We start from the raw sequence: 115,343 nt of genomic DNA, 5'->3' as shown, positions 1-115,343 counted from the left end.
TGACGCCGTCGGGGGTGAAGAGCTGCCCGCGCGCGGCCACCGGCGACGGCGCGACGGGGACCGCCCCGTCGGGCAGCAGCACCGGATGGCCGATCCGGCCGGTGTGCAGGAGCTGGGCGAAGATCTTCCCGCCCGCCGCGTGCACCGCGCCGGTGACCTCGCGCCAGGCGGCGACCTGCGCGGCGCTGTGCAGGCCGGGCGTGAAGGGATAGCCCTGGCCGATCACCGACGGCTGGACGCCCTCCGTGACGATCAGCCCGGCGGAGGCGCGCTGGGCGTAGTACTGCGCGGTCAGGCTCGTCACCAGCCCGTCGCGGGCGCGGCTGCGGGTCATCGGGGCCATGACGACCCGGTTGGCCAGCTTCGTGCCGCCCACGGCGATCGGATCGAAGGCGATGGACATGGAGGTCTCCTTTGATGGAAGGGGTGGGGTTGCGGGTGGATCAGGCGCGGCGCGGCAGCAGGAAGCCGCCCGCCGCGAGGGCCAGGCCGAGCCCGGCCGCGATGAGGAAGACCAGTCCGTAGCCGTCGGCGAGGGCTTCGGGGGACCCGGCGGCGCCCGCGGCCGTCGCGAGGACCGCCAGGCCGATCGACGAGCCCACCTGGCTGGTGGTGTTGGCCAGGCCCCCGACGACGCCCGCCGCTCCTTCGGGCGCCTCGGCGGTCGCCGCGGCCATGAGGGTGGGGAAGGTCAGCCCGATGCCGGCCGCGACGAGCAGCGTGGGCCCGAGGACGGCGGGAAGGTAGCCGCTGCCGGCCTCGGCCAGGGACAGCCAGCCGAACCCGGCCACGAAGAGCGCGCCGCCGCCGAGCACCAGCGGACGCGCCCCGGCCCGCGGCAGCAGGGCCGCGGACGCGCGGGCGACCAGCATGAACGTCACCGCCGCCGGCGTCTGCCCGAGCCCCGCCAGCAGCGCGCTGAACCCCAGGACGTTCTGCAGGAACAGCGACGTGAAGTACCACATCGCGATGGTGATCCCGCCGAACAGCAGCAGCATGCCGTTCCCGACGGCCACCCCCCGGATCCGGAGCAGCCGCAGGGGCAGCATGGGCCGGCCGGCGAAGCGCGCCTCGACCACGACGAAGAGGGCGAGCAGCAGCAGGCCGGCGAGCACCGGCACGAGCACCCGTCCGGACGACCAGGCGTGGTCGGCGCTCTGCATGACCCCGTAGACCAGCGCCGCCAGGCCGGCGGTGCCGGTCACCGCGCCGGGCAGGTCGAGCGGCTCGCGCCGCGCGCTCCGCGCGGTGACCAGCGCCGTGAGGGCCACGGCGATCAGCAGCGCGCCGACCGGCACGTTGATCAGGAAGACCCAGCGCCACGACAGGCCGGTGGTGATGGCGCCGCCGGCCACCGCGCCGATCATCCCGCCGACGCCGCCCGCGGAGGACCAGGCGCCGAACGCCCTGGCGCGCGCGCCCGGCTCGGTGAAGTACGTGTTGATCACGGCCAGCGTGGCCGGGGCCATCATGGCGGCCCCGGCGCCCTGCGCCACGCGGGCCGCGACCAGGACCTCCGCCGCGGTCGCCAGGCCGGCGGCCAGGCTGGCGGCGGAGAACAGCAGCAGCCCGGTGACCAGCGTCCGGCGCGGGCCGAACAGGTCGGCGGCCCGGCCGCCCAGCAGCATGAACCCGGCGAAGGCGAGCAGGTAGCCGTTCACCACCCAGGCGAGCCCGGTGGGGGTGAAGCCGAGCTCCGCGCGGATCGCGGGGAGGGCGACGTTGACGATGGAGGCGTCCAGGATGACCATGAACTGGCCGGCGCAGGCCAGCGCCAGGATCAGCCAGGACGGGATTGTCCGTGGGGTGGCCCGCCGGGCGGCGGTGCCGATGCTCGTCATGAGTTCTTCCGTTCTTGTCTGTCTCGCCACCGCGGACGCGCGGCGTGCGGGCGCCACGTCAGGGGCTCTCTTCGCGATCCCGGCTGCTGTGGGCTGTGCCCAGGCCGTGTAGGATTTGGTTACGCGGATAACTATTATGCAGATAACTAATTTTCGTCAAGGAGCGATCATGGACTTCGCGCAAGCCGACGCCGTCAACCAGGCGATCCGCCTGCTGAGCCTGCGCCACCGCGCCAGGGCCGCCGCGCTGCTGGCCCCGCTGGGCCTGCATCCCGGGCAGGAGGCGCTCCTGCTCGAACTCGCCCGCACCGGGCCGAGGATCCAGGCGCAGCTCAGCGAGGCGCTGGGATGCGAGCCACCCAGCGTGACGCTCATGAGCCGCAAGCTGGAGGCCTCCGGCCACATCCGCCGCACGCCGGCGCCGTCCGACAGGCGGGCCAGCGTGGTCGAGCTCACCGACAGCGGCCGGGCGCTGGCCGAGCAGGTCAAGCGGCTCTGGGTCGACCTGGCCGAGGAGACCGTGGCCGGCCTGCCGGCCGAGACGGTGGCCGGGCTGCCCGCCCTGATCAACACCCTCACCGACAACGTGGACAAACGCCCCGGCCGGCGGCACGGCCCGGCGGAGGCGGCGCGGCGGGCCGGGCAGGCGCCGACCGGCGAGTACGAGCCCAGCGCGGCGGAATGGGTCCGCGAGCACGTCGAGCAGATCATGCGCACCGGCACGACCGACGGCGTCACGATCAAGGACCTGCCCGTCGTGCTGATGACCTACCGGGGCGCGAAGACCGGCAAACTGCGCAGGACGCCGGTCATGCGGGTCGAGCACGAGGGGCGCTACGCGGCCGTCGCGTCCCTGGGCGGCGCCCCGGTCAACCCCCAGTGGTACGCCAGCGTGCTCGCCGAGCCCGTCGTCGAGCTCCAGGACGGCACGGCCACCGGCGTGTACCGGGCGCGCGAGGTGTCGGGGGAGGAGAAGGACGTCTGGTGGCGGCGGGCGGTGGCGGCCTACCCCGACTACGCCGACTACCAGACCAGGACCGAGCGCCGGATCCCGGTCTTCGTCCTCGAACCGCTCGCCGGCGAGAGGTGACGACGGCGGCCTGTGGGTAGACGCAGGGGCACGCGCCGGCCCAGGAGGAGGGACACTCGATGATCGAGACGCTCGTCCCGGACAACGTCGCCGTCTCCACCGCGTACGGCGACCCGCCCGGCGTGCGGCTCTTCCCCGAGGAGCGGCACGCCGTCAGAAAGGCGGTCGCCAAACGCCGGCGCGAGTTCGCCACCGTCCGCCACTGCGCCCGCGAGGCGCTGGCGGCCCTCGGCATCCCGCCCGCGCCCATCGTCCCCGGCCGGCGCGGCGCGCCGCGCTGGCCGGCGGGCGCGGTGGGCAGCATGACGCACTGCGCCGGGTTCCGCGCGGCGGCCGTGGCCGACGCCGGCGACGTGCGCAGCATCGGCATCGACGCCGAACCGCACGAACCCCTCCCCGAAGGCGTCTTCCGCATGGTGGCCAGGCCCGAGGAGGCCGCGATGGTGCGCGAGCTCGGCGCGCTGCGCCCTGGCACCTGCTGGGACCGGCTGCTGTTCAGCGCCAAGGAGTCGGTCTACAAGGCGTGGTTCCCGCTGACCGGCGAGTGGCTGGGGTTCCACGACGGCTCACTCGCCTTCTCCCTCGACGGCCGCTTCCGAGCCAGGCTGCTGCCGCCGGACGCGCCCCTGGCGGAGTTCGCGGGCCGCTGGACGGCCGCCGCCGGGCTGCTGGCCACGGCGATCGTCGTCCCCCGTTAGGGTCAGCCGCGCCGGCCGGGCTCGACGAGCTGCTCGTGCTCGGCCCGGCGCAGGCGTTCCTCGGCGGTGAGCTCGACGCGTCTCATCGCGACGCGCAGGATCGGCGGCGCCATGAGCGAGGTGACGATCGCGACGACGATCACGATCGTGTACATCGCCGTGTCGATGATGCCGATGCGCAGGCCGACCATCGCCACGATCACCTCGATGACGCCGCGCGCGTTCATGCCGGCCCCCAGCGCGAACGCCTCCCAGGCGCCCATCCGGCTCAGCAGCGCCCCCAGGTACGCGCCCAGGAACTTGCCGACGATCGCCACCCCCAGCACGACCCCGGCCGCCGCCAGCACGTCCGGCCTGGCCAGCAGCGTGAGGTCCATGCGCAGGCCGGCCGTCGCGAAGAACAGGGGAGCGAGCACGCTGAGCACGATCGTGCGCAGCGGGACCAGCCACGCGGCGTCGGCGTGGCCGGACCGCCCGATGAGCGCGCCGCAGACGAACGCGCCCAGGATGGCCTCCAGGCCGAGCGCGTGCGTGCCGGCGGCGGCCAGCAGCACCAGCACCACGGCGGTGGCCACGGCCGGGCCCGGCTCGTCCGAGCGGGTGGCCGCCCGCATCGTCCAGCGGACCAGCGGCCGGCCCACCCAGAGCGCGAACGGCACCAGCGCGGCCAGGTAGACCAGCGACAACACGATCTGCCCGGTGCGCACGCCGGTGGTCGCCATGGCCGAGACGACCGAGAGCATGAACCAGCCGAACGCGTCGTCCACCATCCCCGCGGTCAGGCAGAGCTGGCCGACGTCGCGGTGCAGCAGCTTCATGTCCGTCAGCGTCTTGGCGATCACCGGGATGGCGCTGACGCACGTGGCCACGCCCAGGAACAGCGCGAAGACGGTCACGCTGGTGCCCTCGACGAGCAGGGAGGCGGGCAGCAGGAAACCGGTGGCCACGCCGAGCCCCAGCGGCACGACCAGACCGGCGACGCTCACCTTGACGGCCGTCGCGCCGCGCCGGCGGACCAGGCCGAAGTCGAGCTGGATGCCGGTGATGGCGACCAGCAGCAGGACGCCGACCTGGCCCACCGCGTCCAGCAGGTGGAGCTGGGTGAACTTCAGGGCGGGGGCGAGGTGGTTCAGCAACGACGGGCCGAGCAGCACGCCCACGGTCAGCTCGCCGACGATGGCGGGCATGCGCAGGCGCACGGCCAGCCGGCCGAGCAGGACGGCGAGACCGAGGAGCAGGCCCAGCTGCAGCATGAAGACCAGCAGTTCGTGGGCTCCCAGAGGCATGTCAGGCACATGAGAGGCTAGGCCGATCGGGCCGTCGTCCTGCTGCTCAATATTGAGCCCGCCCGCGACGGGCACCCCGGGGGGCCTGCTCAATATTGAGCGGAGGTTCCCGCGCCCGTGGGCGACATTCGGGGGCATGACGAAGCCGGCGCAGTATCAGACCACCTTGCCGCCCGACCAGTTGCTGCACTCGGGCAACGCGGGCCTGATCATCCACCGCGTGGGGATGCTGGAGTACGGCATGGCCCGCGAGGGCCGCGACTTCAGCGTGGACCTGCTCGACTACATGAACCGCGCCCAGGCCGGCGTCGCCACGACCTTCTGCTACGAGGAGGTCTTCGGCGTCCGCGAGCGGCTGCACTGGTTCGTGCACATGAAGTCCCCCGAGAAGTACAGCAAGCTCATCGAGATGGTGGACCACGACGAGGCGTTCCAGCAGATCTCGCTCAAGGACCGGCTGCCCAAGAAGGGCGGCGGCAACTGGGAGAAGATGTTCGTCCACGGCAGTCTCCAGGAGACCGTCATGTGCCCGCAGCACGGGTTCACCGACGACGTGCACGACGTGCCCGGCACGTTCGTGCCGCCCGCGACGCACCAGACCACGCAGCAGGAGCAGCTGAACTCGGCGACCGCCGGGGCGATCGTGCTGCGCACCGCCGACGCGCGCTACGAGCTGCGCGAGGAGGGACGGCAGTTCCTCTACGACTGGTCCCGCTACCTCAACGCCAACCTCGAGGGCCGCGTCACCGCCTTCATCTACGAGCAGACGTGGGGCCGGCAGGACCGCCTGCACGCCCTCATCCACCTGCGCGAGCTGGACGACTACCAGGCCGTGCGGGAGGTGGACCGCGGCGAGGGCATGCGCAAGGAGGTCTACGACGTGGAACGGGTCCCGGAACGGCACGGCGGCGGGCAGTGGGACCGGCTGTTCGTGCCGACCAGCATCCACGACGTCCTGATGGTGCCCTAGGCCATGGCTCTCGGGATCGAGGCGATCAACGCGTACATCGGCAGGGCGTACACGGACGTCCGCGCGCTGTTCGACGCGCGCGGCCTGGACGTGAACCGCTTCGGCAACCTGATGATGGAGCAGCGCTCGGTCAACCTGCCCTGCGAGGACCCGGTCACCAACGCGGTCAACGCCGCCCGGCCGCTGCTGGACCCGCTCGCCCCGGAGGAGAAGGACCGGATCGAGCTGCTGGTCGTGGGCACGGAGTCGGGGCTCGACTTCGGCAAGCCGATCAGCACCTACATCCACCACCATCTCGGGCTGAACCCGGCGTGCCGCTCGTTCGAGGTCAAGCACGCCTGCTACGGCGGGACGGCCGCGCTGCAGTGCGCCGCCGCCGTCGTCGGCGCGAGCCCGATCCCCGGCGTGAAGGCGCTGGCCATCGCCACGGACGCGGCCAGCGGCACCGCCAAGTCCACCTACTGGGAGCCCTCCGAGGGCGCCGGCGCGGTGGCGATGCTGGTCGGCGAGGACGCGCGGGTGCTGCGGCTCGACCCGGGCGCCAGCGGCTACCACACCTTCGAGGTGATGGACACGGCCCGGCCGCGCCACGACACCGACGCGGTCGATCCCGACCTGTCGCTGCTGGCGTACATGCGCTGCGCCGAGGAGTGCTTCGCGGCCTACGGGCGGCGGGTGGCCGGGGCCGACATCGTGGACACCTTCGACTACCTGGCGCTGCACACGCCGTTCGCCGGGATGGTGAAGGGCGCGCACCGGATGTTGCTGCGCAAGCTCAAGGGCATGGGGGCGGAGGAGATCGAGGCCGACTTCGCGGCGCGGGTCGCGCCGTCCCTGGCCTACGGCGTGCGGGTGGGCAACACCTACTCGGCCGCGCTCTACCTGGCGCTGTGCTCGCTCATCGACCACGGCGCGTTCGACGCGCCCAGACGGGCGGGGCTGTTCTCGTACGGGTCGGGCTGCGCGTCGGAGTTCTACAGCGGCGTGATCCCGGCCCAGGGGCGCAGCGGCATCGGCCGGGCGCTGGACGAGCGGCGCGAGATCGGCGTCGCGGAGCTGGACGCGCTGACCGAGCTGAGCGCCGACCGCGCCTTCGGGGTGCGGGACGCGGTGCTGGACCCCAAACCGTACGGCGACCTGTACGAGGACGCCTTCGGCGGTCGCGGCCTGCTGGTGCTGGACCGCATCGCGGACTTCCACCGGGAGTACAGATGGAGCTGACCTCGGCGACCCTGCGGCACCGGCTGCGCAGCCGCACGATCGACGACCGCGCCATCGACGAGCTGGGCGCCGCCCTGGACGAGGCCGAGCGCGCGCCCGGCTGCCGCATCCTGCTGCTGGAGGGCGGCGACGGCGTCTTCTGCACCGGCATGGACCTGGAGGAGGCGGCCGGCAGTGACGTCGCCGACGGCGGCCGGGCGTTCTACGGCCTGCTGCGCCGCTTCACCGAGACGCCCGTGACGGTGGTGGCCCGGGTGGACGGCCGGGTGGCCGGCGGCGGCGTCGGCCTGGCCGCGGCCAGCGACTTCCTCTTCGCCAGCGAGCGCAGCACCTTCAGCCTGCCCGAGGCGCTGTGGGGGCTGCTGCCGTGCTGCGTGCTGCCGTTCCTGATCCGGCGCACGGGCTTCCAGAAGGCGTACGCGATGACGCTGAGCACCCAGCCGGTGAGCGCCGCAGAGGCCGCCGCCTTCCACCTGGTGGACGAGGTGTCGGACGACCCGGAGGCGCTCGTGCGGCGGCTGGCCTACCGGCTGACCAAGCTGGACCGGTCGATCGTCACGGACATGAAGCGCTACTTCCGCGAGCTGTGGATCCTGTCGGACGAGACCGAGCAGGTGGCGGTCAAGGAGTTCGGCCGGCTCATGTCCAGCCCCGAGGTGCGCCGCAGGCTCGTCGACTACGCGACCGAGAAGAGATTCCCCTGGGAACGCTAGAGAGGAACGCGCCTGATGTCCGTCGTGTGGGTTTTCCCCGGGCAGGGGTCGCAGCGCAAGGGCATGGGCGCGGGCGTCCTGGAGCGGTACCCCGACCTGTGCGCCCGCGCCGACGAGATCCTCGGCTACTCCGTCGCCGAGCTGTGCGACGACCCCAAGCGGCTGCGTGAGACCCGCTACGTGCAGCCCGCCCTGTTCACCGTCAACGCGCTGAGCTTCCTCGCCCGGCAGGACGAGGGCGGCCGGCCGGACTACCTGGCCGGGCACAGCCTGGGCGAGTACGCGGCGCTGTTCGCGGCCGGCTGCTTCGACTTCGAGACCGCGCTCGGCCTGGTCAAGCGGCGCGGCGAGCTGATGTCCGAGGCGGGCGGCGGCGCCATGGCGGCGGTGCTCGGCGCCGACCGGGAACGGCTGGAGGAGCTGGTGGCGGGCACCGGCGTCGACATCGCCAACTACAACTCCCCGGAACAGGTCGTCCTGGCCGGGCCGAAGGACGAGCTGGACGCGCTCAGCCGCGGCGGCCCCGGCAAGTGGGTGCCGCTGAGCGTGAGCGTGCCCTCGCACTCGCGCTACATGGAACCGGCCGCCGACGCCTTCGCCGAGGTGCTGGACGGCGTCCGCATCGAGGAGCCGCGGGTGCCCGTCATCTCCAACGTGACCGGACGCCCCTACCGGGCCGGCGAGGCGGCCGAGCTGCTGCGCCGCCAGGTCTGCAACCCGGTGCGGTGGGTGGACGGCCTGCGCTACCTGATGGACCAGGGTGTGTCCGAGCTGGCGGAGATCGGCCCCGGCGACGTGCTCACCAAGCTGTGGACGGTCACCCGCCGCCACCCGCCCGAGCCCCCCGCCGCCCGGGAACCGGCCGAGACGCCCGCCGTCCGCGAGCCGGTCGAGGCGCCCGCCGGCCAGGATCCGGTCGAGGCGCCCGCCGTCCGGGAGGCCGGGATCGTGCTCGGCTCGGCCGAGTTCCGCGCCGACTACCGCGTCCGCCACGCCTACCTGGCCGGGTCGATGTTCAAGGGCATCGCCTCGCCCGAGCTCGTGATCAGGATGGGCCGGGCCGGGCTGATGGGCTTTCTCGGCGCGGGCGGCCTCACCCTGGACCAGATCGCCGACGCGCTGGACACCGTCCAGTCCGCCCTCGGCCCGGACGGCGCCTACGGCGTGAACCTGCTCCACGGCTTCGACGAGGAGGGCCTGGAGCGCGAGACGGTCGACCTGCTGCTCCGCCGCGACGTCCGCCACGTCGAGGCCGCCGCCTACCCGCACGTCACCGCGCCCCTCGTGCGCTACCGCTGCAGCGGCGCGCACCGCGACCCGGCCGGGCGGCCGGTCGCCGTCCGGCACGTGGTGGCCAAGGTCTCCAGGCCCGAGGTCGCCGCCGCCTTCATGCGGCCCGCCCCGCAGGCCGTCCTGGACCGGCTCGTCCGGGAGGGGGCGCTGACCGCGGCCGAGGCGGAGGTCGCCGCGGAGCTGCCGGTCAGCGCGGACGTCTGCGTCGAGGCCGACTCGGCCGGGCACACCGACGGGCGCTCGCCGTACGCGCTGATGCCGGCGATCCTGCGGCTGCGCGACGAGGAGATGGCCGCCCACGGCTACGCCCGGCGCATCAGGGTCGGCGCGTCCGGCGGCATCGGCGCCCCGGAGGCGGCCGCCGCCGCGTTCGTGCTCGGCGCCGACTTCATCGTCACCGGCAGCGTCAACCAGTGCACCCCTGAGGCCGGGACGTCCGACGCCGTCAAGGACCTGCTCGCCGGGCTCGACGTGCAGGACACCGCCTACGCCCCGGCCGGCGACATGTTCGAGATGGGCGCCCAGGTGCAGGTCGCCAGGAAGGGCACGCTGTTCCCGGCGCGCGCCAACAAGCTCTACCAGCTCTACCGCCAGTACGGCTCGCTGGAGGAGATCGACGAGCGGACCAGGCGGACGATCCAGGACAAGTTCTTCCGCCGCTCCTTCGAGGAGGTGTGGGAGGAGACGCGGGCGTTCCTGGCCGCGCGCCGGCCGGCCGAGCTGGCCCGCGCCGAGCGCGACCCCAAGCACCGGATGGCGCTCGTCTTCCGCTGGTACTTCGTGCACACGATCAGGCTGGCGCTGCGCGGCGAGGCCGGGCGGCAGGTGGACTACCAGGTCCACTGCGGGCCGGCGATGGGCGCGTTCAACCGGTGGGTGGCGGGCACGGAGCTGGCCGACTGGCGGGCCAGGCACGTGGACGTCATCGCCGACCGGCTGATGGAGGCCGCCGCCGGGCTGCTCGAAGCCCGGCTGCGCGACCTGTCCAAGGACGGTTAGACGTTGAGCAGATGGCGGTTCAGGTCCTCCTGGACCGCCGTCAGCACCTCGGGCCGCGGGCCCTTGAGGTAGAAGTGGTCGCCGCCGAACACGCGCAGCGTGAAACCGCCGCCGGTGGCGTCGGCCCAGGCGCTGATCTCGTCCGGGTCGACCTCCGGGTCGGCGTCGCCGGTCAGCGCCGAGATCGGGCAGTCCGGACGCGGGCCGGGCAGCGGCGTGTACGACTCGTTCAGCTCGAAGTCGGCGCGCAGGCCCGGCAGGAACACCTCCAGCAGGCTGCGCTGGTCCATCACCTCCGACGGCGTGCCGTTCAGCTTGCCCATCTCGCTCAGCAGCTCGTCCTCCGACAGGTCGCTGAAGCGGCGGCGGCGGGTCGGCAGGTGCGGCGCGCGGCGTCCGGACACGAACAGCACCGCGGGCGGGAAGCGGCGGGCCGTCTCCCAGGCCACCACGGCCCCCATGCTGTGCCCGAACAGCGCGAACGGCCGGTCGGTGTACGGCTCGATGGCCTCCGACAGCGGCCCCACGAGCTGCTCCATGCGGTTGTAGGGCCGCTCGCGCAGGCGTGACTCGCGCCCCGGCAGCACCACCGGGCAGACGTCGACGTCCGGCGACAGGTGGTCGTCCCATTTGCGGAACAGCGCCGACCCGCCTCCCGCGTGCGCGAAGCAGAACAGTCTGATGCGGGCGTCGGGTCTGGGCTCGCCGCCCGCTATCCAGGAACCAGGCATGGTCAGAAAGCTACGGCCGATCGCCTTGCGCTGCCTGCTCAGTCTTGAGCAGGCAGCGCGCGCCGTCCTCACTAGCGTCGCAGTGAGGGAGGAGGCCCATGGAGCACGACGAGCGCGTGACGGAGACGGTCATCCGCCTGCTGGCCGAGGTGCTGCCCGGCGGTGCGGAGCTGACCCCCGACGCTTCACTCAAGGACAGCGGACTCGACTCGATCTCCGCGGTACGGGTGTGGTTCGAGATCCAGCGGGAGTTCTCGCTGGACTTCCCCGTCGAGCGGCTGGGGGGCTGCGCGACGCCGGCCGAGCTGGCCGAGCTGATCGCCGAGCTGGCCGGGACGGCGGACCACGAGACCCCCGCGACCGGGGCGGCGATGAGCCCGGCCCCCGGCGAGCGGCACGAGCCGTTCCCCCTGACGCCCCTGCAGCAGGCGTACGTCATGGGCGCGGACGAGGACGCCACCCCCGACCCGGTCGGCTGCCAGGTGTACCGCGAGTTCGAGGTGCCCGGCGTGGACCCCGCCCGCCTGCGCGCGGCCTGGCAGCGCGTCGTCGACCACCACGACGCCCTGCGCCTGGAGCTGGGCGAGGACGGCACCCAGCGGATCCTGGAGCGGGCCCTCTCCTGGGACCTGCCGGTGGACGAGCCCGGCGCCCGCGAGCGCCTCGCGCACCGGCGTTACGAGCCCGGCGTCTGGCCGCCGTTCGCCGTCGAGGTCACCACGCCCGGGACCGTGCACTTCGGCATCGACGCGAGCGTGACCGACGGCCGCGGGCTCGACGTGCTGCTGCGCGACTGGTGGCACTGCTACCGCGACCCCGGCCACGTGCTGGAGGACAGCGACCTGTCCGTCCGCGACTGCCTGCTGGCGCTGGACGCCCAGCGGCGCGGCCCCCGCCACCAGGAGGACCTGGACTACTGGCGGGAGCGCCTGGCCGACCTGCCGCCCGGCCCCGCCGCCGGCGTGCCGGACGGGTCGCCGCGCTCCGCGCTGACCGGCTCGCTGACCGCCGCCCAGTGGGGCGCCCTGCGCGCCAGGGCCGCCGAGCTGGACGTCTCGCCGACCGCTCTGGTGCTGACCCTGTTCGCCGAGACGGTCGGCAGGGGGCAGGACTGCTCCCTGGCCGTGACCACGACCGGCCGGGCCTGGCTGCCGCGCGAGGTGGACGAGGTGGTCGGGCCGTTCACCGGCACCGCCGTGTTCGCCGCCGAGAGCACGCTCGGCGAGCCGCTGCCGGAGGCGGTCCAGGAGGTGCACCGGCGGCTGTGGCGCGACCTCGGCCACGCGGGCGTCCCCGGCGTGACCGTCATGCGGGAGCTGCGCGAGCGCACGGCGCTGCCCGTCGTCTTCACCAGCCTGCTGGACGCCCGGCCCGACGAGGCCGTGCCGCCGGTGACGTACGCGCTGAGCCAGACCTCCGGTGTCGCGCTCGACCACCAGATGTGGGAGCACGACGGCGAGCTGCGGGTGCGCTGGGACCTGGTGCCCGGGTGCTTCGAGCCCGGCGAGCCGGAGACCCTGTTCGCCCGCTTCACCAACGCGCTGCGCGCCCTGGCCGCCGACACCGGCGAGGAGGAGATCCGGCCGCTCAACGAGCTGCAGAAGGCGTACTACGTGGCCCGCGCGGGCGGCTCGCACCCGTACGACGGCTGCCAGGTCCACCACAGCTTCCACGTCCGCGACCTGGACCGGGACCGGCTCGAACGGGCCTGGCTGCGCCTGGTGGCCGCGCACGACGCGCTGCGCTCGGAGGTCACCCACGACGGGACGCTGCGGGTCAGGCCGCACGCGCCGGAGAACTGGAGCATCCCCGAGACCCCCGGCGTCGAGGCCGAGGAGATGGCCGGGCGGGCGTTCCCGCTGGGCCGCTGGCCGCACTGGGAGCTGCGGGTCAGCGGTGAGACGGTGCACGCGGCCGTCGACCTCGCCGTGCTGGACGGCCGGAGCATCCACATCGTGCTGCGCGAGCTGTTCAGGCTGTACGCCGACCCGTCCGCCGAGCCGCGCCCGGCCGCCGAGGCGCCGGGCGCCCTTGAGCGCCCGCACGAAGGGGGCTACTGGAACGAGCGGTTCCGCGACCTGCCGCCGGGCCCCGAGGTGGCCACCACGCCCGCGCGCCGCGTCCGGCTGAGCGGCAGCGTCGCCGCGGTGTCCGACGAGACCGTCTTCGCCGCCCTGGCCGGCGCGCTGCGCCGGCGCTTCGCCGATCCGTTCAGCGTGTCCGTGGTGCGCTGGACCGGCGAGTCCGAGCCGCGGCGCCCCGGCGAGCACACCGCCCTGAGCTGGGTCACCGACGAGGAGTCCTACCCGGACCGGATCGCCGCCGACGCCGCCAACGGCGCCCTGACCGGCCTGGCCACGCTGCGCGGCCACGTCATGAAGGAACGCCGCCGCCGCGCCTACGCCTTCCCCGTCGTCTACACCAGCACCCTCGACCTGACCGAGCACCCCCTGCCGGACGGCGTCGAGGCCGGGCCCTGGATGACCTACACCCCGGACGTCGCGCTCGACTGCATCGTCATCAGGGAGGGCGACCGGCTGCACTACCACTGGGACGCGCTGGAGCCGGAGTTCCCCGACCTCGCCGAGCTGTTCGCGGCCTTCGAGGACCGGCTGCGCCCCGCGCACCGGCTGTTCGAGCGGCAGGCCGCCGCCGATCCCGACGCGGTCGCGCTGCGGCACGCCGGCGGCACCATGACATACGGGGAGCTGAACCGGCGCGCCAACGCCGTCGCCTGGCGGCTGAAGGAGCTGGACGTGGGGCCGGGGACGGTGGTCGCCGTGCGCCTGTGCCGTGGGCCCGACATGGTGGCCGCCGTCCTCGGGATACACAAGGCGGGCGGCGCCTACCTGCCGGTGGAGCCGTCCCTGCCCGATGAGCGGGCCGCCGTCATGCTGGACGACGCCGCCGCCGGGATCGTGCTCACCTGCGCGCAGACGCCCGGCTGGGCCGTGCCCGAGGGCGTGCGCGCCGTCGAGCTGGACGCCGGCGGCGGCGACGACCGCGGCGACCCGCCCCTCGCCGGGACCGTGGACGACCTCGCGTACGTGATCTTCACCTCGGGCAGCACCGGCAAGCCCAAGGGCGTCGAGGTCAGCCACCGGCCGCTGCTCAACCTGCTCGACTGGTGCTACCGCACCTTCGACTTCGACGCCTCCGACGTCGGGCTCTGCGTCACCTCGCTCGGCTTCGACCTGTCGGTGTTCGACATCTTCGGCCTGCTCGGCCGGGGCGCCTCGCTCTACATCGCCGACGAGGGCCAGCAGCGCGACCCCGAGCTGCTGCTGGACGTGCTCATCGACGAGCCGATCACGTTCTGGAACTCCGCGCCCACCACGCTCAACCAGCTCGCCCCGCTGCTCGCCGAGCGGCAGGGCGAGGAGGGCACCGGCGACCTGCGGCTGGTCTTCCTCAGCGGCGACTACACGCCGCTGCCGCTGCCGGACACCGTGCGCGCGACCTTCCCGCGGGCGCGGGTGGTCAGCCTGGGCGGCGCCACCGAGGCCACCGTCTGGTCGAACTGGTTCGAGGTGGGCGAGGTCGACCCGTCGTGGCGGAGCATCCCCTACGGGCGGCCGATCGACGACGCCGTCTACTACATCCTCGACGAGGACCGGCGGCCCTGCCCCGAGGGTGAGGAGGGCGACCTGTTCATCGGCGGCAGGTGCCTGAGCCTCGGCTACCGCAACCAGCCCGAGCTGACCGCCGAGCGGTTCGTGCCGGACCCGTTCGCGGGCGGGCGCATGTACCTGACCGGTGACCGGGCCGCGCTGCTGCCCGACGGGAACATCACGTTCCTCGGGCGGGCCGACAACCAGGTGAAGATCCGCGGGTTCCGGGTGGAGCTGGGCGAGATCGAGCACCGGCTGCGGCAACATCCGGACGTGCGGGACGTCGTCGTCCTGGCCCGCGACGACCGGTCGGGGGAGCGGAAGCTGGTCGCGTACGTGATGGCCGAGGGCGCGGAGCCGGACGTCGGGGAGCTGCGGGCGCACGCGGCCGGGACGTTGCCGGCGTACATGGTGCCCAACCACGTGGCGTTCGTCAGCACGTTCCCGGCCACCTCCAACGGCAAGCTGGACCGGGACGCCCTCCCCTGGCCGCTCGCCGACCGCGCCCCCGAGCCGGAACCCGAGCCCGAGCCGGAACCCGAGCCCGAGCCGGAACCCGAGCCCGAGCCCGAGGTGGCGGGACAGACGGTGACGGAGATCGCCGAGCTGTTCGCCGAGCTGATCGGTGTCGAGGAGGTCGATCCCGGCCAGGACCTCTGGGACCAGGGCGTCACCTCCTTCACCATGGTCCAGGTCTCCAAGGCGCTGCGGAAGCGGTACGGCAGGCGCGTGCCGGTGGCGCTGCTGCTGGAGAACCCGACCGTCACCGGCATCGCCACCGTCGTCGGCGCCCCCACCGACAAACCCGCGACGAACAAGCCTTCCACGACCAAGCCCGCGACGAAGAAGCCCTCCACGGACAAGCCCTCCACGGACAAGCCCGCCGCGAAGAAGCCCTCCACGGACAAGCCCGCCGAGCAGCCCGTGCGGGCCGACGTCGAGGCGGACGGGCCGGGGGAGGTCGACTTCTTCTCGCCCGAGGACCGGGAGGCGTTCAAGGCGGGCCAGTGGAACCTGCGCCCGCTGGAGCCGGACGCCAGCCTCATCCGCCTCGACCGCCTGGACGTGCCCGAGGAGCACTTCGCCTGGCGGGCCAGCGTGCGTGACTTCGCGCCCGGCTCGCTGCCGTACCGGTCGTTGTGCCGGCTGCTCGGGCTGCTGCGCGAACGGCGGCTCGGCGACCGCGCGCGCCACCTGTACCCGTCGGCCGGGGACACCTACGCCGTGCAGGCGTACCTGCACGTCACCAAGGGCGCGATCGGCGGCGTCGCCGAGGGGATCTACTACTACAACCCGGTCGAGCACGCCCTCCAGCTCGTGAACGGGCGCCCCGAGCTCGACCGTACGGCCCACTTCGTCTACAACCGCGACCTGTACGACCGCGCCGGCTTCAGCCTCTACCTCATCGGCCAGACCAAGGGCATCGAACCCCTGTACGGCGAGCAGAGCCTGCGCTACCTGACCCTGGAGGCGGGCTACCTCGGCCAGCTGCTGATGACCGGCCAGGCGGCCTGCGGCATCGGGCTCTGTCCCATCGGCGAGGTCGCCTTCGACCAGATGCGCGACCAGTTCGACCTGGACGACGGCCACCGCTTCCTCCAGGCGTTCCTGGGCGGCCCCGCCGAGTACGCGACCGGCGACGCCGCCCCCGTGTTCGCCACTCCCGTGCTCTCCACCCCGGAGACGGAACCGGCCCGCCGCGCCGAGCCCGCCCGGCGCGGCGAGCCGGCGCCCGAGGACCGGGCGGCCGGGCTCGCCGTGATCGGCATGGCCGGCCGCTACCCCGGCGCCGACGACCTGGACGGCTTCTGGCGCAACCTCAGCACCGGCACCCGCAGCCTGGGCCCGAGCCCCAGGGGCGAGCGTCCGGGCGGCTACCTGGAGCACATCGACCGCTTCGACAGCCTGCTCTTCCACGTCTCGCCGAAGGAGGCCGCGACGCTCGACCCGCAGCTCCGGCTGCTGCTGCACAGCGTCTGGGAGTGCCTGGAGCACGCCGGTCACACCCCCGGCTCGCTGCACGCGACCGCCCCCAGGGTGGGCGTCTTCGTCGGCTCGATGTGGCACGACTACCAGCACGCGGGGGCCGCCGCCTGGCGTGCGGGCGGCCCGGCCGTGGTCTCGGCGACCGCGTCCGACATGGTCAACCGCGTCTCGTACTTCTTCGGCTTCACCGGGCCGAGCATCGCGGTGGACACGTCGTGCTCGTCCACGCTGACCGCCCTGCACCTGGCCGCCCAGGCCATTCGTACGGGCGACTGCGACGCGGCCGTGGTCGCGGGCGTCAACCTGCTCGCCGACCCCTACCACGCCGGGCTGCTGGCCGGGCTTGGCCTGCTGGCCGAGGAGGCCGGCGCCGCCGCCTTCGACGCCGACCGGCCCGGCTGGACGGTCGGCGAGGGCGTCGGCTCCTTCCTGCTGCGGCCCGTCGCGGACGCCGTCCGGGCGGGGGACGCCGTCCACGGCGTGGTCGAGGCCACCTGGGTCGCGCACACCGGGCGTACCGGGCGGTTCACCGCGCCGAGCGCCGACGCCATGGCGGCGTCCATGCGCCGCGCCCTTGAGCGGGCCGGCGCCGGGCCCGGCGACGTCTCCTACGTCGAGTGCGCGGCGGCCGGAGCGGCCCTGGCCGACGCGGCCGAGGCCGAGGCGCTGGCCGAGGTCTTCGGCGAGCGGTCCGAGCCCGTCGCGGCGGGCACGCTCAAGCCGAACATCGGCCATCTCGAAGCCGCGTCCGGCGCCTCCCAGCTCGCCAAGGTGCTGCTGCAACTGCGGCACGGACGGCTGGCGCCCACTCTCCTCGCCGACCCGCCCACCGACGCGGTCGCCGTGCCGGAGCAGCCGGAGCCGTGGACCGGCGAGCGGCGGGCGCTGATCAACGCCTTCGGGGCGACCGGCACGCACGCCCACGCCGTCGTCCGCGCGCCCCTTCCCGAGGAGACCCCGGGCAGCGCGGCCGAGGACGGCCAGGAACACGCCGTCCTGGTCTCCGCCGCGACCCGGGAGCGGCTGGTGACCGCCGCCCGCCGCCTGGCCGAGACCGGGGAGCGGGACGTGCGCCGGATCGCCTGCACCACCCAGACCGGGCGTGCCGCCCTCGCGCACCGGCTCGCCGTCCTCTGCCGTGACGCGGCCGGGCTGCGGGAGGGGCTGGAGGCGTTCGCGGCGGGCAGGACGCACCCGTCCGTGCTCGCCGGGCGCTCCGGCGGAGGCGCCGGCCCGGCGGGCACGGAGGCCGAGGCGGCGGCCGCCTGGGTGGCCGGGCAGGACGTCGACTGGGCACGGTTCTGGCCGGAGCCGCCCGGACGCGTCGCGCTGCCCGCCTACCCGTTCGAGGCCGAGCCGTACTGGATCGAACGGGCGGAGCCGGTCGCGGCCCGGGCCGCCGCCGGGGACATGGAGGAGTACCTCAAGGGCGTCTACGCCGAGGTCTCGGGCATCGACGCCGACCGGCTGGGGACGCGGGTGCCGCTGGAGCAGTACGGGCTGACGTCGTCCCAGATCGTCGAGCTCAACGCGCGGCTGGAGCGGGACCTGGGCGAGCGGTCGCGCACGCTCTTCTTCGAGCACAAGGACCTGGCCGGGGTCGCCGCCGCGCTGTCCGCCAGAACCCCCGCCCCGCCCCCGACGGACCGACCGGATCGGACCGATCGGACCGATCGGACCGAACCGCGAACCGCCGGGACGGACGGTCCCGGCGGCGGCGCCGACGACGACGCGATCGCCGTCATCGGGATCGCCGGGCGTTACCCCGACGCCCCCGACCTGGGCACGTTCTGGGAGAACCTGGCCGCCGGGCGGCACTCGCTCTCCCGCGTCCCCGCCGACAGGACCCGCGACGGCTGGCCCGTGGACCTCATGTGGGGCGGCTTCCTCGACGGCGTCACCGACTTCGACCCGCTGCTGTTCGGCATCACCCCGCGCGACGCGGCCCTCATGGACCCGCAGGAGCGCGTCTTCCTGGAGGTCACCTGGGAGGCCCTGGAGGACGCGGGCTACCCGCGCACCCGCCTGCGCGACCGGCACGGTTCGAACGTCGCCGTCTACGCGGGCGTGATGTACAACGAGTACCCCTTCTTCGGCGTCGAGCAGAGCCTGCGCGGCACGCCCCAGGACACCGGCGCGACCCTCGGCGGCGTGGCCAACCGCGTCTCCTACCACCTGGACCTCAAGGGGCCCAGCATGTCGGTCGACACGATGTGCTCGTCGTCGCTGGCCGCGCTGCACCTCGCGGTCCGGTCGCTGCGCCAGGGGGAGTGCGAGCTGGCGATCGCCGGCGGCGTCAACCTCAACCTGCACCCGAACAAGTTCGTCCAGCACGCCCGCATGCGGCTCACCGCCGGCGACCGGCGCTGCCACAGCTTCGGGGCCGGCGGCGACGGCTTCGTGCCCGCCGAGGGCGCCGGGGTCGTCCTGCTCAAGCCGCTGTCCAGGGCCAAGGAGGACGGCGACCGCATCCACGCCGTGATCAGGGGCACCGCCGTCGTGCACTCGGGCCGGACGAACGGCTGGGTGGTGCCGAGCCCCGTCGAGGAGGGCGAGCTCGTCGCCCGCGCGCTCGCCGACGCGGGCGTGGACCCCGCCGGCATCGGCTACCTGGAGTGCCACGGCGCGGGCACCGCGCTCGGCGACCCCATCGAGATCAACGCCCTCATGCGGGTGTTCGGGCCGGCGGGTGCCGCGCCGGGCAGCATCCCGATCGGGTCGGTCAAGTCCAACCTCGGGCACGTCGAGTCGGGCGCCGGCATCGCCGGGCTCACCAAGGTCGTGCTCCAGCTCCGGCACCGGCGGCTCGTGCCCTCCCTGCACGCCGACGAGCTCAACCCGGACATCGCCTGGGACGAGATCCCCTTCCGCGTGCAGCGCGAGGCGGCCGACTGGCCCGATGGGCCCGGCGGCGCGCCCCGGCGGGCGGGCCTCAGCTCGTTCGGCGCCGGCGGGACGATCGCGCACGCGGTGATCGAGGAGGCCCCGCCCGCCCCGCCCGCCACTCCCGACGCCGGACCGCAGCTGATCGTGCTGTCGGCCCACGACGAGCGGCGGCTGCGCGCCATGGCGGGCCGGCTGGCCGGCCACCTGCGCGCGACGCCCGAGAACCTCGCCGACGTCGCCCACACCCTCCGGACCGGACGGGAACCGCTGCGCGAACGGCTCGCCCTGGTCGTCGCGGACGTGGCGGAGCTGTGCGAACGGCTGGAGCGGTTCGCCCGGTCGGAGCCCGCCGACGTGCTGCGCGGCCGGACACGTCCCGGCGCCCCGCCGTCCGGGCGGCCCGGCGACCAGCTGTCCGGACGGTCCGGCGACCTGCTGGAGCTGGGACGGCACTGGGTGGACGGCGGCCACGTGGACTGGACGCCGCCGCCGGGCGCGCGGCTGGTGGGGCTGCCGTCGTACCCGTTCGACCGGATGCGGTGCTGGCCGTTCGAACCCGCCTCCGGCGACCGGGAACCGGCCGCCCCCGAGACGCCGCTCTTCGAACGGACCTGGACGCCGTCCGGGCAGCCCGCCCACGACCCCGGGACGCTCGGCGACGGGACCGTGGTGTGCCTGTTCGACGCCGCCTCGGAGGAGCTGGCGCGCTCGCTCGGCGACCAGGTCGTGCCCGTCCGAGCGGGCGAGCCCGTCCCCGAGGAGTTCACCGGCTGGATCGACCTGCGCGACCTGGGCGAGGCCGACCCGGGGGGCGAGCTGGACCGGCTCGCCGTCCTGCGGGACGCCCTGGCCCGGCGCCGCCCGCTCCGGATCCTGCACGTCACCAGCGGCCTGCTGGACCTCGAAGGCGCCTCGCCGAGCCTGGCGGGGGCGCGGATGGCGGGGTTCGTCCGGATGCTCGCCGCCGAGTACCCGGCGGTCACCGCCACGGTGCTGGACAGCGACCGGCCCACGGCCGCGCAGATCCGCGCCGAGTGGGCGGCCGCGGAGCCGTACGGGGAGGTCTGTTACCGCGACGGCGAGCGGTTCCGTCCTGATCTGCGGGAGTTGTCCGCGCGGTACGCCGAGCCGGAGCTCGATCCCGCGGCCGTCTACGTCGTGAGCGGCGGCACCAGGGGGCTTGGGGCGCTGGTGGCCCGCCACCTGGCCGATCGAGGCGCGCGCCGGCTCGCCCTGCTCGGCGTGCGCCCGCTGCCGCCGCGCGAGCAGTGGGACGGCTCCGGCGAGGAGGCCGTCGCCACCGTCCTCGACCTGGAACGCGCGGGCGCCCGGGTGGTCGTGCACACCGGGCCGCCGTCCGGGGTGGCCGCCTTCCTGGACGGCGTGCGGCGCGAGCTGGGCCCGATCGGCGGCGTCGTCCACTGCGCGGGACGTTCCAGCCAGGGCCGTCCGTCGCTGGCCCACAAGTCCGAGGACGACCTGCGGGCCGTGCTCACGCCCAAGGCCGACCTCCTGGAGGCGCTGGACGAGGCGTGCGCCGGGGACCGTCCGGCCTTCTTCGTCACCTTCTCCTCCGTGTGCGCCGCCGTGCCCGCGCTGGCCGCCGGGGTGGCCGACTACGCGGCCGCCAACGCCTTCCTCGACTACTGCACCGGGGTCAGGCGGCGGTCCGGGCGGACCGAGTTCCGGTCGGTCGACTGGCCGCAGTGGCGGGAGTCCGGCGGGGCGCGCGGGAAGCCGAACGTCGGCGAGGCCGTCGGTCTGGCGTCCCTCGGCGACCGGGACGGGCTGCGGGTGCTGGACCGGGTGATCGGCCTGCCGCGCGGCGCGACCGTGCTGCCGTGCCCGCCGTCCGGCGCGTCCGTGGACGTCCCGGCGCTGATCCGGCTCCCCGAACGGGCGGACCACAGCCCGCCCCCCGCCCACCCGGCCCCCGCCCACCCGGCCCCCGCCCACCCGGCTCCCGAGCCGGCGCGGGCCGACGGGCCCGACTGGCTGGCCGTGCTGTTCTCGGAGACGATCGGCATCCCCGTGGACGCGCTGGACCCGACGGCGGAGTTCGGGGACCTCGGCGTCGAGTCGGTGATGCTGGCCGAGCTGGTGCAGCGCATCGAGGAACGGCTCGGGGAGAGCCTGGAACCGTCGCTGCTGCTCGACTACCCCACCCTGGAGCAACTCCGCGACCGCCTGGGCCACCCCGAGCCGGCTGCCGACCATGTGGACGCCCCCGAGCCGGGCGTCAGCCGTCCGGCCGCCACCGAGCCGACCGCCGATCGTCCGGACGTCCCCGAGCCGGGCGCGCGGGGGGAGGGCCGGGAGACCGCGCAGGGCGGCGCCCCCGTGCCTGCCCTTCCGGGTGCCGCCGAGGATCGCAGGATCGCGATCATCGGCATGGCCTGCCGGTTCCCCGGCGCGCCCGACGTGGCCGCGTTCTGGCGGAACCTCACCGAGGGCCGGTGCGACGTGCGCGAGGTGCCCGCCTCCCGCTGGGACCACCGCGAGCTCTACTCGCCCGAACCCGCCCTCGGCCGCAGCATCAGCAAGTGGGGCGGCTTCGTCGACGGCATCGAGGACTTCGACAACGACTACTTCGACCTGGGCGAGGACGAGGCCCGCGCCCTCGACCCGGCCATCCGCATGTTCCTGGAGTGCTGCGCGGCCTGCCTGGCCGACGCCGGATACGACCCCGCCGAGCTGCGCGGACGCCGGGCCGGCGTGTTCGCCGGAGCCCGCATGTCCGACTACGGGCGCCGGGTCGGCATCCGGCCGGGCGGGCTGGCCTCCGACCAGAACTTCATCGCGGCCAGGGTCGCCCACCACTTCGATCTGCGCGGCCCCAACCTCGTCGTGGACAGCGCCTGCTCCTCCTCGCTGGTCGGCGTGCAGCTCGCCGCGCAGAGCCTGCTCGCCGGGGAGGCCGAGGTCGCCCTGGCGGGCGGGGTGGAGGTGCTCCTGGACGAGAACGACTACCTCCAGCTCAGCGCGGCCAAGGCACTGTCGCCCACCGGACGGTGTCACACGTTCGACGAGCGCGCCGACGGGTTCGTGCCGGGGGAGGGGTGCGGGGTCGTCCTGCTCAAGCCGCTGCGCGCGGCGCTGGCCGACGGCGACCGGGTGCACGCGGTCATCGAGGCGGTCGCGGTGAACAACGACGGCCGCACCATGGGCGTCACCACGCCCAACCCCGAGGCCCAGGCGGACGTGGTCCGCCGGGCCCTGGCGGCGGCCGGCCGCACGCCCGCGGAGATCGGCCTGATCGAGGCGCACGGCACCGGCACGCTGATCGGCGACCCCATCGAGCTGCGCGCCCTGACGCGGGTGTTCGCCGAGGGCGGCGGCGACCCGGGAACGTGCGCGATCGGCAGCGTAAAGAGCAACATCGGCCACACGCTCAGCGCGGCCGGGGTCGCCGGGTTGATCAAGGCGGCGCTGGCCGTCGAGCACGGCCGGATCCCGCCGACGTTGTCCTGCGAGCGGCCCAACCCGCGCTTCGACTTCGCCGCCTCGCCCTTCGAGCCCGCCACCGAGCCGCGGGACTGGCCCTCGCCCAGGGTCGCGGGCGTGAGCTCGTTCGGGCTCGGCGGCACCAACGCGCACCTCGTGCTGAGCGAGCCGGACCCGCGGACGCGCGTGCGGCCCGAACGCGAGCCCGCTCCCGCGCCGGTCTTCCGGCGCAGGCGACTGTGGCTGGAGCGCGACCCGGTCCCGGCCCGCGACCCGGCCCGCGACCCGGCCCGCGACCCGGCCCGCGACCCGGCGCCGGCCGGCGCCTCCGGCCCCGGTCCCGATCCCGGCCCGCCGGACGACGCCAGCTCGCTGCTCGACCTGAACATCACCACGGGGAGGCGCTGACTCCATGCCCGCGATCGAGTGTCACACCACGCTGAAGCACACCGACTTCATCATGCGGAACCACCGCGTGCACGACGTGTCCGTCATGCCCGGGGTGACGTTCCTCGATCTGGTGTTCCGCACGCTGATGGCGACCGGGCGCGACGCCGGGGAGATCGTCCTGCGCGAGGTGCTGTTCACCGAGGCGATCGTCACCAAGCCGGAGGCCGACCGGGAGATCCGCGTCACCGTCGACGGCGCCGACGTGCGGGCGGAGAGCCGCTGGAGCAGGGACGGGACGCCGCTGTCCGGCTGGCGGCGGAACTTCACCGGCAAGGTGGGCACGCCGAGCGGCCCCGAGCCCGGCCCGATCGACCTGGACGCCCTCCGCCGGGGCGCCCGGCGGCACGGCGACATGGAGGACCTGTACGCCCGCGCCAGGGCCGAGGACATCAGCCACGGCGCCCCGATGAAGTGCGCCGGACGGCTGCACCACGGCGACGGCTACCTGCTCGCCGAGCTGCGGCAGGACTCGCCCGCCCCCGGCCACGAGGGCTTCCACCTGCACCCCGCCCGGCTGGACGCGGCCACGCTGGCCGGGCTGGGCCAGACCGAGGCGTCGGGGCGGGAGCCGTTCATCCCGGTCTACATCGCCGAGTTCCGCGCGCCCCGGCGGCTCGGCGCGGCCTTCCACGTGTACGCGCCGCGTCCGGAGAGCATCGCGCCGTCCGGCGACGTGATCACCAACGACTTCGGCCTCTACGACGAGCGGGGGCACTTCGTCGCCGGGTTCGGCGGGCTGTCGTGCAAGCGCATCAGGTCGCCGCGGCTGATCGAGCGGCTGCTCGACGACCCGGCACGTCCGGAGCAGCCGTCCGCCACCGGCCACAACGGCTCCGGCGACCTGGTCGGCCGGCTGCGCGAGCTCGTCGCCGGGCCGCTCGGCCGCCCGCCCGGCGAGGTGCCCACCGGGACCGGCTTCTACGACCTCGGCCTGGACTCGGTCACGCTCGTGGACATCAGCGAACGGCTGGAGAAGATCGTCGGGCGGCGGCTCTACCCGACCCTGCTGTTCGAGTACGGCGACATCGACAGCCTCGCCGCCCACCTCTCCTCCGCCTACGACCTCACCCCGGGAGAGCCGGAGCCCGAGCCGGGCGAGACGCGCTGCTTCCGCGACGTGTGGGTGCCGCGACCCCAGGACGGCGACGACCCCGGCGAGTACCGCGAGATCACCCCCGGCGCCCGGTACGACGGTTCCCGGCACCTGGTGATCCGGGCCACGCAGGGTGAGCCCGCCGATCCGTGCCTGGCCGTCTGGGAGACCGCGAAGGCCGTCCTCGCCGCGAAGCCGGAGCGGCCGGTCACCCTCACCTACGCCCACACCGGCGACGACCCCGCCCACGAGGCCGTCGGCGCGCTGGCCAGGACGATCACCGCCGAGACCCCGCTGATCCGCTGCCGCAGCATCCGGCTGGACACCGCCGCCACCGCCCCCGCCGACTCCGACGTGCTGCGGGACGCCTCCGCCGAGCCCGAGATCCGCTACGAGCGCGGCGAACGCCTGGTGCGCCGCTGGCTCCCGGCCGAGCAGCCCGAGCCCGGCGGGCCCGTCCCGATCAGGAAGGGCGGCGTGTACGTGATCGCCGGCGGGACGGGCGGCATCGGCCGCCTCCTCGCCGAGCACCTGGAACGCCGCCACCAGGCCACGGCCGTGCCCGTCAGCAGGAACGCGGAGATCTCCGCCGACCTGACCGACCCGGACCAGGTCGAGCGCGCCCTCGCCACGGTCCGGCAGCGCCACGGCCGCATCGACGGCGTCGTCCACTGCGCGGGCGTCAACCGCGACGGGCTCTATCCGGGCAAGCGGGCCGCCGACATCGAGGCCGTGGTGGCGGCCAAGGCCCTGAGCGTGCGCCACCTGGACGCCGCGACCAGGGACGACGACCTGGACTGTTTCGTGGTGTTCTCGTCGGTGTCGGCGTCGCTGGCCAACCCGGGGCAGGCCGACTACGCCTTCGCGAACGCGTACCTGGAGGAGTTCGCCCGGCGGCGGGCGGCGCGGGGGGACCGGCCGGGCCGGACCCTGGCGATCGCGTGGCCGTACTGGGCCGAGGGCGGGATGCGGGTCGGGCCGGAGACGGTCGAGCGCGCCCGCACGGCCACCGGGATGGTCCCGTTGCCCACCGAGGCCGCCCTCGACGTGTTCGACCGCGCCCTGAGCGGGACCGAGGACGTCCTGACGGTGCTGCACGGCGACGCGGACCGCATCCCGGCGTTGCTGCCGACCGCCCCACCGCAACCCTCGCCCCGCCCGGCCTCCCGGCCTGTGGCGGCCGCGCCGCGTGCCGCGGAGCGGGTGGCGGTCGGCGGCGAGCCCGGCGGGGTGCGCCTCGACGAGCCCATCGCGGTCGTCGGGCTGGCCGGGCGCTACCCGCAGGCCCCCGACCTGCGCGCCTTCTGGCGCAACCTGGCCGAGGGGCGCGACTGCATCGAGGAGATCCCGGACGGCCGCTGGAACCACGACGAGATCTACGACCCCGAGAAGGGCGCCCGTGGCAGGACGTACGGCAAGTGGGGCGGCTTCCTCGACGGCGTCGACCGCTTCGATCCGGCCTTCTTCGGCATCTCCCGCCGCGACGCCGAACGCATGGACCCGCAGGAACGGCTGTTCCTCCAGACCTGCTGGCACGCGCTGGAGGACGCCGGCCACCCGCCGGAGTCGCTGTCGGCGCAGAGCGTCGGCGTGTTCGCGGGCGTCATGTGGAACCACTACCAGCTCGTCGAGGGCGGGGAGGGCGGCGTCGCCCCCACGGCCATGCACGCCTCCATCGCCAACCGCGTCTCCTACACCCTCGACCTGCACGGCCCGAGCATCGCGCTGGACACCGCCTGCTCCTCCTCGCTGACCGCCGTGCACCTGGCCGTCGAGAGCCTGCGGCGCGGCGAGTGCGACCTCGCCCTGGCCGGCGGCGTGAACGCGACCGTCCATCCGCAGAAGTACCTGCAACTCGCCCAGGGACACTGGCTGTCGGAGGACGGCCGGTGCCGCGCCTTCGGTGCCGGCGGCAGCGGGTACGTGCCCGGCGAGGGCGTCGGGGCCGTCCTGCTCAGGCCGCTCTCGCGGGCCAGGGCCGACGGCGACCACGTCTACGGCGTCATCGCCGCCACCGCCGTCAACCACACCGGCCGGACCAGCGGCGCCACGGTCCCGAGCCCGCGCTCGCAGGCCCAGCTCATCGGCACGGCGATCCGCAGGTCCGGCTGGGACCCGGCGAGCATCGACTACATCGAGGCGCACGGCACCGGCACCTCGCTCGGCGACCCGATCGAGGTCGAGGGCATGCGCCAGGCCCTGCCGGAGGGCGCGGACTGCGCGATCGGCTCGGTCAAGTCCAACATCGGCCACCTGGAGGGCGCGGCCGGGATCGCCGGGCTCACCAAGGTGCTGCTCCAGCTCCAGCACGGGCAACTGGTGCCGTCCCTGCACGCCGACCAGCTCAACCCGAAGATCGACTTCGCCGCCACGCCCTTCCACGTGCAGCGCGCGCTCGAACCCTGGACCCGCGCGGACGGCACACCCCGGCGGGCCGGGGTCAGCGCGTTCGGCGCGGGCGGCACGAACGCGCACGTCCTGGTCGAGGAGGCGCCGGAGCCCGCTCCCGGACCGGGCGCGGACGGGCCCTGCCTGGTCGTGCTCTCCGCCCGTACGTCCGAGGCGCTGCGCGACTACGCCCGCGCCTGGACCCGCTTCCTGGCGGACACCGCCGCCACGGGCTCCCCGGGCGGCTCCCGGGGCGGTGTCGAACGGGTGGCCGCGCTGCTCGGCATCCCCGCCGACCAGCTCGACCCGGCCGACTCGCTGGGCGACCTCGGCCTCGACCCGGCCGCGCTGATCCAGCTCGGGCAGGGCCTCTCGCTGGACGACACCGTCGCCTCCCTGGCCGGGCCCGGCACCGCCCTGGCCGACCTCGCCTACACCTCGCAGGTCGGGCGGACCGGCATGGCGGAGCGGCTGGCGCTCGTCGTGCACGACGTGGCCGAGCTGCGGGACGGCCTGGAGGCGTACGCGGCGGGCGCGAACCCCGGCCCCGGCGTCTTCACCGGCTCCGGCGGCGAGGAAGGCACGACGCCGTCGGCGGCGGAATGCGTCCGGCTGTTCCGGGCCGGACGGCTGGCGGAGGTGGCGGCGGCCTGGGCAGGGGGAGCGGAGGTGCCGTGGCGCGAGTGCCACGACGGCGGGCGGCTGGTGTCGCTGCCGGTCTACCCGTTCCAGGAGGAGAGCTGCTGGCTCGGCCGCTGGCAGCGCGCCGCCACGGCCCCCGAGCCACCTGCCGCGTCACCCACCGAACCGCCCGCCGTGCAGACGCCCGCCGTGCAGACGCCGGAGCAGGCCGTGGAGCTCGTGCCGGACGGGGAAGGGGTGCGGTTCGAGGTGCTGCCCGAAGGGGTGGCGCTGGTGGTGATGGGGTCCGGGGCGTCCATGTTCACCAGGGAGCTGATCGACGACCTGCAGGCCGCGTTCGCCGAGATCGCCGGACGCGAGGACGTCAAGGCGGTCGTCCTCACCGGCAGCGGCAACGTCTTCAGCATGGGCGCCACCCCGGAGGCCCTGCGCACGCTCGCGGGCGGCGAGGGACGCTTCACGGACGTGCCCTTCCTGTACGAGGGGCTGCTGCGGTGCGACCGGCCGGTCATCGCCGCCGTCCAGGGGCACGCGTCGGGCGGTGGGCTGGCCTTCGGGCTGTTCGCCGACCTCGTCGTCATGGCGGCCGAAGGGGTCTACAGCGCCAACTTCATGAAATTCGGCTTCACGCCCGGGATGGGCGCGACGTACATCCTGGAGGAGCGGCTCGGCCGGTCGGCGGCGCACGAGATGCTCTACACCGGCCGGTCCGTCACGGGTGAGGAGCTGGCCCGGCGAGGGGCCGGGGTGACCGTCCTGCCGCAGGGCGCCGTGCTGAAGGCGGCGCTCAGGCACGCCCGCTCGATCGCCGCGCTGCCGCTGCCCGCCCTGCGGGCGCTCAAGTCCGAGCTGGCCGGACGGGTGCTCGACCGGCTGACCGGCGTCATCGCGGGAGAGTCGGGGATGCACGAGCGCGTGCTGGGGGAGGAGTCGCTGGCCCGCGTCGACGACTACTTCGCCAAGGTGGACACCTTCAGAGGCGACGCCCCGAAGGCGGACACCGGTGGAAGCGGCGCCCCGAAGGCGGACACCGGCGGAAGCGCGTCACCGAAGGCCGGCGCCTCCGAAGGCGGGTTCTCCGAGGAAGGGGCCTCCGAGCCCGGTCGTTCCCGGGGCGGTGCGGAGGCCCGGCCCGTGGAAGGCCGTTCCGCGGGGGCCGGGCCTGAGCCGGGGGAGGTGCGGCGGGTCATCGAGGGCACGCTCATGAGCCACCTCTACCTCCAGCCCCACGAGGTGGACGACTCGCTGAGCTTCAGCGAGATGGGGCTGGACTCGATAGGGGCCGTGGAGATCGTCCGGGACCTGAACCGGAGCTTCGGGCTCGACCTGGACTCCGTCGCCGTCTACGACCACCCGACCGTCCCCGCGCTGGTGGCGGCCGTCCGGGAGGCCGTGGCCGCCGACGGGCTGACCGTGCCCCCGCCGCGTCCCGCCCCCGAGCAGCCGGTCCCGGAGGAGCGACCTTCCGTACCGCGTCCCGCCCCCCAGCAGCCGGTTCGGGAGCAGCGACCTTTCGTACCCGAACAACCCACCCCCGCCGAGCGGGACGGGACGTCCGGACCGGGCGACCCGGAGGAGCGGGCGGGCCAGGTCCGGCTGCCCTCGCTGGACGGCGACCGCGCCGAGCCGGGCACCACGGCCGTCCAGCCTCCCGCGAACACCGGCACGGTCACCCTGGAGACGGTGCGACCCCCCGAAGAGCCCCCCGCCCGGAACGAGCCTTCCGCCCGTGAGGAGCAGGCCGCCCGTGAGGAGCAGGCCGCCCGTGAGGAGCAGGCCGTCCGTGAGGGGCCGTCCGCGCGGGAGGAGACGCCCGCCCGGGAGGGGGACATCGCCGTCATCGGCATGGCCGGGCGCTTCCCGGACGCGCCCGACCTTGAGGCGTTCTGGCGGAACCTGGCGGACGGCCGGTGCAGCATCCGCGAGGTGCCCCCGGAGCGGTTCGACGTGTCGCGGGTGTACGACGCCGACCGCATGGCGCCGGGCCGGACGTACAGCAAGTGGGCCGCCATGCTCGCCGACGTCGACGCCTTCGACGCGGCCTTCTTCAACATCTCGCCCCTCGAGGCCGAGACGATGGACCCGCAGCAGCGGCTGTTCCTCCAGGAGGCGTGGCACGCCCTGGAGGACGCCGGCTACGCCGCCAGGTCCGGCCGCAGGCCGTGGGGATGCTTCGTCGGCTGCGGCGCGGGCGACTACGCCGGCCTGCTCGCGGCGGCCGGACGCGACGACACCGGGCACGCCTTCCTCGGCAACGCCTCCTCGGTGCTGCCCGCGCGGATCGCGTACCTGCTGGACTTCGGCGGGCCGACCATGGCCGTGGACACCGCGTGCTCGTCCTCGCTGGTGGCCGTGCACCTGGCCTGCGAGAGCATCCGGCGCGGCGAGTGCGAGGCGGCGGTCGCGGGTGGGGTGGCGGTGATGAACACCCCGAGGATGCACATCTGGTGCAGCAAGGCCGGGATGCTCTCGCCCACCGGCACCTGCGCGCCCTTCGACGAGTCGGCCGACGGCATCGTGCTGGGCGAGGGCGTCGGCGTGGTCGTGCTGAAGCGGCTTGACCGGGCGCTGGCGGACGGCGACCACGTCCACGGCGTCATCCGGGCCAGCGGCGTCAACGGCGACGGCGCGAGCAACGGCATCACCGCGCCAAGCGCCTCCTCCCAGGCGGAACTGCTGACCGAGGTGCACCGGCGGGCCGGGATCCGTCCCGGCGCGGTGGACTACGTCGAGACGCACGGCACCGGGACCGAACTGGGCGACCCGATCGAGGTCAAGGCGCTGGCGAAGGTGTTCGGCACGGACCGCGAGCGCCCGTGCCGCATCGGGTCGCTCAAGGCGAACGTCGGCCACACCACCATGGCGGCGGGGATCGGCGGGCTGCTCAAGACGCTGCTGGCGTTACGGCATGGGCAGTTGCCGCCGTCGCCGGGGTTCGTCCGGGCCAACCCGAAGATCGACTTCGCGGACGGCGCGCTCGAAGTGGTCACGGAGCTGTCGCCCTGGACGCCCGGCCGCTCGGGCGAGCGGGTCGCGGCGGTGAGCAGCTTCGGCTTCAGCGGGACGAACTGCCACGTCGTGGTCGCCGACCCGCCCTCCCGCGAACCGCGGGCCGGCGGACGCGAGGACGTCGTCGTGCCGTTGTCGGCCTCGGACGAGCAGGCCCTGGCACGGCTGCGCACCGGCCTGGCCGGCCACCTCGACGCCCACCCGGAGCTGGAGGTGCGCGACGTCGCCCGCACGCTTGCCGTCGGCAGGCCGCACCTGGCCGGGGCCCGGTGCGCGTACGTGGCCGGGGACCTCGCCGAGCTGCGTGGCCAGCTGCGCGACGGCGCCCGCCCGGCACGCGGCGAGGCGGGACGCCTCGCCGAGCGGTACACCAGCGGCGAAGACCTCCCCTGGGACGACCTGACGGCGGGCGGGCGGCGGGTGCCGCTGCCGGGATACCCGTTCGCGGGCGACCGGCGCCACTGGATCAGCGACACCGGCCACCCAGCAGGGCCCGCCCCCGAAACGCGGATCCACCCCGACGACCCGCTGGTCGCCGACCACCGGATCGGCGGCACCCCCGTGCTGCCCGGCGTGGCCTTCCTGACGATCGCCGCCGAGCGCGGCGGGCTGTCCGGTCCGGTGCGCTTCGAGCGGGTACGGTGGCTGCGCCCGTTCGAGGTGCGCGAGGCCCGGCCCCTGGACGTGGTCGTGCACGACGACGGCGGCTTCGAGCTGGACGGGCACGCCCGCGGCACCCTGCGGAGCGGCGACGGCGGTCCCCGGCGGCTGGACGTCGCGCGGGTCGAGGCCCGTTGCGCGGACAGTCGTCCGGCCGACGATCTCTACCGCGCCTTCGACCGCGCCGGGCTGCACTACGGGCCCGGGTTCCGGGTGTTGCGCGAGGTCCGCGTCGGCGACGGCGAGGCGCTCGGCGTCCTGCGTGACGGCGCGCGCTGGGAGGCGCTGCTGGACGGCGCGCTCCAGACCGTCGCGGCGCTGCGTCCCGAGGACGGCGAGCCCGCGATGCCGTTCAGCGTGGAGTCGGCCGAGCTGGACGGCCCGATCACCGGCCCCGCCCACGCCCACGTGACCGACGAGGGCCGGGACGGGTACACGGTCCGCCTCGCCGACGCCGCCGGGCAGGTCAGGGCCGAGTTCCGGGGGGTCGTCCTGCGGACCCGACCGGCCCGACCGGCGGACGGCATGATCTTCGCCCCCGTCTGGCGCCGGACCGAACCCGCCACCGGCTCCGGTGCGGGCGGCGGGCGGGCGCTCGTGCTGCACACCCCCGCCGCCGAGCCGCTGGCCCGCGCCCTCCTGGACACCCACGAGGACGGCCGCCTGGCGCCGCTGGCCGCGCCCGCCCCGCCGGAGGGACGGCCGGAGGGACGGCCGGAGGGACGGTACGACACCGTGTACGTCCTCGCCCTGCCCGACCGGAGCGGCCCGCCGGCCGCAGACACCACAAGCCGCGACGTGTTCCGCCTGGTCAAGCGGCTTGCCGAGCAGGGGCGCGGCTGGAGGCCCACGGTGAAGGTGGTCGTCGCCGGAGCCGTGCGGGTCGGGGACGAGGAGCTCGTCCCGCACGCGGCCGGCGTGATCGGCCTGACCAGGGCGGTGGCCGCCGAGCACCCGCACTGGACCGTCGCCGTCATCGACGTCGGCACCGAGCCGCAGCCCACCGCCGACCTCGCCCGCCTGGTACGCGCCGAGAGCTGCGCCGACGAGCTGGTCGCCCTCCGCGACGGCCACCGCCACCTCCGCACCCTGGAACCCCTGCCCCTGACCTCCGGCCGCAGCCCGTACCGGGACGGCGGGGCCTACCTGATCGTGGGCGGGACCGGCGGCCTCGGACGGACCCTGAGCCGGCATCTGGCCGCCACCGCAGGGGCGCGGCTGGCCCTGGTCGGACGGCGGGAGATCGGCCCCGAGATCCGCGAGCAGCTGGCCGAGATCGAGTCGCTCGGCGGCCAGGCCGTGTACCTGCGGGCCGACGTGGCCGACCGGGCCGCGTTCGGCAGGGCCGTCGAGGCGGCCCGGCAGCGGTTCGGCGAGCTCCACGGCGCCTTCCACGCCGCTCTGGTGCTGCGCGACATGACGCTCGCCAACATGGACGACGACGCGTTCGCCCAGGTGCTCGCGCCCAAGGTCGCCGGTGCCGCCGTCTTCGCCGAGGCGCTGGCGGGACCGCCGCTCGACTTCCTGGCCTACTTCTCCTCGGCGGCCTCGTTCGTCGAGGTGGGCGGCCAGGCGAACTACGCGGCCGCCAGCACGTTCGAGGACGCCTACGCGCTGAGCCTGCCCGACCGGCCGGTCAGCGTGATCAACTGGGGCTACTGGGGCAGCGTCGGCGCGGTCTCCGGCGGCGGCTACCACGGCCGGTTCGCCGGGCTGGGCATCGGCTCGATCGAGCCCGAGGAGGGCATGGCGGCGCTGGCGTCCGTCCTGGGCTCGGGCGCGCGGCAGGCACTCGTCGTCAAGGCGGAGCCCAAGGGCCTGGCCCACATCGGCGTCCGCCCCCCGGACGCCGCCGCCGAGCCCGGCCGGACCGGCGAGCTCGCGGAGCTGGAACGGGCGCGGACGGCGTTCGGCGCGCTGGACGACCTGGCCCGCGGGCTGCTGCACCGGTCGGCCGACCGGGTGAGGGCCGTCGAGAACGTGCGCGCGGACCGCGGACGGCTGCGGGCCGCCGTGCTCGACCTGCTGGACGGGCCCGCGCCGGAGACGTCGCCGGCGGACGTGCTGGCCCGCTTCCCCGACCTGGAGCCGCACGTCAAGCTGCTGACCGCCTGCGTCGAGGCGCTGCCCGGCGTGCTGGCGGGCGAGCGTGATCCCATGGAGGTGCTGTTCCCCGGCGGCTCGATGAGCCTGGTCGAGCAGGTCTACAAGGGGCAGGCGGTCTCGGACCACTTCAACCGGCTGCTGGCCGGGGAGGTCGCCCGCGGCGGCCCCCGCCGCGTCCTGGAGGTCGGCGCCGGTACGGGCGCGAGCACCGGCTTCGTGCTGGACGCCCTCGACGGCCAGGACGTCGAGTACACCTTCACCGACGTCTCGCCCGGATTCCTGCGCCACGGCGAGCGGGAGTTCGGCGCGCGCCGCCCGGACCTCGTCCTCGCCCTCTTCGACGTGGAACGCGACCCGGCCGAGCAGGGCTTCGAGACCGGCGCCTACGACGTCGTGCTGGCCACGAACGTCCTGCACGCCACCGCCGACGTCGGCCGGACGCTGCGCAACGCCGCCGCGCTGCTGCGTCCCGGCGGCCGGTTGCTGGTCAACGAGGTGACCAGGGCGGCCGACTTCCTGACCCTCACGTTCGGGCTGACCCCGGGCTGGTGGCGCTTCACCGACGAGGAGCTGCGCCTGCCGCACAGCCCGCTGCTCGGCGCGCCGCAGTGGCAGCGGGCGTTCAGGGACGCCGGTCTCACCCCCGCCCGCACCCTGGGCATCCCGGGCACGCCCGTCGCGGAGCTCGACCAGTGCGTCCTGGTGGGCGAGACGGCGCCCGCCACCCCCACCGACACCGGCACCGGCGCCCGCGGCTACGTCAAGCGGGTGTTCGCCGAGGTGCTCAAGTACGGGACGACCGACCTGGACGAGCGCGCCACGTTCGAGACGTTCGGCATCGACTCGCTGGTGAGCCAGAACGTCATCCACCGGTTCGAGCAGGACCTCGGGCCGCTGCCGTCCACCCTGCTGTTCGAGAACCTGACGATCGAGGAGCTGGCCGCGTACCTGGAGGACGAGCACGGCGAGCGCCTGCGCGCGGCCCTGGGCCAGGAACCCGCGCGGGCGGAGCCGGCGCGGCCCGCGCCGCGCCGCGAGCCCGCCGCGCAGGCGCTCGACATCGCCGTGGTCGCGGTGACCGGCCGCTACCCGGCCTCCCCCGACCTGGACGCCTTCTGGAGCAACCTGGCGAAGGGCGCGAACTGCATCACCGAGGCCGACCGCTTCGACCTGGACGCCCTGTACGACCCCAAACGCGGACGCAAGCAGCGCACCTACAGCAAGTGGGGCGGCTTCATCGAGGGCGTGGAGCAGTTCGACGCGCCGTTCTTCGGCATCCTGCCCCGCGACGCCGAGATCACCGACCCGCAGGAACGCCTGTTCCTGGAGACCGCCTGGACCCTGCTCGAAGACGCCGGCTACCTGAGCGAGCACACCAGGCAGCCGAGCACCGGCGTCTTCGTCGGCACCATGTACGGCTCCTACGGGCGTATGGCGGCGGCCGAGGGCTGGCCGGAGGGCAGGTTCGCGGGGGCGCACTCGGCGTACTGGTCGATCGCCAACCGGGTGTCGTACTTCTTCGACCTGCGCGGGCCGAGCCTCGCTGTCGACTCGGCCTGCTCGTCGTCGCTGACCGCGGTCCAGCTCGCCTGCGAGAGCCTGCGGCGCGGCGAGTGCGCGCAGGCCATCGCGGGCGGCGTGAACCTGATCCTGCACCCCGCCCACTTCGTGGCGCTCTGCTCGCTGAACATGCTCGCCGCCGACGGCGCCTGCAAGGTGTTCGACGAGGCGGCGGACGGGTTCGTCCCGGGGGAGGGCGTCGGGGCGGTGCTGCTCAAGCCCCTGGCCGACGCCGAGCGGGACGGCGACCGGATCTACGGCGTCATCAAGGGCGCCTTCGCCAACGCCGGAGGGAAGACCGCCGGGTACACCGTGCCCAATCCGAGCGCCCAGGCCGACCTGGTCTCCGAGGCGGTCCGGCGGGCCGGGCTGGACCCGCGGACCATCTCGTACGTCGAGGCCCACGGCACCGGCACCGCGCTCGGCGACCCCATCGAGATCGCCAGCCTGACCCGGGCCTTCGCCTCCCATGGTGCCGTGGACGCGGACCGCGTGGACCGGATGGTCGGCTCGGTCAAGGCCAACATCGGGCACCTGGAGGGGGCGGCGGGCATCGCCGGGCTGACCAAGGTGCTGCTGCAGTTCCAGCACGGCCAGGTGGCTCCCTGCGCGAACCTGGAGACGCCCAACTCGAAGATCGACTTCGCCGCGTCCCCCTTCCGGCCGCCGGACCGGCTGACCGACTGGCAGCGGCCCTTCCTGGACGGCGAGACGTTCCCGCGCCGGGCGGGGGTGAGCTCGTTCGGCGCCGGCGGGGCCAACGTGCACGTCGTCCTGGAGGAGTACGTGCCCACCGCCGGAACGCCGGCGCAGCCCGCCGACGCGGGGGAGCAGGTGATCCTGCTCTCGGCGCGTACCCGCGACCAGCTGCGCGCCATGGCGGGCGGGGTTGCCGACGTCGCGGCGAGCGGGCGGGCGGAGCTGGCGGAGCTCGCCTACACCACCCAGGTGGGCCGCGCCGAGCTGCCCGAACGGCTCGCCGTCCGGGCAGCCACCCTGGACGAGCTCGCCGCCCGGCTGCGTTCGTTCGCGGGCGACGGCGAGGCCGAAGGCGTCCTCGTGGGGACGGCGGATCCCGGCGCCGGCCAGGCTCCGCCGGAGGGCGGCGCGGAGGGGCTCGGGGCCGGATGGGTCGCGGGCGCCCGGGTGGACTGGGCCGCCAACTGGCCCACCCCCCACCCGCGTCGCGTGACCCTCCCGCCCTACCCCTTCGACCGCCGCCCCTACTGGCTCCCCACCACCGCACCCACCCACCCCACGAACCAGACCACCACCGACCCCACGAACCAGACCACCACCGACCCCACGAACCAGACCACCACCCACCCCACGAACCAGACCAGCGGTGACACCGCCGGCAAGCCGACCGGCCAACCCAGCACCACGCCCCGGCCTCCCGCCCGCCAGCCGACGCCCGCCGACGCGGCCGCCCTCCAGGCGGGCTCCGAGCTCGCCGCCGAGCCGGCGTCCGAGCCGACCTCGGGGTCGGCCCCCGAGCCCGCCTCCGCTCGGGAAGCGGGGGAGCCCGCGGACGGACGTTGCACCTACCTGCGACCCCGCTGGACGCCCGCCGCACTCCCCGAAGGACCCCGGGAACCGGAAGCCCTCCTGGTGATCACCGACGACGACCGGCTGGCCGGAGCGCTCGGCGGCACCCGGCTCCGCCCCGGCGACGCCTTCCCGTCGGACGATCCCCCCGACCAGGCCCCCCGACAGCTCGACGGCTTGGACGATCCCTCCAAGCAGGCCGCCGGACAGTTCGGCGGCCTGGGCCGGACCCCGGACGCCATCGTGATCGCCCCCTCGGACCCGTTCCCCGGGACCGCCGCCTTCGACGTGCTGCTGCGCACGGCCACCGCCGTCCTGCGCGACGGGGGCCCGCTCAGGGTGGTGGTGTCCGCCGCGACCGGCGAGCCGCACCACACTGCCCTGGCCGCCGCCCTGAGGACGCTGGCCCTGGAGCACACGGCGTTCAGCGGCGTGTGCGTCACCGGCGCCACCCCGGCGCAGGTCGCGGCCGAGCTGCGGGCGCCCGCCGCCGGAACCGCTCCCGAGCAGCGGGTCTCCGAAGTCGCCTACCGCGACGGCGCCCGCCTGCTGAAGGGCATGGAGCCGTACGAGCCGCCGCCACCCGGGCTGGACGTCCGGCCGGACGGCACGTATCTGATCACCGGCGGCGCCGGTGCCATCGGGCTGGCGTTCGCCCGCTTCCTCGCCGGGCGCGGGGCGGCGAAGCTGGTCCTGACCGGACGGTCCGAGCCCGGCGACGACATCGGGCGCCGGATCGCCGGGCTGCCCGCCGTCTACGTGCGCGCCGACGTGTGCTCGGCCGCCGACCTGCGTGACCTGCGCGACCGGTACGGCCCCTTCCACGGCGTCATCCACGCCGCCGGGATCCACCGGGACGCGCGGGCCGTGCGCAAACGTCCCGAGGACACGCGGGCCGTGCTGGAGCCCAAGGTCCTGGGCACCGTCCTGCTGGACGAGGCCCTGCGCGGGCAGCCGCTGGACTTCCTGGCGCTGTTCTCGTCGGTGGCCGCCGAGACCGGCAACATCGGGCAGATCGACTACGCCCACGCCAACGCCTTCCTCAACCACTTCGCCGACCGGCGCGAGCGGCTCGGGCACGGCAGGACGCTCGCCGTCGGCTGGCCGCTGTGGGAGGAGGGCGGCATGAAGGTGGACGACGCCACCCGCCGGCTGTTCGAACGCCGCTGGGGCAGCGTCCCGATGAGCACCGCCGCCGGTCTCGCCGCCTTCGCCCGAGGGCTGGCCGGAGCCGAGACGAGCTTCGCCGTGGTCGAAGGCCCCTCCGGGCCGGCCCCCGAACGGTCCCAGCCGCCCGCGAACCCCGAATCCGAGGTTATGGAGATGAGTGAGCCCATGTCCGCGACGGAGACGACCGGGTCCGACGACGATCTGATCGAGGCGGTCCGGGCGGAGCTGCGTCGCGCGGCGGCCGGATTCCTGCTGGTGGGCGAGGAGCACGTGGACCTCGACGCCGAGCTGATGGACATGGGGTTCGACTCGATCTCCATGGCCGAGCTGGTGGACCAGGTCAACGAGCGGTACAAGCTGGACCTGCTGCCGACCGTGCTCTTCGAGGCCACCGACCTGGCCACCTTCTGCGACCACCTGCTCGCCGAGCACCCGGCCGAGATCGCCGCCGCCCACACCCCACCCGCCGCCCCCGCCACCCCACCCGCCGCCACCGCCACCCCACCCGCCGCCACCGCCACCCCACCCGCCCCCGCCACCAGCCCGTCCACCCCCGCCGTCACCACCCCATTCGCCCCCGCCACAGAACCTCTCACCGCCCCCGCCGCAGAACCTCTCACCGCCCCCGCCGGGCGGCAGGAGGACGCCGAGCCAGGCCCGGCGCCGGAGACCGTGACCTCGCCCTCACGGCCCGGCGCCGGGACCTCCCCGCCCCCGCCGGACACCCCGGCAACGGGTGGCATCGCGATCGTCGGCATGGCGGGCATGCTGCCCGGCTCCGCAGACCTGGACGACTTCTGGCGCCACCTGGCCGAGGGCCGCGACCTCACCCGGCCGGTCCCCGAGGACCGGCGCGAGCTGCGCGAGAACCCCGAGACGGCGAACGTCCGCGCCGGCTTCCTCGACGACGTGCGCTCCTTCGACGCCGCGCTGTTCGGCATCTCGCCCAAGGAGGCGGCGATGATGGACCCGCAGCAGCGGCTGTTCCTGCAGACCGTCTGGCGGGCCGTCGAGGACGCCGGTTACCGCCCCGCCGACCTGGCCGGCACCAGGACGGGCCTGTTCGCGGGCGTGTCCGCGTGCGACTACGACGACCTGCTGCGCGAGCACGGCGTGCCGGTCGAGGCCCACACGGCCAGCGGCGTGGCCGACTGCATCCTGGCCAACCGCGTCTCCCACCTGCTGGACCTGCGCGGCCCGAGCGAGGCGGTCGACACCGCCTGCTCCAGCTCCCTCGTCGCCCTGCACCACGCGGTACGCGCCATCGAGGACGGCGAGTGCGACGCGGCCATCGCCGGCGGCGTCAACCTGACGCTCAGCCCGGGGCTCTACATCGCCTTCGCCAAGTCGGGCATGATCAGCGAGGACGGCGTCTGCAAGACGTTCGACGAGCGCGCCGACGGCTACGGCCGGGGCGAGGGCTGCGGAGCCGTCCTGCTCAAGCCGCTGCGGACGGCGCTGGCGGACCGCGACCAGATCCTCGCCGTGATCAGGGGCAGCGCGGTCAACCATGGCGGCCGGGCCAGCTCGCTCACCGCGCCCAACCCCGAGGCGCAGGCGCGCGTGCTGGTCGACGCCTACCGCAAGGCGGACGTCGACCCCGCCCGCGTCACCTACATCGAGGCGCACGGCACCGGCACCAGGCTCGGCGACCCGATCGAGATCGAGGGCATGAAGAAGGCGTTCGCCCGGCTGTACGCCGACCGGGGGCGGCCCGCGCCGGACGTCCCGCACGTCGCGCTCGCCACCGTGAAGACCAACATCGGTCACCTGGAGGCGGCGGCCGGCATCGCCGGGCTGCTCAAGGTGCTGCTCTGCATGCGCCACGGGGCGCTGCCGCCGACTATCCACTACGAGCGCCCCAACCCGTACGTGCGGCTGGAGGGCAGCCCGTTCACCATCAACACGCGGCTCACGCCGTGGGACGGGGAGGACCGGGTCGCCGGGGTCAGCTCGTTCGGCTTCGGCGGCACGAACGCGCACGTGGTGCTGGAGGCGTACCGGCAACAGGTCCCGCCGGAGAAGGCGGGGGAGCCGCGGGTGCTGGTCCTGTCGGCGGCCCGCCGGGAAGCCCTGGAGGAGTACGCGGGAAACGTCGCCCGGTACATCCGGGAACATCCGGAGATCGGCCTCGACCGCATCGCCTGGACCCTCCAGAACGGACGCCGCCACCTGTCCGAACGGCTCGCCGTGGTGGTCAGCGATCGCGAGCAGGCGGTCCGGGCGCTGAGCGGCGAACCGGCGGGCGTGCACAGGGGCACCGCCCGCAGGGACGCCCCGGCGCCGTGGGGCACCGGGCCGCAGGACCTCGCCGAGGCGTGGGTCTCCGGCAGCGAGGTGGACTGGCAGGGGTTGTGGCAGGGGCCGCGCCCGGTGCGGGTCTCGCTGCCCGGCCCGCCCTTCGCCCGCGTCGAGCACTGGTTCACCGCGCCCGAGCCGTCCCGGGCCGCCGCCCCGTCCGCCGCCCCGTCCGCCGCCCCGCCCGCCGTGCCGTCCGCCGTGCCGTCCGTCGTGTCTTCGGACGGCGGGGTCGTGCGGCGGACCAGCGACGGGAAGGTGCGGCTGCGCGCCGCCAAGGGCGGCCGGACGCCGGACGCGCCCGCCCCCGCCGAGCGGGCGGAGGCCGCACGGCTGGACGAGACGCCGGTCGCCCCCGCCGGAAGCGCCGGCGGGCCCGCCGGGGTGGAGGAGATGCTGCGCGAACGGCTCTCCACGATCCTGGACGCCGACCCCGCCGGCGTGGACGTGGACACCCCCTTCGAGGAGCTGGGACTCGACTCCATCTTCCGGATGGAACTGGTCAAGGCGATCAACGCCGCCTTCTCCCTCGACCTCCAGGCAGCCGAGCTGTACGAGTACGACACGGTGGACCGGCTCGCCCGCGCCGTCGAATCAGCCATCACCGACTCCGCCCCCACCCCGAAACCGAACCAGGAACCCACCCAGAAGCGCACCCCCGAACCAGACCCGAAGCGCACCCCCGAACCGGCCCCGAAACCGGCCCCGAAGCGCGCCACCGAACCAGACCCGAAATCGACCCCGAAGCGCACGCCCGGACCGGCCCCGAAGCCCGCGCAAAAGGCCGCCGAACCGGCCCGGAAGCGCACCCGCACGCCCGAGCAGGCGCCCGGCCCCGCGCGAGCCAAGGCCCCGGAGCCGGCGCAAGGGAAGGCGGGCGCCCTGGAGGACCAGCTCGCGGAGCTGGTCGGCGCGATCATCGAGCGCCCGCTCGACCCCACCCGCAGCTTCGCCGACAACGGCCTGACCTCCTTCGAGATGCTGCGCGTGGTGAGCGTCCTGGAGAAGCAGGTCGGCGCGCTGCGCAAGACCCTGCTGTTCGACCACCCGACGCCCGCCGAACTGGCCGCGCACCTGCGCGACGAGCGCGGCGCCGAGTCCGTACGCCCCCTGGAGGAGCCGGACGGACCGGCCCCGTTCGAGACGCGGGCGCGCGACGGCGAGCCGGCCGTGCTGCTGAAGCGGGACCTGCACCGGCACCCGGACCTGCGGGACCTGGTCGCCGGGATCGACCGCCGCCACGCCAAGGAGGGCGGCCTGGCCGGACGCGACATCGCGCCGCTGGCCTTCATCGGCTCGGCCCGGGAGGGCTACCTGCACGTCTCCGAGAACGGCGGCAACCTGCTGGCCTGGAGCTACGCCGGCTCCGAGGAGTACTTCCAGGAGCTGGTCGAGGAGTACACCGCCTACGCGAGGACACGCGGCCTGCGGCCCAACTTCCTGTCCCTCCTCCCGGTGCGCGAGGTGGCCGGGGAGCCGTACAGCGCGACGCCGTTCGGGGCCGTGCAGCGGCTCGACGACCTGGGCTCCTTCACGCTGAAGGGCGGCCGGATGGAACGCCTGCGCTACATGGTGCGGCGCTTCTGCAAGGCGGGCGAGTGCCGGACGGCCGAGTACCGCTCGGGCGAGGACCCCGCGATGGACCGCAGGCTGGCCGGGCTGGTGGACGAGTGGGCCGGCCGCAAGCAGATGGTCAACCCGTACGTGTCGGTCGTCCGGCGGGAGATCGAGGAGGGCCGCCTGGACGGCAGGCACCGCGTCTTCGTCACCTACCTGGACGACGAGGTGGCCAACGCCGTCGTCATCACGAAGATCCCGTCGGAGAACGGCTACCTGCTGGACGTCGAGTTCTACCCGAAGGGCATGCCGCTCGGCGGGCTGGAGTTCGCCATCGTGCAGATCATCGAGCAGCTCGTGGACGAGGGCTGCACGATGTTCAGCTTCGGCGCCAGCTTCGGCGTGGAGACGGAGGAGTCGGCCAACGCCGCCCCGGACGTGCGGCAGGCGCTGGACGAGCTGCGTTCCGCGGGCATCTTCGGCGAGGGGAACTTCCAGTTCAAGAACAAGTTCCGGCCGGTGAACGTGCCCATCTACCTGTGCCAGCCGGAGGGGGAGGACCGCACGCCGGTCTCGGAGATCATCCTCATGATCGCCGACCCGGACCTGCGCCCCGCCGCCACCGACACCCCCACCACCGACGAACCGGCCGAGGACAAGCCAACAGAGGACAAGCCGACGGACGACAAGCCGGCGAAAGACAACCCGGTCGAGGGCAAACCGGACATGGCCGAGCTGCTGGCCCGGTACGGCGGCGAGCCGGCCCGCGTCCCCGCCCACCACGTCACCACCGACCTGATCACCGACTCCTGGGCCGAGCTGGACGCCCCCTGGATCGCCGAGCGGCTGCGGCGGCTGACGGAACGGTCGGCCGCCCGCCCGGACACCGGGATCGAGGGCCTGCCGTTCCCCTTCGTCGTCCCGACGGGCTCCGGCCGGGCGGCCGAGGCGCTGCTGTGCCGGTCGTGGCCGGGCCGGCGCGGGCGGGTGCTGCACAACGGCCTGTTCCCGACCTGGTTCCTGAGCCTGGCCGACAACGGCTTCAAACCGGTCGAGCTCCCCGGCGGCCCGGAGATCGACGTCGAGGCGCTGGAGGCGGAGCTGGCCGGGGACGAGCCGGTGTCGTTCGTCTGCGTGGAGGTGGCCAACAACGCGGCCGGCGGCGCGCCGACCTCACTGGCGAGCCTGCGCGCCGTCAGGGAGGCCGCGGCGCGGCACGGCGTCCCGCTGGTGATCGACGGCGCCCGCGTGGTGGACAACGCCGTGGCGGTCGCGGACGGCCGGGACGTGTGGGAGGTCGTCGGCGAGCTGCTCGAACTGGCCGACAGCGCCACGATCAGCCTGTCCAAGGACTTCGGGGTGCCGTTCGGCGGCCTGCTCGCCACCCGCGACGACGCCCTGCGCGAGCGGGTCGCCGAGCGGCTGGAGACCTGGGGCAGGGACGTCGGCCTGGCCAACCGCCGGATCATGGTGGCCGCTCTGGAGGACCGCGAGACGGTGGCCGAGCAGGTGCGCGCCCGGACGGACGCGGTGGCGGCGCTCCGGCAGGGCCTGTCGGAGGCGGGCGTTCCGCTGGAGGGCCCGCCCGGCGGTCACTGCGTGCTGCTGAAGGACGCCGACCACGTGCGCATCTTCCGCGAGACGGGCATCAGGGGCGCTCCGCACTTCGGCCGCGAGGGCGTGGTGCGCCTGGCGGTGCCGGTCGGCCTGAGCGTCGAGGAGGCCAAGGACGCCGCCGCCCGCCTGGGCGCCCTCCTCGGCACCGACGCCCCGCGAGCCGCCCGTCCCAACCGCCGGAAGAACGAGACTCGGAGGAGCCCCGACAACCCCAACCTGGCGATCCTCCGCGAGCACAACCCCGACGTCGAACACAAGATCGTCACCACCGCGGACGGCGACGTCGAGCTGTTCAGCGCCGGCTCAGGACCGGCCCTGCTGCTCATGCACCCGTTCAACATCGGCGCCGGCGTCTACGCCCGCCAGTTCGAGGGCCTGGCCCACCGCTACCGGGTGACGAGCGTGCACCATCCGGGCGTCGGCGCGACCACGGCCGCCGCCGACCTGTCGCTCGGCGGCCTGGCCCGGCTCTGCCACGACGTGGCGGGCGGCCCGGCGCACGTGGCCGGGGCGTCGTTCGGCGGGCTGGTCGCCCTGGCGTACGCGCTCGACCACCCCGATGACACGGAGTCGCTGATCCTGATCGGCAGCTCCTGCCGCATCGGCAACCGGGTCGGCGACATCGACAAGCTGGAGGTGGTGGCCACCCAGGACTTCGACCGGGTCATCGAGGGCAGCAGGTCCAAGCGGCTGCGCAAGCGGCGGGACGCCCTGATGCGGCTGCTGCTGCGCGCCGAGAGCATGGCCCCGCAGGTCGGCCTGCGCTACCTGGACGTGTTCGCCGAACGCCCGGACCTGGGCGACCGGCTGCCGGAGATCCGGGCGCGCACGCTGATCGTCCAGGGCCGGTACGACACCGTCATCCCGGCCAAGACCGCGCACCTGCTGCACGCCCTGATCCCCGACTCCCGGTACGAGGAGATCCCCGACGCGGGTCACTTCCCGCAGCTCACCAGCCCCGACCACGTCAACCGGCTGATCTGCGAGTTCCACGATGAACAGAATTGACGACAGCACCGTGACCAGGACCGAGCTGGTCAAGCCAGGGATGTGCGGGCCCAGCTCGCTGTTCATGGGCGAGGTCGGCGACTGGACCTGGGACACGGTCAGCGCGCTGTGCGGCACGAACGCCTTCGACGCGCGCAACGCCGCCGGCGACCCGACGTACCTGTCGTTCTACTACTTCCACGTCAGGGGCAGCCGCGACCTGCACGTCAACGCGCTGACGTTCGGCGACGAGCTGGCGGTCACCTCCCGGCTGTTCGGCTTCGGCAGCGAGTCGGTGCTGGCCCTGCACCGGATCGGCCGCGGCGGCGGCCGGACGGACGAGCTCGACCCCGACCGCTTCTACGCCTTCGACGACCCCGGCTGCATCTACGTCGAGACCTTCAACCGCTGGATCTCGCGCAGCGCCCCAGGCAGCAACGAGGGGCTGGTCAAGTCGTCGCCGGTGGACTTCCGGCACGAGCACCTGCCGACGCTGCCCGGCGCGTACTCGCCGCGGAAGATCTACGGCCACGCGAGGAGCACCGGCACGTTCCTGGCCCGCAAACCGGACGATCCGGTCACGTTCACCGCCGACTACCCGGTGGAGCCGTCCAGGGACCTGAACGGCGTGGGCCTGCTCTACTTCGCCTCCTACTTCGCGATCGTCGACTGGGTGCTGCTGCGCTTCTGGCGCAGCCGGGGGATCGGCGTCGCCGACTTCCTCCGGCGCGTCGTGCTCGACCAGCGGCTGTGCTACCTGGGCAACGCGAACGCCGACTCGGTGCTGCGGGTGAGCCTGGAGTGCTGGCCGGCGCCGGAGGACGAGAACGAGGAGATCGTCAACCTCGTCATGGAGGACCGGGGCCGCACGATCGCGGTCAGCACCCTGCGAGTTCTCCGGAGGGGAGACACCGATGACGACGCGTGAACACGTCGAGGGCGTCGTGCACAAGACGATCGACGAGATCCTGCCCGGCGTCGAGGTCGACGGCCGGGCGCACCTGAAGGACCTGGGCGCGGACTCCGTGGACCGGGTCGAGATCATCCTGGCCGTGCTCGACCGGCTCGGCGTGCGCGAGCCGCTGTCCTCCTTCGGCGGCGTGCCCAGCATCGACGCCCTGGTCGACTTCCTGTGGGAGCGTGTGAGGTGAACGTCGGAATCGAGGCACTCAACGTCTACTGCGGCCTGGCCCAGATCCCGGTGCCGGAGCTGTTCGAGGGGCGCGGGCTCGACGCCGAGCGGCTGGGCAACCTGATGATGCGCAACCGCTCGGTCGGCCTGCCCTTCGAGGACCCGGTGACCAACGCGGTCAACGCCGCCCGGCCGATCGCCGGCGACGACCGGATCGAGATCCTGATCACCTCCACCGAGTCCGGCCTCGACTACAGCAAGTCGGTGGCCTCCTACGTGCACGAGTACCTGGGGCTGCCCAGGAGCTGCCGGGTCGTGGAGGTCAAGCAGGCGTGCTACGCGGCCACGGCGGCCGTCCAGCTCGCCGCCGCCTACGTCGCCTCGGGCGTGTCGCCCGGCGCGAAGGCGCTGGTGATCGCGACGGACGTGGCGCTGGTGGACGAGCGCGCCGCCTACGCCGAGCCGGCCATGGGCGCCGGGGCGGCGGCCGTGCTGATCAGCGACCGGCCGCGCGTCCTGGACCTGGATCTGGGGGCGTTCGGCAACCACAGCTACGAGACGATGGACTCGGCGCGGCCGGGGCCGACGTTCGACATCGCCGACTCCGACCGCTCACTGTTCGCCTACCTCGACTGCCTGACGAGCTGCCTGGCCGGCTACCGGTCCAGGGTCGAGGACGCCGACTTCGCCACCACCTTCGACCACCTGGCCATGCACACCCCGTTCGCCGGGATGGTCAAGGCCGCGCACCGCAAGCTGATGCGCGAGTCGGGCGGCGGCACGGCGTCGGTCGAGGAGGACTTCGAGCGGCGGGTGCTGCCCTCGCTCGCCTACCCCAGGCGGGTGGGCAACCTCTGCTCCGGCTCGGTCTACCTGGCGCTGGCCAGCCTGATCGACCACGCCGCCCTGGACGGCCCGGCCCGGGTCGGCCTCTACTCCTACGGCTCGGGCTGCTCCTCGGAGTTCTTCAGCGGCCTGGTCGACGAGGAGTCGGCGAGCACGCTGGCCGCGATGCGGATCGGCGAGCACCTGGACGGCCGCTGCGAGCTCGCCTTCGAGGAGTACGCGGCGCTGCTGCCCGAGACCCTGACCTGCCTCGTGCCGGAGCGGGACAGGCAGGTCGACGTGGGCGCGTACGAGCACCTGCTCAGCCGCGCCCGCTTCGACCGCGACCTCCTGGTGAACACCGGGACGAAGGACTACCACCGAACCTACGAATGGCTGGCACCATGACCGACACAGAGATTTTCGAGACCGTCAAGCAGAACGTCCTGAAGGTGCTGCCGGACCTGCGGCCCGGCGACGTGACGACCGAGGGCACCCTGACCGACCTGGGCGCGAACAGCGTCGACCGGGCCGACGTGGTCACCATGAGCATGGAGGACCTCGGGCTGACCGTGCCGGTGTCGGAGTTCCAGGAGGTGCACGACATCCGGTCCCTGGTCGACCTGCTGGCGAGGCATTCATGAAGGTCGTCGTCACCGGCATGGGCATCGTCTGCTCGATCGCCTCCACCGTCCCGTCGTTCACCAGGGCGCTGCGGGCCGGACGGTGCGGGATCGGGCCGGTGCCCGACCCCGGCGACGGCGGGCCGCGCCTGGCCGCCCTGGTCAAGGGCTTCCGCTTCCGGGAGGCGGTGGCGGCCCGCCGCCGGCTGCCCGAGGAGATCGTGCGCAGCGCGCTGCGGGCGGCCAACCGCTCGCCGGAGCCGCTGCAGATGGACCTGGTCGCCGCCATGCAGGCGTTCGAGCAGGCGGGGCTGCACGAGGCGCGGGCCGACCCCGAGCGGATGGGCCTGGTCGTGGCCGGGCACAATCTCAGCTCCGGCTACGCCCACGACCTGCACCCCAAGTACGAGGACAACCCCGCCCACCTGCCGGCCAGGTTCGCGCTGCACTTCATGGACACCGACCGGGTGGGGACGCTCAGCCAGGTGTTCGGCATCAGGGGCGAGGGCTACACCGTGGGCGGCGCCTCGGCCAGCGGGAACGTCGGCATCATCAACGCCAGCCGGCTGGTGGAGTCGGGCGCGGTGGACGTCTGCCTGGTGGTGGGCGCCATGACCGACCTGTCGCCGATGGAGAAGCGCGGCCTGGCCACGCTCGGGGCGGTCGCCGGCGTCGAGGAGCCGCAGGCCAGGTGCCGGCCGTTCGACGAGGACCACGAGGGGTTCGTGCCCGGCCAGGGCGCCGGCTGCGTCGTGCTGGAGAGCGCCCGCTCGGCCGCCGCCCGCGGCGTGCCGGCGCTGGCCGAGCTGTGCGGCTACGACCTGAAGCTGGACGCCAACAGCCTGCCCGACCCGCGCGAGGAGGGCGAGGCCAAGGTGATGGTCAACGCCATGGCCAACGCGGGCGTCGGGCCGCGCGACATCGACTACGTCAACGCCCACGCCACGGCGACGCCCAGCGGCGACGTGGCCGAGCTGGCCGCGCTGCGCAGGGCGCTGGGCGACAGCTTCGGCCGGCCGTGGGTCAACTCCACCAAGGGGCTGATCGGCCACTGCATGTGCGCGGCCGGTGTGGTGGAGGCGATCGCGACCGTGGTGCAGATGCGCCGCGGCTTCGTCCATCCCAACCTGAACCTGCGCCATCCGATCAACCGCGACTGCCGGCTCGCACCCGGCAGGCCGCGGGCCGCCGACATCCGCTACGCGCTGTCCAACAGCTTCGGGTTCGGCGGCTTCAACACCTGCATCGTCCTCGGACGCGAGCGTTGACCGACGGCCGACGCATAGCGCCCAGGGTCAGGGGTAGCGAAAAAGAGAGCAAAAAAGGGAGCTGACATGACGACCCAAGGTAAGGGCTCGTACCAGATCACCGGTTGGGACGAGAAGCCCTACGAGGAGAAGAAGGGCCAGCCCAAGCTCACTCAGGCCCACGTCACCAACGCCTGGACCGGCGACATCGAAGGCGAGGGGCAGGCCGAGTACCTGATGGCCTACGCCAGCGACACCGAGGCCAGCTTCGTCGGCCTGCAGAAGGTCGTCGGGAGCGTCCGCGGCAAGAAGGGCTCCTTCGTGCTGCAGGCGACGGGCACCTTCGACGGCGGCGTGGCCAAGGCCGACTGGTCCGTCGTGCCGAACTCGGGCACGGAGGAGCTGAAGGGGCTGAGCGGCAAGGGAGGGTACGTCTCCAAGACCGACGGCTCGGCGGAGGTCACCCTCAACTTCAACCTCAAGTAGGCGCTGCACGCAGTCGAGTACGCGGGGCCGTCGGCCCCGCGTACTCGCATGTCAGGAACTGCTCAGTGTTGAGCAGACCGCCTCGCGCCCGCGCGCGACGATGGCCGCATGGACACTGAAGTGATCGTCGTCGGTGGCGGCCAGAGCGGGCTCGTCGCGGGCTACTACCTGAAACAGGCCGGCATCCCCTTCGTCATCCTCGACGAGGAAGCCCGGCTCGGCGAGGCGTGGCGGCAGCGCTGGGACTCCCTGGAGCTGTTCACGATCGCCGAGTACTGTGCCCTGCCCGGCCTGCGCTTCCCCGGCGGGAAGAACCGCTTCCCCACCAAGGAGGAGATGGCCGACTACATCGAGGCGTACGGCGAGGAGTTCGACCTGCCGGTCAGGCTCGGCACCCGCGTCACCTCCCTGGAGCCGATCGAGGGCGGCTACCGGCTGGAGAGCACGAAGGGCACGTACGAGGCGCCGCAGGTGATCATCGCGACCGGCGCCTACCGGGTGCCGAAGCTGCCGGAGCTCGCGGGCAGGCTGGACCCCGAGGTCTACCAGGTGCACACCGGCCGCTACCGCAACCCGTCCCAGGTGCCGGGCGGGACCGTCGTCGTGGTCGGCGCCGCCAACTCCGGCGCCCAGATCGCGCCCGAGCTGGCCGCCGGCCGCCGCGTGCTGCTGTCGCAGGGCTCGCCGCTGCCGCACTTCGGCCGCCGGTTCCTGGGCAAGGGCCTGCACTGGTGGGGTGACAAGTTCGGGCTGATCGCCAAGCCGCTGATGGGCGAGCGCGACCGGCTGCACAAGAAGACGATCCTGGTCGGGCCGAGCCTGAAGAAGCTGGCCAAGCGGCACCGCTTCGAGCTCGTGGGCCGTACGGTCGACGCCGAGGGCCGCACGATGCGCTTCGAGGACGGCCGCTCGGCCGACGTCGACGCCGTCGTCTGGGCGACCGGCTTCCGCTACGACTACTCCTGGGTGCACGCGCCCATCCAGGACGACGGCGGCGGCATCACGCAGGACCGCGGCGTGACGGCGGCCCCCGGCCTCTACGTCCTCGGCATGCAGTGCCAGCACTCCTACGGTTCGGCGCTCATCTGGTGGGTAAAGGACGACGCGGCTTATCTGGTCGAGCGCATCAGGCAGTTCCGTCCCCAGGCGGTGGCGGGCAGAAGGGGTTGAGCGACATGTCCAGGCAGGTGGCGCTGCTGCGCGGAGTGAACGTCGGCGGCCGGAACATGGTGAGCATGGCCGAGCTCCGCGAACTGCTGACGGGCCTCGGCTTCGAGGACGTCAAGACGCACCTGCAGAGCGGCAACGTCGTCTACACCAGCGGGAAGAGCCCCGACAAGGCGGCGGCCGAGATCCAGGCCGCGCTCGCCCGCGACCTGGGCGTCCCGGTGCCCGTCCTGGCCAGGACGGGCACCGAGCTGGGCGAGATCCTCAAGGCCAACCCGCTCGGGGACGTCGCCGCCGACGACGCCCTGCACCTCGTCACGTTCCTGTCGGAAAAGCCCGACGCCAAGCCGATCAAGGCACTCGACCCCGACGCCTTCAAGCCCGACGTCTTCAAGCACGTCGGCAAGGAGATCTACGTCTGGTGCCCCGACGGGGTGCGCAACACCAAGCTGTCCTACTCCTTCTGGGAGAAGAAGCTCGGCGTCACCGCCACCGCCCGCAACTGGAAGACCGTCTGCAAGCTGCACGAGCTGGCCACCGCCGATTAGCCCGCCAGCTCGCGCTTGAGCGTCTTGCCGATCGGCCCGCGCGGCAGCGACTTCGCGACCACGTACCGCGCCGGCCGCTCGGCCGGGTCCAGCCGGTCGGCGGCGAAGGCGCGCAGCTCGTCCTCGGGCACGGGAGAGCGCAGGACGACGGTCGCCGTGACGCCCTGCGGCCCCTGGACGGCGGCGGCCTCGACCACCTCGGGATGCCAGTGCAGGGCGTGCTCGACCCGCAGCGAGGAGATCCGGCGCCCGCCGGCGGTGATGACGTCGGCGGCGCGGTCGAAGAAGCGCAGCCGGCCCTCCCCGTCCAGCTCGCCCAGGTCGCCCATGTGGGTCCAGCCGTCGCGGAAGGTGCGCTCGTCGGCGGCGGCGTCGTTCAGGTAGTAGCGGCGGGGGGCGGCCGAGCGCAGGCAGATCTCGCCCGCGTCGGTGACCTTCACCTCGGTGCCCGCGCTCGGGCGGCCCAGCAGTCCCTCGTCGTCCTGCGTGGGCGGCGTCTCCACCGGGCGGTGCACGAAGGCGGGGGCCGACTCCGTCGAGCCGTAGCCGATGACGATCCGCACGCCCGGCAGCGCCTCCATGAGCCGGGCCACCGTGGCCATCGGCACCGGCGCCGAGCCCAGCATGAGCGCCCGCAGGCCGGACAGGTCGTACCGCTCGTGCCACCCGTGCGCCACCATCCGGGTCGCGGTGGACGGCGGGACGATCGCCATCGGCACCCGCAGCTTCTCCAGCATGCGGGCCACGTTCTCCGGTCCGAGGTCGGTCAGCACGTGCGTGGTCGCCGGGGCGGTCATCGCCGTCATCAGCGCGCTGTGCCCGGCGTTCGTGCCCAGCGGGACGGCGGCCAGCACCCCGTCCACGCCGGTGAACAGCTTCCCGCGGCCCTCGTGACCGTAGGTGAGGTTGGCGACCGGGACGGCCACGGCCTTGGGGCGGCCGGTCGTGCCCGAGGTGTAGAGGATCTCGGCGACGTCGTCGTCCCGCGTGCCCGCCGCGTCGCCCAAGGGGCCGGGCAGCACCTGGCCCACCCCGCACTCGGCCAGGCGGGCGCGGGCCTCCTCCGCCGGCAGCGCGGGCGGCAGCCCGAGCACGGTGCCGCCGGCCAGGTGCACGGCCACGGCGGCGACGGCGTGCCCGATCCAGTCGTCGTGCCGCAGCGCCGTCCTGACCGGGGCCAGCCGCGCGGCCAGTTCCTCCGACCGGGCGGTCCAGTCGGCCACCCGCAGCTCGCGCTCGCCGTCCACGACGAGTGCCACATGATCGCCCGCACGGGCGCTGACCAGTTCTGCCGGGTTCGTCGTCATGCGGCCGATGGTAGGAAGCCGGGCGCTCCCCGGATGCTCAGTGTTGAGCAGACCCGCGGGGCGCTTTCGTGTGGGCTGGAGTCGGCATGGGTCCGCGAAGAAGTGGGACGGCTGCCAAGAACAAGGGAGGCGATGACATGAACCAAACCGGTTCGAGTACGCGCGGCCAGCTGTTCGCCACCATCGGCGCACTCCTGGCCCTCGCGCTGGCGTCGATCGACGTCTCGGTGGTGGGGGCGGCGATGCCCCGGATCGCCGCCGACCTGCACGGCCTGTCGCTGTACGCGTGGGTGGGGGTCTCCTACGCCGTCGCGGCCGCCGTCGTCGTGCCGATCGCCGGGAAGCTCGGCGACATGTTCGGCCGCAAACCGGTGCTGCTCGTCGGCCTGACGGGCTTCCTGGTGGCGTCGTGGTTGTGCGGCGCGGCCCAGACGATGCCCCAGCTCGTCGGCGCGCGAGGGCTGGCGGGGCTGTTCGGCGGCGTGCTGATGGCCAACGTCTTCACGCTGCTCGCCGACATCTACACGCCGGAGCGCCGCACCCAGATGCAGGGCGTCTTCTTCGGCTTCTCCGGCCTCAGCATGGTGATCGGGCCGCCGCTCGGCGGGTTCATCACCGACAGCTGGAGCTGGCGCTGGGTCTTCTACGTCAACGTGCCCATCGGGCTGCTCGCGATCGCCGCCGTGCTCATCGGCGTCCCGTTCGTGCGCAGCGGCGCGAGCTGGCGCGACATCGACTTCGCCGGCGTCGTCACGCTCGTGGCCGGGCTCGTCCCGATCCTGATCGGGCTCACGCTCACCGGCGACCGGCACGCATGGACCTCGCCCGAGGTGCTCGCACTGCTGATCGGCGGCGCCGTGCTGCTGGTGGCGTTCTACTTCGTCGAGACGCGGGTGGCCAAGAACCCGCTGGTGCCGTTCGCGCTGTTCCGGAGCAACCAGGTGTCCGTCATGGCCGTGGTGGCCTTCTTCTCCGCGTTCGCCATGATGGGCACGGCCTTCTACGTGCCGCTGCTCTACCAGGGCGTGCTCGGCGTGAGCGCGACCCACTCCGGCACGCTGCTGATCCCGATGATGCTCGGCCTGATGCTCATGGCCCCGATCGCCGGCAAGGCGATGACGGCCATGCCGCGCTACCGGCTGCTCGGCGTGTTCGCCATGGCCGCCATCGTCGCCGGGCTGCTGATCCTGTCGGCCGTCGGGCCGGACAGCGGCCAGGGCCTGCCGATCGTCGCCATGGTGCTCATCGGCGTCGGCATCGGCATCGCGTTCCCGATGGCCACGGCCGTCACGCAGAGCGCGATCCCGATGGAGCAGGTGGGCGTCGGCACCAGCCAGATCCAGTTCTGGCGGATGATCGCCGGGCCGGTCTCGCTGGCGATCCTCGGCTCGATCATGTCGTCCCGGCTCGGCGTCGCCGGTCAGGGCGGCGAGGGCGTCGCGCCGGCGGTGCTCGCCGACGCGCTGGGCGACCTGTTCCTCGCCTGCGCGATCGCGGTCGGCATCGGCCTGGTGGCCAGCCTCTTCCTGAAGGAGGTCCCGCTGCGCGACATGTCCATGGGCCGGTCGAAGGCGGGCAAGGCCGACCAGCAGGCCGCGCCCAACCAGGGGCGTGCCGCCAGGGCGTGACCCCGGTGCACCGGGTGGCGGGGCCGTGCGCGGCCCCGCCATCGCCGTGTCCGCTCGCCGTGTCCGCTCGTACCGGCCTGCTCGCACGGGCCTGCTCACAGTTGAGCAGACGCGGACGGGCCCGCGGGCGAGGCTGCTGGCATGGACTCCTACCCCATCCCCAGGACGTGCCCGCTGGATCCGCCGTCCGAATACCGGGACCTGCAGGCGGGGCGGCCCATCATGCGCGTCCGGCTGGACTTCGACGGGAGCGACGTCTGGCTGGTGACGCGGTACGAGGACGCCCGCGCCGTGCTCGGCGACGCCCGGTTCAGCTCCGACTTTGCCACCCCCGGCTTCCCGGCCCGGCTCACCTCGCAACCTCCGGGGCCGGGCACCTTCATCAGGATGGACCCGCCCGACCACTCGCGGCTGCGCCGCCTGCTGCTGCCGGAGTTCAACCGCAGGCGGGTCGAGGCGCTGCGCCCGGCCATCCGGCGCATCACCGAAACGCTCGTCGAGGAGATGGCCGCCCAGGGCCCGCCGGCCGACCTGGTCCAGACGCTGGCCCTGCCGCTGCCGTCCCAGGTCATCACCGAGCTGCTCGGGGTGCCGTACGAGGACCGCGACTACTTCCACGAGACCACCAAGGTCATCGGCGACCGCAACGTGGAGCCCGAGCAGCGCATGAAGGTCCGCGAGGACCTGCGCCACTACCTGGAGCGGCTGGTCGCCGAACGCGAGCAGCGGCCCGCCGACGACCTGCTCAGCCGGCTCGGCGCCCACCGCGAGGCGGCCAAGGTCAGCCGGGAGGAGGTCGTCGGCGTCGCCACGCTGCTGATGGTGGCCGGCTACGAGACCATCGCCAACCAGATCGGCGTGGGCACGGTGGCGCTGCTGGAGAACCCCGAACGCCTGGCCGAGCTGCGCGAGCGTCCCGAGGCGCTGCCCGCCGCCATCGAGGAGATCATCCGGCACCAGACGGTCATCGACTACGGCGCCCGCCGCGCGGCCACCGCCGACGTCGAGGTCGGCGGCCGGCTGGTCAGGAAGGGCGAGGGCGTGGTCGTCGTGCTGGCCGCGGCCAACCGCGACGAGGAGGTGTGGGCCGACCCGGACCGGCTGGACTTCGGCCGCTTCGGCGACCTCGCCGAGCGGCAGGAGCACCTGTCCTTCGGCTTCGGCATCCACCAGTGCATGGGCCAGCTCCTGGCCCGCGCCCAGCTGGAGATCGCCTGGTCCACGCTGTTCGCCAGGCTCCCGGGGCTGCGCCTCGCGGTGCCGCTGGAGGAGGTGCCCTTCCGCTCGGACATGTTCGTGTACGGCGTGCACGCCCTCCCGGTGACCTGGGGATGAACCGCGACCCGCGGGACCGGGTCCGCGCGCTCTTCGACCCCGGGACGGTCCGGCCGCTGCCCGGCGACGACGGCTGCGGCGTGCTCGCCGCCCGGGGCAGCATCGGCGGCGGACCGGCCGTCGCCTACGCCACCGACCCCGGCCGCATGGGCGGCGCGATGGGCGCCGAGGGCTGCGCCTGCATCGTCCGGGCCATCGACCTCGGCGTCCGGGAGCGGGCGCCCGTCGTCGGCCTCTGGCACTCCGGCGGCGCCCGACTGGGCGAGGGCGTCACCGCGCTCGACGGCGTCGGCCAGGTGTTCGCCGCGATGGTCCGGGCCTCCGGCGCAGTCCCGCAGATCTCCGTCGTGCTCGGCCCGGCCGCCGGCGGCGCGGCCTACGGCCCGGCGCTCACCGACGTGGTGATCATGAGCGAGAGCGGGCGCGTCTTCGTCACCGGCCCGGACGTCGTCCGCAAGGTCACCGGCGAGGACGTCGACATGGAGCGGCTCGGCGGCCCCGACCCGCACAGCAGGCGCAGCGGCCTGGCCCACCTCACCGCCCCGGACGACGAGGGCGCCATCGGCGCCGCCCGCCGGATCACCACCCTGCTCGGCGGCCAGGGCGAGCTGCGCCCCTGGGAGGCCCGCGACGACCCCGAGCTCGGCGGCCTGCTCCCCGAACGCGCCAAGCGCGCCTACGACGTGCATCCCGTCGTCGCCCGGCTGCTCGACGGCCCCGGCGAGGAGCTGCACCCGAAGTGGGCGCCCAACCTCGTCACCACGCTCGGCCGGCTGACCGGCAGGACCGTCGGCGTCATCGCCAACAACCCCCTGCGCAAGGGGGGCTGCCTCGACGCGGCGGCGGCCGAGAAGGCCGCGCGGTTCGTCCGCATGTGCGACTCGCTCGGCGTGCCGCTCGTCGTGCTCGTGGACGTGCCCGGCTACCTGCCCGGCGTCCGGCAGGAGTGGGACGGCGTGGTCCGGCGCGGCGCCAAGCTGCTGCACGCCTTCGCCGAGGCCGTCGTGCCCCGGGTGACACTCGTGCTGCGCAAGTCCTACGGCGGCGCGTACGTCGCCATGAACTCCCGCGCCCTGGGCGCCTCGGCGGTCTACGCCTGGCCCACCGCCGAGGTGGCCGTCATGGGCGCCGAGGCCGCCGTGGACATCCTGCACCGCAGGAAGCTGCGCGACGGCCCGCAGGACGGCCGCGAGGAGCTGCGCCGCCGGCTCGTCGCCGAGCACGAGCGCGAGGCCGGCGGCGTCGGCAAGGCCGTGGAGATCGGCGTCGTGGACGAGGTGATCGAGCCCGCCGGCACCCGGCGGCGGCTCGCCGAGGCCCTGCTCAAGGCCGTGCCGCTGCGCGGCGACCACACCAACATCCCGCTGTGAAGCCCCTGCTCACTATTGAGCAGGCAGCACGGCGGGCCCTCATTAGCGTGACGAACAAGCCGACAGACGGAGTGGAACGATGACCAACCCGAATCCCGTCATCCCGCCGGCCGAGCAGCAGACCTCGGTGCCCGCGGCGGATCTGATCAACTCGGCCACGGCCGGCGTGATCGTCGAGCGGACCGCCCAGGTCAAGAACGGCTCCCACGCCAAGGGGCGCAAGTTCGCCCGCATGATGGCCGAGATGGTGACCGCCAAGCAGGTGGGAGTCGCCAGCGTCTTCCTGTACGAGGAGACGTTCGGGACCAAGGACCGGCTGCACTGGCTGATCCACCTCAGCTCGCTGCACGCCTACGAGCAGATGGTGCACATGGGCACCTCCGACGGCGAGTACCGGGACAACACCGCCGACAGCGGCTGGGACGAGATCTTCGTCGACGGCAGCATGACCGAGACCGTGCTGCTGCCGCAGTTCTGGGGCATGTACGGGACCGCGGTCGACGGCGAGCGCGAGAAGCAGTCCACGGTCTACCTGCAGCAGGGCGAGATCACCGGGCTGCCCGGCGCCCGCGAGCAGGTGCCGCAGCCCTACGAGCAGCTCGTCCACTCGGGCAACTGCGGCCTGCTGCTGCACCGGACCGCCCAGCTCGACTACGACTTCCGGTCCGAGGGGCGCACGTTCGCCCGCGAGGCCGCCGAGTCCATCAACGAGAACCTGCCCGGCGAGGCCACCGTCTTCGTCTACGAGGAGGCCTTCGGCGCGGCCGACCGCATCCACTGGCTGATCCACATGAAGTCGCTGAGCACCTACTACAAGGTCCTGGCGCTGCACGTGAAGGACGAGAAGGTGCGGGACCTGTACTTCCAGCAGCGCATCGCGCCCGAGCGCGGCGGCGGCACCTGGGCCAGGATGTTCGTGCCCGGCAGCATGACCGACACCGGGCTCACCCCGCACCACTGGGGGATGTACGCGACATGACCGGCCGCTGCCTGCACGAGATCTTCGCCGAGCGCGCCGCGAAGGCCCCCGACCGGATCGCCGTGACCTGCGGCGCCGAGGAGATCACCTACGGAGACCTGGACGCCCGCGCCGACCGGCTGGCCTGCCTTCTCCAGGCCGTGGGGACCGGCCCCGGCGTGCTGGTGGGGCTGTGCGCGGACCGCGGCATCGACCTGGTGGCCGGGCTGCTCGCGATACTCAAGGCGGGCGGCGCGTACGTGCCGATCGATCCCGGCTATCCAGCGGGGCGGATCGCGTACCTGCTGGAGGACAGCGGGGTCCGCACGGTCGTCACGACGTCCGGGGTGGCCGGCCGGCTCGGCGGCGTCCTGCCCGGTGAGGTCGTGCTCGCCGACGCAGAGCCGCCCGAGGGACGCCCCGCGGCCACGGCCCGCGACGAGGACCTGGCCTACGTCATCTACACCTCGGGCTCGACCGGCGCGCCCAAGGGGGTGCTGGTCGAGCACCGCAACGTCGTGCGCCTGCTGGAGCGGACCGAGCAGTGGTTCGGCTTCGGCGACGACGACGTCTGGACGCTCTTCCACTCCGTCAGCTTCGACTTCTCGGTGTGGGAGCTCTGGGGCGCGCTGCTGTACGGCGGCCGGCTGGTGATCGTCCCGGCCGAGGTGGCCAGGTCGCCCGAGTCGCTGCGCCGGCTGCTGCTGGCGGAGGGCGTCACCGTGCTGAACCAGACGCCCTCCGCGTTCCGGCACCTGGTGGCGGCCGACGCCCGGCAGGAGCGGCCCTCGCCGTACCGGCTGCGCCGGATCGTCTTCGGCGGCGAGCGGCTGGACGTCGACCTGCTGGCCCCGTGGATCGACCGCTACGGCGACGACCGCCCGCAGCTCGTCAACATGTACGGCATCACCGAGACCACCGTGCACGTGACCTACCGCCGCGTCCGCGCGGCCGACCTCGACCACCCCGAGCTGAGCCCGATCGGCGTGCCCATCCCGGACCTGCGCCTCGACGTGCTCGACGAGCACGGACGCCCGGCCGCCACCGGGAACCTGCACGTCTCGGGCCCCGGGCTCGCCCGCGGCTACCTGGACCGGCCCGAGCTGACCGCCGAGCGGTTCACGGTCGCGCCGGACGGCGGGCGCCGCTACGACTCCGGCGACGTCGTCACCCGCCTGCCCGGCGGCGAGTACGCCTACCTCGGGCGGTCCGACGACCAGATCAAGGTGCGCGGGTTCCGCCTGGAGCCCAGGGAGATCGAGCTGTGCCTCCTGGGCCATCCGCGGGTCGCCCACGCGGTGGTGGCCCACCGCGACTACGGCGAGGGCGACGTCCGGCTGCTGGCCTTCGTCGTGCCGGACGGCGATCCGGGGCCGGACCTGATCGACCAGCTCACCGAGCGGGCCGCGAGCCGGTTGCCGGCGCATGCCCGCCCGTCCACCTACCACATCGTGTCGGAGATCCCCATGACGCCGCAGGGAAAGGCGGACCGCGCCGCTCTGGCCAGGTCCGCGCAGGCATCGTCGGCCGCCAAGGTCGTGCAGCGCATCGCCGAGGACGTGCTCGAACGCGACGAGGTGCCACCCCAGGTGGACCTGTTCGACCTGGGCGCGACCTCGCTGGCGATGACCCGCATCATCGCCCAGGTGAACGAGCGCTTCGGGCTGGAGCTGACGGGACGCGAGCTGGAGGAGGAGGCGTCGGTCGCCACCCTGGCCTCCTGCGTCGAGGAACGACTGACCGTGAGGGGATAGACCATGCACGAGACCACCGTCCGGGGCGAGCACTCGATGACCCCCGAGGAGCTGAAGAGCTTCCACACCCAGGGCTACTTCGGCCCGTTCAAGGTCTACGAGATCGACGAGATGCGCCAGAACTGGCGGCGCGAGCGCATGCGTCTCATGGACCGCAGCAACGCCGTCTACCGCGACGACGCCGCCGCCTCGGGCAACACCAACATCTCCAACTACGACCGGCACCTGGACTCGGCCTTCCTGGCCGACCACATCAGCCGGCCGCAGATCGTGGACCGCGTGGTCAGCGTGCTCGGCCCGGACGTGCTCTGCTGGCGCACCGAGTTCTTCCCCAAGTACCCCGGGGACGAGGGCACCGACTGGCACCAGGCCGACACCTTCGCCAACGCCTCCGGCAAGCCGCAGATCGTCTGGCCGCAGGCGGAGGAGTTCGGCGGCACGATCACCGTCTGGACCGCCTTCACCGAGGCGAACGAGGACACCGGGTGCCTGCAGTTCATCCCCGGCACCCACGAGACGATGTTCTACGACGAGACCAAGCGCATGCACTACGACCCCAACAAGATCAACCAGGAGGACAAGGACGGCGTCCGGCGCGGCTTCTTCGGCTACGACTACCGCGACCTGCAGATCGACCCCGACTGGAAGCCCGACGAGTCCCAGGCCGTCTCCATGGTGATGAGGCCGGGGGAGGCCATCCTGTTCTGGTCGACGCTCATGCACGCCTCGCTGCCGCACCGGGGCCTGACCGACGAGATGCGCCTGGGGTTCGCGGCCCGGTACGTCCCGACCAAGGTGGACGTGTACCCGGACACCGACGAGATCGAGGAGTACGGCGGCCGGGTCAGCCTGGACCGGTACGGCGCCGTCCTGGTCACCGGCCAGAACACCAACCCGAACAACCGGATCGCCACGGCCACCACCACCGGCCATCCCTTCACCACCCGATGAGGCCCGCCGTGACCTCTCCGAGCCCATGGCGCGCGGCGACCCGCGCGCCCTCCCGCCATCCACGGAATGCGGTGATCATCTCGTGGCCGCCGAACTGAGACGTCTGACCCGGGCCGTGCAGGACACGCGGCCGCTGGTGGACGTCCTGCGGCATCCGGTGCGCCTGGCCGGCCCGCCCGGCCTCGCCTCCCTCCTGGGCCGTGTGACCCGACGGCTGGGCGCACCGGAGTTCGCACTGACCGACCACTCCTCGCTCGACACCTTCGAACGCCTGGTCAGCGACCATCTCGCGCTCCGCGACGGCATGGGCGGGGACCTGCCGCCGGCCGTCGTCGACGAGGTCGTGGACGGCGCGGCGCGGGACGGCTTCGAAGGGTTGTGCGTGCGCGAGGAGGTCGCGCCGGCGGACGGAGGCCCGCCGCTGCCCGCCTACGCGGCCGGCGACCCGCAGGCCCCGGCCGTCGTGATCGTGGCCGCCTGTGGCATGCCGGCCCGCCTGTGCGAGCAGTGGATGCGCTTCCTGTCCCGCACCCATCACGTCCTCACCTGGGAGACCCGCGCGCTGTTCGGGCAGGATCCCTCGGCGCAGCCGCCGGACGTGGGGGTGCCGGCGCAGGCCGGTGACCTGTTCGCGGTCATGGACCATTTCGGCGTCCGGCGCGCGCATCTGATGTGCCTGTGCGGCGGAGCCGTCATCGGCCTGGCCGCCGCGCACCTCGACCCGGGCCGCGTCGATTCCCTCAGCCTGTGGCACGGCGACTTCGCCGCCGTGAAGGGCGCCGACCGGACCCACCACCAGCAGAACCTGGTGGCGCTCATGGAGATGGCCGCGACCGGCCCCGACCGGGCCACCGCCATCCATCCCGTGCTCTGCCAGACCATGCTCTCCTCGGTGCCGCCCGACCTGGCGCACCTGGTGGTCTACCCGTACGCGACGCCCGAGCTGCTGCATCGCTACTGCCGACTGAACGGCGAGATCATGACGACGGACGTGAGCCCCTGGCTGGCCGGGATCGACCGGCCCGTCCTGGTGGTGTCCAGTCACGACGACGAGACCGCCCACCCGGCGGGGTCGAAGGCGGTGGCGGCGGCGCTGCCGGACGCCGTCCTGCATCTGCGGGCGCACGGCGACCACATATCGCTGTTCAAAGGTGACCCGGAGTTGATGGATATGGCCCGGGACTTTATTGACTCCGCAGCGGCCCGATAACAGCCGAAATCCGCTTCCAGGCAATTCTCCGGACATATCAGAGAATTATGGGGCGGCTTGTTAATCAGTCGATTGATGGGTAGGGGCAACGACAACATGAAATGAATTCCGAGGGGCGGAGTAAATGAAGCCATCCGACGCTGCGCAACTGAGAGCCGGGCTCCGCTCCTTCATCTCGCAGGAAACGTCGGGCGCCTGCTCGATCCGGGTGCCGAGACGCGCCAACATCTACAACTGCGGCCAGCGCGACAGCAACATCTACGTGATCGAGAGCGGTCAGATCAAGACCCAGATGTACGCCCGCTGCGGCAAGGAATGCCTGCTCTCTATCTTCACCGCCGGCGACATCTTCGGCGAGTCCTCCCTGCTCGGGGCCGAGCGCAGCGAGACGGCCACCGCCATGCGGACCACCTGGGTCCGCCGCATCCCGGCCGCCCGCTTCCGCGTCGCCATGGCCGAGAACGAACTCATGGACGGATTCATCGACTATCTCGCACTACGCCTGCGGGAACAGCAGGAAGTGATCGCGACAATGGTCACGATGGACAGCGAACAGCGCCTGGCCTCCGTTCTGCTGCGCTTATCCAGAAAGATCGGTAAGCGCCGTGCCCCGAATGTGCGGGCCATTGAGGAACGCATCACCCAGGAAGAACTCTCCGGCATGGTCGGCACCACGCGGTCGCGCGTCGGCTTCTTCCTCAAACGATTCAAGGACGCCGGCCTGGTCCTGCCCACCTCGGACCCGTACCTGGTCGTGGACGAGGAACGCCTGGCCGAGTACGTCGACGAGGTCAACTGACGGCCGACGAGCCGCCCCCGGCCCGGTCCGCGCGCGGCGGGCCGGGCCGGGCGGCGTTCAGCAGGAGATCAGCTCGAACGGCACCGCCGGACGGCCGCCGAACCGCTGCCCCGCGGCGTTCACGAACCCCTCCAGCGGCACCCGGGCCCCGCCCGGCGGCACCCCCAGCGCCGACAGGTACGCCGCGTGCGCCTCGACCGAGGCCAGCGCCGCGTCCAGGTACCCGGTCACGTCCACCGCGTGCGTCGGCCGGACGGAACCGGCGATCGCCACGTACTTGACGCCGCCCCACGGCTCGGCCCCGGCGTCGGGCAGGATCCAGCGGTTGCCCGCGTCGAGGACCGCGTCCAGCACGGCCCGGCCGGTGACGCGGTGGTCGGGGCTGTTCCACTTCCCGGTGAAGGTGAAGTCGTGGTGGTTGAAGGTGATCACCAGCTCGGGCCGGTGCCGGCGCAGCGCCGCCACCAGGTCGTGCCGGAGCCGGGGGGAGTGCTCGATCCCGCCGTCGGGATGGTCGAGGAACTCCACCGACGAGACGCCGACGATGGCGGCGCTCGCCTGCTGCTCCTCCTCCCGAACCTTCCGCGCCTGGTCCGGCGGCATCGAGTCGATGCCCGCCTCGCCGCGGGTGAGCAGGAGGTAGCCGACCTCCTTGCCGGCCCCGGTCCAGGCGGCCACGGCGCCGGCGCTGCCGAACTCCATGTCGTCGGGGTGGGCCACGACGGCCAGTGCTCTCGTCCAGTCATCGGGCATGGGCTGTAAGTCGTCCGTCATGTCCTTCCCCCTGACATGCACGAAGATCGCTAAACCTGTTGGTCCGGCCCGTAGCGCCGGGCGACGTCCTGGGAGGAGGGCCAGCCGCTGTAGGCCGGCGAGCGCGGCCAGCCGTCGGGGGAGTCCTGCCACTCCTCCTGCCGCCCGTACGGCAGCAGGTCGACCAGCGCGAAGGTGTGCGTGAGCTGCTCGGTGCCCCGGCCGTCGGTGTGCCAGGTGCGGTACACCGCCTCGCCGTCGCGCAGCAACACGTTCACGGCGAAACCCGCGCCGGGCGGCGCGCCGACGTCGGCCCCGAACGGGCTGCCGGCCGTCGAGTACCAGGTCATCCGGTTGCCGACCCGCCGCCTGTAGGCCAGGGCCTCCTCGATCGGGCCCTGGGTGACGACGACGAACCGCGCGTCGTAGTCGTCCAGGAACTCCAGGCGGGTGAACTGCGCGGTGAACCCCGTGCATCCCGGGCAATGCCACTCCTTGCCCGGGGACCACATGTGGTTGTAGACGATCAGCTGCCGCCTGCCCTCGAAGACGTCCGCCAGCCGGACCGGCCCGTCCTCGCCCTCCAGGACGTAGTCGGGCATTCGCACCATCGGCAGGCGACGGCGCTGGGCGGCGATGGCGTCGAGCTCACGGGTGGCGGCCTTCTCCCTGGCCCGCAGCTCGTCGAGCCGGAGCCGCCAGGTCTCGGCGTCGACGACGGGCGGTAGTGCGTTCGCGCTCATGGTCCCTCACTGATCGGTCGTGGCCTGCGATGCACAGGGACAGACCCGCCGCGGTCGCGAAACTCATCGGCGGGCCCACATCCCGCCGAGCACGAGTAGGCCCCGGGCACGGGGGCAGCGGCGGAAGACCCTGAACTCCCCGCACATCCCGACGAAGGGAGTACAGCGTGGCGCACGCGTTCTGGGCTGACCCCCACGGCGCCGGTGGCCACAGCGAACGGGTGCCGAGAGCGCCCGGACGGACTCCTGACCGCGGCCGCGGTAGCCTTCCACCTCGGGTAGAACCCGGGAGGAGGCGCGGATGCAACTCGGCAATCTCGAGCGATCGATCATGGAAGCCCTGTGGCGGCATCCGCAGGGCATGTTCGCGCACGACCTCGCGGCCGGCCTGCCCTCCCAGCCCGCCGTCACGACGGTGCTGACCGTGCTGATGCGCCTGGCGAACAAGGGCATGGTCGCCCGCGAGCGCGTCGGCCGGGCCCACCTCTACAAGGCCACCGCGGGCAAGGACGCCTTCGTCGCCGAGGCCATGCGCGCGGCGCTGGCGGAGGCCGGCGACGTGGTGGCGGCCGTGCAGCGGTTCGTCGGCACGGTGACGCCCGAGGTGGCCGCGGCGCTGCGCGAGGCGCTGGAGGAGCAGGACGGGCCGGCGCGATGATCGCCTGGTTCGTCGCCGCCGGGGTGGCGCTGCTGCCGGTGACGCTGGGCGGCCGCGTCGCCCGCGCTCTGGCCGGCGCCGCCTGGTCATATCGTTGCCCGCGGGCGGCTCTGGCGCTGTGGCAGGCCATCGGGCTGGGGGCGGGCCTGGGCGCGGTCGGCCTCGGCCTGGTGGCCGCGGTCGCGCCGCTGGCGGCGGTGTTCCCGCACGGCATGCACACGCTGCTGCGGCAGATCGCCGGCGGCCACGGGCTCGACGGCCTCGGCCCGCTGCACCTGCTGGCCCTGGCCTGGTCGGCGGGCCTGCTGAGCTGGTTGGCCGTGCACACGGCGCGGGCCACGGCCAAGACCCTTCGCGAGCGGCAGCGGCAGCGCCTGCTGGTCGACGTGGTGGCCGATCACCATCCGGCCTACGACGCCTACGTGCTGCCGGTGGCCGGGCAGGTGGCCTACTGCGTGCCGGGCAGACGCCGGCGGATCGTGCTGAGCCAGGGCACCCTCGACGCGCTGAGGCCGGCCGAGCTGCGGGCCGTCCTGGAGCACGAGCGGGCGCACGCGCGCGGCCGTCACCACCTGGCCCTGCTGCCGTTCGTGGCGTTGTCGCACGCGTTCTCGTGGCTGCCCGCCGCGCGCACGGCACGCGAGGCGGTGGCCGTGCTGCTGGAGATGATCGCCGACGACCACGCCCGCCGCGTGCACGGAGAGCTGCCTCTGGCGCGTGCCCTGGTCCGCATGGCGGGCGGTGGCGCCGAGCCGGGGGCGGCCGCGTTCGCCCTGGCCGACGCCGGTGTGGTGGAACGGCTGGAGCGCCTGCTCGACGGGCGCGGCCGGCCGCGCTGGGTGTCGGCGGCGGCCTACTCGGCGGCCGTCCTGCAGCTGAGCGGGCCGCTGGCGGTGCTGATCGCGCCGCTGGTCTGCTTCGTCATCTAGGCCGCCCCACGCCGTCCTGCTGGTCGAGGGCAACGGCTTCGCCAACACCGTCTCGGCCTTCGACCGCTTCCTGCCGGGGCCGTGGGTCAGCGCCGAGTCGCTGGAGCCGTTCACGCTGACCCTGCGGCAGTTCCAGGCGACCTACATCGCCCAGGGCGGCAGACGCGGGCAGCCGGTCGACTTCGAGGGGGCGATGACCGTCTCCGACGTCCCCGGCCGGCCGGACCGCAGGGTGACGCTCAAGGTGAACGAGCCCGTCGAGGTGAACGGCACCCAGACCTACCTGCTCGGCAACGGCTACGCCCCCGTCTTCCGCGTCACCGACGGCACGGGGCAGGTCGCCTTCGACGGGCCGGTGCCGTGCCTGGTGGAGCAGGTGTCCACGCTCGCCTCGGGCTGCGTCGTCAAGGTGCCGGACGCCCGGCCCACCCAGCTGGTCTTCGCGGCCGCCGCCACGCTCGGCGTCACCCTCGCGGTCAGCGTGCGACGCCGCCGGGTGTGGTGGCGCGGCGAGGAGGTGGCCGGTCTGGCCCGGACGAACCGGGCCGCCTTCGCCGCCGAGTTCGACGGCCTGGTCAAGGAGCTCGGCGCCACCAAGACGCAGGCGTTCTCCATATCCTGGGCAACCAGCCCGGAAAGAGGTGTCCCTGTGTACGAGATCGTGGCCGCTCTCGCGCCCCCCGTCGTGGTCGGCGGAGCCTTCATCGCCGGCGTCGTCCACCTGGTACGGGCCGAAGGACGGGCCAAGGCCGCCGAAGGCCGGGCCGCGCGGGAGCGGGCGGCGGCCCCGCCCGATCCGGGACGGCAGCCGGAGCCGCGCGCGGACGGCTGACACCGCGCCGCTACCGGCCGGGCTCGTCGCAACCGGGCCGCATGTGCTCGGCGCCCGCCTTGGCCGCATAGCGGAGCAGGTGGCGGGCGGACGCCTCCAGGTCGGCGGCGGCGGTCACGCACGCCGCCAGATGGGCGGTCACCGCCGCGCGCAACCAGGCAGGCGTCCCGTCGCCCGCCTTCAGACCTGCCTCGACGGCACGCAGACGCTCGGCGCAGGCGGCGAGGGCGCGGGCGTCCGCGCGCAGGACTTCGGCGTGCGCGGCGATCGCGGCGATCCGGGCGGGCATGGCTCCTCCGTCAGCCCGTCGGCACCGGGACGGCGGCGTCCCGGAGCGTCCGGCGGGTGGTGGCCGACAGGCACAGCAGCGGGCGGGCGCCGTCGAGGCCCAGCTCGCGCAGCCGCTCGGCCAGCGGGTGGGCCGACCGCGGCTCGACGGCCAGCCGCAGCGACGGCGCCGCGTGCAGCCGGGCCCGCCCGCGGGCGCGGACGCGGGAGCGCAGCACCGCGCCGGCCTCACGGGCATAGCCGACCAGGCCGGGATCGTTCAGCGGCAGGCCGGGACCGAGCCGCCCGCGCAGGGTGAGGATCCGGTCGGCGGCGAGGTGCGCGGACCGCGCGCCGAGCCGCAGCTCCAGAGCCGTCAGGTACGTCTCGCCGCCCCACAGCCGCGTGCCCAGGGCCTGGACGACCGCGCTGTCGACCGCCGAGCCGACGAGGAAACCGCCGCAGCGGCGCACGTCCGCGGCCCGCAGCAGGCCGGGAAGACGGGAGCCCCACCACGGCGGGCCGGACTCCGGCGACCGGAACGGACCCGGCACCACGACACCCACCTGCAGCTCCGCGTAATCGCCCACGCCGGTGTGCCGGTTCCGGGCGGCGTGCACGACGACCAGCGCCCGCCCCGCCACCCGTACGACGGGACCGAGCCCGGTGCCCGCCAGCAGCCCGGCCACCGCCGCCGGGCTGGTGGCGAAGCAGGCCGTGAGCGCCTCGCCGTCGCGGCACCGGATCGGCAGCTCGACGGCCCCCTCGGACCCGTCCACGGCATGGACTGGCTCGGCCGGGAAGGGCAACCGCTCCGGCGCGGGCGGACGGTCGAACAGCAGGTACGCCTGGGAACGCACGACCCGCCCCCGGTACGGGGCGAGCCGCCGCTCGATGAGGTCGCGGGCCTCGGGCAGGTCGTCGGTGAGGTTGGCGAGGTAGCGCTCGATGCTGTGGCATTGCGGGAACATGTGCGTGGAATCGCTGTAGTCCACCACGTACCAGTCGGGGTGCGGGTCGAAGCAGGTGCCGGCGCCCTGCCCGTCGAGGGTGGGGATGATGTCGTGCTGGTTGGTGACGCTGGCCACCCAGGTGCGCGGGTCGGCGGGGCGTTTGAAGTCGACGGGCGAGCCGACGGCGACGGCGTGCGTGACCGTGTGCCGGGCGCAGAAGGCGGGGTCCTGGGCCAGGTTCATGATCGCCGCCCCGCCCGCGCTGTGCCCGACGAGCGCCAGTTCGGCGCCCTGCGGCGGCCCGTAGTCGGCGACGGCCTGGGCCAGGGCGCGGCTGTAGGGGCTGGCGGCCAGGACGGCGCTGCTGAACGCGCCGAGCAGGTCCTGGGGCGACTCGCCGTCGGGACGCCCGACGCGCATGCCCGGCGCGTGCAGGACGTGGCGGAGCACGCCGTCCGGCCCCTCGACGCTCTGGAGGAGGGCCCGCCCGGTGGTGCCGATCGTGCTGATGTTGGCCAGGAAGCCGAGCAGCGACCCGCGTGCGCACAGCCGGGCCGACTCGGCCGCGGTCAGCTCGACCCGGCGCGCGGCGCCCTCCCCGACGTCGAGGGCGGCGATCGCCCTGTTGCTCACGCCGAAGAGCGGATCGGCGGTGGCGAAACCCCGTCCCGTCGCGATGAGCCAGGCGGCGGCGTCGTTGAGCGGGTTCTCGTCCAGCAGCGCGCGCAGCGCCAGGACCTCGCCGAAGACCGGCGCGAGCTGGCTGAGCGCGCGCACCGCGCCACGGTCCTTGAGCAGGGCGCGCAGGGCCCGGACGGCCTCCACGTCGCGGTCGGCGGCGGCCGCCTCGATGAGCCGGGCGAGCATGGGATCCTCGGTCAGCTCGGGATGGGCGACCGCCACCGCCGCCACGCGCAACCGCAACGACGTGGCCAGCACCCGTACGGCCAGGCTCTCGGCCCCCAGCATGGCGCCGGCCTTGGCGGCCGCGGTCGCCAGCCGGCCCCCGGTGAACGAGTAACCCAGGCCCCGGCCGTTCGTGGTGGCCCGCAGCAGCGCGCGGTAGGCGGGCCGGGCCGCCGAGGGAGCGCGCGGCACGGCGCGCAGCAGCGCGTCGTCGGTCAGCGCGGCCGTGGCGTGCGACGCGGCGCCGTGGATGCTGACCGCGATGTCCACCAGCTCCCGGGCCAGGGCGCGCAGGGGCCCGGCGGCCGGATCGTCGTCGCCGGTCATGGCCGGGCCCGCCGGGACATGCTGACGAATCGGGGGGCCGGGTCCTCGGGCGTGTTGCGGCGCAGCACGTCCGACAGCGTGCGCGTGGCCGCGATGATGCGAAGGCCCTGGGGGGAGAACGTGGCGGCGTTGAAGATCCGCGGCGCCAGCAGCGGGTTGGTGAGCGCCTGGGAGAAGGCGTCGATGGCGATGATCTTGGTCAGCAGTGGCGGCAGGATCGCGTCGGGGGAGCCGGGCTCCTCGGCGAACAGCCCGACGTACAGGTCGACGTCGTCCACGTCGCGGTAGAGGTCGCGCAGCGCGCCGCTGACCCGCCGGTCGCCGGTGATCTGCTCGAAGGCGCGCACCCGGGGGAAGCGGCAGTGCTCGCGGTAGCCGTTGTACGGGGCCAGGCCGAGCACCCGGGAGTCGGCGAGGCTGGCCACGTCGATCTCGCGCAGCACGGGGTCGGTGTTGAACAGGCCGATGCGGCCGGCGCGCTGGCGGGAGGCGTCCTCGAACAGCCGCCCGAGACCGGGGCCGGGGATCAGCGAGCCGGCGAAGAAGGTCTCGGCCATCGGCAGCTCCCGCCCGGCCACCGACAGGCGGGACGGGACCAGGCTGTGCCACCGGTAGACGAGGTTGAACTCCACGGAGGCCCAGTTCTGCCGGTGCCAGGCCGCGCGGTCGAGCCGCGTGGACAACCACGGGTCGAGGGCGAACCGGAAGTGGTAGGGGGTGATGTGGTTGATGTACTCCTCGACGACCAGTTTGATCAGCAGCACGACGAGGATGTTGCGGGCGGTCTGGAACAGCCGTTCGTCGTCCCAGCGCGGATTCTCCCGGGCCAGCAGCCGCGCCACCCTGTTGTGCTCGCGCAGGAACAGCACCGTGAGCATGGTGAAGCCGATCTGGCCGTTGCCCCGGTCGCTGCCGGTGGCGAACAGCGTGTCGCGCCGGGCGTCGGAGAGCTGGTCGAAGCGGATGACGCGCAGCGGGGCGAACTCCGGCTTGATCTTGCCGTTCGCGCACAGGTAGGGCGGGAACTCGCCGCCGCCGACCGACTGGCTCTTGAGCAGCCCGCCGTCGAACGCGCGCAGCGCGGCCGTCGCCGCCTCGTCGAGGCCGTACACCTGGTTGAGGTCGATGTGGTGGTTGGAGCTGTTCTTGCGCGGGTCGCGCGGGACGTTGACGTCGCCGCGCAGGAAGCCGTCGGTGAACCACTGGGCGAAGTACGCGAAGAGCACCGTGGAACGCGGGCACGGGATCATGGACTCGCCGCGGACGAACAGGCCGGCGGCGCTCTCCGGCGTGGGCAGCCGCCCTTCGGCGACGGTGACCGGAGGCAGGTGCCTGCCGCTGTAGGTGCGGTCGGTCAGCGAGGCCCACGAGGTGTAGTCGGCCATGGTGCTCAGCGGCTCGGGGCGCGGCGGCATCTCGCGGATCGCGTGGTCGATCAGCGAGGCATTGATCCGGCGCCGCACCGGGCGGCTGCTCTGCAGCAGGTCCCAGAGGGGCCGGCCGTGCGTCAGGGCCAGGAACCTGAGCCGGTTGGACAGGCCGTCCGTGGCGATGCTGCGTGCTCGGCTCGCCGCCATCGTCAGCCTTCCCGCGCGCCGGTGCCGAGCCCGAGGGCGAAGGTGTCGGGGAAGACCCCGAGTGACCGCTCCACCCGGCCCTCCGGCGGCGGCAGCAGCCGTACGCCCGGACGCAGCAGCAGGCGGCGTACGGTCTCGGCGATCACCACATCGGCCACGTGCACGCCGAGGCAGGCGTGATGACCGGAGCCGAAGAACAGCTGATGGTGACGGGGGCGGTCGAGGCGGAACTCGCCGGGCTCCGGCACCACGGCCGCGTCGAACATGGCGGAGGCCGGCGCCGCGAGCACGAACGTGCCCGCCGGGATCACCGTGCTGCGCGGTGTGCCGGCGGCCAGCACGTGGTCGCGCTCGCACAGCCGGGGAAGCAGCTTGAAGAACGGGCTGAACCGCAGCGCCTCCCAGACGTACGGGTCGAAGCGCTCGGGGTCCCCGGCGACGGCCGTCGCCTCCGCCAGCACCCGCGGGCGCAGCAGGAGCTGCTCGACCGCCTCGACCATGGCCCCCGGCGCGCTCTCCACGAAACCCAGCGGCAGCCCGGCCATGTTGATCACGATGCGGTCGTCGGCCACGGCGGGCGGGGACGTCCGGACCAGACGGGCGAAGACGTCGTCGGGAAGGTCCCGGCCGGCGCGCAGCGTGGCCCGGTGCTCGGCGAGCAGGGCACGCAGGTGCCCGACCAGCTCGGCGCCCGCCTTGACGGACGCCGCCTGGAGCTCGGGGTCGCCGAGGAAGTTGGCGAAGCCGTCGGCGACGATCGCCCGCGTCCAGCGGCCCAGGGTCAGCGGGTCGGGGCCGGGAACGCCGAAGTACCGCGCGCACACGCCGAGGGCGACAGGGCGGAACAGCCCTTCGACCGCCTCCAGGCGCCCGCCGGGCCCGGCGGCGTCGAGCAGCTCGTCGGCCAGGCGGCCGGTCAGCTCGCGCACGCCGGCCGCGTCCTCCGGGGCGAGCATGAGCTGCATCAGGCCCTTCTCCCGCCAGTTCATCGGCGTGGCGTCCCGGCCCAGCATGAACGGGCCGCCCAGCGCGGCGTCGAGGCGGGGACCGAAGGCGCGGACGGAGAAGACCTGCTCGTGGGCGAGCACCTCGGTCACGTCGGCGAAGCGCGTCACGACCGTGAAGGCGGGGGTGACGAAGACCGGACGCCGCTCGCGCAGCTCGGCGAACAGACTCCGCCAGTCGGTCCGCATCCACTCCCGGACCAGGCCGAACGCCGCTATCGGGTCTTTTGCCAGCGCCTGGTGGTACCTCTCCAGATAGCCGCCCGTGGTCGCCTGATCGACAGCACCCATTCCGTGGACCTTCCGCCTGATATCGGAGCGCACAGGGATGATCACTTTGCGCAATCACAATCTAGGGAGGCGTCGCAGCCTTTCTTCATGACAATCGAGTGCATTGTTTGGTGCCTCACGGTAATGACTCCGTCACTGTCAGGACATTGCCGCAGTCCATGGGCCTGGTCATTGAATAAGGAGCCTGATCGACCTGTACCGCTCATGGGAGGAAACGTGACGTCACCCCTGCCGCAGCCGGGCACGGCGGAGACGGTGACGGTCACCACCGGCCGCCGCACCGCCTATCTGGTCGTCCTGGTCGTCCTGCCCGTGGTGCTGCTGGCCCTCGCGGTGCCGGCGGCCTGGGGGTGGGGCATCGGCCCGCGCGACCTGGCCATCGCGGTCGTGATGTACCTGGTGAGCATCTTCGGCATCGCCATCGGCTACCACCGCCTGTTCACCCACCGCGCCTTCAGGGCCAGCCGGGCGCTGCGGATCGCGCTCATGCTGGCCGGCGGCATGGCCGTCGAGGGCCCCCTCACCCTGTGGGCCGCCGAGCACCGCCGCCACCACAAGTACGCCGACCGCGAGGGCGACCCGCACTCGCCGTGGCGCTACGGCGACGGCGGCCCGGCCCTGCTGCGCGGCATGCTGCACGCCCACATCGGCTGGTTCTACACGGCCCGTCAGCGCTCCAGCCGCCGGCACTGGGTGCCCGACCTGCTGGCCGACCCGGACGTGCGCCGTTTCGACGCCGCCTACCCGGCGGTCGTGCTGCTGTCGCTCGTGCTGCCGGCCGCCGCCGGCGGGCTCTGGTCGATGTCGTGGGCGGGCGCGTGGAGCGGGCTCCTGTGGGGCGGCCTGGTCCGCTACGCCGTCGTGCACCACGTCACGTGGTCGGTGAACTCGATCGCGCACACCTTCGGCGACCGCCCGTTCCGCACCAGGGACCGTTCGTCCAACGTGTGGTGGGTGGCGATGCTGACGCTCGGCGAAGGCTGGCACAACTGGCACCACGTCGACCCCACCTGCGCCCGGCACGGCGTGCTCAAGGGCCAGCTCGACCCCAGCGCGCGGCTGATCCGCTGGTTCGAGCGGGCGGGCTGGGCCCACGCCGTGCGCTGGCCGGCCCCCGACCGCCTCACCGCCCGCCGCGCCGAGCGCGTCCCCGACTCCTCGCGCTGACACGGGCGGCCGGGATACCGCGACGCGCCGGAGAGGACGGTCATGGAGATCACGCCGCAGGCGGTCGTCATCCCGAAGGAGACCGGCCACCTGGAGCAGGGCAAGTACGGGCCCGTCTTCCCGCGCGGCCCCGCGTGTCACGGCTTCACCATCATCGCCGGGGTCAAGCCCGGCCGGGCCGACGCCATGCGGGGCTACGGCGACACGCTCGCCGAGGCGCTGCGGGACGACGCCGGCCTGCTGGCCCCCCTGAAACTGCACTACCTGCGCCGGGTCCGCTGCGCTTCCAGCAGGGCATCGCGGGCGGCAGTTCGAGTTCGTCCAGACCGAGTGGCTGAACGACGGCGTCTTCTTCGGCGCGGGCCCGGCCAGGGGCCCTGCGCCGGCTCGGCGACCTCGCCGGCTGACGTTCACCGGCCCAGGTCGTCCCACTCCTGGAGCAGGTGGGACGTGGCGGCGGCGGGGGCGGTGAACGACCAGCGGCCCGGCGGCAGGTCGAGGGCGCAGCCCCCGTCGGCCAGCCTGGTGGTCGGCAGCTGCTCGTTCAGGCCCATGAGGAAGGTGCCGTTGACGGTCATCCCGTCCCAGGCGCCGCGTACCGGCAGCACCGCGCGGGCGGTCACGCCCTCCGGGACGGCGAAGGTGAACTGCACCCCGTCGGGCCCGGCCCGCCAGCCCGACTCGACGGCCCCCGACGCGCTCGCGTAACGGGCGTGCGCCTGGCGCAGCAGCGGGACGGGACCCGGACGCAGCAGCAGCTCGCCGAACCCGCCACCCGTCCCGCGCGGGTCGTCGCCCAGACCGGCGACGTGCCGGAACAGCCAGTCGCCCACGCAGCCGTAGGCGTAGTGGTTGAAGGAGTTCATGGCCGGCGTCTGCAGGCCGTGCCGGTGGTGCCAGGCGTCCCAGCGTTCCCACATGGTCGTCGCCCCGGCGCGGAGCTGGTAGCGCCACGACGGGTAGCCCTCCTGGTTGAAGATCCGGCACGCCAGGTCGTGGTGGCCGGTCTCCGACAACACGGGCAGCAGCAGGGGGGTGCCGACGAAGCCCGTCATGAGCCGGTGCCCGTCGGCGCGGACCAGGTCGGCCAGCGCCCGTGCCGACGCGGCGCGGTCCTCCGGCCGGACGAGATCCCAGGCCAGGGCGACGGCGTAGCCGGTCTGCGTCTCGGTGCGCAGCCTCGGGCCGTCGAGGAAGGCCCGCCGGAAGGCGTCCGACACGCGGGCGGCGGCCTCGTCGTACTCGGGAGCGTGCGGCTCGCCGAGCACGGCGGCCGTGTGCGCGATCAGGCGGAGGCTGCGGGCCAGGGCGGCGGTGGCGATGAGGCTCCTGGGCGTCTCCACCGTGCCGGGGGCCAGCCAGTCGCCCAGCGCCCGGCCCGGTCTGAGGCCGTCGTCGGACTGCGCCAGGCAGTAGCCGGCCCACCGCCGCATCGGGTCGTAGGCGCGGCGCAACGTGCGGTCGTCACCGTAGCGCCGCCACAGCAGCCACGGCACCTCGACCAGCGCGTCGGACCAGACGGGGGAGTCGTAGCCGTACTCGGGCAGCACCGGCGCGACGTGCGGGACCGCGCCGTCGGCCCGCTGCCCGTCGATCAGCGTCGTCACCCAGCCGGACAGGAACGCCTGCGTGTGCCGCAGGAAGCTGAGCGTCGAGCCGAACACCGAGATGTCGGCCGTCCAGCCGGTCCGCTCGTCGCGCTGCGGGCAGTCGGTCGGCACGCTCACCAGGTTGCCGTCCGCCGACGCGCCGATGTTGGCGACGAGCTGCCGTACGGCGGGATCGCTCACGGTCAGCGAGCCGGTGACGGCGAGCGCCGAGGACAGCAGCACCGCCTCCAGGTCGTCCGGCGTCAGCGCGCCCGGCCGGCCGGTGACCTCCGCGTAGCGGAACCCGTGCAGGGTGAACGCGGGCTCCACGACGTGTGATCCGGGGCCGAGGACGAACTCGTCACGCTGGTCCGCGGTGCGCAGGTTGTCGGTGTAGAGCCGCCCGGTCGCGGTCAGCTCCTCCCCGTGCCGTACGACGATCCGCACGGGCCCCGGCGCGTCCACGCGCAGCCGGACGCGCCCGACGACGTTCCGCCCGAAGTCGGCCACCTGGACGCCCGGCGCGGGCTCGGTCACCGACACGGCGGGGACCGTGCCGATCACCCGGACCGGGGGAGCGGGGTCGGCCTCCACCAGGATCTCCGGCGCGGCGGTCGTCCCGGCCGGTCCGGTCCCCTCGGAAGGAGCCTGGACGGTCTCGCCCATCACCAGGTCGGCGCGCGGGCGGCCGAGGTCCCGCCGGGTCCAGGACGCGTCCGTGGCGAACACCCGGCGCGGGCCGTCGTCGTCCCGCACGAGCACCTGGGCGCTGGCCGCGGGCCGGTCACCGTAGCGGCGCGGGCCGCCGCCGGCGACGTGACCGGCGTACCAGCCGGGAGCCAGCCACAACTCCAGCTCGTTCTCGCCGGGCACCAGCAGTTCCGTGAGCTCCAGCAGCCGGTAGCGCGTCCGGTGGCCGTAGTCGGTCCAGCCGGGGGCCAGCTCCTCCTCGCCCAGCCGCGCGCCGTTGAGCAGCGCCCGGTAGACGCCGAGCGCGGTGGCGGCCAGCCAGGCGCGTCCCGGAGCGGGACGCCAGGTGAACGACCCGCGCAGGCTCACCGCCGCCCTTGGATCGCCCGGCAGCCAGGGCGCGTCCCATGCGCCGCGCGCCCGCAGGCCCGTGGTGAACGCGCCCGCCGCCTGCCCCGCCACCTCCCACGTGTACGGGGTCAGCGGGGCCAGCAGCTCGTCCGGCACGTCCACGCCGTGCGAACCGGCGGGCACGGAGGACCGCCACACCTCGCGCCCGTCCGCGGACACCACCACGGTGGCCGCCGCGGTCGTCCGGGCGTCCCACGACAGGCGGGGCGACGGCTCGTCCACGCCCACCGGATCCGCCAGACCGCACGTCAGGCCCGCCCGCGCACCGGCCGGGACCGGCCGGATGTAGGGCGTCTGCGCGCCCGAGACCTGCACGTCGAGCACCCCCGAGTCCCGGTTCACGCATCGAGCCCGGTGGTGAAGGCGTTGTGCAGGCCGTCGACGTCGACGCCGGACAGGCTCGGCGCCATCACGTTGATCAGCAGCACGAAGCACGCGTCCTGCTCCGGGTACATCCACCACTGGCAGCCCGACGCGCCGCCGTGGCCGTACAGCCGGCGTTCCAGCAGCCCGGGGGCCGAGTGGCGCAGGTTCCAGGTGAGCCCCCAGTCCTGCCCGGCGTTGACCGGGTCGGGCTGCAGCTTGACCAGGCCCGTCGTCTGCGGGGTCGTCATGGCGGCCAGGGTGGTCGGGTGGACCAGCGCGCGGTCCCCGCGCAGCAGCGCCCCGCCCAGCGCCAGCAGGTCCTCCGCGCGGGAGAACAGCGCGCCCGCCGGGTGGCGGAGGCGGACGAACGCGTCGAAGTCGAAGCCGGGCCCGAGCAGTTCGAGGCCGTGCACCTCGGCCGCCTCGCACGCCGGGTCGAACGTGATCCGCCCGCCGCCCGGCACCAGCGTGTTCAGGTCGGAGTCGACCAGCTCGGCCACGTCGCGGCCGGTGACGTCGCGGACCATCTCCGCGATCCCGGCGAAGGCCAGGTTGGAGTAGTGGCTGAGGGTGCCCGCCTCGAACAACGACGGCGCGGTGACGAGGTGCTCCACCAGGTCGTCGGGCGTCAGCGTCTGCTCGGCGATGCCGCCGGTGTGGGTCAGCAGGTGCCAGAGCGTCACGTCGGGCCGGGGGAAGTTCGGCAGCACGTCCCGCAGCGGGCGGCGCAGCGACAACAGCCCGCGTTCGACCTGGCGCAGGGCCAGCAGGCCCATCAGCGGCTTGGTCACCGAGAACAGCGCGAAGTGGTCGTCGGTCCTGGTCCCGCGGCCGTCGTGGGTGCCGAACGCCTCCAGCACCTGGATCCCGTCGGAGGTCGCGGCGCCGAACACCGCGCACGGCAGCCGCCCCTCCTTGATCTCGCGCCTGACCCAGTCGAGCGCGATGTCGTGCGTGGTCATCCCTTCAGTGCACCTTCCGTGAGGCCGGCCAGGACGCGCTTCTGCGCGACGGCGTACACCGCCACCAGGGGCAGTGTGGTGAGCAGGACGTGGGCGAAGACGAGGTTCCAGTTCAGGCTCTGCAGGGTGCCGGAGGCGAACTGGAACAGGCTCAGCGGCAGCGTGGCGTTCGCGCTGCCCTGGAGCAGGAAGAGGGCGAAGAAGAAGTCGTTCCAGACGTTGATGATCAGGATCACGCCGCCGACGAACAGCACCGGCCGCAGCAGCGGCAGCAGGATGCGCACGAACACCTGCGGACGCGAGGCGCCGTCGATGGCGGCGGCCTGCTCCAGGTCGGGCGGGAACGCCCGGACGAACCCGGTGGCCAGGAAGATCACGACGCCCAGGCGGCAGCCGGTCATCGTCAGCACGTAGCCGAGCGAGCCGCCGTCCAGCGACAGGGCGCGCAGCAGGTAGACGGTCGGGATGATGGACGGCGGCAGCAGGATCGACAGCCCCATCACGAAGTAGGCCGCCTGCAGCCACCGCGACCGGCTGCGCCCGAACGCCCACGCCGCCGCCGCGCCGAGCAGCACCACCGCGATCACGATCGGCACGGTCACCTTGAGGCTGTTGAGCAGCCCCGTCAGGTAGCCGCCCCGGTCGAGCACGATGCCGTAGTTCTCGGCGATCGCCCACGTCCTGGGCAGGCCGAGGCCCAGCTCGGCGGCCTCGCCCGCGGGCTTGAAGGAGTTGACGACCACGAGCCAGACGGGCACGAGCACCCACGGGACCGCGAAGAGCGTCAGCGCCGCGTACTTGAGCGCCGCTCTCATCCCGTCACCTCCCTGCGCCGCAGCCACCACACCAGGGGCACGGCGGTCGCGATCACCAGCAGCGTCACGGTGAAGCCCAGCGCGCTGGCCGAGCCGAAGAAGCCCTGTCCCCATTGCTGGCGCATCACCACGTTCAGGGCGCGCGTGTGGTCGCCGGGGCCGCCGCCGGTGGTGGCGGCGATCACGTCGTACGCGCTGAGCGCGCCCACCAGCGTGACCGCCACGTTGAAGGTCAGCGCCGGGGCGAGCATCGGGAACACCACCCGGCGCAGCCGGGTCCACGGGCCGGCGCCGTCCACGGTCGCCGACTCCAGCAGCGACTTGGGGATGGAGTTGAGGCCCGCGATGTAGACGAGGGTGATCAGCCCGCTCCACTTCCACGCGTCGATGAACGCGACCACCACCAGCGCGGTGGCCGGTTCGCCCAGCCACGCCCACTCGATGCCGAGGAAGGAGTTGATCGCCCCGTCGGGGGCCAGCAGCCCGCGCCAGATGTACCCGGCGGCCAGCGGCGAGATGAGCGTCGGCAGGAAGAACGCCGAGCGGAAGACGGTGTTGATCCCGCTGGTCCGCTGGAGGGCCAGGGCCAGCGAGAGGCTGACCGTGTTCTGGATCGCCATGCACAGGATCGCGTACAGCACGGTCACGGTGACCGCGTTGGCCAGCAGGTCCTGGTCGATCAGCGTGCGGACGTTCTCCAGCCCGTTCCAGGTGATCTCGGCCCGGAAGCTCGTCCAGGAGGAGAACGCGAAGCGCACGTTGAGCAGGAACGGGGCGACGAAGAAGACCGTGACCAGCACGATCGCGGGCAGCGCCCACGGCAGCCAGGCCGCCCTGTTCCGCATCACCATCCGGGCAGCCCTGCCGCCTTGGCCGCCTGCTCGACCTGGCCCTGGAGCTGGGTCGCCGCCTTCTGCGGGTCCTTCTGCCCGGCGATCAGCTCGGACATGAGCTGGGCCAGCCCACCCATGCCGGGGATGTCGGAGTTGAAGGCGATGACGGCGCCGGTGTCGTACGCCTTCTTGACGTCCTGCAGCACGGAGGAGACGCCCTGCGGATCGGGCACGTCCTTGAGCACCGGGAAGGTCTTGGACGCGGCGATGTACTCGGCGTAGGCCGGGCCGGTCATGAAGCGCACGAAGTCGAGCGCGGCCTTCTCGCGCGCCGTGTCACCGGTCTTGGGCAGGTAGAACGTGCCGATCGGACCGGGCGCGTAGGTCACCACCGGCTTGTCGCTGGACAGGCCGACGAAGCCGACGGACTCGTCCACGGTCTTCTGGTCGCCGCCGGCGGCCGCGAGCAGCGCCGGGAGCATGTCGGAGTGCTGGGCGACCATGGCGGCCTCCCCGGTCACCAGGGCCTTCATCGAGTCCTCGAACTTGGCGGTGACGATGTCCTTGTTGAAGCAGCCGTCGGCCTTCAGCTTGGCGTAGGCGGCCAGCCCGGCGACGAAGGGCGAGCCGGGGTCGGCCAGCGTGCTGCTGTGGCCGGCGATGGCCTTGCCGTAGGCGTTGGCCTGGTTGGCGCCGGCCAGGTAGAGGATGGGCAGGATCTGCACGGGCCAGATCGAGCCGCCCGACTCGAAGACCGGCGTGACGCCGGCGGCCTTGAGCTTGGGGCAGGCGGCGGCCAGCTCGGTGAAGTTCGCCGGCGGGGTCAGCCCGGCCTTGGTGAAGACCTTCTTGTTGTAGTAGAGGCCGAAGACCTGGGGGAAGCCGGTGATGGCGGCGTAGACCTTGCCGCCCACGGCCCCGGCGGCCTGGTAGAGGTCGCCGGACCTGGCGATGTACGCCTCGCCGGTCAGGTCGCGCAGGTTCTCGGCCGGGTTGAGGGCGAGCAGGCCGCTCACCGTCGCGTGGTACTCCAGGACGTCCGGGCGCTCGCCGGTGGCCCATTTGGTCTGGGTGGTGTCCTCGAAGCCGTCGGACGGGATGGACACGAGCTCGATCTTGTGGCCGGACTGCTTCTCGAACTTCTTGTACATCTCCAGCAGCGGCGCCGGGTCCGCGCTGTTGTGCCAGAGGGTCAGCTTCACCTGACCGGTCCCCTCCGGGGCGGCGGACCCGCAGCCGGAGAGGGACAGGGCGAGGACGGCGCCTATCGCCGCGCCGAGCGGACGAGTTGGTGCTCTCACGCTCGTGCTCCTGTTCATGTGGGGGAGAATGTGTAGAACGTTCTACGGCAAGATCGAAACCTCCGTCAAGGGGTGGACCTGAGGAGTGGTAGGGGGCTAGCCTCTGCTTCCAGCAAAGTGTGTAGTTCGTTCTACGAGAATCCAGAAGGACGGCGTGTGACGAGCGGACGGGTGACGATCGCCGATGTGGCCAGGCGGGCCGGGGTCTCCACGGCCGCCGTGTCGAAGGTGGTACGCGGGGCGTACGGCGTGAGCGCGGAGATGCAGGCCAAGGTGCGGCAGGCCATCGACGAGCTGGGCTACCGCCCGCACGCCGCGGCCCGCGCCCTGCGCGGACGCACCTACACCCTCGGCGTCATGCTCTCCGACACCCGCAACCCGTTCTTCCCCGACATCATCGAGGGCATCACCGGCCGGCTGGGTGACACCGAGTACCAGGTGCTGCTCGGGCCCGGCGGCATCGAGCCCAAGACGCAGGCCAGGATGACCGACGCCATGATCGACCGGAGCATGGACGGGCTCATCCTGATCTCGCCGGTCATGACGGACGCCGAACTCGCCGCCATCGCGACGGCCGTCCCGGTCGTCGTGGTGGGCCGGCACGGCGGCGCCGCGGACCACGACGCGGTCGTCGACGACGACGTGATGGGGGCCCGGCTCGTGGTCGACCACCTGGTCGGGCTCGGGCACACCCGCATCGCGCACATCACCCATCTGGAGCGGGCCCGCGCCCAGGGACTGCCGCACATGGTGCGCGCCGAAGGCTACCGCCAGGCGATGCGCGCCCACGGGCTCGCCGACGACGTGCTGGCCACCTCCTTCACCGAGGAGGGCGGCTTCGAGGGCGCGCGGGAACTGCTCGCCCGCGACGACCGGCCCACCGCGATCTTCGCCGGGGCCGACATCGCGGCGCTCGGCGTCCTGCGCGCCGCCGACGAGGCCGGCCTGTCGGTGCCGGAGGACCTCTCCGTCGCCGGGTACGACAACATCGGCATCGCCTCGCTCAAGCGCATCTCGCTCACCAGCGTCGACCAGGACGGACGGGTGATCGGGGCGACCGCCGCGCGCCTGCTCGTCGAGCGCATCGAGGGGCGCACTAGGTCGGTGGCGTCGTCGGTGTCGCCCACGCTGATCGTCCGCGGAACCACCGGACCGCCCCGACTCTGAGAACCGTCCCGCGCACTCGGGGGACGGTCGCGGGCCATGCATTGAAACGATTCGATGGAAGGACCCCCCACGTGAGACGACTCGCTCTCCTCGCCCTTCTCCTCCCGCTGGTCGCGCCCGCGCAACCGGCCCTGGCCCAGGCGTCCGCCACGGCCTGCCCGGTCCGGGTGGACCCGGCCGCGTTCGCCTCCGAGGCCCGCCTGAGCGCCCTGGCCACGAAGCAGGGAACGTTCGGGCCCAGGCCGACCGGCTCGGCCGCGCACGCCGGCTACGTCGACTGGCTGGAGGAGGAGATGGCGGCCATCCCCGGCCTCCAGCTCTCCTCCCTGCCCTACACCATCGACCGCTGGGACAACCTCGGCACCGGGCTGACCGTCGGCGGCACGTCCGTACAGGTCGCCGCCCCCGTGCCGTTCTCCTCCTCCACCGGCGCGGGCGGCGTCTCGGCGCCGCTCGTCCACCTGGCCGCGGGGACGAACATCACCGCCGCCAACGCCGCCGGGAAGATCGTCGTCCGGGACCTGCCCTGGACCAGCGTGCCCAACCTGCTGTTCTATCCGCCCACCCTCGGCTACTCCATGTACGACCCGGGCATGACGATCAACCTGCTCGGCTCGGAGTCGATGGAGGCCCCGGCCGCGGCCGACGCCGACCTCAAGGCGGCCGCCGCCGCGGGCGCGCTGGGCGTGATCGAGGTCAGCCAGCTCCCGCACGCCCAGATCAAGGACATGTACGCGCCCTACGAGGGCCTGCCGTACGGCGTGCCCGGCGCGTACGTCGGCGCCGACCAGGGCAAGCAGATCAAGGACGCGCTGGCCGCCGGGCAGCCGGTCCAGGCGTCGCTGAAGGTGAACGCGGCCTGGACGCCGACGCCGACCCGCACCCTGCTCGCCACGCTGCCCGGCGGGAGCGCCCAGAAGATCGTGGTGGAGAGCCACACCGACGGCATGAGCCCGGTGTGGGACAACGGCCCGCTCACCATGATCGAGATGGCCCGTTACCTGTCGTCGCTGCCGGTGGAGTGCCGTCCGCGGACCGTGCAGTTCGCGTTCGTGACCGGCCACCTCTACCAGCACCTGACCGGTCCCGACGTCCGCGAGGGCGGCGCCGGTCAGCTCGCCGCCCAGCTCGACGCCGAGTACGACCAGGGCAAGGTCTCCTCCGTCGTCGTGCTCGAACACCTCGGCGCCAGGCGCTACGACGCGGTCGCCAGGCCGAACGGCCTGCCGGGCAAGCAGCTCGTCGCCAGCCCCACTCTTACCGAGCTGCTGTGGGTCCCCGTCAGCGAGAGCACGCCGCTGCGCGAGCTCGTCAAGGGCCACATCGAGTACTGGGACGTGCGGCGCACCGCCGTGCTCAAGGGCCTGTCGGCGGCCGACCTCGCCACCGTGCCGCGCCACTGCAGCTTCGGCGGCGAGGGCACGCCGTACAACCAGCACCTGCTGCCCGTCATCGCGCCCATCGCCGCGCCCAAGACGTTGTTCTCGCCGCAGTTCGGCGCCGAGGCGATCGACCTGCCGGTGATGCGCAAGGCGTCGCTCGCCTTCACCGACGTCGTGCTCGACCTCGGCCCGATGGCCCAGTCGGCCGTCGCGGGCGACGTGACGACCATGCGCCAGCAGCGCGCCGCCGGCACGCCGGGGTGTGCGTGAGCATGGACAGAAGGGCACTCGTGCGCCGGCACAACATCGCCGACGCCGGGTGCCCGCTGACCGTCGGCAACGGCGAGTTCGCCTTCACCGCCGACGCCACCGGGCTCCAGACGTTCGCGCCGCTCGGCACGCAGGCGCAGTGGGGCTGGCACACGATGCCCAACCCCAAGGGCCACGTGCTGGCCGACGCGCTCACCGACTACGACGGCGTCGGCTATCCCGACCTCTATCCGGCCACCGAGGCGGGCGGCTGGCTGCACGTGAACCCGCACCGCCTGCATCTCGGCCGGATCGGCCTGGACGCCGGTGAGGGCGATCCGATCGGCCGGTCGGCGCAGACCCTCGACCTGTGGACCGGCACGCTGTCCAGCTCCTTCGAGCTGGGCGGCCGGCCGCACGAGGTGGAGACGGTCTGTCATCCCGAGCGCGACCTGCTGGCCGTACGCGTCGTGGGCGGCACGGGCATCAGGATCGCCTTCCCCTACGCCAGCGACGGCTGGCACACCACCGCCGACTGGGACAGCCCCGACCGGCACACCACCACGTGCACGCGGCGCGGCTCGCGCTGCGACTTCACCCGCGTCCTGGACCAGGACGGTTACCATGTGGCCGCCGAGTGGACGGGGCCGGCGCGGTTCACCTCGCCCGCCCCCCACGTGTACCTGATCCAGGGCGAGGAGCTGGAGCTCGTCGTCGAGTTCGCCCGGCACCCCGTCGGCGCCGCCCTGCCGTCCTTCTCCCAGGTCCGTACGGCCGCCGCCGCCCACTGGGAGCGGTTCTGGACGCGCGGCGGCGCGGTCAGCTTCGAGGGCAGCGCCGACCCGCGCGCGCCCGAGCTCGAACGCCGGGTCGTGCTCTCGCAGTACCTCACCGCGGTCAACTGCGCCGGCACCACCCCGCCGCAGGAGACCGGGCTGGCCGTCAACTCCTGGAGCGGCAAGTTCCACCTGGAGATGCACTGGTGGCACGCCGCCCACTTCGCCCTGTGGGGCCGGCCGGAGCTGCTGGAGCGGAGCCTGCCGTGGTACCGCTCGATCCTGCCGCGGGCCAGGGCCACGGCCGCGCGGCAGGGGTTCCGCGGCGCCCGCTGGCCCAAGCAGGTGGGGCCGGAGGGCAGGGAGAGCCCCAGCGAGATCGGCGCCTTCATCGTCTGGCAGCAGCCGCACCTGATCCACTTCGCCGAGCTGCTCCGCCGGATCCGCCCGGAGGCGCTGGAGGAGTACCGGGACCTGGTGTTCGAGACGGCCGAGTTCATGGCATCCTTCGCGGCCGGCGGGCACCTGGGGCCGCCGCTGGTGCCGGCGCAGGAGTCCTACCACGAGTCCAGGAGGTCGGTGCGCGATCCCGCGTTCGAGCTGGCCTACTGGTGGTGGGGGCTGTCGACGGCCCAGCGGTGGCGGGGCCTGCTCGGCCTCGATCCCGACCCGGAGTGGGCGCGGGTGCTGGACGGCCTGGCCCGTCCGCTGGTGCGCGACGGCGTGTACGCGGCCATCGGCGTGGAGCCGTACACGGTCAGGACCGACCATCCCTCGATGACCGGCGCGCTCGGGTTCGTGCCGCCCACCCCGCTGATCGACCCCGAGACCATGCGGGCCACCCTGCACGACGTGCTCGCCGACTGGGACTGGGACAGCGCCTGGGGCTGGGACTTCCCGATGCTCGCCATGTGCGCGGCCCGGCTCGGCGAGCCCGGCACCGCCGTCGACGCGCTGCTGATGGACGCCCCGAAGAACACCTACCTGCCCAGCGGCCACAACCACCAGTGGCCCGGCCTGCTGCCCCTCTACCTGCCGGGCAACGGCGGCCTGCTGGCCGCCGTCGCCCACATGGCGGCATCGGGCTGCTTCCCCGAGGGCTGGCGGGTTCAGGCGGAAGGGGTGGTCCCGATGCCGTGATCGGGGCCGGCGAGCAGGGCGACCGTGTAGTGGTAGAGGTCGCCCGCCGACGACGTCAGCGTGGCCGCGCGGCCCGCGCGCACCTCCGAGGCGATGAACTCGGTGGTGCCGTAGACGATCAGCCGGGGGATCGCGGCGCGCAGCGGCGGCAGCGAGGGGTCCTCCAGCCTGGCCCGGGCGGCCAGCGCCGCCAGCATGTCCAGGAAGGGCCGGTAGGCGCTGTCGCGCTGCTCGACGGCCCGCTCGCCCGCCCTCGGCAACTCCACGAAGTACGCCTGCGCGTACTCCGGGCGCTCCTGCCACCACCGCAGGTAGGCGGCAAGGCCCAGCCGCAGCGCCGCGCGCCAGCGGTCGCCCGCCCCCGACGCGGCCGCGCGGATCGAGTCGATCATCTCGGGCAGGTCGCGCTCGCATCCGGCGAGGAAGCACGCCTCCTTGTCGGTGAACTGGGCGTAGAAGGCGTTGCGCGAGACCCGCGCGGCGGCGATCACGTCCGGCACGCTCGTGGCGGCGTAGCCGCGCCTGGCGACGAGCCGCAGCATGGCCTCCACGAGGCGGTCGCGCTGCGACTCGCGCACCGTGTCGGGGGAGAGCCCGTGCCGCCCCCGGGGAAGCGGCCGGGCCGCCGGAACTTCCTTCTGTTCATCTCTTGACATCGCTCACCGATCGTACTTCCCTCTCTTAGGAGACGTTCACGTCTCCAAATATCCCACGAGGTGACCATGGAGAACTTCACTCGTCGGCAGGCGTTGCGGGCAGGGGCGCTCGGCCTCATGTCGGCCGGATTCCTGTCGTCGGCCACCGCGGCCGACGCCGCCTCCACCATCGAGACCATCTACAAGGCGACGGGTCCGTGGCCGGTCGCCACCGGCACCTCGGGCGGCCACCGGCTCTACTACCCCTCGAACCTCGGCGCGGGCGGCGTCACCCACCCGATCGTCACGTGGGGCAACGGCTCGTGGGCCACCCCCGACAACTATCCGGGGCTGCTCAACCACCTGGCCTCCTGGGGCTTCGCGGTGGTCGCCTCCACCGACACCACCACGGGCACCGGCGCCGAGATCCTCGCCGCCGCCCAGCACCTCGCCGGTCTCGGCGCGGACCCCGCCAGCGTCTTCCACGGCAAGCTGAACACCGCCCAGGTCGGCGCCGTCGGCCACTCCCAGGGCGCGGGCGGGGTCGTCAACGCGGCCAACCACTCCGCCGGGCTGATCAAGACCGTCGTGCCGATCGCCGTGCCCGCGCAGTGGATGGCGAGCCCGGGGGACGAGTTCTCCGTCGCCGCCCTGACCTGCCCGGTGCTCTTCCTCAGCGGCGCGGACGACTGGCTGATCTCCTCGGCCGCGACCGTGCAGGGCTACTACGACCAGGCCACCGCCGGAGCGGGCCGGGCGCTGCTCAAGGGCGCGGGACACAACGACATCCAGAACACCGGCGGGGCCTCCCTCGGCTACGTGACCGCCTGGCTGAGGTACCGGCTCCAGGCCGACGCCCAGGCCCGCGGGGCGTTCGCCGGCAGCGCCCCCGAGCTCCCCACCAACACCGCCTGGCAGAACCAGGCGCTCAAGAACCTCACCTAGGAGAACCACCATGGCGGATCTGACGCGGCGTGGGCTCCTCGCCGCCGGCGCGCTCACCCTGCTCGCCGGATGCGGCAAGGACCAGCCCCGGCAGCAGGCCGCGGCCGCCGGGCCGCACGGCGAGGTCACCGTCTGGCTGCACGGCTCGCAGGACACCGGCCAGCAGTTCCAGGAGCTCGTGCACCGCTACATCGCCGAGTTCAAGGTCGACGTCAAGCTGCTCTACCTGCCCGTGGGCCAGCTCGACGCCAAACTGCTGACCGCCTTCAGCGGCGGCGCCCCGCCCGACGTCTTCAAGATCGGCCACTGGAGCTTCCCCGCCCACGCCAAGAAGCAGCGGCTCGCCCCCGTCGACACCAAGGCCCTCCCCTTGGGGAACTACGAGCCGGGCACGACCACCCCGCTCACCTACCAGGACGTGCCCTACGGCGTGCCCATCGACTTCAACCCCTGCCTGCTCTACTACCGCAAGGACCGGTTCGAGCAGGCCGGGCTCGACCCCGACAAGCCCCCGGCGACCTGGGAGGAGGTCGCCGAGTACAGCGCCAAGCTGACCTCGGCCGACCGGGCGCGGGTCGGCCTGCAGTGGCTCTACGGCGATCCCCAGTGGGCCCTCATGACGCTGACCGCCCTCGTCCGCGGCAAGGGCGGCGAGCTCGTCGCGGCGGGCGGCGGCAAGGCGTCGCTGGCCACCGAGCAGGGCATCGCCGCCCTGACCTACATGTCGGGTCTCGGCAACCCCAAGCTCTCCAACCCGCTGGGCGCGCTCGGCCTGTTCTACTCGGGCCAGGCCGCCATGGTCGTCAGCGGCGCCTTTCTCGGCCCCGCGCTGGAGAAGCTGGGCAAGGACAAGCTCACCTTCGGCAAGCAGTACGGCGTCGCGCCCATGCCCACCTGGGCCGGCGGGCCGTCCGTCGTCCCCGCCTACACGTGGGGCTGGGGCGTGGCCAAGGACTCGCCCAACCAGTTCACCGCCTGGCACCTGGTCAACTACCTCCAGGGCGCCCCGTCGGTGGCCGCCAACCTCGACAACGGCATCATCATCCCGACCAAGGGCTGGCGCGAGGCCGGGCCGCGCGGCAAGTCCGAGATCATGCAGATCGTCGCCGACAGCCTGCCGCACGTCGACTTCGGCCCGATCATCCCCGGCGCGCTCGAACTGGCCAAGGCCGCGTCCGGCGCCGTCGACTCCGTCGCCCACGGCAAGGCGACCCCGGCCCAGGCCGCGGCGACCTTCGACGCCACCGTGCGACCGGTCCTGTGAGCGTGCTCGGCGCCCGGCCCGGCGGAGTGTCCGGCGGGCTGCTCGGCGGGGTGCTCGGCGGGGTCAGGGCCCGGCCGCAGGCCGCGGCGGGCGTGGCGCTGACCCTTCCGGTGGCCGTCTTCTTCGTGGTGTTCTGGCTGGTCCCGTTCCTGTCCGCGATCTATCTCAGCTTCACCGACTACGAGATGGCCGGGACGCCCAACTGGATCGGCCTGGACAACTACGAGCGCATGTTCGCCGACCCCGGCTTCCTCAACTCGGCGTGGATCACCGTCGTCTACACGGTCTGCACGGTCGTCCCGACGATCGTGCTGGCCCTGCTGGTGGCCGTGCCACTGAGCAGGCCGGGACGGCTCAACCGCTGGCTCAGGGCGCTCGTCATGATCCCGGCCGTGATGCCGCTCGCCGCCACGTCCATGGTCTGGGTGATCATCTACTCCGACCGCGGCCTGGCCAACACCCTCCTCGGCCTGGCCGGGATCCCCCCGCAGTCCTGGCTGACCAGCTCCGGCCTGGCCATCTGGGCCCTGGTCGTGATGGTCGTCTGGAAGAGCATGGGGCTGTTCGTGATCATCCTGACCGCCGGCCTGCAGGCGCTGCCCGGCGAGGTGTACGAGGCCGCCGCCATCGACGGCTCGGGGCCGGTGACCACGTTCACCCGCATCACGCTCCCGCTGCTGCGCAGGACGCTGCTGTTCGTCCTGGTCATCTCGGTCGCCGGATCGATGCAGGCGTTCGTGCCCGCGTTCCTGCTCACCGGCGGCGGGCCCGCCGACGCCACCCAGGTGCTGCCGTACTACATCTGGGCCAACGCCTTCCCCTACGAGCACATGGGCTACGCCGCCGCCATGGGCATGGTGCTGCTGGTCGCCATGGTGATCGTCTCGGCGCTGCAGTTCGCGTTCCTGAAGGGCGGCGACGAATGAGGGTGCTGCGCGCCGTCTGGCTGATCGTCGCGGTCGGGTTCATGCTGCTGCCGGTCTACGCCATGCTCGTCGTCGCCTCGGCGCCCGACGACACCGACCTGCGCGGGCTGGTCTTCAACGGCTTCCACCTGCCCGAGAACATCGGGGCGCTGTTCGGCGCGGGCAACCTGCCCACGTACCTGCGCAACAGCCTGATCCTGTGCGTCGGCACCGGCGTCCTGGACGTGATCTTCTCGGCCGCCGCCGGGCACGCCATGGCCCACCTGTCCTTCCCCGGCCGCCGCGTCCTGTTCGCGCTGGTGGTCGGCACGCTCGCGCTCACCCCGATGGTCATGGTCATCCCGGTCTTCCTCATCGTGAAGGAGCTCGGCTGGGTCAACACGTTCCAGGGCATGATGGTGCCGGGCATGATCAGCGCGTTCGGCGTCTTCCTGGTGCGCCAGTTCGCCCTCGGCATCCCGAAGGAGCTGCTGCTGGCCGCGCGGGTCGACGGCGCGGGGGAGTTCCGCATCTTCGCGCGCATCGCCGTGCCGCTGCTGCGGCCCGCGCTCATCACCCTGTTCCTGGTGCACTTCCTGGCGCAGTGGGACAACCTGCTGTGGCCGCTGATCGTGGCCAACGAGCAGGAGCTGTGGCCGCTGCCGGTGGGGCTGGCCAACTTCCAGAGCGAGGTCGGCGTCACCTACCACCTGACCACCACCGCGGCGCTGGTCACCGCCGTGCCGCCGTTCGTCCTCATGGTCGCGCTGCAGCGCTACTACGTGGCGGGGCTCACCTTCGGAGGGCTGAAACGATGATCCCGGACCTGATCCCCGGCGCCGCGCTGATGATGGAGTGGATCGGGACGGTCACCGCGCGCGGCGTCCGGCGTCCCGGCTACCCGGCCGACGACTGGACCGCCGCGTGGGCCGCCGGGCGTCTCACCGAGTTCGGGCTGCGCGACGTACGGCTCGCGCCGGTCGAGCTGCCCGTCTGGCGGCCGGTGACGGCGTCCCTGGTGGTGCGCCTGGACGCCGACCCGTCGCGGGTCGTGCGGGTGGCGGCGTCCGCGCTGCCGTACACCACGCCGAAGGCGACCGTGACCGCGCCGGTCAGCCGCGAGGTCGTGCCGGGCGCGATCGTCGTGCCCGAGTACGCCTTCACCGAGCTGCCGCAGTCCTACGTCAGGGACCTGGCGACGGCCGTGCACGACCCGGAGGGCGTCTTCGACGACCTGGTCCAGACGCTGCCGTTCCAGCTCGACTACCTGGACGTGCTCCAGGGCGTGATCGACGGCGGCGCCGCCGCGTTCGCGGGCGCGCTGACCGGGGTGCCGTGGGAGACCCGCGACTACTACGTGCCCTACGACGCCGTGCACCGCGACCTGCCGGCCGTCTGGTTGTCGGGCGGCGACTCGCGTCGGGTGCTCGACCTGGTCGACGCGGGCCCCTGCACGGGCACGCTCACCGTCGAGTCGGAGACCGGCCCGGCCGTCTCGCACAACGTGATCGGCACGCTTCCCGGCCGCTCCGACCAGTGGGTGATCATCGGCTCGCACCACGACGCGCCCTGGGCCTCGGCCGTCGAGGACGCCTCGGGGATCGCATTGGTGCTGGCCGCCGCCCGGTACTGGGCGGGCGTGCCCGAGCGGGACCGGCCGCACAACCTGCTCTTCCTGCTGACCGCGGGGCACATGGCGCACGCCGCCGGTACCCGGGCCTTCATCGAGCAGCACCGCGGCCTGCTCGGCGACGTCGTGCTCCAGCTCCACCTGGAGCACGCCGCCCGGCGGTGCGTGGTCGTGGACGGCGAGCTGGTCCCCACCGGCGACCCCGAACCCGGCTGGTGGTTCACCACCCGGAAGCCGGAGCTGGAGAGCCTGGTGGCGGGGGCCCTCGTCGCGGAGGACCTGAGACGCTCGTTCGTGCTGCCGCCGGACGCCTTCTCCCCCATGCCGCCCACCGACGGGGCCTTCTTCCACCCCGAAGGGGTGCCGCTGGTGCACTTCCTGTCGGCTCCCATGTACCTGTTCGACTCGGCCGACACCCTCGACAAGGTTGACGAGGACGGCCTCGAACCGCTCACCCGGGCGGCCGTCAGAATCGTCGAAGGGACGGCCGGATGGCGTCGCGCATGATCGTCCGTACCACGTCCGGGCTGGTCGAGGGCAGGGCGGAGGAGGGCGGCCTGGCCTTCCTCGGCGTGCCGTACGCCGCCCCGCCCTTCGGCGAGCACCGCTTCGGCGCGCCCGTCCCGCCACCGCCGTGGGACGGCGTGCGGCCCGCCGTCACGCGCGGCCCCGCCGCCCCGCAGGCGGCCGGTGCGGACATCGGCCTGTACGCGCCCGACGTCTTCGAGACCGGCGAGGACTGCCTCAACCTCGACGTGCGCACCCCCGGCACCGGCGAGACGGGGCTGCCCGTCCTGGTCTGGATCCACGGCGGCGCGTTCTCCATCGGCGGCAACGGGGCGGCCTGGCACCAGGGCCACCGCTTCGCCCGCGACGGCGTGGTGTGCGTGGCCGTCAACTACCGGCTCGGCTTCGAGGGCTTCCTGGCCCTGGAGGACGCCCCGCTCAACCGGGGCGTGCTCGACTGGCTGGCCGCGCTGGAGTGGGTGCGCGACAACATCTCGGCCTTCGGCGGCGACCCCGGCAACGTGACGATCGCCGGGCAGTCGGCGGGCGCCGCGGCCGTCGCGACCCTGCTCACCATGCCCCGCGCCGAAGGGCTGTTCCGGCGCGCGATCGTGATGAGCGGCTCGGCCACCCTGGTCGCCGGCGAGCAGGAGGCGCGCGACCACGCCAGAGCGCTCGCCGCCCGCCTGGGGATCGCCCCGACCAGGGCGTCCTTCGCCGCGCTGCCCCCCGAGGCGCTCGTCGCCGCACAACCGCCGCCGCTGACCGGCGGCTCCGGCGGGCTGAACGATTCGGTGCCGGTCAAGCCGGTCGTCGACGGCGACCTGATCCCGGCCGTCCCGCTGGACGCCCTGCGGGCGGGCGCGGGCGGGCACCTTCCGCTGCTGGTCGGCTGCACGTCCCAGGAGGCCGACGTGTTCGTCCGCGGCCTGGCCGCCGGGCTCGACGAGGCCGCCGCGCGGGCGGCGCTCGACCACCTCGGCGTCCAGGTGGACGAACCCGGCCTCACCCCGGCCGAGCGGGTCGGACGCGCCGTCACCCGGCACCTGTTCACCCGCGAGACGCACTGGATCCGCGAGGCCAGGCCCGCCTACGCCTACGAGTTCCGGTGGGAGTCGCCCGTCGAGAGCCCGGCCGGCGGCGGACGCGTGGGCGCGGTGCACAACCTCGACCTGCCCTTCGTCTTCGACGTGCTGGACGCGCCCGGCGTCGCCCGCACGGCGGGACCGGGCGCGCCGCAGGCGCTGGCCGACGTGATGCACGCCGCCTGGGTGCGCTTCGCCCGCACCGGCGACCCGGGCTGGCCGCTCGACGACACCATGATCTTCGACGAACCCCTCGTCCGGAGGCCGTGACCTGCCCGGCGGTGGCGGGTCCTCGCCGGCGTCAGCCGGCCGTGAAGTCCGCGCGGTGGTCGGCGACCCATTCCGCGAGCGTGCGGCCCGGCCGTCCGGTCACCGCGGTGACCGGACGCGGGACGTCGGGGACGGTGAGGGTGTCGTGCCAGTGGTCGAGCAGCATCTTCATCACGGGCTCGGGGATGAACCGCCCGGTCTCGGCACGGAACTCCGCCGGCGTGATCTCCACCAGCGGGATCTCCCGTCCCAGGGTCTCGCCGATGATCGCCACCTGTTCGGCGCGGGTCAGGGCCCGCGGGCCGGTGAGCGGGATCGCCGTCCCCACGTGATCGTCGGAGAGCAGGGTCTCGGCGGCGGCCTCGGCGATGTCGTACTCGTGGATCGGGGCCTGCGCCGACGCGAGGTAGGGCGCCCGGATCGGTGCGCCGGAGCGGATCTGCCCGGCCCAGGAGAGCAGGTTGCCGGCGAACGTGCCGGGACGCAGGATCGTCCAGGCATCGGCGCGTGAGGTCACGGCGGACTCGACCGCCGTGTGATGCAGCTGGCTCGCCGAGCCGTGGTCGCGCCGGAACTCCTTCGCGGCGGCGAGGGAGGACAACACGGTGAAGCGGTGGACGCCGCGGGCGGTGGCCGCGGCGACGAACGCCTCCACGCCCTGGGCGGGGAAGACGAAGGCACGATCGACATCGGCGAACACCTCCGGCCCGAGCGTGGTGGCGTCGGCCAGGTCTCCGGCCACCACCTCGACCGCGGCCGGCAGGCCCGCGTCGTCGGGCTTGCGGGTCAGCGCGCGGACGGCGGCGCCGCGGGCGAGCAGGGTCGTGACAAGGTGACGGCCGACGGCGCCGGTCGCGCCGGTGACAAGGATGCTCAAGGTGACTCACCTCAGGGAAGTGGTGCCGGTCCGTCCGGCCCGAACTCCAACCTAGGGAGGGTTTAGGGCATTTTCTGTCCACTTCCTACTAGGCTCGGCGGATATGCCGGAACAGACCACGACCGGGCGGGCCCTGCGCCTGCTGGAGCTGCTGCAGGCCCGCCGATCCTGGAGCGGCGGCGAGCTCGCCGGCCGCCTCGGCGTCGACGGCCGCACGCTCCGGCGGGACGTCGAGCGGCTGCGGCGCCTCGGCTACCACGTCGAGGCGCGTCGCGGCCCCGACGGCGGCTACCGGCTGTCCACGGGCAGCGACCTGCCGCCGCTGGTGTTCACCCCGGACGAGGCGCTCGCCGTGGCCGCCGCCCTGGCCTCGTCGGCCGCCAGCGGCGCCGCCGGCGGCGGCGAGGTCGCGCTCACCGCCCTGGCCAAGATGGAGCAGGTCATGCCCCCCGCGGTGCGCCGGCGGGTGCGGGCGCTGCGCTCCTCGGTCGCCTTCGGCGGCACGCCGAACGCCGTGGCCGGCGCCTATCCGGCGCCGCTGAACGCCGGCGTGCTGGCGGTCCTGGCGCTGGCCTGCCGGGACGCCGAGCGGGTCCGGCTGCGCGTGATGAGCACGGAGGGGGCCGACACCGGACGGGAGTCCCCGTGCCACGTCGAGCCCGCCGCCCTGGTGCCCCGGCAGACCCGGTGGTTCCTCGTCTGCCGCGACCTCGACCGCGGCTGGCGGGTGTTGCGCGTCGACCGGATCACGGGGGCATCGGCGACGGGCGTGCGCTTCGAGCCGGAGGAGGTCCCCGGGGGCGACCCGGTCGCGTTCGTCACCAGCCGGCTCGGCGCTCCGCCCCGCCGGCACGCGGCGACGATCCTGATCCACGCCCCGATCGAGCAGGTGCAGGCGTACATGGGCGGCTTCGCCACGGACTTCGCCCCGACGACGACCGCCACCGGCCAGGCGGCGACACACTGGCGCATCGCGGACGTACGCCTCGAGGTCCTCGCCGGCGGCCTGCTCTGGGTGCGATGGCCCTTCGAGGTGGTCGACTCTCCCGAGCTCGCCGCCCTCCTCCGGGACCGCGCCGCGGCCTTCGCCCACGCCGCGGACCCGCGCTGAGGTCTGTCGCCCACGACGCGGCGGCCTGACGCCCGGCTCGGGCGTCCGTCGTGACGGCGTTGAGATCTTCCTGCGCGATGATCTTCCACGCCCTCCGTTCCGGACGGCATGCGACCGAGAGGGGAGCGTATGAGCAAGGGGCGATGGACGATCGGGTCGGCTCTCGTGCTGACGGCCTCGATCTCGATCTTCGGCCCGCGCGCCGAAGCGGTCACCCGTCCCGGTCCGGTCGAGGCGCTGAAGCGGCAGCTCCTCGGTCATGACGGGGTTCGGGAGACTTCGGTGTACCGGAGTGTCTGGGGGCCGAACAAGGATCGTTCGACCAGCCGATCGCGGTCCGTCCACGAGTTCGGTGGCGGGCGGATCGCGGCCACGGACACCAGCTTCCCGAAGTCCTCGTCCGAGAGTGCCTCCCGGGCCATCTTCTTCCCTGATCGCGCGTACGGCTGGGAGTCCGACCGGCCCGACTACCTGCCCGCGGGGAAGTCGTGGATCCTGACGACCGGGAAGAACGACCTCTCCCTGGACTGCGGGAAGATCAGGCTGAGCGATCCTGCCACCCTCCGGCACGTGCTGGCCACCACCACGGCCAAGAGGGCCGCCGGCGTCTACGACGGCACCCGCACCACCCTCTACGAGGGCAGCACCACCATCGGCGAATTGTTCAAGCTGAACCCGCGCCTGTGGGTGGCCGACTTGGACAAGCCCACAGGACGGTATGCCAGCTACACCAGGTTGCCCGTGAAGTGGCGGCTGTGGCTCGGCGCCGACCAGCTCGTCCGCAGGTGCCAGACGCGCTATGACGAGCCCGATTCCCTCTGGAACGTCAAGGACCGCCAAGTCACGACCGCCGACGTGCGGTTCTCCGGCTGGGGCGACCCGATCGACATCAAGCCGCCTCCCGCCGAACTCGTGGCGACGCGCGACGAACTGGTCTTCCCCGACGAGGACTGACCGGTGAGCGGGCAATCCCGTGGGGCGAGGCCCCACCCGCGGCCTTCCGTGGTCGGGTCATGCCGGAGGCGTCCAGATGCGGCTGCGGAGATCGGCGCCGCGGATCACCTGGACGCGCCAGGGTTCCAGGCGGAGGACGTGCAGCGCGGGGTCGGCGGGCGAGCGCCAGAACGCCCCGAGGTCATAACCGGCCCCGCGCGGGCTGGTCGCCCGGTAGAGGTCCCAGACGTGGCGCTTGGTCGCCAGGTCGTCGTCCCAGGCGGCCGTGGCCTCGATGGCGACCGAGCTGTTGCCGGGCTTCCAGTACGAGAAGGAGGTGTGCGGGGACGGTTCCTGGCGTCGACGGTGACCATCGTGGCGTACCGGATGGCACCGACGTAGGCGTTGAACTCGCTCTCGATCTCGGCGAAGGACGTGGTCATCGACGGCACTCCTGACGACTTCTGCCATGGTTCTCTTCGGTCACCAAGGATCTTGCGTCACCAAGCGAAGACCGCGGAAGACGGCACTTCGAAGGCACTGGGTTACCGCCAGGGAACCGATCCTGACCAGGCCCGCAGATCCGTCACGAGGTCGTAGATCCACATGCGGAACGTCCGCTCTGGGAAATGCAGGCCGAGATCATCCAACGGAACAGGGCCCTTCGCCTCTTTCGGCCGGGAGCCGCTCCAGGGGCTCTCGGCGGGCGGGAGGTGCACTTCTTACCTTCCAGGTCGCGCGAACTTCATGCAGGTCGCCGTTTCCGTACACCTGGGTGCTCCAGGTTCAAGTCGTTGACCTTTGAAGCACGTGTCGCGGCGCGCAGCGCGCCGCGACAAGATCGGGAGCACCACATGCGACATGCCGACTTCACCGTTCGCCGAGAACCGGCTGTCCGGCGCAACATCGCAGCAGTCTCGGTCGGCATCGGTCTGGGGCTGTTCCCGCTGGCACACAGCGCGTCGGCCGTCCCGAACGGGACGCCGCAGGCCCCGGCGTTCAGTGTCGATGGCGGTCGGTACGAGCAGGCGGTGTCCGTCGAGCTGCGGGCCAGGCAGGGCGAGACGATCCGCTACACCACCGACGGCAGCATTCCCACGAAGAGCAGCCCGACCTTCGCCGGCAAGCCCATCCGCATCACCGAGGACACGAATCTGACGGCACGCGCCTTCAAGGGCAACCAGGCCGGCGCCGTCAAGTCCGAGGGGTACCTCATTCGCGAGGGAGAGCAGCCGATCGCCCGCATGATGATCGTCTCGGACGTTCACATCGGCGACTACGAGGCCGACCGCCACCGCTGGTCGTCCTACTTCGACACCATCGCGGCGGTCACGGGCACCCCGGACGCCATCCTCTCCAACGGCGACATGATCAACGACAACGGGGACGGCCGCGGCAAGGACCACCAGTTGACCGCGCGCATCTTCAAGGAGAATCTCGTACGCAAGGGCATGAACGCGACCCAGGTCTTCATGTCGTACGGAAACCACGACGCGACCCTGGCCGAGCTCCGTGCGGGCTACCCCAAGGAGTGGTTCCCCGACTCCGGCGACGGCTACTACCGCACGGACATCAAGGGTGTCCCGATGATCACGGTCAACACCGAGAACTACTCCCCGGCCCAGGCCACCTGGCTGCGTGAACAACTCGGCCAGATCTCCGCGGACCCCGCCTACCGCGACCTGCCGATCATCGTCCAGGGACACCGTCCGGCTCCGGGAACCGTGATGGACGGACAGCAGACCAGCAACCCGCGCCTGACCGAGGATCTGTCGAAGTTCCCGCGCGCCGTCTACTTCTCGGGCCACTCGCACCTGAACGTGAACGACCCGCGCTCGATCCACCAGAAGAACTTCACCGCGGTCAACGACGGCAGCTCGTCGTACATCGAGATCGACCACGGATACCAGATGCTCGACGCGGAAGGGCAGCTGGCCAATCGCTTCGAGACCCCCACCGCCCAGGGGCTGGCCGTCGAGGTCTACCGGGGCCGCACCGTCGTCAACCGCATCAACCTCAACGCCGACCTCCACGACATCTACACCGGCGGGAAGTGGTCGGCGAACTGGAAGCCGCCGTTCCAGAGCGACGGGACACTGGCCGGCAAGCCCTGGGAGATCAGGACGGCCGGCGGCGACGCCCAGGTCGTGCAGAACTTCACCCACACCGACGCCAACCGCAACCGCACGGCCCCGGCCTGGACGTCCCAGCACCCGCTGACGGCCCGGACCGGCAAGGACGGCCGGCTTGCGCTGCGCGTCGAACAGGCCGAGGACGACGAGTTGGTGTACCACTACAAGGTGCGCGTCACCCGCGCCGACAACGGCGCCGAGGTGCTCAACACCAAGGTCGCGAACCGCTTCGACGTGGTGCCCGCCGCCGCCACCATGGACGTTCCGGTCCCGGTCCAGCGTGACGGCGCGAAGTACCGCGCGGAGGTCGTCGCGGTCGACGCGCAGGGCAACCAGTCGCCTGTCGCCGTGGACGTGCTGAAGTAGTACTTTGCCCCCGTTATCGACCGGACACGGTCGATAACGGGGCTTTGTTGGAAAGCCTGATGGCCCGCCGCGCCGGCGCGGACGTCTCCATCGCCCGGCGCAGGTAACGGGGACCCGGGGCCGGGGGATTCCCCATCGTGGGTTTCTATGTGCGTACCAGCCTCAGGGTTGGACCGTTCCGTTTCACCCTCAGCCAGGCCGGATTGGGGGTATCGACCGGAATCCCGGGCCTTCGGGCGGGGATGAGCCCTCGTGGCAACGTCGTCCGTATGGGACGTGGCGCGATCTCCTACCGCACCACCGCGCCCGAGCGTGACGTGGTCATGCACGACGTCGTCAGCCTGGTCCCGGCCCGGCCGAGCGACGTCGTCCAGCAGTTGCGGAAGGCCGCCGGACGCCGGCCGTACTGGCCGTTCGCCCTGGCCGCGCTGCTCCTCGCGGGGCCGGCGACGGGACGCTTCGGCCTGGTCGTCATCGCCGTCGGGCTGCCCGGCGTGCTGTGGGTGGCGCTGCGCGACCGGGCGGCTCGCGCGGTGGTCGTCATGTACGACGTGACCGACGAGGCCGCCCGGCGCTTCGATCACCTCGTCAGCTCGATCACCGGCCTCCAGCGGGCCCGCGGGTTCTGGCTGATCACCGCGTCCGGCGCGATCACCAGCACCTACCAGTTCAAGGTGAACGCCGGCGCCTCCAGTCTGCTGCGCAGGCTGAACGCCTCGGCCCGGTTGGCGGGACCGCGGATCCTGATCACCAACGTCGCCGTCCCGACCCTGACCGCGGGCAGCCTGTCGGTGCACTTCCTCCCCGACCGTGTCCTGTTCCGTGACGGCCGCCACGTCGCCGACCTGGCCTATCAGCACCTCCAGGTCGCCATGGAACACGCGCGCTTCATCGAAGGAGGCCCGGTGCCACGCGACGGCACGGTCGTGGACTCCACCTGGCGCTACGTCAACGTCAACGGCGGCCCCGACCGCCGTTTCAAGAACAACGCCCGCCTGCCCGTCCTGCGGTACGGCAGGCTCACCCTCCGCAGCCACAGCGGTCTCAACCTCGTCTGGGACGTCTCCCAGGCCCCGCTCGTCCACGCGGTGGCGAGCGCCCTCCACCAGTGCACCGCCGCCCGCCCACCCATGATCCACCCATGATCCACCCCTGAGGAGCTCCGCCGAGGTCGTTGAGGAAGAGCGCCTGAGCTGGAGTGAATAGACTTGTCGTCATGTTCGACGACAAAACGCAGGAGACCCTGCGGCGCCTGCTGGACCTCGCCGAACACCCCTCCACCCCGGACGCCGAGCGGGCGCTGGCATTCGTACGGATTCGCGCCCTGGTGGCCGTGCCGGCCGGCGACAGCCGCCGCAGGGCGCCCGTGGCCGGCATGGACGCCCAACTGCTCACCAAGCTGCGGCCGCTGCTGCGGCACGTGGACGAGGACCTGGTCGACGAGGTGCACGGCGACCTGCACTCCTTCGGCATCCGCTACCGGCTGGTCTCGGAGGTCGCCGGCCAGCTGGCCCACATCCTCGACCTGCGCTCCCGCCTCGCCCCCGACAAACGACACCGCCACGACGACGGCGTACGCCAGACGGCGGCCAGGCTGACCTACCTCCTGGAGCGCTCCGACGGCTTCCGCACCTCCCGCTGGCGCAGCAGACGAAGCTGACCCGCCCGCCCCCGAGAAGCGGACCGCCGGCCGGTCTCAAGGAGTTCGCGCATGTCAGCAGCACCGTTGGATTCTGCTCCGTCGCCACCGGGACCCCATGGGGAGCGAATGACCGGCGCGGGTCGCGCCGGCGGGGTTCTGACGCTCTGGGCTGCCAGGTTCTCCGGTCCGCGGGGCGACGTCGCGGTCGCGGCGGTCACCACCGTGGCCACCCTCGGTCCGCTGCTGGTGCCCGGTCCGAAGGCATGGTGGATCGTCGCCCTGGGCGCGCTCGCCTCCGCGCCCGTCTACTGGCGCAGGCGCGCGCCCATGGCCGTGGCGCTGTTCGTCGGCGCCGCGATGACCGTCATGGTCTTCTGGGAGAAGCCGTTCCTCCCGTTCGGCCCGCTGGTCGCCGTCTACACCATCGCCGACGTCAGTCCCACGTGGAAGCGCCTGGCCGCGATCCCGGCGATCGCCGTCATCGTCGGCGTCTCCCTGGCGCTGCCGGGGGAGGACAGCGAGATCTTCCGCCTGATCGGCACCGCCTTCGTGGCCGCCTACGCGCTGGGCACCAGCGCCCGCGCGAACCGGTCACGTACCGCGGAACTGGCCGAACGGGCCCGTCGCCGTGAACAGGAGCACATCGCCGCGGTGGCGGAGGAACGGGCGCGGATCGCTCGTGACATGCACGACATCATCACGCACGCCGTCGGGCTGATGGTCGTTCAGGCCGAGGCCGGGCCCGTGGTCGTACGGAGCGACGCGCCCCGGGCCGAGGCCGTCTTCGACGCGATCGCCGACACCGGCAGGGGAGCGCTCACCGAGCTGCGCGGCCTGCTCACCGCGCTGCGCGCGTCGGACGTTCCGGCCGGGGAGGATTTCGGGCCCGCCCAGCCGAGCCTGGACGGACTCGCCTCACTGGCCGGACGCAGCGGCCTGGACGTGGTCATGACGGTGGAAGGCGAGCGACGGCGGATGTCGGGCAGCCTGGAAGCCGCCGTCTACCGGATCGTCCAGGAAGCCCTCACCAACGTGCGCAAACACGCCGGGGTGCGCAACGTACGGCTGCGACTGCGCTGGACCGCGGGGGAACTGCTCGTCGAGATCGCCGACGAGGGCGGCGGGTCACGTCGCGACGGCGGCGGCTACGGCCTGACAGGCATGCGGGAACGGGCGACCGCGTACGGCGGGACACTCACCGCGGGACCGGGACAGGACGGCGGATTCCTTGTCAGAGCCGTCTTTCCGCTTGAATAGCGCGCATGCTGCGCGTGCTCATCGCCGACGACCAGGATCTCTTCCGCGCCGGGTTCGGCCTGATCCTCGGTGCTCAGCCGGACATGCTGGTGGTGGGCGAGGCGGCGGACGGTGACGAAGCGATCGCGCTGGCCGAGCGGCTGCGTCCGGACGTGGTCCTGATGGACGTGCGGATGCCGGGCAGGAACGGCATCGAGGCCACCAGGGAGATCTGCGCGACCACCGCCGCCAAGGTGCTCGTCCTGACCATGTTCGACCTGGACGAGTACGTCTACGACGCCGTCCGCGCGGGCGCCAGCGGCTTCCTGCTCAAGGACATCCGCCGCGACGAGCTGGCGCACGCGGTGCGCACCGTGGCCGCCGGTGAGGCGTTGCTGGCGCCCGCCGCCACCCGCAGGCTGCTGGAGAACCTGGTCAGACGGCCGGCTCACGGCCCGATGCCGCGGCTGGCGGGACGGTTGGAGGCGCTCACCGAGCGGGAGCGCGAAACGCTCAGGCTGGTCGCCCGCGGACTGTCCAACGCCGAGATCGCCGCCGCGCTCGTGGTCACCGAGCACACGGTCAAGACGCACGTCAGCCGCATCCTGACCAAGCTGGACCTGCGGGATCGGGTGCAGGCGGCGGTGTTCGCCTACGAATGCGGCCTCGTGGTCGCCGGTGAGAGTGACATCGGAGATCACACTCACGACTGACGCGCCACCAGGGTGGCCGCGAGCAGCATCGTGGCCATGAAACGTGTCCTGATCGCGCTCGCCGCGGCCCTCGCCTCGGCTGTCCTGCTGCACTTCGGCACCGGCCTGCACCCCGTGGCCTGGCTGACGTGGCTCGCCCCCTTGCCCGTGCTGCTCGCCGCCCCCCGGGTGGGAGGAGGCTCGGCCTTCGCCGCGGGCGCCCTCGCCTGGCTCGGCGGCCAGCTGCAGTGGTGGCCGTACTTCACCGGGACGCTGGAGACGCCCGTCCCGGTGGCGGCCGGCCTGCTCGCCGGGCCGGCGCTGCTGTACGGCCTCGGCGTGCTGCTGCACCGTTCGCTGCTGGCCAGGCGGCGGCCGCTGTCGGCCGTGCTCGCCGTACCGGCGCTGTGGGTCGGCGTCGAGTACCTGATGGCGCTGGCCGGACCGCACGGCGCCTGGTGGAGCCTGGCCTACACGCAGGCCGACGTGCTGCCCGTCCTGCAGACGGCCTCCGTCGCCGGCGTCTGGGGGATCACCTTCCTGCTCCTGCTCGTGCCCGCCGCCCTGGCCGCGCTTCTCGCGCCGGGCGCGACCCGCCGGCTCTCTGTCGCGGTGACCGCGGGCGCGATGGTGGCGCTGGCCCTGGCGTACGGCTTCGCGCGGCTCGGCACCGGCCAGGACGGCGGGCGGCACCGCGAGGTCGCGCTGATCTCCACCGACAACCCACGCGACACCGCGGAGCTGGACTCACCGCAGGGGCGCGACCTGCTCCGGCGCTACCGCCGGGCCGTCGACGCGGCCGCCGCCCGCGGTGCCGAGATCGCCGTGCTGCCGGAGAAGACGTTCGGGACGGCCACCGCCCGCTTGCCGCTGGCCAGGCCGGGAATGACGGTCGTCGCCGGCGTCGCGCTCGGCACCGGCGCGACGCGGACCAACAGCGCGCTGGCCTACCCGTCCGGGGCCCGCTACGACAAACACCACATGATTCCCGGGCTGGAGTCGGAGTTCACGCCCGGAAGCACGCTGACCTTGCTCGGCCCGTCCACCACGGGCCTGATCGTCTGCAAGGACCTCGACTTCCCCTGGCTGGTACGGCAGTACCGCCAGGCCGGCGCGACAGCGCTGCTCGCCCCCGCCTGGGACTTCGACGACGACGCCTGGCTGCACAGCCGCATGGCGATGGTCCGCGGGGTGGAGAGCGGGTTGTCGGTGGCGCGCGCGGCCCGCCAGGGCCTTCTCACGGTGAGCGACACCCGGGGACGGGTGCTGGCCGAAGGCCGCAGCGGCATGCCCGGCGTGAACACGGTCTTCGCGACGCTGCCGCGGCAGGGCGCCTCGACCGTCTACACCGGCCTGGGCGACTGGGCCGCCTGGTCCTCGGTCGCGATGCTGCTCATCGGACTCGCCAGGCTCCGCAGCCGCCGCTCCGCACAGGATGCCCGTACGGTCCAGCCGTCTACGGGCGGGCCGGCCGGCGGTGCGCCAGTCCGGGCGGCCAGGGGTATCTGACCTTGAAGATGGACAGGAAGATCAGGGTCTCGACGCCGCGCACGCCCGGGATCGTGCGAATCCGGGCGGTCACCAGCCGGTGGAGGTGCTCCTCGTCCATGTAGCTGACCTCCGCCATCAGGTCGAATCCGCCTGCGGTGGCCATCAGCCACTCGACCTCGTCCACCCGCGTGATCGCCGCCGCGATCACGTCCAGGTCACCCTCGCAGTGCAGGCCGATGGCGGCGCGGCGCAGAGGCCCCGCCGAGCTCGGATTGACGATGGCCGCGACCTTGATGACGCCCGTGTCGATGAGGCGGGCCACCCGCTGCCTGGTCGGCGCGAGAGTGAGCCCGACCGCCTCGGCGATGCGGCCATAGGTCCGCCGGCCGTCCTGCTGCAGCTCGGCGATGATCCGCCGGTCGATCTCGTCGAGCGTAACCTCCTCCCCGTCGTCGGTCAGCACCGGCAGGACCGGGGGGCACCGCCGGGCGCCGGTCGTCTCGTCCGGTATGCGCCGGCCTGATCCGGGTGGCCAGGAGTACGCGGCCTTGAACAGGTTGAGGTAGAGGAGGGTCTCGACGTCGCGGACCCCGGGGATCACGCGGATCCGGTCGGTGAGCAGGCTGTACAGGTGCTGCTCGTCCACGCACCGTAGCTCGGCGATCAGGTCGTAGCGGCCCGCGGTGGCGACCAGCCAGTCGACCTCGTCCACCCGTGCGATCGCCGCGGAGATCGCGTCCAGGTCGCCCGCGCAGCGCAGCCCGACCGCGACCCGCAGCCGGCATCCGAAGGCGCCCGGGTTGGTGATGGCCACGATCTCGATCAAATTGGACCTGGTCAGACGGGCCACACGTTGCCGGGTGGGCGCCTCGGTGAGCCCGACCGCCTCGGCGATGCGGCCATAGGTCCGCCGGCCGTCCTGCTGCAGCTCGGCGATGATCCGCCGGTCGATCTCGTCCAGCACGGGCCGATCTCGTGGTTCACGGCTGTCGGGTGGTGCATCGGTCACCCCGCAATCGAAGCATGGAGGCGACTCGCACACCACATCGCTGGCGACGGTAGTTGTCTCAGCTAAAAGACTGTGCCCTTGTAGAACTTCTGTGGAGAATTAGTTGCTTGTCCAGTCGTGGCCAACTATTTTCACAAGCATGAGCGAATCCTACGACGACGAGGCGGTGGCGCTGTCGGACGGCATGCTCCGCCGGGAGTCCGGCCGTCTGCTGATCGAGGAGGTGCCGGTGGACGTCCTGGTCGAGAGGTTCCCCGCGCCGCTGTTCGTGGTTTCCGAGTCCGCCTTGCGCCGGCGGGTCCGCCGCATCCGCGCCGCCTTCGAGCGGGTCTGGCGCCATGGTGAGGTGCTGGTGCTTCCGGCGGTCAAGGCCAACCCCGTGCTCGCGCTGCAACGGGTGCTCGCGCAGGAGGGGTGCGGCGCCGACCTGGTCGGAGCCGGCGAGCTGGAGGTCGCGGTCAGGGCCGGCATCGACCCCGGCCGGATCTCACTCAACGGCACCGCCAAGGACCGCGCCACGATCGAGCGGGCCGTCGCGCTCGGCGTCCGCGTCACCGTCGACGACGTACGGGAGATCGAACTCGCGGTGATCGCGGCCCGCGCCCTCGGCAAGCAGGCCGACGTACGGGTGCGGCTGCGGCCCCACTTCGAGACCGACGCCCGCATGGACTCCTTCGGCGTGTCGATCAACGACATCTACGGCACCTACAAGTCGGGCCTGCCCTACGACGACCTGGCCGAGGCCGGCCGCGCCTTGACCGCCCCCGAGCTACGGGTGAGCGGCGTGATGATGCACATGGGCCGCTACACCACCGACCTGTCCGTCATCGGCGGGTACAGCAGGCGGTTCGGTGAGCTGACCGCGGAGGTGTCGGAACTGTGGGGCGGCTGGACGCCGCGCACCATAGACGTCGGTGGCGGATTCGCGCCGCCGGTCGACGGGTTCGGCCGGGCGAATCCGGACTTCGTTCCACCAGACCCGCCGTCGATCGAACGCCATGCCGAGGTCGTCTGCGAGAACCTGGGCAAGGGCCTGGCGTCGGGCGGCGTCGACCTCGAAGGCTGCGTCCTGGAGGTCGAGCCCGGCCGCGCGCTGTTCGGGCCCTGCGGCATCCACGTGGCGACCCTGCTCAACGTGAAGCGGCAGACCCGGCCCTTCCCGTTCACCTGGTACGAGACGGACACCACGCAACTGTTCCTGTCGGAGATCCCCGACGAGGCCGGTCGCCCGCCGGTGATCCCCGTGCACCTTCCCGAGACGGGCGACCGCGCCGAAGTCCGCGTCGTCGGCCGCTCCTGCATGTCGGACGTGCTCGCCCGCACCGCCACGCTGCCCGCCATGAGCCCCGGCGACCTGCTGGCCTTCTGCTTCACCGGCGCCTACAACGACGCGAACGCCAGCAACCTCAACCTGCTGCCCAGGCCGGCCACGGTGCTGGTGAACGGCACACACGCCCACCTGGTACGGCGGGCCGAGAGCATCGACGACCTGCTCGCCCGCGACACCGTCCCCGACCACCTCCACCACCCCGCGACAGGAGCCGCCCGATGAACGCCACCCCCACCCTCGACCACGCCGGACTCACCTGCGCCGACCTGTCCGCCTCCCTCACCTTCTACCGCGACCTGCTCGGCATGCCCCTGCTCGAGACGGGCGAGGCGCAGGGCCGCGCCGCGGGCATCGAGGGCGCCTGGCTCGCCTATGCCATGCTCGACGCCGGCCGCGGCCAGATGATCGAGCTGCTGGAGTACCGTGAAGCCGGCACCGCCTCGACCGCGCCGCCGGTCAACAGCCCCGGGGGCGGGCACGTCGCCCTGGGCGTCCAGGACCTCGACCTGGTGCTCGCCCGCCTCGCCGAGGCCGGCTTCCATCCGCTCACCGCGACGCCGGTCACCATGTCCGCCCCCGAACTGGGCCGCTGGGACGGCGCGAGGCTGGTGTACGTCCTCGACCCCGACCGCCATGTGATCGAACTGGTCCAGTTCGCCGCCTAAGCGCCCCGCCAGCTCCGCCGCGGCCATGGGTCACGCCCATGCTGCAGGTCGCTCCCAACGCAATGTGTTGCGCGCGCCAGGCTCGCCTCTGTTGACCCGTGGCCCTGGCCTGCTCGGCTTGTCCCGCGTCGACGGATCCAGCCAGTACGTCCGGGGCCGGGGCGGGGTGGCCGACGGAGTAGGTTCTCGCCTGTGACTGATATCCGACTTCTCGATCCAGCGGAACTGCCCCTGTGCCAGCGGCTCGAAAGCGATCGCCAGTGGTCCACCGACGAGGCCAAATGGCGGCTGATGTTCGAGGCGGGCGAGGTGTACGCCATCGACGCGGCCGACGGCGACGGTCTGGCCGGGTGCGTGGTGGTGACCCGCCACGGTGACTCGCTGGCCGACGTCGGCATGATGCTGGTCGCCGGCAGGTATGGCAGGCAGGGGCTCGGTACGCGGCTGATGGAGCACGCCCTGCAAGTCGCCGGGGACCGCATCGTGGAGCTGACCGCGACCCGGTTCGGGCGCCCCGTCTACGAGCGGCTGGGCTTCCGACCCACCGGCAGCCTGACGATCACCATGGGCCCGATGGAGGGGGCGGCGTGGTCGTCCGGAGTTCGCGCGGCGACACCGGAGGACCACGCCGCGCTCCTCGAACTGGACGCCGAGGTCACCGGCGCCGACCGGAGCAAGGCACTGACCGCGCTGCTGGCCACGGCCGAGCGCACGGTCGTCACCGACGGCGGCTTCGCCGTGGCCTGGAACGCCGGCCCCCACCGCGTCATCGGCCCCGTCGTCGCACCCTCGGAGGAAGCGGCCCGCGAGCTGATCCTGGCCGCCGCTCACGGCTCCGACCGCGACGTGCGGATCGACCTGCTGGACGCCTACCCGGGCCTGCGCCCGTGGCTCACCAAGCTGGGGCCCACGGAAGGGCCCGCGGCCCTGCCGACGATGGTCCACGGCGCCCGCCCCCACCCGGGCGACCGTGGGCGATACGTCGCACCCATCCTCATCTCGATGGGCTGACCGGGCATCGGACCGGCCGCCGCCCTGATCGTCGAGGGCTCGGGGCCGCCGTGTTCCGGCGCCCGCAGCGGGAGAGGAGTCGGCACGTTCGTACAAGTGCTGCCGTGATCCACCGGAGCATCCTGGAGACGGACGACGCGTTCCCACGAGAGGGGCACGATGCTCAATCTGTCGATCGTTCTGGAGGACAGCGCCCGCAACGCGCCGGACCGTACCGCCCTGGTCCTCGGTGATCTGCGCCTGTCGTACGCCGTGGTGGACTCCGTCGCGAACCAGGTGGCCAACCTGCTGGTGGCGCGGGGGATCGGCAGGGGCGACAAGGTGGCGCTGCTCTGCCCGAACCTCCCCTACTTCCCGTTCGTGTACTTCGGCATTCTCAAGGCCGGGGCGACCGTGGTCCCGCTCAGCGTGCTGCTGCAGCCGCGCGAGATCACCTACCACCTGACCGACAGCGACGCCAAGGCACTCTTCTGCTTCGAGGGCACCGATGAGCTGCCGATGGGGGCGCGCGGGCGGGAGGGGTTCGACGGCACGCAGGGGTGTGAGCACTTCTTCGTCCTGCCCGCCACGCCGCTGGCCACCGAGTCGGAGTACGGCGAGTCGCTCTGGGCGGCGCTGGGCGGCATGCCCGGGGAGTTCGAGACCGCCCGAACCGGGCCGGAGGACGTCGCGGCCATCCTCTACACCTCCGGCACCACCGGCCGGCCCAAGGGCGCCGAGCTCACCCACGCGAACCTGCTGATCAACGCCATCGTCAGCGACCAGATGTTCCCCGCCGATCCCGAGGGGGACGTCTCGCTCGCCGTACTGCCGCTCTTCCACTCCTTCGGCCAGACCTCGGTGATGAACGTGAGCCTGCGCCGCCGCGCCACCCTGGTGCTCCTGCCGCGCTTCGAGCCCGGCCAGGCGCTGGAGCTCATGCGCAGGGAGAAGGTGACCATGTTCGCCGGGGTGCCGACCATGTACTGGGCGATGCTGTCGAAGATTCACGCGGAGGGGGCCGAGGTGCCCCCGACGCTGCAGGTGGCGGTGTCGGGGGCGGCCGCCTGCCCGGTCGAGGTGCTCAAGGATTTCGAGGCCACGTTCGGCATCCCGATCCTGGAGGGTTACGGCCTGTCGGAGACGTCGCCCGCGGCCTGCTTCAACCAGCTCAGCCGGCCCACCAGGCCCGGCACCATCGGCTTCCCCCTCTGGGGGGTGGAGATGCGGCTGGTGGACAGCGACTGGAACACCGTCCAGGGCGAGGGGCCCGGCGAGATCGCCATCCGCGGTCACAACGTCATGAAGGGCTACCACGGGCGGCCCGAGGAGACCGCGGAGGTCCTGCGGGACGGCTGGTTCCGTACCGGCGACATCGCCACCCGCGACCAGGACGGTTACTACGCCATCGTCGACCGCACCAAGGACATGATCATCCGGGGTGGGTTCAACGTCTACCCGCGCGAGGTGGAGGAGGTGCTGATGACGCACCCGGCGGTCTCGCTGGTGGCGGTGGTCGGCGTGCCGCACGGCTCGTACGGGGAGGAGGTCAAGGCGTACGTCGTCCCGTCGGCCGGGGCGACGGCGAGTGAGAGCGAGCTCGTCGCCTGGTGCCGGGAGAACATGGCGGCCTACAAGTACCCGCGGACCATCGAGTTCCGTGAGAGCCTGCCGATGACCGCGACCGGCAAGATCCTCAAGCGCGAGTTGCGCTAGGCACTCGCCGGGGTCAGGGCAACCAGTCGATCGCGGCGGCGAGCTCGGAGGGCGCGTTGCCGAAGGTGCGCCGGAAGGCCCGGGTGAAGTGCGGGCCGTCGGTGAACCCGGCCGTGTGCGCGGCCGCCGTCAACGTCTCCCCGGCGGCCACCCGGTCGATGGCCCGCCGCAGGCGCAGCCACCGTACGTACGGCCGTAGCGGGATCCCCACGTGTGCGCTGAACAGGTGCGCGAGCCGGCTCGGCGACAGGTGGACCGCGTCGGCGACCGCCCGCAGCCTTACCGGTCCTCCTGCCAGCAGCGCGGGAATGACGGCGATCGCCGCCTCCACCGCCGGGTGCGGCGGGACGCCGCCGGGGCCGACGAGGCCGCTCCACGCCTCGACGGCGCGCAGCGCGCTCGCCGCCTCGGCCGAGCGCGCGTGACCGACCGGCGGCTCGGTGAACATGAGCGGCCGCGTTCCCACGCGGCTCGCCGGCCGCGAGCTCGCGGGGTCGATCGGCGGAGGGCCGTGCCCGGCCCGGGCGGCGGGCAGCGACCAGGACGAAGCCCCCGGCCCGGTGCTGGAACGCGCGAGCAGGGACCTGCCCGGCGAACTGCGCGGATCCAGGTGGACGAGCAGGGCGTCGCGAGCCCCGGTCAGCACCGTGTGGCCGGTGTCGGGCGGGATGACGGCGACGCGCGTGGTCAGCTGTTCGCCGTGGGCATCGGCCATGGTGAACGGCTCGGTGGCGATGACGAGCTGGACCGCGTGGTGCGCGTGCAGGTCGTTGCCGCCGATCGCGCCGCCGTACAGCATGAGGCCGGGCCGCAGGAGACACCAGCCGCGCCAGACATGCGACATCACTCCGCCCTCCTTCCCAGGGGGTCGGCCCGCCGCGCCCGGCCGGCCTCCACTTGGCCTGCTCCATCATCTCCCCGACGAGCTCCACGGTCGGCTCGATGTCGTGGATCAGGCCGACGCCCCGCTCCCATCAGCCAGGGCATCTCCTCCCGGTCGGCCTCCGTCTCCGGAACCGGCAGCAGCAGGCCGATGAGGGTGTCGGTTACTTCCGGCGACAGCCATGTCCCGTTGGGTCGTGACCGCTGTGAAGGGCATGGCCACGGATTCCTCCTCGCGGCCTGTGCGCGATGTGGCTCACCGGCTCGACAGTGACGGGAATGGGATTTCGTCAGCAGGAGTCACGCAGGATTCACTGCCAGGCTATATTTCACTGCGTCACCACATGATTACCCTCGGTATGCAATGGAAGGTGATCACCGGTCCGGCATGCATCGGCAAGGGGTGATCGCCCATCGGGCGAACAGTGGGCGGCGACATGATCGCCCGAGGGATTCGCGCCGTTGCCAAGCACCCTGGGGGGCGACACTTCCGGGGCAGAGCGAAGGCTAGGTGGTTGGATGCATCTGACTCCACACGAACAGGAACGGCTCTTGATCCACGTGGCCGCGGACGTGGCCCGCAAGCGCAGGGAGCGGGGGGTCCTGCTCAACTACCCGGAGGCGGTCGCGCTGATCACGTCGCACGTGCTGGAGGCGGCCCGGGACGGCAAGTCGGTCCACGAACTCATGTCAGCGGAAGCCAAGATCCTCTCTCGTGACGACGTCATGGAAGGCGTCCCGGAGATGATCTCCGACCTCCAGATCGAGGCCACTTTCCCCGACGGCACCAAGCTGGTCACCATTCGCCACCCCTTCGCTGAACCGCAGGCTCAACCGAAAGCCGGCGCAGGGGCGGATACCGAGGCGGGACAGGCCGCCGAGGTGGGGCTCGCAGCGGCGACGCTGGTCCATCCAGGCAAGATCGACCACCCGGACGGCGCAGAGCAGGTGCCTTTCAACGAGGGCCGCGAGACCAGCATGGTGACGGTCACCAACACCGACGACCGTCCCATCCAGGTGGGCTCCCACTACCACTTCTACGAGGCCAATCCCCGCCTCGACTTCGACCGCGCCGCCGCCTACGGCAAGCGGCTGCACATCCCCGCCGGCAGTTCCGTCCGCTTCGAGCCGCAATGCACCCGGACGGTGACGCTCGTGCCGATCGAAGGCAGGCGCATCGTCGCCGGCCTGCGCGGCCAGATCGGGGGAGAGCTCGATGGATGACCCTCTGACGGAACCACCGGCCGAGCAGGTGGCGGACGTCCCCGTCGAGACCGTGACGGAAACCTCGTCGCAGACCCGCGCGCAAGAGCCGGAGATCCTGCCCATCGACCAGCCGCTGACCCGTGTCAAGTACGCCGACCGCTACGGCCCGACACTCGGCGACCGCATCCGGCTGGCCGACACCAACCTGCGGATCGAGATCACCGAGGACTGGGCCGGCGGCCCCGGGCGCAGCGGCAACGAGGTCATCTTCGGTGGCGGCAAGGTGATCCGCGAGTCGATGGGCCAGTCCTGCGCGCCACGCGACAGCGCGAGGTTCGGCGCCCCGCAGCCGCCCGACACGGTCATCACCGGCGTGGTGATCCTCGACCACTGGGGCGTCGTCAAGGCGGACGTGGGCATACGCGACGGCCGGATCGTCGCGCTCGGCAAGGCCTACAACGACGAGACCATGGACCGCCTGCACGACGGGCATCCCCTCGCGACAGACTTCCTGATCGGCGCCGAGACCGAGATCATCTCCGGCAACGGCAAGATCCTCACCGCCGGCGGCATCGACACCCACGTGCACTTCATCTGCCCCGAGCAGGTGCACGAGGCGCTCGCCTCCGGCGTCACGACGCTGATCGGCGGCGGCACCGGTCCCGCCGAGGGCAGCACCGCCACCACCGTCACGCCCGGCGCCTGGCACGTCGCCCGGCTGTTCGAGGCGCTGGACGCCTTCCCGGTCAACGTCGGGCTGCTCGGCAAGGGCAGCACCATGTCCACCGAGTCCCTGTACAACCAGGTCGAGGCGGGCGTGCTCGGGTTCAAGATTCACGAGGACTGGGGGGCCACTCCGGCGGTGCTGCGCCATTGCCTGGAGGTGTGCCGGGCGACCGGCGTCCAGCTGGCCCTGCATGCCGACTCGCTGAACGAGGCCGGCGCCGTCGCCGACACCATCGAGGCGATCGGCGACCATCCGATCCACATCTTCCACGTCGAGGGCGCCGGCGGCGGCCACGCCCCCGACATGATCACCATGGCCGGCCTGCCCAACGTGCTGCCCGCCTCCACCAACCCCACCCGACCCTTCACCGTGAACACGGTCAAGGAGCACATCGACATGGTGATGGTCTGCCACCACCTCAACCCGCTGGTCGAGGAGGACCTGGCCTTCGCCGAGTCGCGGATCCGGCCATCCACGATGGCCGCCGAGGACATCCTGCACGACCTCGGCGCCATCTCGATCATGTCGTCCGACGCCCAGGCCATGGGCCGCATCGGCGAGATGATCATCCGGACGTGGCAGACCGCGCACGTCATGAAGGGCCGACGCGGCCCGCTGGAGGGCGACGATGAGGCCGACAACCACCGCGCCCGCCGCTACGTCGCCAAATACACCATCAACCCGGCCATCGCGCACGGCATCGATCACGAGGTCGGCTCGGTCGAGGTGGGGAAGCTGGCCGACCTGGTGCTGTGGGAGCCGAAGTTCTTCGGCGTCAAGCCACACCGGGTCATCAAGGGCGGCCAGATCGCCTACGCCCAAGTCGGCGACGCCAACGCCTCCATCACCACGCCGCAGCCGATCCTGCCCCGGCCCATGTGGGGCGCGACGGGCCGGGCGCCGGCCGCCAACGCGGTCAACTTCGTCACCGACCACGCCATCCGGTCCGGCCTGGCCGACAGGGTCGACGCGCGCAAGCCGTTCCGGGCCATCCGCGACACCCGCAAGGTGTTCAAGGCCGACATGCGGGAGAACAACGCCTGCCCCGACATCGAGATCGACCCCGACACCTTCGAGGTGGTGATCGGCGGAGCGAAGGCCAAGGACGTCATGGCCGAGATCGACGATCAGGTGGTCGACGGCCGTCAATTCGCCGACACACTTCCGATGGCACAGCGCTACTTCCTGTTCTGACCACCATGAACCGTTCGAACGGAAGGTGAGCCACGTTCCATGAGCCGTGCCGCCCTGCTGATCCTCGCCGACGGCCGATTTCCCGCCGGAGGGCATGCCCATTCCGGCGGGGCCGAGGAGGCCGTCACGGCCGGAGGCGTGCGGGACGCGGCGAGCCTGGAGGAGTTCTGCCGCGGCCGGCTGCACACCAGCGGCCTGGTCGCGGCCGGGCTGGCCGCCGCTGCCGCCACCGGATACGACCCGCTCCTGCTGGAAGAGGCGGCCGACGCCCGCACCGCCGCTCCCGCCCTCCGGCACACCTCGCGCCGGCTCGGCCGGCAACTGCTGCGGGCCGTACGGACCGCCTGGCCCTGTGCCGAGCTCGACGCTCTGGCCGCGGCCCGGCCGCGCGGCGCCCACCAGCCCGTCGTGCTCGGCCTGGCCGCCCGCTGCGCCGGACTGACCCCGCTGGACGCCGCCTATGTGGCCGCGTACGAGAGCGTCAGCGGGCCGGCCACCGCAACCGTCCGCCTGCTCCGGCTGGACCCCTTCGACGCCACAGCCGTCCTCGCGCGCCTAGGCGCCGACATCGACCACGTCGCGGGCGCCGCGGCCGAGGCCGCGCAGCGCGTCCACGCTGACGGGCCCGCCGCGCTGCCGGCCGCCTCGGCGCCGCTGCTCGACATCTTCGCCGAACGGCACGCCGCCCGCCCGGCCCGCCTCTTCGCCTCCTGACCACTCCTTCAAACTTTCCGGGAGCAGCCATGCACCTGCACCATGACGACGCCTTCCCCGAAGGTTTTCCACACGGCTCCGGCGGCTCCTCCCGCGAGCGTCCCGGCGGCGGCCGTCGCGCCCTGCGCATCGGCCTGGGCGGACCGGTCGGCTCCGGCAAGACCGCCACCGTCGCCGCCCTGTGCCGCGCGCTGCGTGAACAACTGTCCATCGCCGTCGTCACCAACGACATCTACACCCGCGAGGACGCCGAATTCCTGCTACGCGAGGCCGTCCTGCCCGCCGAGCGCATCATCGCCGTCGAGACGGGCGCCTGCCCGCACACCGCCATCCGCGACGACATCTCCGCCAACCTCGAAGCCGTCGAGGACCTGGAGGACCACCTCGGTGCCCTCGACCTGATCCTGGTGGAATCGGGTGGCGACAACCTCACCGCCACCTTCTCCAAGGGCCTCGTCGACGCCCAGATCTTCGTCATCGACGTCGCAGGCGGCGACGACATCCCCCGCAAGGGCGGCCCCGGCGTCACCGCCTCCGATCTGCTCCTCATCAACAAGACCGACCTCGCCCCCCACGTCGGCGCCGACCTCGAGGCCATGGCCCGCGACGCCAAGGCCCAGCGCGGCGACCTGCCCACCGTCCTGACCGCGGTCAAGAGCGCAGGCGGCATCACCCCCGTCGCCGAGTGGATCACTGCCCGGCTCAGCGACTGGACCGCAGGCCGCCCATGAGCCCTGCTCCGTCCCCACCCGAACCCGCCCAGCTCCGCCTGACCCACCGCGCGCCCGGCGTGCACGCCACCGCCCGCATCCGCGCCACCCGCGCCGGCGACACCACCGCTCTGCCCACACTCGCCGGCGACGGCCCCTTCGACCTACGCCGCGGCCGTCCGAACGGCGACCAGGCACGAGTGTGCATCGTCGGCGCCATGAGCGCCCCACTCGGAGGCGACCGGCTGCGCATCGAGACCACCGTCGAACGCGGTGCTCATCTGCACCTCACCACCGCCGCCGCCACCATCGCCCTGCGCGGCCCCACCACCAGCCACGCCACCTACGACGTCCACCTGACCGTCGCCGACAACGCCAGCCTGCACTGGCTGCCCCAGCCGCTCATCTCCGCCGCCCGCAGCAACCTGCGCCAGAGCTGCACCGTCGACCTCGCACCGGCCGCCCGGCTCGTGCTGCGCGAACAGATCGTCCTCGGCCGCGCCGGCGAGCCTCCGGGCCGGCTGGCCACCCGCCTCACCGTCCACCGCGACGGACGCCCCCTCCTGGATCAGCACACGATGTACGGGCCCGCCGCACCTGCTTGGGGCGGCCCTGCCATCGCCGCCGGCCATCGCGCCATCGGCCAGATCCTCATCGTCGACCCCGCTCTGGACCAGCAATCACCGCACGCTCAGCTGATCAGCGACAACCCCGCGACCGGCCAGGCCGTACTGACGCCGCTGGCCGGACCCGCCATACTGATCACCGCCCTGGCCCCGGACACCCTGCGCCTGCAGCGCCTGCTCGAAGCCGCGCACCCCATCCCCTGAACGCCCGTGCGCTTTGTGCTTACCGTCACACATCGCGGGCCGCCGAGGCCACTTCGCCGCCGGTTTGGTGATCTCGACGGGACGGCGGGGGTATTTCGCCAGGATGCCCGTCCGGCCGGACGGGCATCGCTCCGACGAAAAGCGATGGAGTCACGGGCAACATATTCGTCACTCTCAGTAAGTTATTGAACGCAAAGAGTGAGGGTAATGAGATCGTGGAGTCCCACTACCGACAGGAGACCCCCATGCGTTCCCTCGCCCTGCTCGCGATCCTGGCTGCCGGTGCCACCCTCGCCACCGCCGCGCCCGCCGCGGCCCGCGCCCCTCAGGCTCCTGACCCGCGCTGCCCCGACGATGCGGTCTGCTTCTGGACCGAGCCCGAATTCCAAGGCGAGCGGCAGGTCGTCCGCCCCATCTCCGGCTCGCGTCCGTGCATTCCCACGCCCGAGGCTCATGCGGAATCGGCCGTCAACAACACCCGCTTCTCACGGCTGCTGTACCTCGACCCCGGCTGCTCCAGCCGGCCTGTCGGGTTCGTCCCGGCCGGTGAGAACACTCCCTTCCTCGATCCTCCCATCGCCGCTTGGCGGTGACCTGCCATCCGGCCAAGGGGCGCGGCCTGACGCCACGCGCCGGGTCGCGCGAACTGAGTTCACTCAGTTCTCTGGCGCGCGAACGTGCCGCTGCCCACACCGCCGGCCCGCCGCCCCACCCACTGCCGCGCCCTGTCTCACTACCGGCGCGCCGCCGTTGCTCTCGGCTGCCCGCCGAGGTCCTGCCGCCCGTTCCGCCCCCCCTTGCAGGGGTGAACGCCTTCCCTCCTGACCCGAGGAGGTCATCAGCCTTGAACATCGCCCGCCGTACTGCGGCCATCTTCGCGCCCCTGGCCGGCGCTCTGACCCTCGCCCTGGCCGCCGGCATCGCACAACCGGCCGCCGCGACCGCTCGACCAGCCGCAGCACCAGCCGCTGCCGACTTCTCCTGCCCGCCCGTGCTGGGCATCTGCGCCTACGACGTGGACGACAACCTCAGGGTGCTCTACGACGACGAGGCCGACATCATCCCGCCCATCGTCCGGGCGGCCAACTACAGCGGCGACCCCTGGTGCTTCTACAACTGGTTCGGCTACGGCGGCGACCGCCAAGAGCTCGCTTCCGGCCAGGTCGCCAACGATTTCGGCTTCGTCATCCGCGCCGCTCGACGCGGACAGTGTGACTGACCGTGCGACTCATGTGACCGACCGGCGCCGAGGCCGAAGACGTTCCGGCTCGCGCCGTGCGGCATCAACTCGCACATCCTGGCCCGGGCGTCTGTGCTGACCTCCACCACCCGGACGGGCGGTCCACCGCCGACATGATGCTGTGCCTGATCGCGGCGGTGGCCGCCGAGAAGGACGCGACCTGATCCCGAGCCGTCGGCAGCCCGTCCACGGTCACCGACGACGTTGCCATGGTGCGGGCGCGGCCAGTCGGTCACTCAGCTCGCCCCGAACTCGGCGCGAGCGGCTCGACTTCGCATGACCGCCAAACGACCTGTGGCCATTTCCGCCCGTGTGGCAGTACTGCTACGGGGACCGGCCCCGCAAAGCCTCCGGCGATCAGGCCGGGCCGGCGTGCTCAGGCGACGACGGGTTCGCCGCTCAGCGCGACACCGGCCCGGCGCAGCTCGTCCAGCGCGGTGCGCGTGGTGTCGGCTGCGACGCCGGCGGTGTAGTCGAGCAGGACCTGAACCATGAAGCCCGCGCGCGCTCCGTCCAGCGCGGTGGCCTTGACGCAGTGGTCGGTCGCGATGCCCACAACATCGAGGTCGGTGACGTCACGGGCCTTCAGCCAGGCGGACAGCGTCTCGCCTTCCTGGGTAAAGCCCTCGAAACCGCTCTTGGAGGCGGAGTGAGCGCCCTTGTAGAACACCTCGTCGACGTGCCCGGAGGCGACGGCGGGCGCGAAATGCGGATGGAACTCGCCTCCCTCACTGCCGACGACGCAATGCTCGGGGAAGGAGTCCTGGAAGTCGGGGTTGTCCGAGAAATGAGCGCCTGGATCGATGTGGTGGTCGCGGGTGGCGACGACGAAGGCGTACTGCCCATCGGTGCGCCGGAGCAGTTCGGCGATGGCGGTGGCCCGATCCGCGCCACCTTTCACCGGAACGCTGCCGCCCTCGCAGAAGTCCTTCTGCACATCGACGACGATCAGTGCACGATTCACGGATAATCCCCTTTCTCCAGGTGGAGCTCTCCTGCGGACACCCTTCCGGCTGGCGGGCACATCACTCCCCGGATGCACGCCGACCGGCGACACGCACGCACGCACGGCCACGCGGCTCACCGCTGCGGATGAAGCCGCATCTGACCAACGGTGACGAGGTGCT

At 73.0% G+C, this 115,343-nt stretch carries 80 protein-coding genes (2 of these 80 cut by a window edge); 58 read left to right on the top strand and 22 right to left on the bottom strand.

Going from position 1 to position 115,343, the window contains the following annotated elements; translation table 11 throughout:
- A protein-coding gene (locus ABZ444_RS11795; RefSeq protein WP_357994912.1) for an alkene reductase crosses the window boundary here: on the bottom strand, positions 1-403 show its beginning. It extends 662 nt beyond the left edge of the window; only the first 403 of its 1,065 coding nucleotides appear in the window; it begins with the start codon at positions 401-403; its stop codon lies off the left edge, out of view.
- 40 nt (positions 404-443) lie between these two features.
- The gene (locus ABZ444_RS11790; protein WP_357994911.1) at positions 444-1,841 is read right to left on the bottom strand and encodes an MFS transporter; all 1,398 of its coding nucleotides are present in this window, start codon (positions 1,839-1,841) and stop codon (positions 444-446) included.
- A gap of 169 nt (positions 1,842-2,010) precedes the next feature.
- Here ABZ444_RS11790 and ABZ444_RS11785 point away from each other — a divergent pair, with 169 nt between their 5' ends.
- Both ABZ444_RS11785 and ABZ444_RS11780 read left to right on the top strand, forming a co-directional pair.
- Complete coding sequence (locus ABZ444_RS11785) at positions 2,011-2,931, top strand: nitroreductase/quinone reductase family protein (protein ID WP_357994910.1); 921 nt, start codon at positions 2,011-2,013, stop codon at positions 2,929-2,931.
- Between the two features lie 59 nt (positions 2,932-2,990).
- Positions 2,991-3,629: a 4'-phosphopantetheinyl transferase superfamily protein gene (locus ABZ444_RS11780; RefSeq protein WP_357994909.1), complete on the top strand. Its 639-nt coding sequence runs from the start codon at positions 2,991-2,993 to the stop codon at positions 3,627-3,629.
- A 2-nt stretch (positions 3,630-3,631) separates the two neighbouring features.
- On the opposite strand, the gene ABZ444_RS11775 is transcribed toward ABZ444_RS11780, so the two are convergent.
- Positions 3,632-4,915 (bottom strand): cation:proton antiporter, encoded by a 1,284-nt coding sequence (locus ABZ444_RS11775; protein ID WP_357994908.1) that lies wholly within the window; start codon positions 4,913-4,915, stop codon positions 3,632-3,634.
- A gap of 136 nt (positions 4,916-5,051) precedes the next feature.
- Here ABZ444_RS11775 and ABZ444_RS11770 point away from each other — a divergent pair, with 136 nt between their 5' ends.
- From ABZ444_RS11770 to fabD, 4 genes are read left to right on the top strand one after another with little or no spacing between them, the layout of a single operon-like run.
- A complete protein-coding gene (locus tag ABZ444_RS11770; protein WP_357994907.1) occupies positions 5,052-5,885 on the top strand; it encodes a DUF6039 family protein in 834 nt (277 codons plus the stop codon).
- A 3-nt stretch (positions 5,886-5,888) separates the two neighbouring features.
- Complete coding sequence (locus ABZ444_RS11765; RefSeq protein WP_357994906.1) at positions 5,889-7,106, top strand: hydroxymethylglutaryl-CoA synthase; 1,218 nt, start codon at positions 5,889-5,891, stop codon at positions 7,104-7,106.
- Positions 7,097-7,819: an enoyl-CoA hydratase-related protein gene (locus ABZ444_RS11760; RefSeq protein WP_357994905.1), complete on the top strand. Its 723-nt coding sequence runs from the start codon at positions 7,097-7,099 to the stop codon at positions 7,817-7,819. The genes ABZ444_RS11765 and ABZ444_RS11760 overlap by 10 nt, the downstream gene beginning before the upstream one ends.
- Before the next feature lie 15 nt (positions 7,820-7,834).
- Positions 7,835-10,111 (top strand): ACP S-malonyltransferase, encoded by a 2,277-nt coding sequence (gene fabD / locus ABZ444_RS11755; RefSeq protein ID WP_357994904.1) that lies wholly within the window; start codon positions 7,835-7,837, stop codon positions 10,109-10,111.
- On the opposite strand, the gene ABZ444_RS11750 is transcribed toward fabD, so the two are convergent.
- A complete protein-coding gene (locus ABZ444_RS11750; protein WP_357994903.1) occupies positions 10,108-10,842 on the bottom strand; it encodes an alpha/beta fold hydrolase in 735 nt (244 codons plus the stop codon). The genes fabD and ABZ444_RS11750 overlap by 4 nt on opposite strands.
- Before the next feature lie 98 nt (positions 10,843-10,940).
- Between ABZ444_RS11750 and ABZ444_RS11745 the strand changes: the two genes are divergently transcribed.
- From ABZ444_RS11745 to ABZ444_RS11700, 10 genes are all read left to right on the top strand, one after another.
- Positions 10,941-23,177 carry an amino acid adenylation domain-containing protein gene (locus tag ABZ444_RS11745; protein ID WP_357994902.1) on the top strand — a complete coding sequence of 4,079 codons (12,237 nt, stop codon included), beginning with the start codon at positions 10,941-10,943 and terminating at the stop codon, positions 23,175-23,177.
- Positions 23,178-23,181: 4 nt separating this feature from the next.
- On the top strand, positions 23,182-43,875 hold the full coding sequence (locus tag ABZ444_RS11740) for an SDR family NAD(P)-dependent oxidoreductase (RefSeq protein WP_357994901.1): 20,694 nt from the start codon (positions 23,182-23,184) through the stop codon (positions 43,873-43,875).
- A complete protein-coding gene (locus tag ABZ444_RS11735) occupies positions 43,862-44,782 on the top strand; it encodes an LnmK family bifunctional acyltransferase/decarboxylase (RefSeq protein ID WP_357994900.1) in 921 nt (306 codons plus the stop codon). Before ABZ444_RS11740 ends, ABZ444_RS11735 begins: the two co-directional genes overlap by 14 nt.
- Positions 44,769-45,005: a phosphopantetheine-binding protein gene (locus tag ABZ444_RS11730; RefSeq protein WP_357994899.1), complete on the top strand. Its 237-nt coding sequence runs from the start codon at positions 44,769-44,771 to the stop codon at positions 45,003-45,005. Before ABZ444_RS11735 ends, ABZ444_RS11730 begins: the two co-directional genes overlap by 14 nt.
- The gene (locus ABZ444_RS11725; protein WP_357994898.1) at positions 45,002-46,219 is read left to right on the top strand and encodes a hydroxymethylglutaryl-CoA synthase; all 1,218 of its coding nucleotides are present in this window, start codon (positions 45,002-45,004) and stop codon (positions 46,217-46,219) included. The genes ABZ444_RS11730 and ABZ444_RS11725 overlap by 4 nt, the downstream gene beginning before the upstream one ends.
- Positions 46,216-46,455, top strand: coding sequence for a phosphopantetheine-binding protein (locus ABZ444_RS11720; protein ID WP_357978808.1), 240 nt, complete (start codon positions 46,216-46,218; stop codon positions 46,453-46,455). Before ABZ444_RS11725 ends, ABZ444_RS11720 begins: the two co-directional genes overlap by 4 nt.
- A complete protein-coding gene (locus tag ABZ444_RS11715) occupies positions 46,452-47,702 on the top strand; it encodes a beta-ketoacyl synthase N-terminal-like domain-containing protein (RefSeq protein WP_357994897.1) in 1,251 nt (416 codons plus the stop codon). Before ABZ444_RS11720 ends, ABZ444_RS11715 begins: the two co-directional genes overlap by 4 nt.
- A 66-nt stretch (positions 47,703-47,768) precedes the next feature.
- Entirely contained in the window at positions 47,769-48,167 is a 399-nt protein-coding gene (locus tag ABZ444_RS11710; protein ID WP_352327373.1) for a DUF3224 domain-containing protein, read from the top strand.
- Positions 48,168-48,275: 108 nt separating this feature from the next.
- Positions 48,276-49,337 carry an NAD(P)/FAD-dependent oxidoreductase gene (locus tag ABZ444_RS11705; RefSeq protein ID WP_357994896.1) on the top strand — a complete coding sequence of 354 codons (1,062 nt, stop codon included), beginning with the start codon at positions 48,276-48,278 and terminating at the stop codon, positions 49,335-49,337.
- 5 nt (positions 49,338-49,342) lie between these two features.
- Entirely contained in the window at positions 49,343-49,882 is a 540-nt protein-coding gene (locus tag ABZ444_RS11700; protein WP_357994895.1) for a DUF1697 domain-containing protein, read from the top strand.
- Here the strand turns inward: ABZ444_RS11700 and ABZ444_RS11695 are convergent.
- Entirely contained in the window at positions 49,879-51,189 is a 1,311-nt protein-coding gene (locus ABZ444_RS11695) for a fatty acid--CoA ligase family protein (RefSeq protein ID WP_357994894.1), read from the bottom strand. The two genes, ABZ444_RS11700 and ABZ444_RS11695, sit on opposite strands and share 4 nt — an antisense overlap.
- A 137-nt stretch (positions 51,190-51,326) precedes the next feature.
- On the opposite strand from ABZ444_RS11695, the gene ABZ444_RS11690 reads away from it, so the two are divergent.
- The 8 genes from ABZ444_RS11690 to ABZ444_RS11655 all read left to right on the top strand — a co-directional run bounded on the left by ABZ444_RS11690 (position 51,327) and on the right by ABZ444_RS11655 (position 61,194).
- On the top strand, positions 51,327-52,817 hold the full coding sequence (locus ABZ444_RS11690) for an MFS transporter (RefSeq protein WP_357994893.1): 1,491 nt from the start codon (positions 51,327-51,329) through the stop codon (positions 52,815-52,817).
- A gap of 141 nt (positions 52,818-52,958) precedes the next feature.
- Positions 52,959-54,152 (top strand): cytochrome P450, encoded by a 1,194-nt coding sequence (locus ABZ444_RS11685; protein WP_357994892.1) that lies wholly within the window; start codon positions 52,959-52,961, stop codon positions 54,150-54,152.
- Entirely contained in the window at positions 54,149-55,522 is a 1,374-nt protein-coding gene (locus ABZ444_RS11680) for a carboxyl transferase domain-containing protein (protein ID WP_357994891.1), read from the top strand. Before ABZ444_RS11685 ends, ABZ444_RS11680 begins: the two co-directional genes overlap by 4 nt.
- 79 nt (positions 55,523-55,601) lie before the next feature.
- Complete coding sequence (locus ABZ444_RS11675) at positions 55,602-56,501, top strand: DUF6039 family protein (RefSeq protein ID WP_357994890.1); 900 nt, start codon at positions 55,602-55,604, stop codon at positions 56,499-56,501.
- On the top strand, positions 56,498-58,234 hold the full coding sequence (locus ABZ444_RS11670) for an amino acid adenylation domain-containing protein (protein ID WP_357994889.1): 1,737 nt from the start codon (positions 56,498-56,500) through the stop codon (positions 58,232-58,234). Before ABZ444_RS11675 ends, ABZ444_RS11670 begins: the two co-directional genes overlap by 4 nt.
- Positions 58,235-58,237: 3 nt before the next feature.
- Positions 58,238-59,185, top strand: a complete 948-nt coding sequence (locus tag ABZ444_RS11665; protein WP_357994888.1) for a chlorinating enzyme — start codon at positions 58,238-58,240, stop codon at positions 59,183-59,185.
- Positions 59,186-59,267: 82 nt separating this feature from the next.
- Positions 59,268-60,395, top strand: coding sequence for an alpha/beta hydrolase (locus tag ABZ444_RS11660; RefSeq protein WP_357994887.1), 1,128 nt, complete (start codon positions 59,268-59,270; stop codon positions 60,393-60,395).
- Positions 60,396-60,519: 124 nt separating this feature from the next.
- The gene (locus tag ABZ444_RS11655) at positions 60,520-61,194 is read left to right on the top strand and encodes a Crp/Fnr family transcriptional regulator (protein WP_357994886.1); all 675 of its coding nucleotides are present in this window, start codon (positions 60,520-60,522) and stop codon (positions 61,192-61,194) included.
- Between the two features lie 57 nt (positions 61,195-61,251).
- On the opposite strand, the gene ABZ444_RS11650 is transcribed toward ABZ444_RS11655, so the two are convergent.
- Both ABZ444_RS11650 and ABZ444_RS11645 read right to left on the bottom strand, forming a co-directional pair.
- On the bottom strand, positions 61,252-61,968 hold the full coding sequence (locus ABZ444_RS11650) for a PIG-L deacetylase family protein (RefSeq protein ID WP_357978782.1): 717 nt from the start codon (positions 61,966-61,968) through the stop codon (positions 61,252-61,254).
- 29 nt (positions 61,969-61,997) lie between these two features.
- Positions 61,998-62,690: a DUF899 family protein gene (locus ABZ444_RS11645; RefSeq protein WP_357994885.1), complete on the bottom strand. Its 693-nt coding sequence runs from the start codon at positions 62,688-62,690 to the stop codon at positions 61,998-62,000.
- 301 nt (positions 62,691-62,991) lie between these two features.
- On the opposite strand from ABZ444_RS11645, the gene ABZ444_RS11640 reads away from it, so the two are divergent.
- From ABZ444_RS11640 to ABZ444_RS11630, 3 genes are read left to right on the top strand one after another with little or no spacing between them, the layout of a single operon-like run.
- Positions 62,992-63,348 (top strand): BlaI/MecI/CopY family transcriptional regulator, encoded by a 357-nt coding sequence (locus ABZ444_RS11640; protein WP_357994884.1) that lies wholly within the window; start codon positions 62,992-62,994, stop codon positions 63,346-63,348.
- Positions 63,345-64,277, top strand: coding sequence for a M56 family metallopeptidase (locus ABZ444_RS11635; RefSeq protein WP_357994883.1), 933 nt, complete (start codon positions 63,345-63,347; stop codon positions 64,275-64,277). The genes ABZ444_RS11640 and ABZ444_RS11635 overlap by 4 nt, the downstream gene beginning before the upstream one ends.
- 16 nt (positions 64,278-64,293) lie before the next feature.
- Positions 64,294-65,109 (top strand): cytochrome c biogenesis protein ResB, encoded by an 816-nt coding sequence (locus ABZ444_RS11630; RefSeq protein ID WP_357994956.1) that lies wholly within the window; start codon positions 64,294-64,296, stop codon positions 65,107-65,109.
- A gap of 10 nt (positions 65,110-65,119) precedes the next feature.
- On the opposite strand, the gene ABZ444_RS11625 is transcribed toward ABZ444_RS11630, so the two are convergent.
- Genes ABZ444_RS11625 through ABZ444_RS11610 form a run of 4 tightly spaced genes read right to left on the bottom strand, consistent with a single transcriptional unit; the run spans position 65,120 to position 70,434 of the window.
- Positions 65,120-65,398, bottom strand: coding sequence for a hypothetical protein (locus tag ABZ444_RS11625; RefSeq protein ID WP_357994882.1), 279 nt, complete (start codon positions 65,396-65,398; stop codon positions 65,120-65,122).
- A 10-nt stretch (positions 65,399-65,408) separates the two neighbouring features.
- The gene (locus tag ABZ444_RS11620; protein ID WP_357994881.1) at positions 65,409-67,562 is read right to left on the bottom strand and encodes a hypothetical protein; all 2,154 of its coding nucleotides are present in this window, start codon (positions 67,560-67,562) and stop codon (positions 65,409-65,411) included.
- On the bottom strand, positions 67,559-69,139 hold the full coding sequence (locus ABZ444_RS11615; protein ID WP_357994880.1) for a peroxidase family protein: 1,581 nt from the start codon (positions 69,137-69,139) through the stop codon (positions 67,559-67,561). Before ABZ444_RS11615 ends, ABZ444_RS11620 begins: the two co-directional genes overlap by 4 nt.
- 2 nt (positions 69,140-69,141) lie before the next feature.
- Positions 69,142-70,434, bottom strand: coding sequence for a cytochrome P450 (locus ABZ444_RS11610; protein WP_357994879.1), 1,293 nt, complete (start codon positions 70,432-70,434; stop codon positions 69,142-69,144).
- 216 nt (positions 70,435-70,650) lie between these two features.
- On the opposite strand from ABZ444_RS11610, the gene ABZ444_RS11605 reads away from it, so the two are divergent.
- On the top strand, positions 70,651-71,601 hold the full coding sequence (locus ABZ444_RS11605) for an acyl-CoA desaturase (RefSeq protein ID WP_357994878.1): 951 nt from the start codon (positions 70,651-70,653) through the stop codon (positions 71,599-71,601).
- Between the two features lie 410 nt (positions 71,602-72,011).
- On the opposite strand, the gene ABZ444_RS11600 is transcribed toward ABZ444_RS11605, so the two are convergent.
- The 5 genes from ABZ444_RS11600 to ABZ444_RS11580 are packed head-to-tail and all read right to left on the bottom strand — an operon-like array spanning position 72,012 to position 78,568.
- Positions 72,012-74,633 carry a family 78 glycoside hydrolase catalytic domain gene (locus ABZ444_RS11600; protein ID WP_357994877.1) on the bottom strand — a complete coding sequence of 874 codons (2,622 nt, stop codon included), beginning with the start codon at positions 74,631-74,633 and terminating at the stop codon, positions 72,012-72,014.
- Positions 74,630-75,619 (bottom strand): serine hydrolase domain-containing protein, encoded by a 990-nt coding sequence (locus ABZ444_RS11595; protein ID WP_357994876.1) that lies wholly within the window; start codon positions 75,617-75,619, stop codon positions 74,630-74,632. Before ABZ444_RS11595 ends, ABZ444_RS11600 begins: the two co-directional genes overlap by 4 nt.
- Entirely contained in the window at positions 75,616-76,434 is an 819-nt protein-coding gene (locus ABZ444_RS11590) for a carbohydrate ABC transporter permease (RefSeq protein WP_357978752.1), read from the bottom strand. Before ABZ444_RS11590 ends, ABZ444_RS11595 begins: the two co-directional genes overlap by 4 nt.
- A complete protein-coding gene (locus ABZ444_RS11585; RefSeq protein WP_357994875.1) occupies positions 76,431-77,279 on the bottom strand; it encodes a sugar ABC transporter permease in 849 nt (282 codons plus the stop codon). Before ABZ444_RS11585 ends, ABZ444_RS11590 begins: the two co-directional genes overlap by 4 nt.
- On the bottom strand, positions 77,279-78,568 hold the full coding sequence (locus tag ABZ444_RS11580) for an ABC transporter substrate-binding protein (RefSeq protein WP_357994874.1): 1,290 nt from the start codon (positions 78,566-78,568) through the stop codon (positions 77,279-77,281). The genes ABZ444_RS11585 and ABZ444_RS11580 overlap by 1 nt, the downstream gene beginning before the upstream one ends.
- A 156-nt stretch (positions 78,569-78,724) precedes the next feature.
- Here ABZ444_RS11580 and ABZ444_RS11575 point away from each other — a divergent pair, with 156 nt between their 5' ends.
- The 3 genes from ABZ444_RS11575 (at position 78,725) to ABZ444_RS11565 (ending at position 83,282) form a co-directional block, all read left to right on the top strand.
- Positions 78,725-79,735: a LacI family DNA-binding transcriptional regulator gene (locus ABZ444_RS11575; RefSeq protein ID WP_357994873.1), complete on the top strand. Its 1,011-nt coding sequence runs from the start codon at positions 78,725-78,727 to the stop codon at positions 79,733-79,735.
- A gap of 71 nt (positions 79,736-79,806) precedes the next feature.
- A complete protein-coding gene (locus tag ABZ444_RS11570) occupies positions 79,807-81,387 on the top strand; it encodes a hypothetical protein (RefSeq protein ID WP_357994872.1) in 1,581 nt (526 codons plus the stop codon).
- A gap of 2 nt (positions 81,388-81,389) precedes the next feature.
- A complete protein-coding gene (locus ABZ444_RS11565) occupies positions 81,390-83,282 on the top strand; it encodes a hypothetical protein (RefSeq protein WP_357994871.1) in 1,893 nt (630 codons plus the stop codon).
- Here ABZ444_RS11565 and ABZ444_RS11560 read toward each other — a convergent pair.
- The gene (locus ABZ444_RS11560; RefSeq protein WP_357994870.1) at positions 83,252-83,938 is read right to left on the bottom strand and encodes a TetR/AcrR family transcriptional regulator; all 687 of its coding nucleotides are present in this window, start codon (positions 83,936-83,938) and stop codon (positions 83,252-83,254) included. The two genes, ABZ444_RS11565 and ABZ444_RS11560, sit on opposite strands and share 31 nt — an antisense overlap.
- 66 nt (positions 83,939-84,004) lie before the next feature.
- Here ABZ444_RS11560 and ABZ444_RS11555 point away from each other — a divergent pair, with 66 nt between their 5' ends.
- From ABZ444_RS11555 to ABZ444_RS11530, 6 genes are read left to right on the top strand one after another with little or no spacing between them, the layout of a single operon-like run.
- Positions 84,005-84,862 carry an alpha/beta hydrolase gene (locus ABZ444_RS11555; protein ID WP_357994869.1) on the top strand — a complete coding sequence of 286 codons (858 nt, stop codon included), beginning with the start codon at positions 84,005-84,007 and terminating at the stop codon, positions 84,860-84,862.
- A gap of 10 nt (positions 84,863-84,872) precedes the next feature.
- Complete coding sequence (locus tag ABZ444_RS11550; protein WP_357994868.1) at positions 84,873-86,126, top strand: ABC transporter substrate-binding protein; 1,254 nt, start codon at positions 84,873-84,875, stop codon at positions 86,124-86,126.
- Positions 86,123-87,052, top strand: coding sequence for a sugar ABC transporter permease (locus tag ABZ444_RS11545; RefSeq protein ID WP_357994867.1), 930 nt, complete (start codon positions 86,123-86,125; stop codon positions 87,050-87,052). The genes ABZ444_RS11550 and ABZ444_RS11545 overlap by 4 nt, the downstream gene beginning before the upstream one ends.
- Positions 87,049-87,849: a carbohydrate ABC transporter permease gene (locus ABZ444_RS11540; protein ID WP_357978733.1), complete on the top strand. Its 801-nt coding sequence runs from the start codon at positions 87,049-87,051 to the stop codon at positions 87,847-87,849. The genes ABZ444_RS11545 and ABZ444_RS11540 overlap by 4 nt, the downstream gene beginning before the upstream one ends.
- Positions 87,846-89,168, top strand: a complete 1,323-nt coding sequence (locus tag ABZ444_RS11535; protein WP_357994866.1) for a M28 family peptidase — start codon at positions 87,846-87,848, stop codon at positions 89,166-89,168. The genes ABZ444_RS11540 and ABZ444_RS11535 overlap by 4 nt, the downstream gene beginning before the upstream one ends.
- Complete coding sequence (locus ABZ444_RS11530; protein ID WP_357994865.1) at positions 89,153-90,523, top strand: carboxylesterase family protein; 1,371 nt, start codon at positions 89,153-89,155, stop codon at positions 90,521-90,523. Before ABZ444_RS11535 ends, ABZ444_RS11530 begins: the two co-directional genes overlap by 16 nt.
- Before the next feature lie 31 nt (positions 90,524-90,554).
- Here ABZ444_RS11530 and ABZ444_RS11525 read toward each other — a convergent pair whose 3' ends face one another.
- A complete protein-coding gene (locus ABZ444_RS11525) occupies positions 90,555-91,400 on the bottom strand; it encodes an NAD(P)H-binding protein (protein ID WP_357994864.1) in 846 nt (281 codons plus the stop codon).
- Between the two features lie 103 nt (positions 91,401-91,503).
- Between ABZ444_RS11525 and ABZ444_RS11520 the strand changes: the two genes are divergently transcribed.
- Together ABZ444_RS11520 and ABZ444_RS11515 are read left to right on the top strand one after the other, a co-directional pair.
- The gene (locus ABZ444_RS11520) at positions 91,504-92,511 is read left to right on the top strand and encodes a WYL domain-containing protein (RefSeq protein ID WP_357994863.1); all 1,008 of its coding nucleotides are present in this window, start codon (positions 91,504-91,506) and stop codon (positions 92,509-92,511) included.
- A gap of 129 nt (positions 92,512-92,640) precedes the next feature.
- Positions 92,641-93,465, top strand: coding sequence for a hypothetical protein (locus ABZ444_RS11515; RefSeq protein ID WP_357994862.1), 825 nt, complete (start codon positions 92,641-92,643; stop codon positions 93,463-93,465).
- 57 nt (positions 93,466-93,522) lie between these two features.
- On the opposite strand, the gene ABZ444_RS11510 is transcribed toward ABZ444_RS11515, so the two are convergent.
- Complete coding sequence (locus ABZ444_RS11510) at positions 93,523-93,915, bottom strand: hypothetical protein (protein ID WP_357994861.1); 393 nt, start codon at positions 93,913-93,915, stop codon at positions 93,523-93,525.
- 383 nt (positions 93,916-94,298) lie between these two features.
- Here ABZ444_RS11510 and ABZ444_RS11505 point away from each other — a divergent pair, with 383 nt between their 5' ends.
- From ABZ444_RS11505 to ABZ444_RS11480, 6 genes are all read left to right on the top strand, one after another.
- Entirely contained in the window at positions 94,299-95,942 is a 1,644-nt protein-coding gene (locus ABZ444_RS11505) for a chitobiase/beta-hexosaminidase C-terminal domain-containing protein (protein WP_357994860.1), read from the top strand.
- 137 nt (positions 95,943-96,079) lie between these two features.
- Positions 96,080-97,087, top strand: a complete 1,008-nt coding sequence (locus tag ABZ444_RS11500; protein WP_357994859.1) for a DUF4236 domain-containing protein — start codon at positions 96,080-96,082, stop codon at positions 97,085-97,087.
- Positions 97,088-97,158: 71 nt separating this feature from the next.
- On the top strand, positions 97,159-97,602 hold the full coding sequence (locus tag ABZ444_RS11495; protein ID WP_357994858.1) for a hypothetical protein: 444 nt from the start codon (positions 97,159-97,161) through the stop codon (positions 97,600-97,602).
- Between the two features lie 108 nt (positions 97,603-97,710).
- Positions 97,711-98,841 carry a histidine kinase gene (locus tag ABZ444_RS11490; RefSeq protein WP_357994857.1) on the top strand — a complete coding sequence of 377 codons (1,131 nt, stop codon included), beginning with the start codon at positions 97,711-97,713 and terminating at the stop codon, positions 98,839-98,841.
- 5 nt (positions 98,842-98,846) lie between these two features.
- A complete protein-coding gene (locus ABZ444_RS11485) occupies positions 98,847-99,533 on the top strand; it encodes a response regulator transcription factor (RefSeq protein ID WP_357994856.1) in 687 nt (228 codons plus the stop codon).
- Between the two features lie 36 nt (positions 99,534-99,569).
- Complete coding sequence (locus ABZ444_RS11480) at positions 99,570-101,021, top strand: hypothetical protein (protein ID WP_357994855.1); 1,452 nt, start codon at positions 99,570-99,572, stop codon at positions 101,019-101,021.
- Here the strand turns inward: ABZ444_RS11480 and ABZ444_RS11475 are convergent.
- Entirely contained in the window at positions 100,969-101,967 is a 999-nt protein-coding gene (locus ABZ444_RS11475) for an Lrp/AsnC family transcriptional regulator (protein WP_357994854.1), read from the bottom strand. The two genes, ABZ444_RS11480 and ABZ444_RS11475, sit on opposite strands and share 53 nt — an antisense overlap.
- 184 nt (positions 101,968-102,151) lie before the next feature.
- Between ABZ444_RS11475 and ABZ444_RS11470 the strand changes: the two genes are divergently transcribed.
- From ABZ444_RS11470 to ABZ444_RS11455, 4 genes are all read left to right on the top strand, one after another.
- The gene (locus tag ABZ444_RS11470) at positions 102,152-103,564 is read left to right on the top strand and encodes an alanine racemase (RefSeq protein ID WP_357994853.1); all 1,413 of its coding nucleotides are present in this window, start codon (positions 102,152-102,154) and stop codon (positions 103,562-103,564) included.
- Positions 103,561-104,007: a VOC family protein gene (locus ABZ444_RS11465; protein ID WP_357978706.1), complete on the top strand. Its 447-nt coding sequence runs from the start codon at positions 103,561-103,563 to the stop codon at positions 104,005-104,007. The genes ABZ444_RS11470 and ABZ444_RS11465 overlap by 4 nt, the downstream gene beginning before the upstream one ends.
- Positions 104,008-104,199: 192 nt before the next feature.
- A complete protein-coding gene (locus tag ABZ444_RS11460) occupies positions 104,200-105,018 on the top strand; it encodes a GNAT family N-acetyltransferase (protein ID WP_357994852.1) in 819 nt (272 codons plus the stop codon).
- A 159-nt stretch (positions 105,019-105,177) separates the two neighbouring features.
- On the top strand, positions 105,178-106,713 hold the full coding sequence (locus ABZ444_RS11455) for a long-chain fatty acid--CoA ligase (RefSeq protein WP_357994851.1): 1,536 nt from the start codon (positions 105,178-105,180) through the stop codon (positions 106,711-106,713).
- A 13-nt stretch (positions 106,714-106,726) separates the two neighbouring features.
- On the opposite strand, the gene ABZ444_RS11450 is transcribed toward ABZ444_RS11455, so the two are convergent.
- Positions 106,727-107,557, bottom strand: a complete 831-nt coding sequence (locus ABZ444_RS11450) for a helix-turn-helix transcriptional regulator (RefSeq protein WP_357994850.1) — start codon at positions 107,555-107,557, stop codon at positions 106,727-106,729.
- Positions 107,558-107,792: 235 nt separating this feature from the next.
- On the opposite strand from ABZ444_RS11450, the gene ABZ444_RS11445 reads away from it, so the two are divergent.
- The 8 genes from ABZ444_RS11445 (at position 107,793) to ABZ444_RS11410 (ending at position 114,195) form a co-directional block, all read left to right on the top strand.
- On the top strand, positions 107,793-108,002 hold the full coding sequence (locus tag ABZ444_RS11445) for a hypothetical protein (protein ID WP_357994849.1): 210 nt from the start codon (positions 107,793-107,795) through the stop codon (positions 108,000-108,002).
- Positions 108,003-108,114: 112 nt separating this feature from the next.
- Positions 108,115-108,819 (top strand): urease subunit gamma, encoded by a 705-nt coding sequence (locus ABZ444_RS11440; protein ID WP_357994848.1) that lies wholly within the window; start codon positions 108,115-108,117, stop codon positions 108,817-108,819.
- A complete protein-coding gene (locus tag ABZ444_RS11435; RefSeq protein WP_357994847.1) occupies positions 108,812-110,722 on the top strand; it encodes an urease subunit alpha in 1,911 nt (636 codons plus the stop codon). Before ABZ444_RS11440 ends, ABZ444_RS11435 begins: the two co-directional genes overlap by 8 nt.
- A 39-nt stretch (positions 110,723-110,761) precedes the next feature.
- Positions 110,762-111,436: an urease accessory UreF family protein gene (locus tag ABZ444_RS11430; RefSeq protein WP_357994846.1), complete on the top strand. Its 675-nt coding sequence runs from the start codon at positions 110,762-110,764 to the stop codon at positions 111,434-111,436.
- 29 nt (positions 111,437-111,465) lie between these two features.
- A complete protein-coding gene (gene ureG / locus ABZ444_RS11425; protein WP_357994845.1) occupies positions 111,466-112,167 on the top strand; it encodes an urease accessory protein UreG in 702 nt (233 codons plus the stop codon).
- Positions 112,164-112,976, top strand: a complete 813-nt coding sequence (locus ABZ444_RS11420; protein WP_357994844.1) for an urease accessory protein UreD — start codon at positions 112,164-112,166, stop codon at positions 112,974-112,976. Before ureG ends, ABZ444_RS11420 begins: the two co-directional genes overlap by 4 nt.
- 245 nt (positions 112,977-113,221) lie before the next feature.
- Positions 113,222-113,569: a peptidase inhibitor family I36 protein gene (locus tag ABZ444_RS11415; RefSeq protein WP_357994843.1), complete on the top strand. Its 348-nt coding sequence runs from the start codon at positions 113,222-113,224 to the stop codon at positions 113,567-113,569.
- A 251-nt stretch (positions 113,570-113,820) separates the two neighbouring features.
- On the top strand, positions 113,821-114,195 hold the full coding sequence (locus ABZ444_RS11410; RefSeq protein WP_357994842.1) for a hypothetical protein: 375 nt from the start codon (positions 113,821-113,823) through the stop codon (positions 114,193-114,195).
- Between the two features lie 397 nt (positions 114,196-114,592).
- Here ABZ444_RS11410 and ABZ444_RS11405 read toward each other — a convergent pair whose 3' ends face one another.
- Entirely contained in the window at positions 114,593-115,180 is a 588-nt protein-coding gene (locus ABZ444_RS11405) for an isochorismatase family protein (RefSeq protein ID WP_357994841.1), read from the bottom strand.
- Positions 115,181-115,308: 128 nt separating this feature from the next.
- Between ABZ444_RS11405 and ABZ444_RS11400 the strand changes: the two genes are divergently transcribed.
- Positions 115,309-115,343, top strand: the 5' end (the start) of a protein-coding gene (locus ABZ444_RS11400; RefSeq protein ID WP_357994840.1) for a hypothetical protein. Its footprint extends 169 nt past the window's final position; only the first 35 of its 204 coding nucleotides appear in the window; it begins with the start codon at positions 115,309-115,311; its stop codon lies off the right edge, out of view.

It is taken from the genome of Nonomuraea sp. NPDC005730 (assembly GCF_040630865.1).
GTDB lineage: Bacteria > Actinomycetota > Actinomycetes > Streptosporangiales > Streptosporangiaceae > Nonomuraea.
The sequence above is the reverse complement of the archived record's forward strand: the minus strand, read 5'-3'. Positions and strand labels throughout refer to the sequence as shown.

Coding starts and splice junctions, on each gene's coding strand:
- ABZ444_RS11790 (WP_357994911.1), bottom strand. CDS start 1,841: ATGACGAGCATCGGCACCGCCGCCCGGCGGGCCACCCCACGGACAATC.
- ABZ444_RS11785 (WP_357994910.1), top strand. CDS start 2,011: ATGGACTTCGCGCAAGCCGACGCCGTCAACCAGGCGATCCGCCTGCTG.
- ABZ444_RS11780 (WP_357994909.1), top strand. CDS start 2,991: ATGATCGAGACGCTCGTCCCGGACAACGTCGCCGTCTCCACCGCGTAC.
- ABZ444_RS11775 (WP_357994908.1), bottom strand. CDS start 4,915: ATGCCTCTGGGAGCCCACGAACTGCTGGTCTTCATGCTGCAGCTGGGC.
- ABZ444_RS11770 (WP_357994907.1), top strand. CDS start 5,052: ATGACGAAGCCGGCGCAGTATCAGACCACCTTGCCGCCCGACCAGTTG.
- ABZ444_RS11765 (WP_357994906.1), top strand. CDS start 5,889: ATGGCTCTCGGGATCGAGGCGATCAACGCGTACATCGGCAGGGCGTAC.
- ABZ444_RS11760 (WP_357994905.1), top strand. CDS start 7,097: ATGGAGCTGACCTCGGCGACCCTGCGGCACCGGCTGCGCAGCCGCACG.
- fabD (WP_357994904.1), top strand. CDS start 7,835: ATGTCCGTCGTGTGGGTTTTCCCCGGGCAGGGGTCGCAGCGCAAGGGC.
- ABZ444_RS11750 (WP_357994903.1), bottom strand. CDS start 10,842: ATGCCTGGTTCCTGGATAGCGGGCGGCGAGCCCAGACCCGACGCCCGC.
- ABZ444_RS11745 (WP_357994902.1), top strand. CDS start 10,941: ATGGAGCACGACGAGCGCGTGACGGAGACGGTCATCCGCCTGCTGGCC.
- ABZ444_RS11740 (WP_357994901.1), top strand. CDS start 23,182: ATGCCCGCGATCGAGTGTCACACCACGCTGAAGCACACCGACTTCATC.
- ABZ444_RS11735 (WP_357994900.1), top strand. CDS start 43,862: ATGAACAGAATTGACGACAGCACCGTGACCAGGACCGAGCTGGTCAAG.
- ABZ444_RS11730 (WP_357994899.1), top strand. CDS start 44,769: ATGACGACGCGTGAACACGTCGAGGGCGTCGTGCACAAGACGATCGAC.
- ABZ444_RS11720 (WP_357978808.1), top strand. CDS start 46,216: ATGACCGACACAGAGATTTTCGAGACCGTCAAGCAGAACGTCCTGAAG.
- ABZ444_RS11715 (WP_357994897.1), top strand. CDS start 46,452: ATGAAGGTCGTCGTCACCGGCATGGGCATCGTCTGCTCGATCGCCTCC.
- ABZ444_RS11710 (WP_352327373.1), top strand. CDS start 47,769: ATGACGACCCAAGGTAAGGGCTCGTACCAGATCACCGGTTGGGACGAG.
- ABZ444_RS11705 (WP_357994896.1), top strand. CDS start 48,276: ATGGACACTGAAGTGATCGTCGTCGGTGGCGGCCAGAGCGGGCTCGTC.
- ABZ444_RS11700 (WP_357994895.1), top strand. CDS start 49,343: ATGTCCAGGCAGGTGGCGCTGCTGCGCGGAGTGAACGTCGGCGGCCGG.
- ABZ444_RS11695 (WP_357994894.1), bottom strand. CDS start 51,189: ATGACGACGAACCCGGCAGAACTGGTCAGCGCCCGTGCGGGCGATCAT.
- ABZ444_RS11690 (WP_357994893.1), top strand. CDS start 51,327: ATGAACCAAACCGGTTCGAGTACGCGCGGCCAGCTGTTCGCCACCATC.
- ABZ444_RS11685 (WP_357994892.1), top strand. CDS start 52,959: ATGGACTCCTACCCCATCCCCAGGACGTGCCCGCTGGATCCGCCGTCC.
- ABZ444_RS11680 (WP_357994891.1), top strand. CDS start 54,149: ATGAACCGCGACCCGCGGGACCGGGTCCGCGCGCTCTTCGACCCCGGG.
- ABZ444_RS11675 (WP_357994890.1), top strand. CDS start 55,602: ATGACCAACCCGAATCCCGTCATCCCGCCGGCCGAGCAGCAGACCTCG.
- ABZ444_RS11670 (WP_357994889.1), top strand. CDS start 56,498: ATGACCGGCCGCTGCCTGCACGAGATCTTCGCCGAGCGCGCCGCGAAG.
- ABZ444_RS11665 (WP_357994888.1), top strand. CDS start 58,238: ATGCACGAGACCACCGTCCGGGGCGAGCACTCGATGACCCCCGAGGAG.
- ABZ444_RS11655 (WP_357994886.1), top strand. CDS start 60,520: ATGAAGCCATCCGACGCTGCGCAACTGAGAGCCGGGCTCCGCTCCTTC.
- ABZ444_RS11650 (WP_357978782.1), bottom strand. CDS start 61,968: ATGACGGACGACTTACAGCCCATGCCCGATGACTGGACGAGAGCACTG.
- ABZ444_RS11645 (WP_357994885.1), bottom strand. CDS start 62,690: ATGAGCGCGAACGCACTACCGCCCGTCGTCGACGCCGAGACCTGGCGG.
- ABZ444_RS11640 (WP_357994884.1), top strand. CDS start 62,992: ATGCAACTCGGCAATCTCGAGCGATCGATCATGGAAGCCCTGTGGCGG.
- ABZ444_RS11635 (WP_357994883.1), top strand. CDS start 63,345: ATGATCGCCTGGTTCGTCGCCGCCGGGGTGGCGCTGCTGCCGGTGACG.
- ABZ444_RS11625 (WP_357994882.1), bottom strand. CDS start 65,398: ATGCCCGCCCGGATCGCCGCGATCGCCGCGCACGCCGAAGTCCTGCGC.
- ABZ444_RS11620 (WP_357994881.1), bottom strand. CDS start 67,562: ATGACCGGCGACGACGATCCGGCCGCCGGGCCCCTGCGCGCCCTGGCC.
- ABZ444_RS11615 (WP_357994880.1), bottom strand. CDS start 69,139: ATGGCGGCGAGCCGAGCACGCAGCATCGCCACGGACGGCCTGTCCAAC.
- ABZ444_RS11610 (WP_357994879.1), bottom strand. CDS start 70,434: ATGGGTGCTGTCGATCAGGCGACCACGGGCGGCTATCTGGAGAGGTAC.
- ABZ444_RS11595 (WP_357994876.1), bottom strand. CDS start 75,619: ATGACCACGCACGACATCGCGCTCGACTGGGTCAGGCGCGAGATCAAG.
- ABZ444_RS11590 (WP_357978752.1), bottom strand. CDS start 76,434: ATGAGAGCGGCGCTCAAGTACGCGGCGCTGACGCTCTTCGCGGTCCCG.
- ABZ444_RS11585 (WP_357994875.1), bottom strand. CDS start 77,279: ATGCGGAACAGGGCGGCCTGGCTGCCGTGGGCGCTGCCCGCGATCGTG.
- ABZ444_RS11565 (WP_357994871.1), top strand. CDS start 81,390: ATGGACAGAAGGGCACTCGTGCGCCGGCACAACATCGCCGACGCCGGG.
- ABZ444_RS11560 (WP_357994870.1), bottom strand. CDS start 83,938: ATGTCAAGAGATGAACAGAAGGAAGTTCCGGCGGCCCGGCCGCTTCCC.
- ABZ444_RS11555 (WP_357994869.1), top strand. CDS start 84,005: ATGGAGAACTTCACTCGTCGGCAGGCGTTGCGGGCAGGGGCGCTCGGC.
- ABZ444_RS11550 (WP_357994868.1), top strand. CDS start 84,873: ATGGCGGATCTGACGCGGCGTGGGCTCCTCGCCGCCGGCGCGCTCACC.
- ABZ444_RS11540 (WP_357978733.1), top strand. CDS start 87,049: ATGAGGGTGCTGCGCGCCGTCTGGCTGATCGTCGCGGTCGGGTTCATG.
- ABZ444_RS11535 (WP_357994866.1), top strand. CDS start 87,846: ATGATCCCGGACCTGATCCCCGGCGCCGCGCTGATGATGGAGTGGATC.
- ABZ444_RS11530 (WP_357994865.1), top strand. CDS start 89,153: ATGGCGTCGCGCATGATCGTCCGTACCACGTCCGGGCTGGTCGAGGGC.
- ABZ444_RS11520 (WP_357994863.1), top strand. CDS start 91,504: ATGCCGGAACAGACCACGACCGGGCGGGCCCTGCGCCTGCTGGAGCTG.
- ABZ444_RS11515 (WP_357994862.1), top strand. CDS start 92,641: ATGAGCAAGGGGCGATGGACGATCGGGTCGGCTCTCGTGCTGACGGCC.
- ABZ444_RS11510 (WP_357994861.1), bottom strand. CDS start 93,915: ATGGCAGAAGTCGTCAGGAGTGCCGTCGATGACCACGTCCTTCGCCGA.
- ABZ444_RS11505 (WP_357994860.1), top strand. CDS start 94,299: ATGCGACATGCCGACTTCACCGTTCGCCGAGAACCGGCTGTCCGGCGC.
- ABZ444_RS11495 (WP_357994858.1), top strand. CDS start 97,159: ATGTTCGACGACAAAACGCAGGAGACCCTGCGGCGCCTGCTGGACCTC.
- ABZ444_RS11490 (WP_357994857.1), top strand. CDS start 97,711: ATGACCGGCGCGGGTCGCGCCGGCGGGGTTCTGACGCTCTGGGCTGCC.
- ABZ444_RS11485 (WP_357994856.1), top strand. CDS start 98,847: ATGCTGCGCGTGCTCATCGCCGACGACCAGGATCTCTTCCGCGCCGGG.
- ABZ444_RS11480 (WP_357994855.1), top strand. CDS start 99,570: ATGAAACGTGTCCTGATCGCGCTCGCCGCGGCCCTCGCCTCGGCTGTC.
- ABZ444_RS11470 (WP_357994853.1), top strand. CDS start 102,152: ATGAGCGAATCCTACGACGACGAGGCGGTGGCGCTGTCGGACGGCATG.
- ABZ444_RS11465 (WP_357978706.1), top strand. CDS start 103,561: ATGAACGCCACCCCCACCCTCGACCACGCCGGACTCACCTGCGCCGAC.
- ABZ444_RS11455 (WP_357994851.1), top strand. CDS start 105,178: ATGCTCAATCTGTCGATCGTTCTGGAGGACAGCGCCCGCAACGCGCCG.
- ABZ444_RS11450 (WP_357994850.1), bottom strand. CDS start 107,557: ATGTCGCATGTCTGGCGCGGCTGGTGTCTCCTGCGGCCCGGCCTCATG.
- ABZ444_RS11440 (WP_357994848.1), top strand. CDS start 108,115: ATGCATCTGACTCCACACGAACAGGAACGGCTCTTGATCCACGTGGCC.
- ABZ444_RS11435 (WP_357994847.1), top strand. CDS start 108,812: ATGGATGACCCTCTGACGGAACCACCGGCCGAGCAGGTGGCGGACGTC.
- ABZ444_RS11430 (WP_357994846.1), top strand. CDS start 110,762: ATGAGCCGTGCCGCCCTGCTGATCCTCGCCGACGGCCGATTTCCCGCC.
- ureG (WP_357994845.1), top strand. CDS start 111,466: ATGCACCTGCACCATGACGACGCCTTCCCCGAAGGTTTTCCACACGGC.
- ABZ444_RS11420 (WP_357994844.1), top strand. CDS start 112,164: ATGAGCCCTGCTCCGTCCCCACCCGAACCCGCCCAGCTCCGCCTGACC.
- ABZ444_RS11415 (WP_357994843.1), top strand. CDS start 113,222: ATGCGTTCCCTCGCCCTGCTCGCGATCCTGGCTGCCGGTGCCACCCTC.